General features: G+C 56.8%; 115 protein-coding genes and 2 tRNA genes (2 of these 117 cut by a window edge). 68 read left to right on the forward strand and 49 right to left on the reverse strand.

Annotated elements, in window-relative coordinates:
* From HY751_08830 to HY751_08855, 6 genes are all read left to right on the forward strand, one after another.
* Nucleotides 1-169, forward strand: partial view of a hypothetical protein gene (locus tag HY751_08830; GenBank protein ID MBI4666498.1) — the 3' portion only. It extends 419 nt beyond the left edge of the window; the window shows 169 of its 588 coding nt (coding positions 420-588); its start codon lies off the left edge, out of view; it ends in the stop codon at nt 167-169.
* 60 nt (nt 170-229) lie between these two features.
* Complete coding sequence (locus HY751_08835; GenBank protein ID MBI4666499.1) at nt 230-1,273, forward strand: glycosyltransferase family 9 protein; 1,044 nt, start codon at nt 230-232, stop codon at nt 1,271-1,273.
* Complete coding sequence (locus tag HY751_08840; protein ID MBI4666500.1) at nt 1,273-3,000, forward strand: ABC transporter ATP-binding protein; 1,728 nt, start codon at nt 1,273-1,275, stop codon at nt 2,998-3,000. The genes HY751_08835 and HY751_08840 overlap by 1 nt, the downstream gene beginning before the upstream one ends.
* A 35-nt stretch (nt 3,001-3,035) precedes the next feature.
* A complete protein-coding gene (locus HY751_08845; protein ID MBI4666501.1) occupies nt 3,036-4,016 on the forward strand; it encodes a hypothetical protein in 981 nt (326 codons plus the stop codon).
* 37 nt (nt 4,017-4,053) lie between these two features.
* The gene (locus HY751_08850) at nt 4,054-5,253 is read left to right on the forward strand and encodes an O-antigen ligase family protein (protein ID MBI4666502.1); all 1,200 of its coding nucleotides are present in this window, start codon (nt 4,054-4,056) and stop codon (nt 5,251-5,253) included.
* A gap of 96 nt (nt 5,254-5,349) precedes the next feature.
* Nucleotides 5,350-5,712: a TraR/DksA C4-type zinc finger protein gene (locus tag HY751_08855; protein MBI4666503.1), complete on the forward strand. Its 363-nt coding sequence runs from the start codon at nt 5,350-5,352 to the stop codon at nt 5,710-5,712.
* 27 nt (nt 5,713-5,739) lie between these two features.
* On the opposite strand, the gene HY751_08860 is transcribed toward HY751_08855, so the two are convergent.
* The gene (locus tag HY751_08860) at nt 5,740-6,369 is read right to left on the reverse strand and encodes a lytic transglycosylase domain-containing protein (protein MBI4666504.1); all 630 of its coding nucleotides are present in this window, start codon (nt 6,367-6,369) and stop codon (nt 5,740-5,742) included.
* A gap of 279 nt (nt 6,370-6,648) precedes the next feature.
* Here HY751_08860 and HY751_08865 point away from each other — a divergent pair, with 279 nt between their 5' ends.
* The 4 genes from HY751_08865 (at nt 6,649) to rsgA (ending at nt 11,522) form a co-directional block, all read left to right on the forward strand.
* Nucleotides 6,649-7,542, forward strand: a complete 894-nt coding sequence (locus tag HY751_08865) for a zinc-ribbon domain-containing protein (GenBank protein ID MBI4666505.1) — start codon at nt 6,649-6,651, stop codon at nt 7,540-7,542.
* Nucleotides 7,431-8,915: a hypothetical protein gene (locus tag HY751_08870; protein ID MBI4666506.1), complete on the forward strand. Its 1,485-nt coding sequence runs from the start codon at nt 7,431-7,433 to the stop codon at nt 8,913-8,915. Before HY751_08865 ends, HY751_08870 begins: the two co-directional genes overlap by 112 nt.
* A gap of 281 nt (nt 8,916-9,196) precedes the next feature.
* Nucleotides 9,197-10,639 (forward strand): Asp-tRNA(Asn)/Glu-tRNA(Gln) amidotransferase subunit GatB, encoded by a 1,443-nt coding sequence (gatB, locus tag HY751_08875; GenBank protein ID MBI4666507.1) that lies wholly within the window; start codon nt 9,197-9,199, stop codon nt 10,637-10,639.
* Entirely contained in the window at nt 10,626-11,522 is an 897-nt protein-coding gene (gene rsgA, locus HY751_08880) for a ribosome small subunit-dependent GTPase A (GenBank protein MBI4666508.1), read from the forward strand. Before gatB ends, rsgA begins: the two co-directional genes overlap by 14 nt.
* 165 nt (nt 11,523-11,687) lie before the next feature.
* Here the strand turns inward: rsgA and HY751_08885 are convergent, their stop codons facing one another.
* The 5 genes from HY751_08885 to HY751_08905 all read right to left on the reverse strand — a co-directional run bounded on the left by HY751_08885 (nt 11,688) and on the right by HY751_08905 (nt 15,997).
* Nucleotides 11,688-12,734: a glycosyltransferase gene (locus HY751_08885; protein ID MBI4666509.1), complete on the reverse strand. Its 1,047-nt coding sequence runs from the start codon at nt 12,732-12,734 to the stop codon at nt 11,688-11,690.
* A complete protein-coding gene (locus HY751_08890) occupies nt 12,731-13,933 on the reverse strand; it encodes a glycosyltransferase family 4 protein (protein MBI4666510.1) in 1,203 nt (400 codons plus the stop codon). Before HY751_08890 ends, HY751_08885 begins: the two co-directional genes overlap by 4 nt.
* Nucleotides 13,930-15,210 carry an ABC transporter ATP-binding protein gene (locus HY751_08895; GenBank protein ID MBI4666511.1) on the reverse strand — a complete coding sequence of 427 codons (1,281 nt, stop codon included), beginning with the start codon at nt 15,208-15,210 and terminating at the stop codon, nt 13,930-13,932. Before HY751_08895 ends, HY751_08890 begins: the two co-directional genes overlap by 4 nt.
* A 335-nt stretch (nt 15,211-15,545) precedes the next feature.
* Entirely contained in the window at nt 15,546-15,776 is a 231-nt protein-coding gene (locus HY751_08900; protein ID MBI4666512.1) for a type II toxin-antitoxin system HicA family toxin, read from the reverse strand.
* The gene (locus tag HY751_08905; protein MBI4666513.1) at nt 15,773-15,997 is read right to left on the reverse strand and encodes a type II toxin-antitoxin system HicB family antitoxin; all 225 of its coding nucleotides are present in this window, start codon (nt 15,995-15,997) and stop codon (nt 15,773-15,775) included. Before HY751_08905 ends, HY751_08900 begins: the two co-directional genes overlap by 4 nt.
* Before the next feature lie 191 nt (nt 15,998-16,188).
* Here HY751_08905 and lepA point away from each other — a divergent pair, with 191 nt between their 5' ends.
* Entirely contained in the window at nt 16,189-17,982 is a 1,794-nt protein-coding gene (gene lepA, locus HY751_08910; GenBank protein MBI4666514.1) for an elongation factor 4, read from the forward strand.
* 16 nt (nt 17,983-17,998) lie between these two features.
* On the forward strand, nt 17,999-18,616 hold the full coding sequence (gene lepB, locus HY751_08915; GenBank protein ID MBI4666515.1) for a signal peptidase I: 618 nt from the start codon (nt 17,999-18,001) through the stop codon (nt 18,614-18,616).
* A 3-nt stretch (nt 18,617-18,619) separates the two neighbouring features.
* On the opposite strand, the gene HY751_08920 is transcribed toward lepB, so the two are convergent.
* From HY751_08920 to HY751_08930, 3 genes are all read right to left on the reverse strand, one after another.
* A complete protein-coding gene (locus HY751_08920; protein ID MBI4666516.1) occupies nt 18,620-19,453 on the reverse strand; it encodes an SDR family NAD(P)-dependent oxidoreductase in 834 nt (277 codons plus the stop codon).
* A gap of 17 nt (nt 19,454-19,470) precedes the next feature.
* Nucleotides 19,471-20,172: a glycosyltransferase family 2 protein gene (locus HY751_08925; protein ID MBI4666517.1), complete on the reverse strand. Its 702-nt coding sequence runs from the start codon at nt 20,170-20,172 to the stop codon at nt 19,471-19,473.
* 202 nt (nt 20,173-20,374) lie between these two features.
* The gene (locus HY751_08930; protein MBI4666518.1) at nt 20,375-20,731 is read right to left on the reverse strand and encodes an iron-sulfur cluster assembly accessory protein; all 357 of its coding nucleotides are present in this window, start codon (nt 20,729-20,731) and stop codon (nt 20,375-20,377) included.
* A 298-nt stretch (nt 20,732-21,029) separates the two neighbouring features.
* Between HY751_08930 and HY751_08935 the strand changes: the two genes are divergently transcribed.
* From HY751_08935 to HY751_08980, 10 genes are all read left to right on the forward strand, one after another.
* A tRNA-His gene (locus HY751_08935) sits at nt 21,030-21,105 on the forward strand.
* A gap of 190 nt (nt 21,106-21,295) precedes the next feature.
* A complete protein-coding gene (gene atpF / locus HY751_08940) occupies nt 21,296-21,724 on the forward strand; it encodes a F0F1 ATP synthase subunit B (protein MBI4666519.1) in 429 nt (142 codons plus the stop codon).
* Between the two features lie 2 nt (nt 21,725-21,726).
* A complete protein-coding gene (locus HY751_08945) occupies nt 21,727-22,293 on the forward strand; it encodes an ATP synthase F0 subunit B (protein ID MBI4666520.1) in 567 nt (188 codons plus the stop codon).
* Nucleotides 22,290-22,826 carry an ATP synthase F1 subunit delta gene (gene atpH, locus HY751_08950; GenBank protein MBI4666521.1) on the forward strand — a complete coding sequence of 179 codons (537 nt, stop codon included), beginning with the start codon at nt 22,290-22,292 and terminating at the stop codon, nt 22,824-22,826. Before HY751_08945 ends, atpH begins: the two co-directional genes overlap by 4 nt.
* Before the next feature lie 21 nt (nt 22,827-22,847).
* The gene (locus HY751_08955; GenBank protein ID MBI4666522.1) at nt 22,848-24,356 is read left to right on the forward strand and encodes a F0F1 ATP synthase subunit alpha; all 1,509 of its coding nucleotides are present in this window, start codon (nt 22,848-22,850) and stop codon (nt 24,354-24,356) included.
* 23 nt (nt 24,357-24,379) lie between these two features.
* The gene (gene atpG / locus HY751_08960) at nt 24,380-25,246 is read left to right on the forward strand and encodes an ATP synthase F1 subunit gamma (protein MBI4666523.1); all 867 of its coding nucleotides are present in this window, start codon (nt 24,380-24,382) and stop codon (nt 25,244-25,246) included.
* 44 nt (nt 25,247-25,290) lie between these two features.
* A complete protein-coding gene (gene atpD, locus HY751_08965; GenBank protein MBI4666524.1) occupies nt 25,291-26,706 on the forward strand; it encodes a F0F1 ATP synthase subunit beta in 1,416 nt (471 codons plus the stop codon).
* Between the two features lie 3 nt (nt 26,707-26,709).
* The gene (atpC, locus tag HY751_08970; GenBank protein ID MBI4666525.1) at nt 26,710-27,147 is read left to right on the forward strand and encodes an ATP synthase F1 subunit epsilon; all 438 of its coding nucleotides are present in this window, start codon (nt 26,710-26,712) and stop codon (nt 27,145-27,147) included.
* Nucleotides 27,148-27,426: 279 nt separating this feature from the next.
* Nucleotides 27,427-28,512, forward strand: coding sequence for a glycosyltransferase family 4 protein (locus HY751_08975; GenBank protein ID MBI4666526.1), 1,086 nt, complete (start codon nt 27,427-27,429; stop codon nt 28,510-28,512).
* Between the two features lie 100 nt (nt 28,513-28,612).
* Nucleotides 28,613-29,080, forward strand: a complete 468-nt coding sequence (locus tag HY751_08980) for a hypothetical protein (protein ID MBI4666527.1) — start codon at nt 28,613-28,615, stop codon at nt 29,078-29,080.
* Here HY751_08980 and HY751_08985 read toward each other — a convergent pair.
* Nucleotides 29,067-29,642 (reverse strand): hypothetical protein, encoded by a 576-nt coding sequence (locus HY751_08985; GenBank protein ID MBI4666528.1) that lies wholly within the window; start codon nt 29,640-29,642, stop codon nt 29,067-29,069. The genes HY751_08980 and HY751_08985 overlap by 14 nt on opposite strands.
* Before the next feature lie 334 nt (nt 29,643-29,976).
* Here HY751_08985 and HY751_08990 point away from each other — a divergent pair, with 334 nt between their 5' ends.
* The gene (locus tag HY751_08990) at nt 29,977-30,717 is read left to right on the forward strand and encodes a hypothetical protein (protein ID MBI4666529.1); all 741 of its coding nucleotides are present in this window, start codon (nt 29,977-29,979) and stop codon (nt 30,715-30,717) included.
* 63 nt (nt 30,718-30,780) lie between these two features.
* On the opposite strand, the gene gspN is transcribed toward HY751_08990, so the two are convergent.
* From gspN to HY751_09060, 14 genes are all read right to left on the reverse strand, one after another.
* Nucleotides 30,781-31,731 carry a type II secretion system protein GspN gene (gene gspN / locus HY751_08995; protein MBI4666530.1) on the reverse strand — a complete coding sequence of 317 codons (951 nt, stop codon included), beginning with the start codon at nt 31,729-31,731 and terminating at the stop codon, nt 30,781-30,783.
* Nucleotides 31,728-32,279, reverse strand: a complete 552-nt coding sequence (locus tag HY751_09000) for a type II secretion system protein M (protein MBI4666531.1) — start codon at nt 32,277-32,279, stop codon at nt 31,728-31,730. Before HY751_09000 ends, gspN begins: the two co-directional genes overlap by 4 nt.
* A 12-nt stretch (nt 32,280-32,291) precedes the next feature.
* Nucleotides 32,292-33,755 (reverse strand): hypothetical protein, encoded by a 1,464-nt coding sequence (locus tag HY751_09005; protein MBI4666532.1) that lies wholly within the window; start codon nt 33,753-33,755, stop codon nt 32,292-32,294.
* A complete protein-coding gene (gspK, locus tag HY751_09010) occupies nt 33,755-34,684 on the reverse strand; it encodes a type II secretion system minor pseudopilin GspK (GenBank protein ID MBI4666533.1) in 930 nt (309 codons plus the stop codon). Before gspK ends, HY751_09005 begins: the two co-directional genes overlap by 1 nt.
* Nucleotides 34,681-35,325, reverse strand: a complete 645-nt coding sequence (locus tag HY751_09015; protein ID MBI4666534.1) for a type II secretion system protein — start codon at nt 35,323-35,325, stop codon at nt 34,681-34,683. The genes gspK and HY751_09015 overlap by 4 nt, the downstream gene beginning before the upstream one ends.
* Nucleotides 35,322-35,699: a prepilin-type N-terminal cleavage/methylation domain-containing protein gene (locus HY751_09020; GenBank protein ID MBI4666535.1), complete on the reverse strand. Its 378-nt coding sequence runs from the start codon at nt 35,697-35,699 to the stop codon at nt 35,322-35,324. The genes HY751_09015 and HY751_09020 overlap by 4 nt, the downstream gene beginning before the upstream one ends.
* A complete protein-coding gene (locus tag HY751_09025) occupies nt 35,674-36,198 on the reverse strand; it encodes a prepilin-type N-terminal cleavage/methylation domain-containing protein (GenBank protein MBI4666536.1) in 525 nt (174 codons plus the stop codon). The genes HY751_09020 and HY751_09025 overlap by 26 nt, the downstream gene beginning before the upstream one ends.
* A 22-nt stretch (nt 36,199-36,220) precedes the next feature.
* On the reverse strand, nt 36,221-36,661 hold the full coding sequence (gene gspG / locus HY751_09030; GenBank protein MBI4666537.1) for a type II secretion system major pseudopilin GspG: 441 nt from the start codon (nt 36,659-36,661) through the stop codon (nt 36,221-36,223).
* Nucleotides 36,662-36,682: 21 nt separating this feature from the next.
* A complete protein-coding gene (gene gspF, locus HY751_09035; GenBank protein ID MBI4666538.1) occupies nt 36,683-37,900 on the reverse strand; it encodes a type II secretion system inner membrane protein GspF in 1,218 nt (405 codons plus the stop codon).
* 10 nt (nt 37,901-37,910) lie between these two features.
* Complete coding sequence (gene gspE, locus HY751_09040) at nt 37,911-39,503, reverse strand: type II secretion system ATPase GspE (protein MBI4666539.1); 1,593 nt, start codon at nt 39,501-39,503, stop codon at nt 37,911-37,913.
* 1 nt (nt 39,504) lies between these two features.
* Nucleotides 39,505-42,090: a type II secretion system secretin GspD gene (gene gspD, locus HY751_09045; protein MBI4666540.1), complete on the reverse strand. Its 2,586-nt coding sequence runs from the start codon at nt 42,088-42,090 to the stop codon at nt 39,505-39,507.
* 8 nt (nt 42,091-42,098) lie between these two features.
* Nucleotides 42,099-43,025, reverse strand: coding sequence for a hypothetical protein (locus HY751_09050; protein MBI4666541.1), 927 nt, complete (start codon nt 43,023-43,025; stop codon nt 42,099-42,101).
* A 155-nt stretch (nt 43,026-43,180) separates the two neighbouring features.
* A complete protein-coding gene (trpS, locus tag HY751_09055) occupies nt 43,181-44,191 on the reverse strand; it encodes a tryptophan--tRNA ligase (GenBank protein MBI4666542.1) in 1,011 nt (336 codons plus the stop codon).
* 31 nt (nt 44,192-44,222) lie between these two features.
* A complete protein-coding gene (locus HY751_09060; GenBank protein ID MBI4666543.1) occupies nt 44,223-44,924 on the reverse strand; it encodes a site-2 protease family protein in 702 nt (233 codons plus the stop codon).
* Between the two features lie 470 nt (nt 44,925-45,394).
* Here HY751_09060 and HY751_09065 point away from each other — a divergent pair, with 470 nt between their 5' ends.
* From HY751_09065 to HY751_09100, 8 genes are all read left to right on the forward strand, one after another.
* Nucleotides 45,395-45,988: a PilZ domain-containing protein gene (locus HY751_09065; protein ID MBI4666544.1), complete on the forward strand. Its 594-nt coding sequence runs from the start codon at nt 45,395-45,397 to the stop codon at nt 45,986-45,988.
* A 6-nt stretch (nt 45,989-45,994) separates the two neighbouring features.
* A complete protein-coding gene (locus HY751_09070; GenBank protein MBI4666545.1) occupies nt 45,995-46,609 on the forward strand; it encodes a flagellar brake protein in 615 nt (204 codons plus the stop codon).
* 799 nt (nt 46,610-47,408) lie between these two features.
* A tRNA-Ser gene (locus HY751_09075) sits at nt 47,409-47,494 on the forward strand.
* 402 nt (nt 47,495-47,896) lie between these two features.
* Nucleotides 47,897-48,637: an alpha/beta hydrolase gene (locus HY751_09080; GenBank protein MBI4666546.1), complete on the forward strand. Its 741-nt coding sequence runs from the start codon at nt 47,897-47,899 to the stop codon at nt 48,635-48,637.
* Nucleotides 48,634-49,140 (forward strand): YdeI/OmpD-associated family protein, encoded by a 507-nt coding sequence (locus HY751_09085; GenBank protein ID MBI4666547.1) that lies wholly within the window; start codon nt 48,634-48,636, stop codon nt 49,138-49,140. The genes HY751_09080 and HY751_09085 overlap by 4 nt, the downstream gene beginning before the upstream one ends.
* A gap of 276 nt (nt 49,141-49,416) precedes the next feature.
* The gene (locus HY751_09090; GenBank protein MBI4666548.1) at nt 49,417-49,827 is read left to right on the forward strand and encodes a hypothetical protein; all 411 of its coding nucleotides are present in this window, start codon (nt 49,417-49,419) and stop codon (nt 49,825-49,827) included.
* Nucleotides 49,828-49,831: 4 nt separating this feature from the next.
* Nucleotides 49,832-50,098 carry a pathogenicity locus gene (locus HY751_09095; GenBank protein MBI4666549.1) on the forward strand — a complete coding sequence of 89 codons (267 nt, stop codon included), beginning with the start codon at nt 49,832-49,834 and terminating at the stop codon, nt 50,096-50,098.
* A gap of 364 nt (nt 50,099-50,462) precedes the next feature.
* Complete coding sequence (locus HY751_09100) at nt 50,463-50,861, forward strand: nuclear transport factor 2 family protein (protein MBI4666550.1); 399 nt, start codon at nt 50,463-50,465, stop codon at nt 50,859-50,861.
* Between the two features lie 83 nt (nt 50,862-50,944).
* On the opposite strand, the gene HY751_09105 is transcribed toward HY751_09100, so the two are convergent.
* From HY751_09105 to HY751_09165, 13 genes are all read right to left on the reverse strand, one after another.
* Nucleotides 50,945-51,748, reverse strand: a complete 804-nt coding sequence (locus HY751_09105; protein MBI4666551.1) for a FliA/WhiG family RNA polymerase sigma factor — start codon at nt 51,746-51,748, stop codon at nt 50,945-50,947.
* A gap of 126 nt (nt 51,749-51,874) precedes the next feature.
* On the reverse strand, nt 51,875-52,105 hold the full coding sequence (locus tag HY751_09110) for a hypothetical protein (GenBank protein MBI4666552.1): 231 nt from the start codon (nt 52,103-52,105) through the stop codon (nt 51,875-51,877).
* Nucleotides 52,106-52,143: 38 nt separating this feature from the next.
* Nucleotides 52,144-53,010 carry a MinD/ParA family protein gene (locus HY751_09115; protein ID MBI4666553.1) on the reverse strand — a complete coding sequence of 289 codons (867 nt, stop codon included), beginning with the start codon at nt 53,008-53,010 and terminating at the stop codon, nt 52,144-52,146.
* Between the two features lie 46 nt (nt 53,011-53,056).
* Nucleotides 53,057-54,298: a flagellar biosynthesis protein FlhF gene (gene flhF / locus HY751_09120; protein ID MBI4666554.1), complete on the reverse strand. Its 1,242-nt coding sequence runs from the start codon at nt 54,296-54,298 to the stop codon at nt 53,057-53,059.
* 6 nt (nt 54,299-54,304) lie between these two features.
* Complete coding sequence (gene flhA, locus HY751_09125) at nt 54,305-56,383, reverse strand: flagellar biosynthesis protein FlhA (GenBank protein MBI4666555.1); 2,079 nt, start codon at nt 56,381-56,383, stop codon at nt 54,305-54,307.
* A gap of 118 nt (nt 56,384-56,501) precedes the next feature.
* On the reverse strand, nt 56,502-57,578 hold the full coding sequence (flhB, locus tag HY751_09130) for a flagellar biosynthesis protein FlhB (GenBank protein MBI4666556.1): 1,077 nt from the start codon (nt 57,576-57,578) through the stop codon (nt 56,502-56,504).
* 14 nt (nt 57,579-57,592) lie between these two features.
* The gene (gene fliR / locus HY751_09135) at nt 57,593-58,375 is read right to left on the reverse strand and encodes a flagellar biosynthetic protein FliR (GenBank protein ID MBI4666557.1); all 783 of its coding nucleotides are present in this window, start codon (nt 58,373-58,375) and stop codon (nt 57,593-57,595) included.
* Nucleotides 58,376-58,382: 7 nt separating this feature from the next.
* Entirely contained in the window at nt 58,383-58,652 is a 270-nt protein-coding gene (gene fliQ / locus HY751_09140) for a flagellar biosynthesis protein FliQ (GenBank protein MBI4666558.1), read from the reverse strand.
* 15 nt (nt 58,653-58,667) lie between these two features.
* Nucleotides 58,668-59,435 carry a flagellar type III secretion system pore protein FliP gene (gene fliP, locus HY751_09145; protein MBI4666559.1) on the reverse strand — a complete coding sequence of 256 codons (768 nt, stop codon included), beginning with the start codon at nt 59,433-59,435 and terminating at the stop codon, nt 58,668-58,670.
* Nucleotides 59,436-59,439: 4 nt separating this feature from the next.
* Nucleotides 59,440-60,822 carry a flagellar biosynthetic protein FliO gene (locus HY751_09150; protein MBI4666560.1) on the reverse strand — a complete coding sequence of 461 codons (1,383 nt, stop codon included), beginning with the start codon at nt 60,820-60,822 and terminating at the stop codon, nt 59,440-59,442.
* A 170-nt stretch (nt 60,823-60,992) separates the two neighbouring features.
* Nucleotides 60,993-61,364, reverse strand: coding sequence for a flagellar motor switch protein FliN (gene fliN / locus HY751_09155; protein ID MBI4666561.1), 372 nt, complete (start codon nt 61,362-61,364; stop codon nt 60,993-60,995).
* A 111-nt stretch (nt 61,365-61,475) separates the two neighbouring features.
* Nucleotides 61,476-62,495: a flagellar motor switch protein FliM gene (gene fliM / locus HY751_09160; GenBank protein MBI4666562.1), complete on the reverse strand. Its 1,020-nt coding sequence runs from the start codon at nt 62,493-62,495 to the stop codon at nt 61,476-61,478.
* A gap of 33 nt (nt 62,496-62,528) precedes the next feature.
* Nucleotides 62,529-63,014 carry a flagellar basal body-associated FliL family protein gene (locus tag HY751_09165; protein ID MBI4666563.1) on the reverse strand — a complete coding sequence of 162 codons (486 nt, stop codon included), beginning with the start codon at nt 63,012-63,014 and terminating at the stop codon, nt 62,529-62,531.
* 428 nt (nt 63,015-63,442) lie between these two features.
* On the opposite strand from HY751_09165, the gene HY751_09170 reads away from it, so the two are divergent.
* Nucleotides 63,443-64,432, forward strand: coding sequence for a zinc dependent phospholipase C family protein (locus tag HY751_09170; protein ID MBI4666564.1), 990 nt, complete (start codon nt 63,443-63,445; stop codon nt 64,430-64,432).
* A gap of 50 nt (nt 64,433-64,482) precedes the next feature.
* On the opposite strand, the gene HY751_09175 is transcribed toward HY751_09170, so the two are convergent.
* From HY751_09175 to HY751_09185, 3 genes are read right to left on the reverse strand one after another with little or no spacing between them, the layout of a single operon-like run.
* Nucleotides 64,483-65,841, reverse strand: coding sequence for a sigma-54-dependent Fis family transcriptional regulator (locus HY751_09175; protein ID MBI4666565.1), 1,359 nt, complete (start codon nt 65,839-65,841; stop codon nt 64,483-64,485).
* An 8-nt stretch (nt 65,842-65,849) separates the two neighbouring features.
* Nucleotides 65,850-67,691, reverse strand: a complete 1,842-nt coding sequence (locus HY751_09180; protein MBI4666566.1) for a PAS domain S-box protein — start codon at nt 67,689-67,691, stop codon at nt 65,850-65,852.
* Entirely contained in the window at nt 67,688-68,575 is an 888-nt protein-coding gene (locus HY751_09185) for an HDOD domain-containing protein (GenBank protein MBI4666567.1), read from the reverse strand. The genes HY751_09180 and HY751_09185 overlap by 4 nt, the downstream gene beginning before the upstream one ends.
* Nucleotides 68,576-68,871: 296 nt before the next feature.
* On the opposite strand from HY751_09185, the gene HY751_09190 reads away from it, so the two are divergent.
* From HY751_09190 to HY751_09205, 4 genes are all read left to right on the forward strand, one after another.
* Nucleotides 68,872-69,720: a YwiC-like family protein gene (locus HY751_09190; GenBank protein ID MBI4666568.1), complete on the forward strand. Its 849-nt coding sequence runs from the start codon at nt 68,872-68,874 to the stop codon at nt 69,718-69,720.
* A 110-nt stretch (nt 69,721-69,830) separates the two neighbouring features.
* Nucleotides 69,831-70,403: a hypothetical protein gene (locus HY751_09195; GenBank protein MBI4666569.1), complete on the forward strand. Its 573-nt coding sequence runs from the start codon at nt 69,831-69,833 to the stop codon at nt 70,401-70,403.
* Nucleotides 70,404-70,480: 77 nt separating this feature from the next.
* Entirely contained in the window at nt 70,481-71,239 is a 759-nt protein-coding gene (locus tag HY751_09200; protein ID MBI4666570.1) for an enoyl-ACP reductase, read from the forward strand.
* Nucleotides 71,236-72,042: a hypothetical protein gene (locus HY751_09205; protein MBI4666571.1), complete on the forward strand. Its 807-nt coding sequence runs from the start codon at nt 71,236-71,238 to the stop codon at nt 72,040-72,042. Before HY751_09200 ends, HY751_09205 begins: the two co-directional genes overlap by 4 nt.
* Here HY751_09205 and HY751_09210 read toward each other — a convergent pair.
* Genes HY751_09210 through HY751_09220 form a run of 3 tightly spaced genes read right to left on the reverse strand, consistent with a single transcriptional unit; the run spans nt 72,023 to nt 77,809 of the window.
* Nucleotides 72,023-72,670, reverse strand: a complete 648-nt coding sequence (locus HY751_09210) for a hypothetical protein (GenBank protein ID MBI4666572.1) — start codon at nt 72,668-72,670, stop codon at nt 72,023-72,025. The two genes, HY751_09205 and HY751_09210, sit on opposite strands and share 20 nt — an antisense overlap.
* On the reverse strand, nt 72,667-75,918 hold the full coding sequence (locus HY751_09215) for a fibronectin type III domain-containing protein (protein MBI4666573.1): 3,252 nt from the start codon (nt 75,916-75,918) through the stop codon (nt 72,667-72,669). Before HY751_09215 ends, HY751_09210 begins: the two co-directional genes overlap by 4 nt.
* Before the next feature lie 28 nt (nt 75,919-75,946).
* Nucleotides 75,947-77,809 (reverse strand): serine/threonine protein kinase, encoded by a 1,863-nt coding sequence (locus HY751_09220; protein ID MBI4666574.1) that lies wholly within the window; start codon nt 77,807-77,809, stop codon nt 75,947-75,949.
* Between the two features lie 743 nt (nt 77,810-78,552).
* Between HY751_09220 and dnaN the strand changes: the two genes are divergently transcribed.
* From dnaN to HY751_09295, 15 genes are all read left to right on the forward strand, one after another.
* Nucleotides 78,553-79,653: a DNA polymerase III subunit beta gene (dnaN, locus tag HY751_09225; protein ID MBI4666575.1), complete on the forward strand. Its 1,101-nt coding sequence runs from the start codon at nt 78,553-78,555 to the stop codon at nt 79,651-79,653.
* A gap of 25 nt (nt 79,654-79,678) precedes the next feature.
* Nucleotides 79,679-80,077, forward strand: coding sequence for a hypothetical protein (locus HY751_09230; protein MBI4666576.1), 399 nt, complete (start codon nt 79,679-79,681; stop codon nt 80,075-80,077).
* A gap of 192 nt (nt 80,078-80,269) precedes the next feature.
* Nucleotides 80,270-80,776 (forward strand): type IV pilus modification protein PilV, encoded by a 507-nt coding sequence (pilV, locus tag HY751_09235; GenBank protein ID MBI4666577.1) that lies wholly within the window; start codon nt 80,270-80,272, stop codon nt 80,774-80,776.
* Nucleotides 80,777-80,810: 34 nt separating this feature from the next.
* The gene (locus HY751_09240) at nt 80,811-82,037 is read left to right on the forward strand and encodes a PilW family protein (GenBank protein ID MBI4666578.1); all 1,227 of its coding nucleotides are present in this window, start codon (nt 80,811-80,813) and stop codon (nt 82,035-82,037) included.
* A gap of 16 nt (nt 82,038-82,053) precedes the next feature.
* Nucleotides 82,054-82,806, forward strand: a complete 753-nt coding sequence (locus HY751_09245) for a hypothetical protein (GenBank protein ID MBI4666579.1) — start codon at nt 82,054-82,056, stop codon at nt 82,804-82,806.
* A gap of 15 nt (nt 82,807-82,821) precedes the next feature.
* Entirely contained in the window at nt 82,822-86,637 is a 3,816-nt protein-coding gene (locus HY751_09250) for a DUF4114 domain-containing protein (GenBank protein ID MBI4666580.1), read from the forward strand.
* Nucleotides 86,638-86,677: 40 nt separating this feature from the next.
* Complete coding sequence (locus HY751_09255) at nt 86,678-87,568, forward strand: prepilin-type N-terminal cleavage/methylation domain-containing protein (protein ID MBI4666581.1); 891 nt, start codon at nt 86,678-86,680, stop codon at nt 87,566-87,568.
* Nucleotides 87,569-87,794: 226 nt separating this feature from the next.
* Entirely contained in the window at nt 87,795-88,349 is a 555-nt protein-coding gene (locus HY751_09260) for a GspH/FimT family pseudopilin (GenBank protein ID MBI4666582.1), read from the forward strand.
* Between the two features lie 60 nt (nt 88,350-88,409).
* Nucleotides 88,410-89,099, forward strand: a complete 690-nt coding sequence (locus tag HY751_09265; GenBank protein MBI4666583.1) for a YggS family pyridoxal phosphate-dependent enzyme — start codon at nt 88,410-88,412, stop codon at nt 89,097-89,099.
* A gap of 4 nt (nt 89,100-89,103) precedes the next feature.
* On the forward strand, nt 89,104-89,919 hold the full coding sequence (proC, locus tag HY751_09270) for a pyrroline-5-carboxylate reductase (GenBank protein MBI4666584.1): 816 nt from the start codon (nt 89,104-89,106) through the stop codon (nt 89,917-89,919).
* A gap of 37 nt (nt 89,920-89,956) precedes the next feature.
* Entirely contained in the window at nt 89,957-90,265 is a 309-nt protein-coding gene (locus tag HY751_09275) for a YggT family protein (protein ID MBI4666585.1), read from the forward strand.
* 19 nt (nt 90,266-90,284) lie between these two features.
* On the forward strand, nt 90,285-90,584 hold the full coding sequence (locus HY751_09280; protein MBI4666586.1) for a YggU family protein: 300 nt from the start codon (nt 90,285-90,287) through the stop codon (nt 90,582-90,584).
* 67 nt (nt 90,585-90,651) lie between these two features.
* Nucleotides 90,652-91,041 (forward strand): DUF3568 family protein, encoded by a 390-nt coding sequence (locus HY751_09285; protein MBI4666587.1) that lies wholly within the window; start codon nt 90,652-90,654, stop codon nt 91,039-91,041.
* A 59-nt stretch (nt 91,042-91,100) separates the two neighbouring features.
* Nucleotides 91,101-92,027 (forward strand): TIM barrel protein, encoded by a 927-nt coding sequence (locus HY751_09290; protein MBI4666588.1) that lies wholly within the window; start codon nt 91,101-91,103, stop codon nt 92,025-92,027.
* A gap of 4 nt (nt 92,028-92,031) precedes the next feature.
* Nucleotides 92,032-93,198, forward strand: coding sequence for a glycosyltransferase family 4 protein (locus tag HY751_09295; GenBank protein MBI4666589.1), 1,167 nt, complete (start codon nt 92,032-92,034; stop codon nt 93,196-93,198).
* Nucleotides 93,199-93,215: 17 nt separating this feature from the next.
* Here HY751_09295 and HY751_09300 read toward each other — a convergent pair whose 3' ends face one another.
* Together HY751_09300 and HY751_09305 are read right to left on the reverse strand one after the other, a co-directional pair.
* Entirely contained in the window at nt 93,216-94,835 is a 1,620-nt protein-coding gene (locus tag HY751_09300) for a GAF domain-containing protein (GenBank protein MBI4666590.1), read from the reverse strand.
* 48 nt (nt 94,836-94,883) lie between these two features.
* Nucleotides 94,884-96,344 carry a response regulator gene (locus tag HY751_09305; GenBank protein MBI4666591.1) on the reverse strand — a complete coding sequence of 487 codons (1,461 nt, stop codon included), beginning with the start codon at nt 96,342-96,344 and terminating at the stop codon, nt 94,884-94,886.
* A gap of 202 nt (nt 96,345-96,546) precedes the next feature.
* Here HY751_09305 and HY751_09310 point away from each other — a divergent pair, with 202 nt between their 5' ends.
* The 16 genes from HY751_09310 (at nt 96,547) to HY751_09385 (ending at nt 111,476) form a co-directional block, all read left to right on the forward strand.
* Complete coding sequence (locus HY751_09310; GenBank protein MBI4666592.1) at nt 96,547-97,689, forward strand: LptF/LptG family permease; 1,143 nt, start codon at nt 96,547-96,549, stop codon at nt 97,687-97,689.
* Nucleotides 97,690-97,696: 7 nt separating this feature from the next.
* Nucleotides 97,697-98,293, forward strand: a complete 597-nt coding sequence (locus HY751_09315; GenBank protein MBI4666593.1) for a phosphatase PAP2 family protein — start codon at nt 97,697-97,699, stop codon at nt 98,291-98,293.
* Nucleotides 98,294-98,360: 67 nt separating this feature from the next.
* On the forward strand, nt 98,361-98,828 hold the full coding sequence (locus HY751_09320) for a hypothetical protein (protein ID MBI4666594.1): 468 nt from the start codon (nt 98,361-98,363) through the stop codon (nt 98,826-98,828).
* Between the two features lie 60 nt (nt 98,829-98,888).
* On the forward strand, nt 98,889-99,473 hold the full coding sequence (locus tag HY751_09325; protein MBI4666595.1) for an isoprenylcysteine carboxylmethyltransferase family protein: 585 nt from the start codon (nt 98,889-98,891) through the stop codon (nt 99,471-99,473).
* Nucleotides 99,474-99,926: 453 nt separating this feature from the next.
* A complete protein-coding gene (locus tag HY751_09330; GenBank protein MBI4666596.1) occupies nt 99,927-100,808 on the forward strand; it encodes a MurR/RpiR family transcriptional regulator in 882 nt (293 codons plus the stop codon).
* Between the two features lie 14 nt (nt 100,809-100,822).
* On the forward strand, nt 100,823-101,452 hold the full coding sequence (locus tag HY751_09335; GenBank protein MBI4666597.1) for a BMC domain-containing protein: 630 nt from the start codon (nt 100,823-100,825) through the stop codon (nt 101,450-101,452).
* A 26-nt stretch (nt 101,453-101,478) separates the two neighbouring features.
* Nucleotides 101,479-101,772: an ethanolamine utilization microcompartment protein EutM gene (gene eutM, locus HY751_09340; GenBank protein MBI4666598.1), complete on the forward strand. Its 294-nt coding sequence runs from the start codon at nt 101,479-101,481 to the stop codon at nt 101,770-101,772.
* A gap of 4 nt (nt 101,773-101,776) precedes the next feature.
* Nucleotides 101,777-102,082, forward strand: a complete 306-nt coding sequence (locus HY751_09345; GenBank protein MBI4666599.1) for a EutN/CcmL family microcompartment protein — start codon at nt 101,777-101,779, stop codon at nt 102,080-102,082.
* Between the two features lie 3 nt (nt 102,083-102,085).
* Complete coding sequence (locus HY751_09350) at nt 102,086-103,531, forward strand: aldehyde dehydrogenase EutE (GenBank protein MBI4666600.1); 1,446 nt, start codon at nt 102,086-102,088, stop codon at nt 103,529-103,531.
* A 4-nt stretch (nt 103,532-103,535) separates the two neighbouring features.
* The gene (locus HY751_09355) at nt 103,536-104,867 is read left to right on the forward strand and encodes a 4Fe-4S dicluster domain-containing protein (protein MBI4666601.1); all 1,332 of its coding nucleotides are present in this window, start codon (nt 103,536-103,538) and stop codon (nt 104,865-104,867) included.
* A complete protein-coding gene (locus tag HY751_09360) occupies nt 104,864-105,421 on the forward strand; it encodes a BMC domain-containing protein (GenBank protein MBI4666602.1) in 558 nt (185 codons plus the stop codon). The genes HY751_09355 and HY751_09360 overlap by 4 nt, the downstream gene beginning before the upstream one ends.
* Before the next feature lie 10 nt (nt 105,422-105,431).
* Nucleotides 105,432-105,704 (forward strand): EutN/CcmL family microcompartment protein, encoded by a 273-nt coding sequence (locus HY751_09365; protein MBI4666603.1) that lies wholly within the window; start codon nt 105,432-105,434, stop codon nt 105,702-105,704.
* Nucleotides 105,701-105,973 carry a hypothetical protein gene (locus HY751_09370; protein MBI4666604.1) on the forward strand — a complete coding sequence of 91 codons (273 nt, stop codon included), beginning with the start codon at nt 105,701-105,703 and terminating at the stop codon, nt 105,971-105,973. Before HY751_09365 ends, HY751_09370 begins: the two co-directional genes overlap by 4 nt.
* Before the next feature lie 6 nt (nt 105,974-105,979).
* On the forward strand, nt 105,980-106,801 hold the full coding sequence (locus tag HY751_09375; GenBank protein MBI4666605.1) for a class II aldolase/adducin family protein: 822 nt from the start codon (nt 105,980-105,982) through the stop codon (nt 106,799-106,801).
* Nucleotides 106,802-106,900: 99 nt separating this feature from the next.
* On the forward strand, nt 106,901-110,359 hold the full coding sequence (locus HY751_09380) for a hypothetical protein (protein MBI4666606.1): 3,459 nt from the start codon (nt 106,901-106,903) through the stop codon (nt 110,357-110,359).
* 154 nt (nt 110,360-110,513) lie between these two features.
* Nucleotides 110,514-111,476 carry an ABC transporter ATP-binding protein gene (locus tag HY751_09385; GenBank protein ID MBI4666607.1) on the forward strand — a complete coding sequence of 321 codons (963 nt, stop codon included), beginning with the start codon at nt 110,514-110,516 and terminating at the stop codon, nt 111,474-111,476.
* Nucleotide 111,477: 1 nt separating this feature from the next.
* Here the strand turns inward: HY751_09385 and HY751_09390 are convergent, their stop codons facing one another.
* Both HY751_09390 and gmd read right to left on the reverse strand, forming a co-directional pair.
* Nucleotides 111,478-112,464 (reverse strand): KpsF/GutQ family sugar-phosphate isomerase, encoded by a 987-nt coding sequence (locus HY751_09390; GenBank protein ID MBI4666608.1) that lies wholly within the window; start codon nt 112,462-112,464, stop codon nt 111,478-111,480.
* 13 nt (nt 112,465-112,477) lie between these two features.
* Entirely contained in the window at nt 112,478-113,539 is a 1,062-nt protein-coding gene (gmd, locus tag HY751_09395) for a GDP-mannose 4,6-dehydratase (GenBank protein MBI4666609.1), read from the reverse strand.
* Nucleotides 113,540-113,879: 340 nt separating this feature from the next.
* On the opposite strand from gmd, the gene HY751_09400 reads away from it, so the two are divergent.
* Entirely contained in the window at nt 113,880-114,542 is a 663-nt protein-coding gene (locus tag HY751_09400; protein MBI4666610.1) for a YdcF family protein, read from the forward strand.
* 2 nt (nt 114,543-114,544) lie between these two features.
* On the opposite strand, the gene HY751_09405 is transcribed toward HY751_09400, so the two are convergent.
* A complete protein-coding gene (locus tag HY751_09405; protein MBI4666611.1) occupies nt 114,545-115,000 on the reverse strand; it encodes an Rrf2 family transcriptional regulator in 456 nt (151 codons plus the stop codon).
* On the reverse strand, nt 114,997-115,343 hold the 3' portion of the coding sequence (locus HY751_09410; protein MBI4666612.1) for a hypothetical protein. 148 nt of this gene lie beyond the right edge of the window; 347 of the gene's 495 nt are visible here — the last part of the coding sequence; its start codon lies off the right edge, out of view; it ends in the stop codon at nt 114,997-114,999. Before HY751_09410 ends, HY751_09405 begins: the two co-directional genes overlap by 4 nt.

The raw sequence follows: 115,343 nt of genomic DNA on the forward strand, positions 1-115,343 counted from the left end.
GAACATCGCCATAATAGAAACACCGGACGAGGCGGCGTGGAGCCTGTCGGCCATCAAATATTTAAACGAGCTGGACGAGGCGTTTCCCGACCCGCTGATGAGCGCCATCCGCTCCACCATGAGGGACACGTCGCTGGATTTCAGCGCGCCGGGCCGTTACCTGCACTAACGGAGGGCTTGGGCCAAAGCCGCGCAGGCTTTTCCCGGCGCCGCGTGGTAAAATCTTCCAATGACCCCTAATGACATCCGGCTTCCCGACCGGCCCAGAATCCTGGTGGCGCGAACCGACAGAATAGGCGACGTTACGCTCTCCCTGCCGGTTTTCACTTCGCTGAAGATGGCGTTCCCCCGGTCGCGGATTTGCGCTCTTACGCGTAGCTACACGGCGCCCCTTCTGCGCCAGCGGCCCGATGTGGACGAGGTGATAGAATATGATTCGCCAACGGCCCATATACCCAGGGGGCGGTTCCTCCCTCTGCTGGACAGGATCAAGAAGGAAAAATTCAACGTGGCCATAGCGCTATACTCGAATTTTTCCGTGGGGGCCTTGATTTATCTGGCGGGGATCCCCACGCGGATAGGCCCGGCCACAAAACTGGCGCAGATTTTTTACAATATCCGGATACGCCAGCGCAGGTCCAGCTCCACCCGCCACGAGGCGGACCATAACCTGGACCTGCTGAAACCGCTGGGCGTGGAACCGGTGCGGGTGCCTTTTGTGCTACCCCCGGCCAGTTCGCCGGTGACTTTTGCGCGGTTGGAAGGCAAACCTCTTGTGGGTATCCATCCGGGTAGCGGCGGCTCGTCCCGCAACTGGGCGCCGGAACGGTACGCCCAGCTGGCGCGGGAACTTTTCGACGCGGGCATGGACGTGGTGATAACCGGGGCGCCCCGGGAAAAGACCCTGGTGGAGCGGGTGGCGGCGGAATCGGGCCGCCCCGTGACGCGATATTTGAACGAAGGGACGCTGATGGACCTGGCGGGCGTTTTGGCGCAGTTCGACGTGTTTGTGGCCGGTAGCACCGGGCCACTGCACCTGGCCTCCGCCGCGGGCACTCCGGTGGTGGGGCTGTACTGCCCCATATTCGTTTGCCTGCCCCAGCGGTGGGGCCCCATCGGCCCTAAAGACACGGCGCTGGTTCCCAACGTGGAGCCATGCGAAAGATGCGTGTCCGAGAAATGCCCCCATTTCGATTGTATGGACAAGATTGACGTGGAACTGGTGAAAAACACCGTACTAGGCAAGGTCGCCGTTATGGAGCTTCCGCGTTAATGGGGCTCTACCGCAGGCTTCTTTCATACCTGGCGCCATATAAGAGCAGGTTTATCGTCGCTTCCATTTTCATGATGGCCGTTTCGGCCTCGTCGGGTGGCGCGGCGTACATAATCCAGCCCATTCTCGACGACATTTTCATGAGCAAGGACGCCCGCATGCTGTCCCTGCTACCGCTGGGGGTGGTGGCCATTTACCTTGTGCGGGGCGTGGGCCGCTATGTGGCCTCGTCCATTATGCAGACCATCGGCCAGCTGGCCGTGCGGGACATCCGCAATGACCTCTTCTCCCGGCTCCAGCGTCTATCGGTGTCGTTTTTCGCCTCACGGCAGACCGGCCAGCTTATGAGCCGGGTGACCAACGACGTGACGGTCATCCAGGACGCTGTCTCCATCGTGGTTTACGACTTTATCCGGGAATCGCTCACCATGGTGGCCCTCCTGTGCGTGGTGTTCTACTGGGACTATAAAATGGCCCTCGTTTCCCTGGCGGTGATACCCCTGTCCGGCGCCCTTATCCAGAGGCTGGGGCGCTCGTTGCGTGTGGTGTCCAAAGAGTCGCAGGAAAAGCTGGCGGACCTTACCGCCATTTTGCACGAAACATTCACAGGCGTGCGGGTGGTGCAGGCCTTCGGCATGGAAGACTACGAGGTGGGCCGCTTCAAGGGCAAGAACCAGGAATATTACGACACCCTCCGCCGAACCATAAAAATTAACGAGCTGTCCAGCCCCTTGCTGGAGTTCCTTGGGGCTTTCGGTATCGCCGCCATTATCTACTACGGCGGTAGTCAGGTTATTTCCGGGCAAACCACCGTGGGCGCCTTCTTCTCGTTTCTTACGGCCCTGTTCATGCTTTACGCCCCGATAGCCAAACTGTCCCGGGTGAACAACAAGATCCAGCAGGCCATGGCGGCGGCCCACCGGATTTTCGATCTGATGGACACGCCACCGGCCATCACGGAAAAACCGGGAGCCCTGGAGCTTCCCCGGTTGAAAAACGTGATTACCTTTAACCGGGTGGGTTTCGCTTACGACCACAACGCCCACGTGATAAAAGATTTTTCCCTAACGGTGAACAAGGGGGAGATGGTGGCCCTGGTGGGCGCTTCCGGCGCGGGAAAAACCACGCTGGTGAACCTTATCCCCAGGTTTCTGGATGTAACCGGCGGTTCGGTGGCTTTCGACGGGGTGGACATCCGCGACGCGACGCTCCAGTCGCTCCGGGGCCAGATAGGCATAGTGACGCAGGAAGTGTTCCTGTTCCACGACACCGTGAGGAACAACATAGCCTACGGCAGGCAAGACGCCACCGCCGAAGAGGTGGAGGCCGCCGCCCGCGCCGCCTACGCCCACGAGTTCATCATGGAGCTTCCTGACGGGTACGGCGCCCAGATAGGTGAACGGGGCGTAAGGCTCTCCGGCGGCCAGCGGCAACGGCTTTCCATAGCCAGGGCCATAATGAAAAACCCGGCGGTGATGGTTTTGGACGAGGCCACTTCCGCGCTGGACTCCGAATCGGAAAAAATAGTGCAAAAAGCGCTTTTAAACCTGCTGGCCGGGCGTACCACTTTCGTAATAGCCCACAGGCTGTCCACGGTGCTTTCGGCCCACAGGATAATAGTTATGGACAAGGGGGAAATCGCCGAGACCGGAACCCACGAGGAGCTGTTGGAGCGGGGCGGAATGTACCGCAGGCTGTTCGAGCTCCAGTTCGCCGTGGAACCCTAGAGGCTTACCCCCAATAAAGAAATTATGGAGTTGATATGATTAAAAAGGCCCTGTTTTCGCTGGCCGCCCTGTTTCTTGCGGCCGCCACATTCATAGCCTGCGATGGCAATTTCACCCAGGAAGTGCTCACGGGCGGCACAGAGGTTCCCTACGAAAAGATGGGTGTGGTGATGTTCACCGGCAACCGCACGGTGGGTTCGCTCCAGACCCAGATGAGCGACGTAAAAGCGCTCAAGATAAACTATGCGCGAACCACCTTCTGGTTCGACACGGGCTACATGCCCTACCGGGGCGCAAGCCCGAATTTCACCCGGTTCGACGACGCGTTGAGCGCCGCTGAATCAGCAGGGGTGGAGCTTCTGCCGATCCTGGGCTACGTTCCCAGCTGGCTCCAGGGCAGTGGCGACTGGAAATCGGTTTACATAAACGATTACGTTATTCCCGTGGTAAGCCGGTACAAGGGCCGGGTGAAATATTGGGAAATATGGAACGAGCCGGACGAGATGACCTATAACTCCCTCAACGGTTCGGCGGACGATTATTTCGACCTTCTGAAAATGGCTTCCTCGGCCATCCACTCCATAGACCCTTCGGCCTACATTGTGTCCGCCGCCTCGGCCAACATCACCGCCGACGGCATTTCCAAATGGGAATGGACCCAACGCCTGATAGACCTGGGCCTGGCCAATTACGCCGACGTGCTCAATGTCCATTATTACGCCGACATGGAGTTCGAGCTTAGCTCCATCGGCGGCCCCATGGTGACAAACTCCGGCTTACGGGTATGGGTGACAGAAACAGGCAAATCTGGCCAAAGCTCCCAGAAGGATTATTTCGAGGCCAACATGGCATACATAGAAAAATCCATCGCCCCCGAACGCATCTATTGGTATTGCTATGTGCAGGGTGAAGGGGCGGGAGAGGAGAGCCCGCCGGACTCATCTTACGGGCTGGTGACAACCTATGGCGGCTTCCGTTACGAGTCGTCCCTCTACACTCACCTGAAAACCCGGTGAGTAGCGGGGAACCTTCAGACATGCCGGGGTTGCGAAAATGGCTGAACCGTCCATAGACCCCACCGGAAGGTGGGACACCGCCTGCTGGGCCTTTACCGCCCTGTTCTGCGTGGCGGATTTTATCTCCATCTCCGTGGCGCAAATGGCCGCAACGGGGATGGGGGTATGTTTCCTTGGCCGGTGGATCAATACCGGCCAGCGCCCGAACCTGCCGCCGGTTCTTTGGCCCGTGGCGCTTTTCGTGGGCGTATCCATTGTGGCGGCGCTATTCTCGCTGGATGCGATGGAGTCCATCGTTGACTCCAAGGACCTGCTTCATCTATTCATCCTCTTCGCCGTGTACGATTATTTCGTCCGGCGGCCCGGCAAGGCCGTTTTGGCGTTGAAGATAATGGCGGGGGCGGGCGGGGCCGTTTCGGTATATGGACTGGCCCAGGCCATGGGCCGGGGGGTGGACATCTATAACCGCATATCCGGTTTCCAGGACATTTACATGACCTTCGCGGGGTTGTTGATGATGGCCGTGATGGCGGGCGGGGCGGTGATTCTTTTCCATCGCGGCGGCCTGAAAGACGGATGGATAGCCATGGCGGTGGCCATAATGATTTCGGCGGTCTTCGTGTCTCTCACAAGGAACGCGGTGGTGGGTTTGTTCGCGGGGGCCGTGGCGTTGCTGGCGCTGAAAAACCGGTGGACCGTGGCGGCCCTGCCGGTGGTGGCCCTTGTGGCGCTGACCCTCTCCCCATCCCATGTGCGGGACCGGGTGGTGAGTATCGCGGACATGAGCAACGAGACCAACCGGGAACGGTTCAACCTTTGGGCCGCGGGGCTGGAGATAATCCGGGACAACCCGGTTCTGGGCGTGGGGCAAAACTCTTTCCCGCTGGTATATCCCGCGTACCGCAGGCCGGACGTGAAAGAGCCGAACATTTCGCACCTGCACAACAACTTTATCCAGATAGGCGCCGAGCGGGGCCTGGCGGGGCTTGGGGCATGGATATCGGTATGGGCCGTGGCGCTTTGGAAAATGGGCTCCGCCTTCCGCATGACATCGGACACAGGTATGAAAACTTCGCTGGCCGCTGGCGGCGCTGGGGTTCTGGCGTTCCTTTCAGCGGGGATGTTCGAGTACAATTTCGGCGACGCGGAGATACAAATGTTGTTCTATCTTTTCATGGCCATGGGGCTGGCGGCGGCCAAACCTGCGGAGGACGCGATAAAAGGGCCCACCGGCTAAAAAAAACCCTTCATTAAACCCTTGACGCAAAGCTATTACTGGAGCATCGTAATTACATCAAACGTTCTAGACCCGGAACAAAAAGAGCCTTTCATCATGGAATCCGCCGAACTGGATTATTTTAAGAAACTGCTCAACCAGCAGAAACTCTCCATTATGGAAGAGTCCGCCGCCACTGTGAAAAACGGCGCTTTCGGCGTTAAAGGGGAAGAGTTGCCCGACGTGGTGGACCGTTCCTCGCTGGAGACCGACCGCAACTTCACCCTGCGCCTGATGGAGCGGGAAGGAAACCTGCTAAAAAAGATAAACGAGGCGCTGGAACGGATAGATCAGGGCCGGTTCGGCGTTTGCGACGAGTGCGGCGGGGGTATCAGCTCCGAACGGCTGAAAGCCCGCCCCGTGGCCACCCTGTGCATCGCCTGCAAAGAAGCGCAGGAGCGGGTGGAAAAAAAGGGTTGATCCACCCACTCCCTCCAGATAACCCGGTCAGGCGTTCTCTTCAATGATGGCAAGCTTTTTAAGCCTGACCATGGCCATTTTCACCTTGGACGTAAACCGCCACTGAAGCTCGCCACCTTGCCTCAATTCATCCATCTTGGCCGGGCCCAGGTTATAGGCCTCCAGGGCCAGCGACAGGTTCCCGTATCTGCGAATCATCTTGGCCAGGTAATACGAGCCTATCTGCAGGTTGGTGTCCACATCGTGCAAACTGGCGGCCTTTTTGCTGGACATGGATAACTCCTCAGCCAGGTACTGGGCCACGAAGGGGCGAATCTGCATAAGCCCCTTGGCGCCCACGCTGGAAACAGCGCCTCTGTCGAATCCGCTTTCAATCTCTATAAGCGCCAGGAGCAAATAAGGGTCGTGCCCGTCTATTCTGCTGTATCTGGACACCGAACGGGCGATAAGGCCCCTTTCCTCTTCTGATAGATCGCCAGCCTTGGTCTGCAACACCTTTAAAAGGGTGTCCTCGGGAGGCGTCTTTTGGAGCCGGTCTAAAGCCCGGTCATACCTGGCTTCGTACATGGATGACTCATTGGCCGCTACCAGCCCTGCCAGTACCGTCGTGAACAGGCAGACGAGGAGAGACAAAGGAAAAGCTATTCTGATTATCATGCTTGGCCTCGCTTTCCAGTTGGGGGGTTGATAATGGTTGGAACGGTTCTTGTACTACGTTTGCGCGGGACGCTTAACTGAGGGTCTTAATACTGTTTCATAATTAATAATGAGTTCAAACTATACTGGCCCAAAGGCATGAAGTCAACGATTATACGGCGCAAAGTTTGATAACGGCATATAATACAATATGATAAAATTTATGTGGGTGGATTGGCGGGTTGGATGCCCCTGTCAAATCGTTGGCGTTGGAAGACCTTTGGGTAAAATCGGAGTGTCATGATCGTCAAATGTCCGAGATGCTCGGCGCGTTATAAAATTGACGCCCAGACCATCCCTGATGAGGGGATGTACGCCAAGTGCGCCAAGTGTGAGAATGTTTTTTTCGCCCGGAAACGTTCCGACGAAGAGGTGGCCCGTCTCCGGGAAAAACGGAGGAAGGGGCCGGAGCTTCACACCCCCACCGCCACCCCGGAGCCAACCCGGAAAGAATCCCGGGTTACAGCGCCAGAACCCGTGCCTGCCGAATCGGGCGTAGCGCCACAGAGCGCAAGAGAAACAGATTATCAATCAACGGGTTTAGAGGAAACCGAGCGCGAGGTTTCTCCAAACGCCCCAGAAATGGAAGCCATTTCAGCCAGCGAAGAGCCTGTTAGCCCCCTTTCTCAGGACGCCATAGAAGCGTTGATGTCCGCTAGCACGCCCAAACCGGAACCAGCCAAGCCGGAACCCGCTGGCCCCCTGGGTCAGGATGACATAGCGGCGATTCTGGCCGCCAACGCCCCGAAACCCGAACCGGTTAAGGAAACCCCGTCATCGGGTGTGATGTCGCAGGATGATATTGAAGCCCTGTTATCGGCCAACGCTCCCAAGCCGGAACCCGCTGGCCCCCTGGGTCAGGATGACATAGCGGCGATTCTGGCCGCCAACGCCCCGAAACCCGAACCGGTTAAGGAAACCCCGTCATCGGGTCGCAGGATGACATTGAAGCCCTGCTGTCGGCCAACGCTCCCAAGCAGGAACCCGCTCCGGCCCCGGCCAAGGAAGAGCCAGCGGGCGCCATGTCCCAGGATGACATTGAATCCCTGCTCAGCGCTAACAAACCCCTGGATATCGATCTGGATAAAACGCCAGTGGCGGTTTCCCCAACTCGCGGGGTTCAGGATGATATAGACGCTTTACTGGCGGATAACGCCCCAGGTCATCTGGAAAAAGCTTCAGGCGCCAAAGCCGCAACATCCCAGCAGGACGAGATTGACGCCCTGTTGATGTCCGCTTTGGGCAAACCGGCGCCAGAGCCCACAGCGCCACCCCCGGGTAAAGAGAAAAAAGAGGGGCAAATCATTTCCCAGGACGACCTGGACGCCCTTCTGGCCAAGCCAGTAGCGGCGGTAGCCGAAGAAAAGAAAAAACCCGACGAGCTGGTATCCCAAGACGATCTGGACGCGCTTCTTTCAGGGATGGGCGCATCAACTGTTGAACCGGCCGCCACAGAAGCCGCCCCAGCCGAAGAAGGGCTTATATCGCAAGATACGCTGGACGCCATCCTTATGGAGGCCCAGCATGGCGATATCGAAAAGGCGGCGGAATCCATAGCCCCGGCGTTCCAGGGTGAACACGACGACGATCTGGAAAAGCTTCTGGCCGGTGGGGAAGATTCATTGGGAGAAGCCCTTTTCGATGGCGGGGCCAAGGCTGTGTCCCAGGCTGAACAATCTCTGGATGAGATGCTCTCTTCAGATGAAACTTTAATGGCGGTGGCTCCGGATCCCGGGTTTCACGAGCCGGGCGATGAAACCACCATTTCCGCGCCCAGGCCTTTCGCCATGGGAGCGGCCCATTTACCGGAAGAAGAACATGAGGAACACGAAGAAACCGCCAGAAAAGCCTTCAAACTACCCTCGTTCGTTACCGCCATTCCCGGCAAAATAAAAGAGGCGATGGGCTGGCTGAAAGGAAAAATACCGGCCATTCCGAAAATCTCCCTGCCGTTCATAAAAACGGCCTTGGCCAAACTGCCGCCGAAAATGGCGGGGGTTGTGGCGGGTTTGGCCGGAGCCATGGTTCTTGGCGCATTGGGTGGCGGTTACTGGTTCTTCTTCGGCGGCTCGGAACCGGAGTCTGCCCAAGTGGCCCAGCTTGAAAAGGGCTCTACGCCAGAGGGTGGCGAGCTTGGCAAGGAAGGGGCCAACGCGCCTGCGGCTCCGGTAGTAGCGCCGGTGTCGGTGGACGCCGGAAGCGGCCCCATGGTGAAATTCTCTGTTTACCTGCCGGTGGAGTTCGACATGGAGGCGTCCCGCGTGATGAACATGGACGTGGAGCTGATATTCGATTCGGAAACCATGGCGGGCATAGTCCGTCAACGGCTGTTTTTCACCTCCACCACCGTGGAGAAGTTCATAGACACTTTCTTTGAAGACAAGTTCTACGAGGAAACGGTGTTCGTTCAGGACAAACTGGAGGAATACCTGGCCCAAAACCTGAAAACCGTGGAGCAGTTCGCCGGATTAAAAGACGTGCGCCTCACAAACTTCAACCTGAACTGACATTCCTTCCCGCGGCGCGGTAGTGTCCCAGTTTGAAAGTACAGGGGAGATTCTTCACTTACGCCCAGAATGGCAATATAAAAGCCGTTGATAACATTGTCATCATGAGTGAAGCGCAAGCGAAGTGAAGGATCTGTCTATTATTTGAGATTCAAACTGGGACACCACCCATGGCGCATATTGCGCCCTTACCCGGCCCCAAATTTTGTATAATAACCTATTGTTTTCAAGGCCAACACGGGCCGGGGCCAATACAACGCCCCCCATCGCTGGAGAACTTAATGGATTACGAAACAGTTATCGGGCTGGAAGTGCACGTCCAGCTTTCTACCGACTCAAAGCTTTTCTGCGCCTGCTCCACAAAGTTCGGCGCGGATCCCAACGGCAACACATGTCCCATTTGCCTGGGCATGCCGGGCGTCTTGCCTGTCCTGAACCGCGAGGTGGTGAAACGGGCGGTGATGGTGGGGCTGGCCACGGGTTGCTCCATAACGCCGCTGTCCCGGTTCGCCCGGAAAAACTATTTCTACCCGGATCTGCCAAAGGGATACCAGATATCCCAATACGACGAGCCCATCTGCCAGCATGGCAAGGTGGAGATATCGTTGAACGGCCAGCCGAAAACCATAGGCCTCACCCGGATACACATGGAAGAAGACGCGGGCAAGCTTATCCACGGCGAGAACCTGGGGCATCCGGACTCCAGCTATGTGGATTTGAACCGGGCCTGTGTGCCGTTGCTTGAGATCGTGTCGGAACCGGACCTGCGCTCGTCGGAAGAGGCAAAGCGGTATGTGGAGAAGTTGAAGACCATCCTGGAGTATCTGGACGTTTCGGACTGCAACATGGAGGAAGGCTCCCTTCGGGTGGACGCCAACGTTTCCATCCGCCCCATGGGCGCCGAGAAGTTCGGCACCCGGGCGGAACTGAAAAACATGAACTCGTTCCGGTTCCTCACCCGCGCCATAGACTATGAAGTTGAACGGCAAAAGAACATCCTGGAAGACGGTGGTAGCGTGGTTCAGGAAACAAGGCTTTATGACCCGGACAGGAACATCACCCTCTCCATGCGCGGCAAGGAAGAGGCGCACGATTACCGCTATTTCCCGGAGCCGGACTTGACCCCCCTGTGCGTGGAGAAAGAGTGGATTGAGGAGATAAGGGGCGCCCTGCCGGAACTGCCCGACGCGAAAAGGGACAGGTTCATGGCCCAATACGCCCTGCCACAGTACGACGCCGAGGTGCTTACAGCCAGCCGGGGCGTGGCGGATTTTTTCGAGCAGACCGCCAAAGGGGTTAAAAACCCCAAGCTGGCCTCCAACTGGGTGATGAGCGACGTTTTGCGCATTTTAAACGATTCAGGCGTTTCCGCCGCCGACTGCCCGGTGAAACCGGCCATGCTGGCGGAAATGATAAGCCTGATAGAGCAAGACGTGATAAGCGGCAAGATAGCCAAAACCGTCTTCGAGGAAATGGAAAAAAGCGGCGCCTCCCCGAAAAAGATCGTGGAGGAAAAGGGCTTGGTGCAGATCACCGACACTTCCGCCATCGAAGCCGAGATAGACAAGGTTCTGGCCGCCAACCCCTCGCAGGTGGCGGAGTACAAGGCCGGCAAGACCAAGGTGGCCGGTTTCTTCGTGGGGCAGATTATGCGGGCCACCAAGGGAAAAGCCAACCCGGATCTTGTGAACAAACTTCTGGCCGAAAAGCTTGAGAAAGCCTGAGCGGGAAGAAGAAAAAACCGGACTTGTCATAGCCCATTACGGCCTTCGGGCCCACATACGCGTGGGCGGCGAAACGCTGGAGCTAAAACCGCCCCGCGGCCAGGAATGGGCCGTGGGCGACAGCATAGTTTTTGAAAAAGGCCGCCCGAAAAAAATCCTGGAACGGCGCAACGCCCTCATCCGCATCGGCGCCAACGGCAAGGAGCAGGCGCTGGCGGCCAATCTGGATTTGCTTCTCATCGTCACCGCCTGCGGCGAGGCGTTCAAACCGGGGCTGATAGACCGGTTCCTGGTGTCATCGGCCCATATGGGCATCCCGGCGGCCATAGTGGTGAACAAGATGGATATCCCCGAAGCCGCCGAATTCCTAACCGCCGCCCGCGAATACGAAAATTACGGCTATAACGTCCTGCCCGTGAGCGCCCTTTCAGGCTCCGGTATTGACGGGTTGACCGCCATGCTCAACCACAAAGTCACGGCGCTGGTGGGCCATTCCGGCGTTGGCAAAACCTCCATCACCAACAGGCTTGTGCCCGGCCTTAACCGGCTGGTGGGCGAGGTGAACGTGAAGACCGAGGCTGGCCGCCACGTTACCACCGTTTCGATATTTGTGGACCTGCCCGGCGGCGGGGCCATTATAGACTCACCCGGCATCCGCCAGTTTGTCCCCACGGGGATTGACGAGCGGGATGCGGCCCATTATTTCCCCGGTTTTGCGCCATACCGCGGGATGTGCAAGTTCCGCGACTGCATGCACATGGCCGAGCCGGGTTGCGCCATACGCCAGGCTGTGGAAGACAAATCGTTGAGCGACGAAAGGTACAGGAGTTATTTGAGAATCATCCAGTCCATCCGGGAGCGGGCGGAGCCGGACTGGGCGTAATGGTATGTCATCCTGGCATGACAGTATTGGCGTCCCGCATCATGTCATCCCGGCCAAGCGGAGCGCGAGCCGGGATCAGGGCCTAAAGAGCGTGATCCCGGATAGCCGTCTTTGACGGCTTCCGGGATGACAATGTGTGGCGCAAAAAATGTTTCTGGGTAATCTTCAACCGCCAATAACAGACATCAGCGTGTTTTTAAAATTGTCCGTCATCTTCTGTCTGCCGAAATATTCGAACCTTTCCCGCTGGCTTTCAACCACCCGCGTTTTCAGCGCCGGGTCGTTTTTCACTTCCCACATAAGCTCCGCCACTTCCAGCGGGTTGAACCGGTCCACCGTAACGCCGGAATTCCCCATGGTGTAGGCCACGCCGGTCTGTTTTAGCGCCACCACCGGCAGGCCGAACTTCATGGCCTCAAGCAGAGGGATGCAGAATCCCTCATGGCGGCTCAGGCATAGAAAAAGGCTTGCGCCCGCGAAATATCCCCCCAGCGCTTCATCGGCCACGGGGCCTGTGAATATCACGTCCGACAGGTCCAGCCCGGCGGCCAAATTTTTCAGCGACCGGTAATAAAGCCCGTTGGGGTCGTACCCGCCCACCATGATAAGCCTGGAATCCGGGTCCAGATGCCGCTTGTAATGGTGGAACGTGGTTATCAAATCCTCGTGCCGCTTGTTGGGCGCCACCCGGCCCACGAAAAGAATGTTGGTCTTCCCGTCGTTATAATAATGGTTGCCGGAATCGGTCATCCTGTCGAAGTCGAGGATATATGGGACCACGGCGGTCCTGGCGAATCCCAGCGTTTTTAACTCGTCCTCGTTATAGGCCGACCCGGCCATGGCGAATTTCACCCGCCCGGCGAACAGGCCCAACAGCTCCCGTCCTTCCTGGCACCGTTGGGCCGCCTCCCGGTCGTATCCGTCGAAGAACTCCGCCGGGGTGATGTTGTGATACATGAGTATCACGTTGCGCCCATGTTCCAGCGCGTACCAGTTCACCGGCGAGCCGGTGGAGTAGTGGTAGATAAGCCACGAGCCGTCCGGTTCTTTTTCGTATTCACGGTAGTCCCGCGCCGTAAGTTTCGGATGCACCACATCCGCGAATATGTCCGACTCGTACCCCCAAGAGCGCAGAAGCCGGTTGAATTCCACTACGGTGTTGCCTATGGCGTCGCCGTACCAGAAGTTCGGGAGCATCTGATGGATCTTCACCGGTCGAACCCCAGCTCTTCAGTCATCCGCAGAAACCGTTTGAACCGGGCGCATATAATGTCCCAGGTGTAATTGCTCTCCACATAGGCCTTGCCCGCCTGGCCCATCCTTCCGGCCCTGTCCGGGTCTTCCAATATGTATTCGACACTTTCGGCGAACTCCGCGAAGCTTTCAAACGCCAGCCCGCCGCCGGATTTTTCCACATGCTCCCGGGTGGCCTCGCAATTTTTATGGACCAGCACGGGGCGCCCCACCCACCAGGATTCCATCATCACCAGCGAGAAACTTTCGTTCAGCGACGGCTGGCAGAGCATGGTGGCGGCGGCGTAAGCGTCTTTCTTGTCCTCAAGAGGCACAAACCCCAAATCCTTCACGCGGCCCGCCGCCGCTTCGGGTATGTCCACCTCGCCCGGCCCTATGAGGGCCAAATTAAGGTTCGCCTTGCGGTTGGCGGTTATGTACCGGGTGAAATACTCCAGCAGAAGCGGCGTGTTCTTGGTGGCGTCGCGCCTGCCCACGTAAAGGATGAACGGCGTGTCGCCCATCCCGTATTTCCCGCGGAACCTTTTTCCGTCCGCGTCTTCTATCCTGTCCACCCCTTCGCCCATCAACACCGGCTCGGAGTAGGGCATGCCGCCGTAAAGGTTTTGGGCCAGCCGCATTTCGGCAGGGGAGTTGAACAGCGCCGCGTTCACCCGGCGGAACATCCGTTTTGTCACCTCCAGCCGGGCGTATCCTTCATCATGCAGACAGGGGATGAGGAACGATTTGTATGGCACTATGGAAGAACCCCACAGCGACGTGCCGAAAAGGTAGGGCATGAAAAAGTAGAGCCGCCCCTTGTGGTTGTTCCCGATGAACTCATACATGGCGTCGGAGTTTATGGCGTTGTGGACGTAGTCCAGCTCCTCGTCTATGGTGATGGGTTCCCCGGCGATTATTTTCAGGTTCACCGGCACGAACACGTCGGTGTCCACCGGCCTGGGGTGGAACCTGCGTACGGTTACGCCGTTGACGCAATACACCCCCGCCTCGTAATAAACGCTATTCCAGTGGGACGTGAAATCTTTAAGCGTGGTGGTTAGCACCTCCACGTCCACCCCGCGCACGGTGAGGCTTTCGGCCAGCCTTCTGCAATGGTTCTCGGCTCCGCCGCCTATGTTGGCCCCGTAGAAGGGTATTACGAAAGATACTTTCACCGGGCCGCCTCTTCGGATGGCAAATACCTCTGGCCGTTTATCACCCAGGAATGGGGCGGGCGGAAAACCCCCACGTCCTTAAACTTCGAACGCACGGTGAAGTCGTACATCTGGTCGTGATAGTCATAAGCGTGGCCGTCTTTGGCGTGGACGGCCACCGACAGGGTGTATGCGCCGTCCACCAGGTCCAGCCGGTCCACGGTGAAGGCCACGCTTCCCTGGCCATCCACGAAGTCTATGTCTATACCCTCGATGTGGGTGTTGGTGCCGTAACAGTTGGCGCCGTCTTTCCTGTTTATGCCGATGCCGAAAACCGGCTCGGCCACCTTGCGGTGGGCGCGGTAATCCACCGACACGGTCAATGCCTCACCCGAGGGGAAAACGCGTCGTTCCTCTTTGGCGCCGTCCGTCAGACGCACGCCGGTTATTTCCACCTCGCCGGAGCCCCAGCGGTTGGCGGTCTCAACGATTTCGGCGTGGGGCGCATGGTCTTTTTCAAGCGCGTCCAGGTTTTCTTTTTCGGCCACGGTGGCAAGATAGGCGTCCACCACGCGGTTGGGTTTGCCTATCATCTTCACCGCGCCGCTGTCTATCCACACAGCGCCGTCGCACCATCGCTTTACTTCGTCGAGGTTGTGGGTGACCAGCAGTATGGTCTTGCCGGATTTCTTGAACGACTCCATTTTCTCCTGGCACTTGTGGCCGAAAGCCTCGTCCCCCACGGCCAGCACCTCGTCCACCAGCAAAATGTCCGGGTCGGCGTGCACCGCCACCGAGAACCCCAGCCGCATGAACATGCCCGAAGAGTATGTCCGCACCGGGTTGTCTATAAAATCCCAAAGCTCGGCGAAAGAAACGATGTCGTCGAACTTTTCCTGTATCTTTTTGCGGGGCAGGCCCAGGATTGAGGCGTTTATGAAAATGTTCTCCCGGCCCGAGAATTCCGGGTGGAACCCGGCGCCAAGCTCTATCAAGGCGGAAACCACGCCGCTGGTTTTCACATGGCCCTGGTCCGGCCTGTATATCCCGGCCACCAGCTTTAGAAGGGTGGATTTGCCCGAGCCGTTGCGGCCTATAAGCCCCCAGGTGCTTCCGGCGGGCACGGAAAAACTGATGTCCCGCAGGGCGTCGAAATGGTTATCGTCCGCGGGTTTGGGCGATTTCCCCCCTTTACCGGTCACTAAAGACACAAGGGCGCCCTTCAGCGTGCCATAATTGCCCTTCACGGACACCTTGCGGAACGTTTTGAAAACGCCCGAAAGCTCTATCGCGGTCATTGCGCCCTTATTGATGTTGATGATTTGCCGGAAACCCGTAACGGGGCCGTTAAATAACCCCTAATGATACCACGGCTTTGGGTTTTCCCGGCCTTGACTCCGGGCGGGGGTGGTGTCTCAGTTTGAATCTCAAATAATAGACAGATCCTTCACTTCGCTTGCGCTTCGCTCAGGATGACAATGTTATCAACGGCTTTTATATTGTCATTCTGAGCGTAAGTGAAGAATCTCCCCTGTACTTTCAAACTAGCATTGAATTGTGAATCACGCCGAATGTCGAACCGATTTGGCTGGCTGGGCTGTTTTCAGCGTTAACAGGAAATAAAGCTGGATTATCATTGCTTTATCGACTTGATGTAGTCATCCGTGGAAAGCTCTATTTCCTTGAGGATTTCCCGTATCAACGGTCTGGCAAGATCGCGCCCTGGATGGTTTGGAACTGTTGTGGTTCTGCCGTCGGGGTGGCGGTAAAATGCGTGACTTCCTTTCTGGCGCGCCTTAATAAAACCCAGTCCGCCCAGAAGCCTGTCCATCGTCTTGAAGTTGACGACAGGAAGTTTACTCAAGCGGAAACCTCTATTTGTTGCAAGCCAACGAAGCGTGGCAGGTCGTCAAGATCTCCACGCTCCTTGTATTCCTCAAGGCAAAGCTCCAGCGCTTCCTTCAAGTTCTCTTTCAGTTCGTCGAGACTTGAGCCCTGGGAATGAGCCCCGGTAATGCCCGGAATTACGCCTACATACAGCTTTGTTTCAGGGTCGAATTCAATATATGCTGTGAAGGTTTTCACGGCGGCCTCCTTGTATAGTCAACAGTATAGCGTAATCACCCAGCTACGGCACAGGCTATATGATTAACGCTTCCCCGGGGTCGCCCGACCCCGGTTCCCAGGTCACAGTATTGCGGATTTGAACATTGCCCATCCGCTCTGGTAACATTATATATTTGAGTCAATCTTGCGGAAGATATAGCTGTAACTGAATGAACATACGTAATTTCTCCATCATCGCCCACATAGACCACGGCAAGTCCACCCTGGCCGACAGGCTTTTGCAGACAACCGGCGCCGTGTCGGACAGGGAGATGAAGGAACAGATCCTCGACTCCATGGACATAGAGCGCGAACGGGGCATAACCATAAAAGCGCAAACCGCCCGCCTGGGCTATAAGGCCAAAGACGGGCAGGAGTACGTGCTCAACCTCATAGACACCCCGGGCCATGTGGACTTCTCTTACGAGGTGTCCCGGAGCCTTGCGGCCTGCGAAGGGGTGATACTGGTGGTGGACGCCAGCCAGGGGGTGGAGGCGCAAACCCTGGCCAACGTGCATCTGGCCATGGAGAACGACCTGGTTATGATCCCCGTGATAAACAAGATAGACCTTCCCTCGGCGGATGTGGAAGGAGTGAAACAACAGATAAAAGAGATAATCGGCCTGCCGCCGGAAGATGTTATTTTAGCCTCGGCCAAGGCGGGCATCGGCATAGAGGACATTCTGGAGGCGGTGGTGGCCCGCATCCCCGCGCCCAAGCGCGACCTGGACGCCAAACCCCGCGCCCTGCTGGTGGACTCGTGGTACGACCAGTACCAGGGCGTGGTGTCGCTCATCCGCATGGTGGACGGGGTGATAAGCAAGAAGGACAAGATACTGTTCCTCTCCACCGGCTCCGAACACGAGATAGACAACATGGGTGTTTTCACCCCCAAGGCGCGGCCGGTAAACCAGCTTACCGCCGGGGAGGTGGGCTTTTTCACCGGCGCCATAAGGACCATAGCCGACGCGAAAGTTGGAGACACGGTGACGCTGGCCCGCAACGGCTCCAAAGAGGCCCTGCCCGGTTTCGTGGAGGCCAAGCCCATGGTGTTCTCGGGCCTTTATCCCACCGACAGCGACGAGTATGAGCCCCTGCGCGACGCCCTGGCCAAGCTGAGGCTTAACGACAGCTCTTTCTCCTACGAGCCGGAAAACTCTTTGGCTTTAGGGTTCGGGTTCCGGTGCGGCTTTTTAGGCCTTTTGCACATGGGCATCATAAGGGAGCGGCTGGAGCGGGAGTTCAACCTGTCGCTCATCTCCACGGCGCCCACGGTGGTGTACCGGGTGACGATGAACAGCGGCGACGTTATAACGGTGGACAACCCGGCCAACCTGCCCGGCCCCAACGAGCGGGTCAGCATCACCGAGCCGGTGATAGAGGCCACCATAATCCTGCCCGAAGAATATATCGGCCCGGTGATGACCCTTTGCCGGGAACGGCGGGGCCATCAGAAGAAGATGGAATACATCACCACCAAGCGGGTTTCGCTGGTTTACACCCTGCCGTTGAACGAGATCGTGCTGGATTTCTTCGACAAGCTAAAATCCATAACCAAAGGCTACGCATCCATGGATTATGAGCTGGCGGGCTATCAGGAGGCGGACCTGGTGAAGCTGGACCTGCTGGTGAACGGCGAGCCGGTAGACACCTTATCGGCCATAGTCCACAAAGACAAATCCTACAACGTGGGGCGCGACCTTACCGAGCGGATGCAGGAGCTTATCCCCCGCCAGATGTTCGACATCGCCATCCAGGCGGCCATAGGCTCCAAGATAATTTCGCGCACCACAGTGAAAGCCCTGCGCAAGAACGTGCTGGCCAAATGCTACGGCGGCGACATTACCCGCAAACGCAAGCTTTTGGAGAAGCAGAAGGAAGGCAAGAAACGGATGAAAAGCATCGGCCGGGTGGAAATACCCCACGAGGCGTTCCTTGCCATATTAAAGACCGATGGCAAATAAGTGAAAGGAAGAGACATTGGCCGCGCGTGATCCGAAAAACCCGGAGGGGGAGGCCGTAGCCGCCCAAACGGCGCAGGAGTCATCGCTTTGGAAAGAGTACGCCAAGGCGATTGTGGTGGCCGTGTTTTTAGCGGTGGTCATCAGGACCTTCGTGGCGCAGGCGTTCAAGATCCCTTCCGAATCCATGGTAAGCACGCTTCTGGTGGGTGACCATCTGCTGGTGAACAAGCTTCTGTACCGGTTCGAAAAACCCCAGCGGGGCGACATAATAGTGTTCCGCTACCCCATGGAGCCGGACAGGGATTTCGTCAAAAGGGCCATCGGCCTGCCGGGGGAAACGGTGGAGATGAAGGGCAACACCGTTTACGTCAACGGCGAGGCCCTTGTGGAACCCTACGCCATTTACGAGCAAAACCCCCTGGCCGCCGGGGATGATTACCATTTCGGCCCCGTCACCGTGCCCGATGGGCATCTTTTCATGATGGGGGACAACCGCAACAACAGCCAGGACAGCCGGTATTGGGGCATGCTGGATATGAACCTTATCCACGGCAAGGCGTTTATCATCCACTGGTCCTGGCTGGACAACACCTTCGGCGTCCGCTGGGACAGGATAGGCAAACTGCTTAAATAGCCCTCAATCCTTCTCCCGGGACATTACCCTGTCCATGGCCCAAAAGGGTAGCGCCCGCTTAAGCCATACGGCCCCGTAAGTGGCCAGTGTCACATAATATCTCCGTTTCGGCCTGGGGTTTTCAATGGCGTGGATTATCTTCGCCGCCACCGCTTCGGGCTGTAACGTGAAGGGCGAGATGGGGCCCTTCTTTTTGAACCGGCCCTCCCATTTCATATAAAACTCGTGGTGGGGACTCTTTGCCGGTTCGATATGTTTTTGAAAAGCTTTATAGGCGTTCTCCCGGAATTTGGTGGCGATGGGCCCCGGCTCCACCAGCGACACCTGCACGCCGGAGTTTTTCAGCTCCAGCCGCAACGTGTCGGTAATGCCTTCCAGCGCGAACTTCGAGGCGTTGTAAGCCCCCCGGAACGGCGCGGCCACCAGCCCCAGCACCGAGCTTACCATCACAACCCTTCCATCCCCCTTTGCGCGCATGAGGGGTATAACAAGGTTCGTAAGCTCCATCGTCCCGAAAAGGTTCGTTTCAAACTGCTCCCTCAACGCGTCCCGCGAAAGGTCTTCCACGGCGCCGGGCTGGCCATAGGCGGCGTTGTTGACCAATGCGTGTATGGAGCCTCCGGTTTTTACTTCGATGGTTTTTACGGCGGCGCGGATGGAAGCGGGATCGCAAAGGTCCAGCTGTCCGCTTTCCAGCCCCATGTCCCGCAGGCGGGCCACATCTTCCGGCTTGCGGGCGGTGGCGAACACCCTGTGGCCCCGTTTGGCCAGCTCCTGGGCGGCTGATAACCCTATGCCCGAGGAGCAACCGGTGATCAGGATGTTCTTGGCGGCCATGTTTCGCGGGAGGGCCTTCAGCGGAAAATGTTGTATTTCACTATGCAGTAGAGGGCGCGGAAGGCGTCTTTTATGCCTATCTTCTTGCCCTCCTCGTATGTGCGGCCATAGTAGGAAATGCCCACCTCGTATATGGAAACACCCAGCCGGGCCACCTTGGCGGTTATCTCCGGCTCGAACCCGAACCGGCCCTCCTCTATCCTGATGCGTTTTATCACGTCCGCCTTGAACACCTTGTAGCAGGTCTCCATGTCGGTGAGGTTCAGGTTGGTGGCCATGTTCGAAAGCAGGGTGAGGATTTTATTGGCCACCATGTGCCAGAAGAAAAGCACCCGGTGGGGCTTGTCGCTTATGAAACGGGAACCGAACACCACGTCGGCCTTGCCGCCCAGGATAGGCTCTATCAACAGGGGGTATTCCCCCGGATCATATTCCAGGTCGGCGTCCTGGATGATTATTATGTCGCCGGTCACCATGTCAAACCCCGTCTGGAGCGCCGCGCCTTTGCCTTTGTTCACCGTGTGGCGGGTGGTTTTTATGGCCGGATATTTTTGGGTGAGCCGCTGGAGCGCTTCCGGCGTGGCGTCTCTGGAGGCGTCATCCACAACGATCAATTCAGGTTCATGGGTTTGCCATATCCGCTGGCCCAGCACGGTCTCCACTATCTTTTCGACGGTGGACTCCTCGTTGTAGCAGGGGATCACTACGCTTATCTTCAATCCGGCCTCCTTGGCTTATTCGCAGTTAGCGCGACAGCCTAGGATAAAGCCAGTAGGGGTATTGCCGCAACCGGTGGGATCGTTTTTATATGGGGTCTGGATAAAGTTGTCATGGTGAGCCTGCCGAACCAAGACCTAGATGTCTGCGTCACAAAAAAAGCCCCCGGTAAACCCGGGGGCCGTATGGGCTGGTATTAACTGGTTAACAGCCGGATTTGCCGCAACCGCAACCGCCGTTCCCGCCGCTCTTTATGGTGTTGGGGTTGTTGAAAACAAAAGTGGAGCCGTGGGCGCCGTCCACATAGTCTATCTCCGTGCCGTCGAGCAGGGGAAGGGATTGGTTGTCCACCACCACGGTGACGCCGTTGGTCTGGAAAGTTGAATCGCCATCGTAAGAAACGTCAAAACCCATCTGGTATTGCGGGCCTGAACACCCGCCGCCCACCACGGCTATGCGAACGCTTTTGTCACTAGCCTTGGTCTCGTCCTGAATCTTCTTTATCCTGTCCGCCGCGTTCGGGCTAACTGTTATCATCCACTTCGCTCCTTTTGTGTTCATCGCCGGCGCCCCGCGCTCGATCCGCCGTACCGGGGATAGCCAACTTATTAATTGTACCGCTCAAAATGTGTCAATGCAAACCGGGGGTGGTGTCCCAGTTTGAATCTCAAATAACAGACAGATCCTTCACTTCGCTTGCGCTTCGCCCAGGATGACAATGTTATCAACGGCTTTTATATTGTCATTCTGAGCGTAAGTGAAGAATCTCCCCTGTACTTTCAAACTGAAACACTGCCGGATAATGAAACTTCTTGATTTGTCCGCGCATTTCGGATTACCTTGTTTTTCTACATCGGTGGTGGGCGTAGCTCAGCTGGTAGAGCACTGGATTGTGGCTCCAGGTGTCGAGGGTTCAATCCCCTTCGTCCACCCCATTTATTCCCCTTCGTGAAAAAACTCATCTTTACCGTTGAAAAACCGGCCCGGAAGGACTACACTTTCAGGTTTTAGCGCCCGGGAAAATCCCAAGGGCGCTGTAAATTAATGGTTCTTGCGAATTACCCAGCCGTTCCGGGCAAAATTGCGCCCGGCTGGCGCGGAACTCGCGGGGTTGGTAACAGGCTAATGATAGAGATCAATTTCACGCTGGCCATACAGGCCGTGAACTTTCTTTTGATGCTGTGGTTCCTCAACGCGTTCGTCTTCAAGCCCATACTTCGCGTGGTGGCCGAACGGGAGAAGAAGTTTAAGACCATGGAGCAGGAAGGCAAAGGCCTGGCCGAGCGGTGCGACAACGCCCTCACCCAATACGAAAGCAAGCTTGCCCAGATTAAAAAAGACGCGGCGGAAATAACCGGCGGCGCCCGGCGCGGGGCCCAGGAAGCCTCGGCCAAAATAATGGAAGACGCCCGCGGCCGGTTCAAACAGGCCGTGGAAAAAGCCCGGCTGGACATTCAAAAAGACGCCGACACCGCTTCCGAACAGCTTAAAAAAGATGTAAACGCCCTGGCCCAGGGCATGGCCGCCAAGATAATCGGAAGGAGCGTAAATTGAAAATGAAACGCTTGCCGGTCCTGGCCGGTCTGGCCATAGCCACGGCGGCCGGGACGGCCCACGCCTCCGGCATACCCATGGCCACAGAATGGGACATGGCCCGCGACGGCGGCAGGATACTGAACTCCCTGGTGGTTTTGGGGGCGGTGGTTTACCTGGTTATCCGTTACGGCGCGCCGGTGTTCAGGAAACGGGCCGAAGACATCATGGCCCGGTTCGCAAGGTACGAAGAGGCCCGGGAACAGGCCGCGGCGAAGCTGAAAGAATATGAAGAGCGGCTGGCCAGGATAGAAATAGAGGCCTCCAGGATAAGGGGCGATGCCGAGGCCGAGGGCGAACTTATAAAGAAGAAAGCCGCCGGGCAGGCCGAGGAAGCCGCAAAACGCATGATAGACAAGGCGGCCGAGCAGATAGAGCTGGAAGCGGCCAAGGCCCGTGAAAAACTTATGAATGAGGCGATGGAAGCCGCAGTAAACGCCGCCGAGGAGATTTTAAAGAAAAACCTCGGCCCGGAAGACCACAAGCGGGTGGTCAAGAGCTTCCTGGCCGGCATGGAGAAGGTGAATTGAAAGACATACCTGTGGCGCGGCGGTACGCCAAGGCTCTGCTTTCCGCGGTTTCGGAGCCTTCGGCCCTTGATGGGGCCTTGGGCGACATTAAAAACCTGGCGGCCCTATATGAAGAAAGCCGGGCGCTGAAAGTGACGTTGAACAATCCGGCGTTTTCGGCGACCGATAAACGGACTGCGCTGGACGCGGTATTGGCTGAAATGGGCGCTGGCGATAAATCCGGCTCCACGGCGCGGCTGTTGCTTGAAAGCGGCAGGATAGGGCTTCTGCCCGCCATCGCCGCCGAGCTGGAGCTGATGGTGTTCGAAAAACTTGGCCGGGTGAAGGTTTCCATCACCTCGGCGTTGCCCCTTTCCGCCGACGAGGAAAAAGACCTTTCCGGGGCGGTGGGCAAGATGACCGGCAAGAAAGCCGTGATAAGCGTGAAAACCGATCCTTCGCTTCTGGGCGGGATCGTGGTGAAAATAGGGAGCTCCGTTTACGACGGTAGCGTGAAGAACCAGCTGAAGGCCTTGAGAGTTAGCCTTAACTGAAATTTAGGGGCGATTGGCAAGATGGGTATAAAAGCGGAAGAAATTAGCTCGATCATAAAACAGAAAATCGAGGGCTTCGAGAAGAAGCTGGAGCTCAAAGAGGTTGGCACTGTCATCTCCGTCGGCGACGGCATAGCCCGGCTCTACGGCCTTGAGAACTGCATGTACGGCGAGATGCTGGAGTTCCCCGGCGGCGTGACCGGCATGGCGCTCAACCTTGAGGAAGACAACGTGGGCGCCGTTCTTTTCGGCGGCGACGAGGCCATCATCGAAGGTGATGAGGTTAAACGCACGGGCAGGATATTCGAGGTTCCCATAGGCATGGAGCTGGTGGGCCGGGTGGTGAACTCCATCGGCCAGCCGCTGGACGGCAGGGGCCCCATAAACGCCAAGGCGTTCGGCCCCATCGAAAGGATAGCCCCCGGCGTTATCGACCGTAAATCGGTGCACGAGCCGTTGCAGACCGGCATCAAGGCCATAGACGCCATGATACCCATAGGCCGCGGCCAGCGCGAACTTATCATCGGAGACCGGCAGACCGGCAAGACCGCCATCGCGCTGGACACCATACTCAACCAGAAAGGCCTGGACGTTTACTGCATATACGTGGCCGTAGGGCAGAAACGCTCCAACGTGGCCCAGGTGGTGAAAATACTGGAAGACCACGGCGCCATGGAATATACCACCGTGGTGGCCGCCACCGCTTCCGACCCGGCCCCCATGCAGTACATCGCCCCTTACGCCGGATGCGCCATAGGCGAGTGGTTCCGGGACAACGGCAAGCACGCCCTCATAATATTCGACGATCTCTCCAAGCAGGCCGTGGCGTACCGCCAGCTTTCCCTGCTGTTGCGCCGTCCGCCGGGCCGCGAGGCGTATCCCGGCGACGTGTTCTACTGCCACAGCCGCCTGCTGGAGCGCGCGGCCAAGCTCAACGACAAGCTGGGCGCCGGTTCGCTGACCGCCCTGCCCATAATAGAGACGCAGGCGGGCGACGTTTCGGCGTACATCCCCACTAACGTCATATCAATTACGGACGGCCAGATTTACCTGGAGCCGGACCTGTTCTACGCCGGTATCCGGCCCGCGGTCAACGTGGGCATATCGGTTTCCCGCGTGGGCGGAGCCGCCCAGATAAAAGCCACCAAACAGGTGGCCGGCCGCCTGAGGCTGGACCTGGCCCAGTACCGCGAACTGGCGGCCTTCGCGGCCTTCGGTTCGGACCTGGACGAGGGCACCCAGCGCCAGCTCAACCGGGGCGCCCGGATGGTGGAGATACTAAAACAGGGGCAGTACAAGCCCATGTCCATAGACCGCCAGGTAATTATCATTTACTGCGGCGTCAACGGCCTGCTGGACGATCTGCCCATCGCCTCCCTGGCCCGGTTCGAGGAGGAGTTCCTGGCGTTCTGCGACTCCAAGTATCCCCAGATAGGCCAGGGTGTCCTGAAGGAAAAGCAGATCACCAAGGAAATCGAAGATGATCTGAAAAAAGCCGTAGCCGAATTTAAGGCAAGGTTCGAGAAGTAACCGAAAGCGATTGAAGGAAGCCCATGGCGAACCTTAAGGACATAAAACGGCGGATAGGCTCCGTCAAGAACACCCAGCAGATCACCAAGGCCATGAAACTGGTGGCCGCGGCGAAGCTCCGCAGGGCCCAGGAGGCCGTGGTGCTGGCCAGGCCATACGCCGAGAAGCTGGCCGAAGTGATGGAAGGGGTGGCCGCCCGCTCCCGGGAGGACGTCCACCCTCTGCTAAAGCGGCGGGAGGTGAAAAAGGCCCTCATCGTGGTGATGTCCGGCGACAAGGGTTTGTGCGGCCCCTTCAATAGCAACGTGTTCAAGGCCACGCAGAAGATAATTGCCGACCTTTCGGCCAAAGGGGCCGAGGTGTCGCTGATCATTTCCGGCAAGAAGGGGGTGGACTTCTTCAAGCGCAGGAAACTGCAAATCCGCCAGGTTTACCTGGATTACGGGAAGAACCTTGGTTACGAGCTGGCCCGCTCCATGGCGGGGCTGGCGGCCAGCGTGTTCCTGGAGGAAGAGGCGGACCAGGTTTACATGGTCTTCAACAAGTTCAGGAACGTGGTGGTGCAGGAGCCCAGGACAATCCAGCTTCTGCCCGTGGCCCTTCCCAAACGGGACGAACACGGCCAGGCGCCGGTGGATTTCGAGTATGAGCCTTCCGCCCATGAGATAGTGGGGGAGATACTGAAAAAATATATCGAAAGCCAGGTGTTCCAGGGGCTTTTGGAGTCGTCCGCGTCGGAAAACGGCGCCAGGATGACCGCTATGGACGCGGCCACCAAGAACGCCAAGGAAATGATAGCCGCGCTTACCCTTTCGTACAACCGCGCCAGGCAGGCGGCGATCACCACGGGCATCATCGAGGTGGTCTCTGGCGCCGACGCCATAAGCTAATAAAAGAACAGCGCAAAAACGGAATTTGAAGGAGCGATTCTGACATGACCACAACCGCGACAGCGACGGGCCGGATAAACCAGATCATCGGCCCGGTTATCGACGTGGAGTTCCCGCCCTCTGGCCTGCCCAAGATATATAACGCCCTCGTCATCCAGCGGGAGGACGGTAGCAAACTTATCGCCGAAGTGGCCCAGCATCTGGGCGAGAACAAGGTCCGCGCGGTCTCGATGGACACCACCGACGGTCTGGTGCGCGGCATGCCCGTGACCGACACCGGCGAGGCCATCACCACCCCGGTGGGCAAGGAAGTGCTGGGAAGGATAATAAACGTCATCGGCGAGCCTGTGGACCAGCAGGGGCCGATCAACGCCAAGGTGCGCTGGTCCATACACCGGGACGCGCCTTTGCTGGTGGACCAGTCCACCTCCGCCGAGCCGCTGGAGACGGGCATTAAAGTCATAGACCTGCTGGAGCCTTACCTGAAAGGCGGCAAGACCGGCCTTTTCGGCGGCGCTGGCGTGGGCAAGACGGTCCTTATAATGGAGCTGGTCCGCAACATAGCCTATGAGCACAGCGGTTTTTCCGTTTTCGCCGGCGTGGGCGAGCGGACCCGTGAAGGTAACGACCTTTACCATGAAATGAAAGAAGGCGGCGTTCTGGACAAACTGGCCCTTATATACGGCCAGATGACAGAGCCGCCCGGCGCGCGCCTCCGCGTGGCGCTGGCTGGCCTTACGGTGGCCGAATACTTCCGCGACGTGGAAGGGCAGGACGTGCTTCTTTTCGTGGACAACATATTCCGCTTCTCCCAGGCGGGTTCCGAGGTGTCTGCTCTTCTGGGCCGCATGCCCTCGGCGGTGGGTTACCAGCCCACGCTGGCCACGGAGATGGGCAACCTGCAGGAGCGCATCACCTCCACCAAAAAAGGCTCCATCACGTCGGTGCAGGCGGTTTACGTGCCAGCCGACGACTTGACGGACCCGGCCCCGGCCACCACTTTTGCCCACCTGGACGCTACCACGGTGCTTTCGCGCAGGATTTCGGAGCTGGGCATATACCCCGCTGTGGATCCGCTGGACTCCACCTCGCGCATTCTCGACCCGCTAATAATCGGGACCGACCACTACACCGTGGCCCGCGGCACCCAGAAGATACTGCAAAGGTACAAGGAGTTGCAGGACATCATCGCGATCCTGGGCATGGAAGAGCTTTCGGAAGACGACAAGGTGACCGTGGCCCGCGCCAGGAAGGTGCAGAGGTTCCTGTCCCAGCCCTTCTTCGTGGCGGAAACCTTCACCGGCTCCCCCGGCCGCTATGTGCCCATTAAGGAGACCATCGCCGGCTTCAAGAAACTTATCGAGGGCCAGTGCGACGAGATACCGGAACAGGCTTTCTACATGGCCGGAAACCTGGACGAGGTTTACGAGCGGTTCGAGAAGATCAAGAAAGGCTCTTAGGAGATGGCTGATAACTCTAGCCCCACAAGCCTGAACCTGCAGGTGGTGACACCCCAGGGTATGGTGGAGGACGTTTCGGTGGGCATGGTAACCCTTCCCGGCGTGGAAGGCGATTTCAGCGTATTGCCGGGTCACGCGCCGTTAATTTCCATCCTGGCCCCGGGCGTTATCGTTTACCAGGAGGGGGGGATGCCCCGCCTTTTAAGCGTATCGGGCGGTTTCGCCGAGGTAACCGCCGGGCGTGTTCTGGTGCTGGCTCGAACCTGCGAAGGCAAGGACGATATAGACCTGGCCCGGGCGGAGAAATCCATCACGGACAGCGAGGAACGGCTCCTCACCATGTCGTATGAGAGCGAGGAGAGGGCCCACGCCGAGGAGCGTTTGGCCAGGGGCAAGGCTCGCGCCGCCGTGGTAAAAGGGGAGACGCCTTACAACCTGTAAGCGGCTTGACGACTTTTAAAATCAGGCGGATGCGGTATTAACCGGTCCGCCTTTTTCTTTTTCCCGGGGGTTTACGGATTATACAAGGTAGCCGCCGGCGCAAACCAACTTAAGACGAGATAGGCTAGGATAGTCAAAGCAGGCTTAAAACGACCGGCGGCTTCCTTGAACCTGTTATTTTTAGCCATTTTGCCGGACGCATGGTATATCTTTAGTCATATTTTTCTTTTTAAATTGGCGTTTCGCCATGCAATTCCGGGCCGATTCTGGAGATGAAGATTGGATCGCAAACTTGAGGTGGTGGAATTCACAAACCACCTGGGTATCGGCGGAACCGAAAAGACCATTTACACATTCCTGAAACATCTGGACAGGGAGCGGTTCCACGCCACAGTGGTGGCCACATCTTCCGACGGCGAAAGGGGTTGGGAAACCGCCATCCAGGGGTTGGGGGTGGAGGTGGTAATCGCCGGGGAATCGGGGCTGGCCGAGACCCTGCGGAACATAAAGCCGGACATTTTCCACATCCACAGGGCCGGGTGGCCCGAGCAGGGGCCCATAACCACCGCCAAACAGGCGGGCGTCCCCGTGGTGATAGAGCATAACGTGTTCGGCCGGGTGGACAACACCCCCGAAAACGCCATGATAGACAGCCACATCTTCGTATCCTACAGTTGCGCCTGGCGCTACCAGATGTGGCTGGGCAAACCGTTGACCGGCCTTGGGTATCAGGTTCTTTACAACCCTGTGGATATGGACGAGTTCGACCGCTCCGGTTTGTTCATCCACCGGGATTTCACGGCAAAATCCATCGGCAGGCTTGGCCGGGCCGATGACACCAAATGGGATTTTACGTTTCTTGAAGCGTTACCATTAATAGCGGGCGAGCATCCTGATGTAAAGTTCCATGTTATGGGTATCACCCCGGCGGTGGAAGGCAAAATAAAACAGATGGGGCTGGAGAGCGTACTCAAGGTTTATCCACCCACCGCCGATCCCGCCAAAATCATGGAGTTTTACGCGGACATTTCGGTGTTCACCCATTTCGCCTCCATGGGGGAGACTTTCGGCATCGTGCTGGCGGAAGCCATGGCGGCCAGGCTTCCAGTGGTCACACACTACACGCCGCCATTCATAGATAACGCCCAAACGGAACTGGTGAACGACGGATACAATGGATTTGTGGCCCGCACGCCGGAGATATACGCCGACGCGGTTTGCTATTTCCTGTCCTCGCCGGATTCGGCCAAAAGGGTGGGGGAGAATGGTTACGCCAAAGCCCGGTCATCATATTCGGCCCCCGGGCTTACCCGTGGGCTTGAAAACATTTTTGCCCAAACCGCAATCTGGAAAAATAACCTTTGATAAAATGGTCCATGACTTAGGTCATGGACGAGGCGTGAACCGGAAGTTATATTCAACCGCCATAACGCTTCTATCGGCAAGGCTTAACGGGAGGCTGGCAATGTTTGTATCTTTAAACATCGTTTCAGTGTTAATCGCGCTGTTCGTATTCGTGGGAAATGGCCCCAGGGCGTGGGCGGAACAGCGCTCTCATGAGCATTCATTGCCCGGCCATGGCGAGAAAACCACCCCTAAAAAAGATCTGACCATGATCCAGGTGATGCAAGACCTGGCCATGAGTTTTAACAGGCTCCAGTCGGGCATCCTGTCCGGCAACCGGCTGATGATAGAAGAAGGCGCCCGGAGCATTGCGGAGCATCCCATGCCCGCAGGAGGGCCCAAACCTTACATAAAGAAAAACGCGGACAAAATAGCCGAAGTGTTGCCCGGCATGGATGAGGCTGTCCACCATACAGCCGTAGAGCTAAAAGAGAAGGCGGCCACCGCCAGTCTGTTAGAAATGCAGGGGATGGCTAATAAACTGGCCAGCGGATGCGTGGCCTGCCACGATTTCTTCAGGGATAAATAAGCGGTTTCAGCCAAATAGCCAGCCGTGCCAGAGCCGCCTGGGGCAACGTTACAAGCTTCAAGGCGGTTCTGGTTATAAGGTTATCTTCCAAACTCGCCCGCAGTACATAAACCGGGATGGCGCCGTTCTCCACAGCCATCAGGATACCTGTTAAAACTCCATCATCCACCACGGCTATTTGCGATACTTCCACCCCGGCGGCTCGCGACGCCATCATTAACCCTTCCGGATCCGGCTTCCGGCGCGCCACCAGATAATTGACCTTGGGATACAACCGGCCATAAGCTTCTTTACGGGTCTCCATGGCCCGTTTGGTGTTGGACAGCACGAACACCCGCCCATCCCCGAACGCCTCCAGCATTTTTTCTATAACGCCGGAGCCGGTGGCGTCTGGCGTGGCGCTCCAGATGGGGCCCAGCACGCCGTCATGGTCCAATATCACCACCTTGGCGCCAAGGCTTTTTAAATAACCAGCATCCAGGTTTTCCAGGGTAACGGGGCCGCGTAACAATGGGGCCAGGGTGTTGGTGTGGGGCAGAAGCCGTTTAAAAGTGGAGCGCATATTCCTTTATTTAATACCGGGTTACATATACTAACCCATCCTGCGCGGCTATGTTTGCGGGACTTTTGTCCAGGCATGTCCGGTTTCAAACCACTTGTGGACAAATGGCCGCGCATTATCAGGACATATTTTTGTTATTAATATTTGTACCGCAGGACAACCTTTGGAAATAACGCGCGTTAATAAAAACGGCATGGCCTATGCTCTCTTACCGTTGCGGCTGGCAGATATTAACAACGAAAGCGAGGCTAACATGAAAAGCGGTAAATGGAAATTAACTTCCGCCGCGATTGCCCTTTTTCTCACGGCATGCGGCTCTTCTGGCGGAAGCGACATGACATCGGAAGAGACACGCCCGGTGAACGGCTCTCTGTCGGGAAATGTGGGTTCTGTAAAATCCGTGGAAGCGGTCCGCGTAAGCGACGGCGCCCGGTTCGCCGCTGATGTGTCGTCCAACTCCTCGGCCAAAATGACGGCGCTCACATCCACGGCGCCTTCCAACAGCTTCACCCTGTCCCTCCCGGTGAACGCCTCTTACACCCTTAACATAGTGGCCGCCGACAACACGTTGCTGGCTTCGTTGCAGTTCGCGGCCAACTCCGCCGGAACCGCCACCACCAACACTTTCACCGTGTCGCCGAATCCGGCCCCATCCGCTACAACCGGCTCCACGGCCACAACGGCCATAGACCTGGGGAACATAACGGTTCCGGCCACCACCAGCGCAACTACCACTGGAACCACAACTTCATCCACCGCCGTGGCGGTTGTAACGCCGCAGTTCAACCCCTTGTCGCAGGATGACGAGGATGACGACGGCGTGGCCGACCTGGATGACGACGATTACATGGCCACAGGCGTTACCTCATCCACCACAGGCGGCTCAAGTTCGTCCAGCGGCTCGATGGACGATGATGACGATTCCGTAAGTGACGACCCGGATGATGATTCGGCGGGCGATGATCCGGACAGTGATGACCCTGACGATGATGACGACCAGGACGCGGATGAAGATTCTTCCCCGGCTGGCCAGTCCGCCTCTAGTCCGGCGAACGGCGGGAGCCACGACGACTAACCTTTTGAGGCGCAGGGGGAATGGCCGGCGGGCGTAATGCCCCCGGCCTTTTTTTATTGAAGCTTATCTTATGGAAGGAGCCTCGGCGGTTCCGGTTATTTTCACCGTCACGCCGCCGTCCGCGTTTCTGGGGAAGAACGAGAGCAGGGGTTTTAGCTTTTCGTCCAGCGGGCCTGAAAACTTCAGGTTAGCTTTTAAGTTAAGCCGGGAAAACCTTGGGTTCGGGTTCAACAATATTTCGCCCAGAACCGACACCTCCAGCATGGGGCTTTTCAACTCCAGCCGGTCCACGGCAAGTGTCCCTGATTTTAGCGACACTTCCATCACGCCGGAATCCAGGGGAATGTCCCCCATGTCGGCCACCAGCACTTTGGACAGGCTAACGCTTCCGGCATCCAAGGCCAGTTTCATGGCGCCTTCCCCTTTCATGGGGTCCATCCCCTCGAAAGAAAATGCGCCGCTCCCGGTAAGCCTGCCGCTAACTTTACCCATGGTGGATTTTTGCAGGACCGGAAGAAGGGCGGGATTAACGCCCTCCATCTCTATTTGCACATCGGCCATGTTCCTTTCGAACAGGCGCTGGCCGCCGCTTATGTCTATGGCGCCATCCAGCGTTTCAAGGTAGGCGCAAAAACCTTTGCGGAATGTGAGGGCCGACGTCACCGGAAATTTTAGTTTGGCCTGGGTGGCGGATAATATTTCCTGATTCCCGGAAGGGCTTGGCGCGTATATGGTAAGCCCCGCAAGCTTTACGCCCAGAGGCGGGGCCAGCGCGGCCTCATCGGCTTTCACTTTCACCGGCATGCCTTCCGTGGCCCTGTCCACCAGCGAAAGTAACGCTTCCGACGGGAACCTTATGTACAAAAACAGCAGGAACGCCGCCACGAAGAAAATGAAGTACCCGCCGAACCGGGCCATTTCCGGCCTGTCCGCGAGGGTCTTGGTAACGCGCCACGGCTTCGCCTTCAGCGCCAGCCTGAAAAGCTTCATAACAAGTTCCACGGCTTTTTTCATTTGGCCAGCTCATATCCGGCTATGGTCATGGAAACATCCAGCAACGAGGGGTCTTTAAACTGTGGTTTTATGGAAACCCGTTTAACCCTCAACACTCCTTGCGCGTCCTTGAGCGACTGGATGAACATCAGCAGGCGCGGCAGACCCACTTTTTCCATGGAGATTTCCAGCGTGGATTCCCTGAACTCCCCCATCAGCACAGGTTGCTGGGGGGACATGCCGGTGACATTCTCCCGCACACCACCGGCCTGCGTAAGCCCCTCTATCTCGGACAAGGGTGAGACGCCCGCGGGGTTTTTCTTCAACCGCGCCGTAAAACTTGTCAGGTCGGCTTTTAGCCTGGCGGCTCTCACCGCCAGGCCTTTCACCTCCATCAGCTCTTCGGCCTTGGCTTCGATCTTGTGTTTCATGGATTCGCGTTTTTCCACCACCGGCTCGTAAACGCCCACCCACAGGAATGTGAGTAGCGCCATAATCCCGCCGCCAGATACTAACCAGCGCTCCCGGGGGGCCATATTCTGGTACGCCGTAATTATCTTGTTAAACACCTTTAACCTCCATCACCGGGCGGTTTCTATGGTCATGCGGAACTCCACCGTGCCAGGGGCTATGGCGGCTTTAACGCTATCCACCACGGCTTTCCTTACCCAACCCAGCTTCTCGATGTTTTTGCGGAACGCCTCCACCTTGTCGAACGATTCCGTGCGGCCGGTTAACGAAATATGGCCCCATTCGTACACAAACTCGTCCAGGTCCAGCCTGGCGCCTTCCGGGGCTGAACTGGTTATGCCGTAAAACCGCTCCAGGAACGGGTCCCGCTCCCCCACGGCGGAGCCCAGGGCGCCAGCCTGTTTCTCCATGGCGTCCAGCGCCCCTTTTAGCTGGGATATTTCCGACACGATGTTGGTAACCTCGGGCATGGCTTTCTGGAACTCGGCGCGAACCTGGCCTTTGAGGCCGTCGTATTTGGCCGACAGGCTGATCCCCTCGGCGATATAAGCGGCCAGCATGGAAACCGCCAATACGCCCGCCAGCGCCATGGCCACCAGCACATGCCGCCGCCCTCCGGTAAAGCCCCGCTTCTTCCGGAACTCGTTCTTGCGCAGGTTTATTTCTTTCATCCCCCCGCCTTTAACCGCCAGCAGGGCCGCCCCCAAAGCCCCCGCGAACACCGGGCCCGCCGATGACCCGGCTTTCAACCCCTCCACCTGGGCCGTAGCCGCCGAGTCCGGCAGGTTCACGCGGCCCGAGGGCATGCCCAAATCCTCCCCCAGCCATTGGACGAACTTCGCGTCGGCGCCCGGCTCGCCGCAAACCAGCGCCCCGGCCACCTTCTGCGTCACTGCTTTGCGCCTGGCCGCTTCCGCCGCCAGATAGACGGAACAGGCCACGGTTTTCGCGAATTCCTTGCGGCCGTCCTTGTCATCCTCGCGGGCCACGGCCGCGTCCGCCGCGGGTTCCGCCGTGTGGACGAAGACCGGTTTGCCGCTCTCCATTATCACTATGGTGGTGAATTCCATCCCGGCGTCCACCAGCGCCGTGCCTCCGCCGGAAGCGGATACATGCCCGGTGGATTCCGCCAGCGCGAAGGGCAAGGGGATAACGTAATCGGGGTCTATCCCGGCTTCCGCCAAACCGCCGAGGAATTTTGCCAGCTCCTCTTTTGGCGTCATCACGGCTAAAACCCTTGTCTTGCCGTCCGGGGCGGGGCTATCGGAGAACCCGCATACCAGCTGGCCCGCGTCGAACACCGTCAGCGACTCCAGCTCAAACGGCAACACCTCCTCTATGCGTTTACGGTCGGCGAAAGGCAGTTCCAGCGCCCGGCAGGAGAGCAGGTTTTGCGGGTATATCACCGCCACCGCGTCTTCCCCGGGGTCGAACCCCATGGAGGCCAGCGGCCCGCCGATGCCAGCCGCCAGCGGCGCATATAAAAGCTTCTTCACCGAATGGCCGCGCCACTGCTTTTCTATCTGCGCTATTTTTATCGAATGGGCTCCGATTTCCAGTCCAAATACGTTCATCAAAACACCTTGTAGAATATCGTGTCCGCCGAGGCCGCGCCGCGCCGGTAAACCGCTCTTATGGTTTTAGTGGTCTCCCCGAACGTGGCCTGGGTTTCGGCGGAGTAATAATCGCTTCTCACGTCTATGGCAAGGGCTATCCGGGGATAAATGTCGTTCATGCCCGGTATCCGTTTAATGTCCTCCCGCGCGGTGAACGGTTTTGCAAGCCGCTCCCGGATTATCCCCGCCACCACCTCTTGCGTCATGTCCTCATCCAGGGCGGCCAGAGCCATGTCCGTGGCGGTGTTTACGTTTATCTTGGTGGAAGACCACACCGTCACATGGGGCCTCAGCTTGCCTATCACCTCCGGGGTGAACCCTTTAATCAGCCCCAGCTCGTCCACAGAATCCAGCTTCGCGTTCTTTATCCGGTACGGTTTCTTGAGCGAAAGGTAATAACCCTCCTCGGCCCCCCGTGGAAGCTGGTCGGCGTTGGAATCCTCCCAGTCCACCAAAGCGTCGCAAAGGTTCTCGTCCATATCCAGCCTTTTCAGCAACCGGCGGAATATCTCTATCCAGCGGTCTTCGGGCCAGCCCCGGTCGGTGGTGAGCAGGTTCAGGTCCACCTTGCCCGACTCGTCCTGGATGTTCACCGACACGAACTCGCCGTCTATGGGCACGGCCAGAATCCCCTGCGCCCATTCTTCCGTGAGTGTGTCGTGGGGAATACCGCTCCTGGCGTCTTCCACCAGCACGAGTTTCGCGGCGGCCTGGCCCGAGCGGGCGGCGTACAGGGCCTTTGTCTCGTCGCGGTATCCCGCCGCCAGGGCGGACTGTATCCACGCCTGGTAGAAGAAATCGAACACGCCTATGGTGAGCAGGGCCACAACGGTTATGGTCAATATCAGGGCCATGCCGTCTTGCCCTTGCAGGGGTCTGGCGTTCACCGCGCGCCTCCCACGGGAATGAGCGCCCGCCTTGTTACGGCGTGGCCCTTCCCGTCATCCAGCGAAAACTCCAGCGACACGGTATTGGGAAGTTTTTTTGACTGGCGCGAATCGTGGCCGTCCGCCCAGTTCACGCCATCGCCGAACCGGAGGTTGAAAGATTTTATCCGGTCGGTCACGTCCAGCTTTTCCCCCATCTCCCGGGCCATGGCCAGGTCGGTCACGTAAGGGTTCTCGCTCCGGTATAGGGTGTATAGCTTCGTCTTGTCGTCGTACTCCACGTTCCAGGTGATAAGCGCCTCGTCGGATGAGGACTCGGCCAGCATGGCCCTTCTGCCAAACCCCGTAAAGGATATTTCGTCCGTGGCGGCCTCATGGGTCTTCAAATCCTTCGCCGCGAAAATGGCCTGGGTCTGGTTGTTGGGGTATAGCGAGGCCGACGCCAGGTCGTCCGTAAGTTTTCGTATGATGAACCGCGCCTCGTGATAAACCCGCGCCCGCTCCTCCACCCCCTGGCCCGCCGAGAGGGTCACCGCGAACGCCTCGAACACCATTGCCGACACGATGGTGAGTATCGCCGCGGCGATAAGCGTTTCCAGCAGGGTGAACCCGCCATGGCCCATTATCCTTTTCCCGTTCATCTGGCTACGTAAGCCCTCAGGCCTGTGATGGGCGTTTCCCTGTCATCCCCTGCGCGGAACACGGAGATTCCCACCTCCCACACGTTTGGAAACGGCGTTTCTTTCACTTCGGCCCGCCACTGGAACCACGGAAAATCGTCCCGTCTCCTTTTTTCGGAAACGCCAGCTTCCGGCAACGGCTCCATCTGCATCCTTTCCATCTCTTCCCGGGCCATCGTCACCGCGTCGGTAAGTTTCGCGGCGTCGTCTGTCATCGTCATGGCCCGGCCGTGGGCGGTAAGCAGTGTCACCAGCGATATGGACAGTATGGCCAGCGCCACCATGATCTCCAGCAGGGTGAACCCCGCTTCAGACCTTATTGCGTTCCGCCGCATGATACCCTTCCAGCGCCTCCACCCGGCCAGTAAGGGAATGGACTATCAGCGTCATCTCGTTGCCTCCGTTATCCGCAAGATGAAACACCGCATAGTCCGCAAACCCTCCGGGAAAACAGTGCACCACCGCCTTGCCCGCCGCCACATTCCCCTGGCTGGCCGTTTCCGCCGACGTTATCCGCACATTAGCAGGCAACTTCGTCCGCTTTGCGAAGGCCAGCTCCGTCTCCTCGAACTGGTTATCCCTGTTCAGCCGCGACACATAAAACTCGTTGGCGCCCAGGTCGAACGTTAACCGGTATGTCAACTGGGTCGCCGCGGACCTGTCGTACACATAGGTTATGGTTCCACCCAGCTTGCGGGCGGCGTATTTAAGCCGCGCCGCGCCCACGTCCGGCAGGCGGGGCAGTAACGCCCCCGCCACGATGACGATGATCACGATGACCACCATCATCTCGATAAGCGTAAACCCGCCTTTGTGGCGCAATGGGTTTTTCATGGGCGCGCTACGCCTTCGCGGCTTACTCTATCTCCCAGCTGTTGATGTCGGCGTTCTTCCCCTCGCCCCCCTGTTCCCCGTCAGAGCCGAAAGAGACGATCTCATATTCGCCGTGGGAGCCTGGGCTGAGATATACATACTCGCTCCCCCACGGGTCTTTGGGCACTTTGGGCAGATACCCGCCCTCGCGCCATGCGTTGGGTATCTGTCCGCTTACGGGCTTTTGGACCAGCGCCAGCAAACCCATCTCTGTGGTGGGGTAGGCGCCGTTGTCTATCTTGTACATGTGCAGGGCCGTCTCGATGGATTTTATGTCCACCTTGGCCTTGGCCATGCGGGCCTCCTCTGGCCGCCCCATTATCCTGGGCACTATCACCGTGGCGAGAATCCCCAGGATCACCACCACCACCAGTATTTCTATGAGCGTAAATCCGCGCCGCCCAATCCGGTTAAACTGTCTCATCCAAGCCTCCTCACAATAAAGCTATTGAGCCATCTGGCTAAGTTCGAATATGGGAAGAAGAATAGCCATCACTATAAAACCCACTACGGCGCCCATCACCACTATCAGCGCCGGTTCCACCAAAGAGGTCATGGCCGAAAGGGCCGTCTCCACCTCGAAATCGTAAGCGTCGGAAATCTTCTCAAGCATCTCCGCCAGCGACCCGGTTTTCTCCCCGGCGCTTATCATCTGCGTCACCAGCGGCGGGAACAGCCCGCTCCGTTTCAGCGGGTCGGCCATGGCCTGGCCCTCGGTGATGTTCACCACCGCCTGTTCCACCGCTTTTTCAATGAGCGCGTTGCCGGTTATCTTACCGGTAACTTTCAGCGAATCAATAAGCGGCACCCCGCCCGTAAGAAGGGTGGATAGCGACCGGGAGAACCGCGCTATGGAGGCGTACTGTACCAGCGGGCCGAACACCGGAACCTTCAATATCACCTCGTCGAACTTGGCGCGCCCCTCCGGGGTTTTCACCCACCGGGCGAACCAGTAGCCGCCTCCGGCGATCGCCAAAATCACAACCCACCACCATGACGCGAGGAAGTTGGACACGAACAGCAGTATCACCGTGGGCATGGGCAGGGCCTGCCGCATGTCCTCGAACATGGATTCCACCTTGGGCGTAACATAAGCCAGAAGGTAAAGCAGGACCCCGCCGCCGATAAGGGTCATAACCGCCGGGTATATCATGGCGGCGGTTATCCTGGCCTTCTGTCTCATCCGCGCCTCGCCGAATGTGGCCAGCCGCGCCAGGGTCTTGTCCAGCGAGCCGGATGTTTCGCCCGCGCGGATGAGGTTAACATACAGCTCATCGAAAGCCTGGGGATGCCCCGCCAGCGCCTCGGCCAGCGACGAGCCCTGCATGACCTTCTCACGGATGTCCGTGATTATTTTTCTAAACTTCACGCTCTGGGTCTGGGCCGCCAGCGCGTCCAAAGACTCCATCACCGTAAGCCCCCCCATCTGCAACGTGGAAAGCTGGCGGGTGAATGTGGTTATGTCCTTGGCGGTGACCCGGTTCATCAGCGACGCCAGCGGGTTGCGGGCGAACTCTTTGCCGGCGGTGTCCTGCGACAGGGTTGTCACCATCACCCCATGCTGTTTGAGCTTGGCCCGGGCGGAACGCTGGGTGTCCGCGTCCACCACCCCGGCGGCCTTTTTGCCCTGCGCGTCGTAACCCTGATATTCAAATACCGGCATGGCCTAATACTCAATCCCAATCCGACGTGACGCGGATAACCTCGGCCAGCGAAGTGGCACCGGATAAAACCGCCTCGGCGGCCTGCTCACGCATGGATTTAAACCCGCTGGCGGCGGCTTTCCTGCGGATGGTGGAAGAGTCCGCCCGGCCTATGATAAGCCCACGGATGTCATCGTCTATCATCAGTATCTCGTACAGGCCTGTACGCCCCCGGTAGCCGCTGTTGTTGCATTCGGCGCAACCTTCTGGGTTGTAAAACACCGCGTTTTCCGGCGCCATGGAAGGCTCCACCCCCAGTTGCAGAAGATGTTCCGCCCCGGGTTTATACGGGGTCTTGCACGATGGGCAGAGGGACCGCACCAGCCTCTGCGCCACCGACGCTATGAGCGACGACGATATGAGGAACGGCTCTATACCCATGTCCACAAGCCGGGTCACCGCCCCCGCCGAATCGTTGGTGTGTATCGTGGAGAAAACCAGGTGGCCGGTGAGCGACGCCTGCACGGCTATCTGCGCCGTCTCCCTGTCGCGGATCTCGCCCACCATTATCACGTCCGGGTCCTGCCTCAATATGGAGCGCAGGCCAGTGGCGAAAGTCAGCCCTATCTTGGTGTTCACCTGCATCTGGCCGATGCCGGGCAGTTGGTACTCCACCGGGTCTTCCACGGTGATGATGTTCTTGTCGGGCGAGTTTATTTCCGACAGCGCGGCGTAGAGCGTGGTGGTCTTGCCCGACCCTGTGGGGCCGGACACCAGAATGATGCCGTGGGGCGACCGGATTAGCCTCACCATTTTTTCCATCACCGCAGGCGGCATGCCAAGCTGTGGGAACCCCAGCATCATGGTGGACTTGTCCAGAAGACGCATAACCACCCGCTCCCCGTGGGCCGTGGGGATGACGCTCACGCGCACGTCTATCTCTTTGCCGGCGATTACTATCTTCAGCCGCCCGTCCTGGGGCAGTCGTTTTTCCGCTATGTCCAGACCCGACATTACCTTGATGCGCGAGATGATTAAAGACTGGAATTTTTTCGGCGGCCGCACCACGTTGCGCAACGCCCCGTCCACCCGGAACCGCACCACGAAATCCCGCTCGTAAGGCTCCATGTGGATGTCCGACGATTTTTCCTTGGCGGCCTCCACCATGATGGAGTTCACCAGCCGGATAACAGGAGCCTCCGCCGAGGTCTCCAGCAGGTCTTCCGGCAGGGCGAGCGCCAGCGCCGAAAGGTCCGCCTCATCGGCCAGGTCTTCCATTATCTCTTTTGTGGAGTTGGCGGCCATGTCGTAGGCTTTGTTGATGGCTTTTAAAACCGTGTCGGCGGCGGCGGCCAGAAGGCTCACCGGCGCGCCATAGGTAAGGCGCAGGTCCGCCAGCGGCTCCACGTCGAAGGGGCGGGCGGTGACGGCCAGCACTTTCCCGCCCTCCAGCCGCAGGGGCAAAATCAGGTTGTCCCGGGCGAACTGGAACGGGGTTTTGCCGATAAGCTCATGGTCCAGCGTGGTTACGTCCACGCTCTCCAGCCACGCAAGCCCCAGCCTTTCGGCCGCGGCCTTTAGCTCATCGCCGGGCAGGCCGGTATCCCGGGTATCGGCGGCCATGTCAGTTTTGCGTTCCATCGCCTTGTATAACCGGTTCCGCCGGTTTAGGCTCCATAGGCGGCTCCGCGATTAGTGGTTCCACGGCCGGGGGGGTAGCCGAAGGCTCCGCCGCTGGCGTATCCACCACCGGGACAGGCTCTGGCGCCGCCGAATCCACCGGAGCCGGGGCGCTCACTGCCGCAGGCTCAGGCTCGGCGGAAACCTCCGGGGCCGCAGGCGCGACAGCCGTTTCCAGGACCGGCGCCGGCGCGGGGACTATTTCCGGCATGGGCGCTTCAGAAACCGGGGCCGCCGGTTTTTCTTCCTTCAATTCCGGCGCGGGCTGAACTTCATTAACCTCCGGAGCCGATTTGTCCGCGCTAGGTTTTTTCAGGTAGCTCTTCTTGGCCGGTTCAGGTTTTATATCCTGACCTTTCCCTTTTTCTTTCACAGCCCCGCCAAAATCCCCAACCTCTTCGGGAGCCAGGGATAGTTTCCCGGCCTTTTCGCTGGTTATCCTGTCCATATCCTCGGCTTTGCCGATGATATGTGGCGTCAGGAACACCAGCAGGTTGGTCTTCACCTTCTGTTTCTTGGTGGATTTGAACAGCCACCCCAATAAAGGTATGTCGCCGAACAGGGGCACTTTCACCTCGGTGTCGTTCAGGTCGTCGCTTATCAGGCCGCCTATCACGATGTTCTGCGTGTCCCGCACCACAACGGTGGTTTTAACGGAGCGGGTAAAGGTCATAATGTCCTTGGCTATCTGGTCTTCCACGGGAAGAACCGACGATATTTCCTGGTACACCGTAAGCCGCACGTCGTTGGACTCGGATATCTGCGGCTTTATCTTCAGCGTGATACCCACGTTCTTCCGCTCGAAGGTGGTAACCACGTTGCCGCCGGTGGTCTGCGACTGGCTGGTCTGGAACGGCACGTTGCGGGCGACGATTATCTCCGCCTCCTCGTTGTCGGTGGTCATGATGTTTGGGGTGGATAGCACGTTTATCCCCTGTTCCGACTGCATGGCGTGCAGAAGGGCGCCGATGTTCAGGAAATCCACGCCGCCGAAGGATATGATGCCGTCCACCACGCCCACCGCCAGCCCCTGGGGCGAGTTGAGGGGGTTCTGCGCCACGGCGTTTATATTGCCGTAGTTCACCCCGCCGAATCCCTGCACGCCGGACTCGGTGAAGTTGGAAGTGGTGCGCCACTCTATGCCGAACTCCTGGCTCTTGTCGGAGGTGACTTCCATTATGAGCGCCTCCACGAACACCTGCTTACGGCGCACGTCCAGTTTCTCTATCACCTGGTCCAGGGTCTCGTAATCCTCCACGCTGGCGGTTATCACCAGCGAGTTGGTGGCCTTGTCCGGCGTGATGGTCACCTTGTCCTGAAGCTTTATGGCGCCAGCGGGGGAGCCGCCCTTTGCCTGGGCCTGTTGCTGGGCCGTGGCCTGGCTGGATGTAAGGTTGTTCAACACCTTGGCCACGCTCTCGGCGTCGGCGTTTTTCAGGTAGCGCACGTTTATGCCGCCCCGGCCGACGGGGGGCTTGATGTCCAGCCGCTCCACAAGCTCGACAATCTGGTCGGTCTGGCCCTTGGTGGCCACAATCACCAAGGAGTTTATCCGCTCGTCCGGGATGATTTGCACATCGGATCCCGTCCACCCGCCTGTACCCGGGGGCGAACCGGTTGGCGCCGACGGCGTGGGCGCGGTGGCGGAACCTGAAGTGGTCCTTGCCCCTTTGCCTTTGAATATTTTCTCCAGCTTCTCGGACATCTCCTTGGCCCCGGCGAACTGGAGCTGTACCACCGTTACCGATTCCTCGTTGGTGGGGGAGTCCAGCTGGTTGATGATGGCCAGAAGTTTTTCTATGTTGGAGGCGTAATCCACCACGATTATGGTGTTGGTCCCGGCGAAGGCGTTAATGAAGCTGTATGTGGGCACAAGCGGGCGCAACACGTTCACCAGCTCGTCGGCCTTCACATGTTGAAGGGGGATGAGCCTTGTTATCATCCGGTCACCCATCTCCGCGCCGGGCCGGAACCCACCGCGCTGGCGCGCCTCGGCGGCGGGCACAACCTTCATCACCCGCCCGGCCTCTATGATGGAGTAGCCGTAAACTTCCAGCGTGGATTCCAGCAGGCGAAGGGCTTCCGGAGCCGAAACCATCTGCGGGGAAATGATGGTCACTTTCCCCTTCACCTTTTCGTCTATAACGAAGTTCTTGCCCGTAAGCTCGGCGATGAATTTCACCACCATCTTCAAATCGGCGTCGTTGAAATCTATGTTTATCTTCTCGCCGGGTTTCAACGGCTCCACCCGCAAAGACATGTCCACCTTGGGCGAAAAACCCTGGGCCGGGGCTGGGGCCGGAGCCCCCATAGGCATGGGCTGTTCCCCTTTCATGAGCCGGGGCTGGTCCACCACCGGCGGCATGGACTGACCCCCTGGCGCAGGTTGAGGCGCGCCCTGGGCGGCCTCCGGCCCGCCAGCCTCTGGCGGAACCGGCTGGGCGAATGCAGGGCCGCCCGCGATGGTGGATAAATGAAAGGCCAAAGCGGTAATGAACGCCGTGGCCCGCGCCGCGCGTTTCTTTTTCATAAAGCCGGTCATTGCACCGTGAACCTCATGGATGTTTTTTGCGTTTTTCTTTCCAAGTCCAGATTGAACGTCGTCTCGTTGCGTAGGGCCTGGAAAAGCTCCAGCCCTTTCTCCGCCGAGTTTAACTCTATGCCGTTTATCCTCTTGACCACGTCCTGGTTTTGAAGCCCCACCTTGTCGAACAGCGAGTTCTTCTTTATGGCGAATATCTTGAACCCGTCGGTCTTGCCTTCCTTGTTGATGTTAGGCACGGCCCGCACTTCCGTTAACAGCTGGTTCATGGCCGCCATCTGGGAATCCAGATACCGTTTGGACACGGCGTATTCCGTGTCCGATATCTGGTTCACGTCCTGCCCCGCCGCCATGGCGCCCCTGGCCCCGGCCCGGCCCATTCCGCCCGGCCCTTCGGCGAACTCCACGTCTAAAGACTCCAGCTTGCCGCCCCGGTTAAGCAGTACCTTGTTACGAAGGATACCGGCTATCCGGGCGCCCAATACCGTATCCCCGGTTTTATAAAGTTTCTGTTCCCGGGTGTCTTTAGCCTCTATGGCCGCCAACCTGTAAACGCCGTGGGGATCTATCACCGTTCCCACAAGCCTTAGCCCCAGCGAGGTTTTAGGGGCCGAAAAAACCGCCATCCCCCCGGTATATGAAGCGGCAAACTCCCGCTGGCCAGCGCTGGACATATCCAGGGCCGATTGGGCGGAGTTGAAAATGTTGCGCTGGATAAGGGCCGTATAATCCTCCTCGGGCTGGAACGCCGCTTTGCGAGCCATGGGGGAAACAGAAGGGACTCCTGTGAAGGACATCCCAGAACTGCCTGATAATACGTCCCCTATAAAAAACGCCACGGCCCCGGCCAACACCCAGGCTATCCAGGCGATTATCGCCAGGTGGATAGCCGTCCAGCCTTTTTTAGGTATTCTTAACTTCATCAAACCAGTAATTATTTAAGATACAGCTCATTTAGTATTTTACGGACACGGTTTTTGTTTTTCGGGACTCGTAATAAAAAAGCAAGCGGCTTGAACGCTGGCGGGAAAACCGGGGCTTGCCGCAAACCGGTGGAATCTGGTGGCGGCTGGTATCATCACCTCTTGAGCATGCCGCTCACATCCAGCCCCATGGCCTGTTCCGCCTCCGACAGGGTGGCGCGGGCCACTTTGCGGGCTTTTTCCGTGCCGTCAAACAGCGCCCCAAGGGCTTCATCGCTATGGGCGGACCAGTATTGCCGCTTTTCAACCAGCGGCCCAATCCGTTCAAAAATATGCCCTTCTAACCGTTTTTTGCACTCCACACACCCGATTTTGGCCTGGGTGCATCCCTCTATGATCCATGGATGCTCCTCCGCAGGGGTGAAAACCTTGTGGAAGCTGTAAGCCACGCATTTTTCAGGGTCGCCAGGGTCGGTCCGTTTAACCCGGGCCGGGTCGGTAACGATATTCTTTATCTTGTGGGCCATCACCTCTTTCGGGTCTGAAAGATATATGGCGTTATTGTAAGATTTGCTCATCTTCCTGCCGTCCACGCCCGGCAGTTTGGGCGTCTCGCTCATCAACGGCTGGGGCTCGGTGAAAACATGCCGCTTGTAGATGTCGTGGAACCTGCGGACAAGCTCCCGGGTAAGCTCCAGATGGGGCAGTTGGTCTATCCCTACCGGCACGAAATCGGCCTTGTACAGCACAATATCCGCCGCCTGAAGCACCGGGTATCCCAAAAACCCGTAGGTGTGGAGATCCCGGTTCTCCACCTGCTCCATTTTTTCCTTATAGCTTGGAACCCGCTCCAGCCATGGCAGGGGGGTTATCATCGAAAACAGAAGGTGGAGCACCGCGTGTTCCGGTATGAGCGACTGGACAAACATTACGCATTTGTCCGGGCTCAGCCCGGCGGAAAGCCAGTTTACCGCCAGGTCGGTCAGGTTTTCCTTTAACCTTCCCGTGTCCTCGTAATTGGAGGACAGGGCGTGCCAGTCCGCCGCGAAATAGTAACAGTCGTATTCTTCCTGAAGTTTAACCCAGTTGGTGAGAGCCCCCAACAGGTTGCCCAAATGGAGGTTTCCGGTGGTCTGCATTCCGGAAAGGACTCTTTTCTTGTTCATCGGATTGAAAACCTTGGCCTGGCGAAAATTTCTAAAGCAGGAATTGTAACACGCCATTTATCAGCGGGCGAATGGTCACGTCTATAATCCCCAGCGGGTTAAGGAACAGGATGAAAATGAGCAGAAACATCCCGAAAGGCTCTATCCTGGCGAAGGAAGAAGAATGGGGCTCCGGCAACAATCCGGTGACAATCCTGCCCCCGTCGGCCGGGGGTATGGGGATCAGGTTTATTATGGCCAGCACCGTGTTGAGGATCACGGAGAAATAGAGCATGTAAATTACCGGCACAATCACCATGCCGCCGATACCCATGGACTTGCCCTGCAGGTTGGCGTAAACCTCCATGAGCGATTCGGGGCTTACGATGCCTATGAGCTTTAAAACCCCCGCCGAAAGCAGGGCCAGCAACACGTTTGTAACCGGGCCTGCCGCCGCCACCCACACCATGTCCCGCTTGGGGTTGCGCAGGTTGTAAAAATTCACCGGCACAGGCTTGGCGTAGGCGAAAAGGAATCCTGACAGCGTATAGAACAATATGGGAAGGATTATTGTGCCGAATATGTCCACATGGGCCATGGGGTTCAGCGTAAGCCTGCCCATCACCTTGGCGGTGTCATCACCCTTCAGATGGGCCATGTAACCGTGCGCCACCTCGTGAAGCGTAACCGCGAAGATTACCGGAAGGGCCATCACCGAGATGGACTGTATTATGTTGCTGATTTCGGGATCCATGGAATTCAAAAACCGCTCCAATTTATTTATAGCATCTTTCCATGGGCCCGGCGGCCAGGGAAGATTACAACGTTAAAATATTAATGATAACCTTCAAACCCGAACCCGCTCCACATTTAATTTGATTTGGTGGTGTCCCAGTTTGAATATCAAATAATAGACAGATCCTTCACTTCGCTTGCGCTTCGCCCAGGATGACAATGTTATCAACGGCTATTATTGTCATTCTGGGCGTAAGTGAAGAATCTCCCCTGTTCTTTTAAACTGGGACACTACCTTTGATTTGCGCCGGTTAATGCGCTTTCAAACCTCCTCCGTTATTGCGGCCCCAGCCCGCCGGGTGATAAAGTAAAAACTGGCCAGGCGGCGGAATTTAAAGAATTTCCTCCTAAAAACCGCCCGGCGCCCAGTTCGGATTAACCCTGCGCCCGTTACCGCGGAGCAGGCGGGTGGAAGAGGGAATACCGCCGATGTTCGAAGCCGACATGGAAATCACGCTGGAGCGGGAGCGCGCTTCCGTGCGGGCGCATGTCCGGGGCTGGAAGGATGGGGGTTACATCCTGGTGGATGTCCCGGACGCGCGCTGGAAACAAAAGGATGAGAATCCTCTCGTGGCGCGTTTGGCTTCATCCGGCAAATATTACGGATTCACCACCCGCGCCATCGGGTTCATGCCCGAAATCAACCTTTTGATCCTCGAATATCCCGAGGACATCGTAGACACGTCCTTGCGGACCGCAGAGCGGTTCACCATAACCCTCCCTGTCACCATGACCATGGCCGTAAAAGACAAGCGGTATGATTATCCAGGCCTTATTACCGACATCAGCAAACATGGTTGCCGTATCGCCTGCGGCAGGCCCTTCAACGTAAGTGAAAGGCTGGCGCTGTCCGGCCAGTTCCCGCAAGGGGATAAATTTGAAAAGATCATGTTCACCATAATCAGCGCTTCCGGCGGGGAGGGGAAGTTTTTCTACGGCGGCCAGTTAACGTTCCCGGCAAAAGAGGATGAAAAGGCCTTGGTGGAGTTCATGAAAAGGGTGAAGATCGCCTATGGCCCATAAACACTTATGGTGAAAGTTTTAAAGAATATCCGCCTGCCCATCGGCGAACGGTGCCAGATTCAAATTGACCAGGGCAAATACCCCTCCGCCATCCGGGGTTACGATTTTCCCCGGTACGCCCTGCTGGAGGGGCCTTTGTCCCATGGCAAACCCATGGTGGTGCCCGTGGGGCTTGTGTACGTGGTGCGTTATATACACAAGGGGCATGTGTACGGCTTTGAATCCCAGCTTGTGAGGGAATATTCCACCCCCATCCGGCTTTGGGTTATGAAATACCCGGACGAGGTGCAGATAATAAGCCTCCGGCAAAGCAAGCGCATATCCACTTACATTCCCGCCACGCTGGAAGTGAAAAACCAGAAAAGGGAAGGCGCCCTGATAGACCTGAGCGAAGGTGGCGGCCTGTTCACCAGCAACGGCGGCGAGATTGAACAGGGCGCCGAGGGCCACATCTCCATGACGTTGCCCAACGGCGAGGAAATAAAAAGCCTTTCATGCAAAGTGCGAAGCTCCGCCTATATCAACGGCAAACTTACGGCCGGAGTCTCCTTCAACCCCGCGCAGGAAGACCAATACAACCGGGTGAGGACTTTCTATTTCTCCGTGGCCGGGCAGATTTAACCTTTTTTCGTCGCTTACGCCATGTCATCCCGGAAGGCGCGAAAACGCCTATCCGGGATCAGGGCCTCGATGTCGAAACGGGTGAAGCCCGGATGCCGGATCAAGTCCGGCATGACAACATTCGCTTCCCAGTGGTCGCCCGACCACGGCTCCCGCTTCCCAGTGGCCGCCCCTGGCCACAGTTCCCGCTTCCCAGTGGCCGCCCCCGGCCACAGTTCCCGCTTCCCCGTGGTCGCCCGACCACGGCTCCGATCCCTCACCTTTTCCCCTTGTGGGAGAAGGCCGGGATGAGGGGAATATAGGTTAATAATCCCTCCCCCCCAGTCCCCTCCCATCGAGGGGAGGGGGGTGAAGAAGAGGAGCTGGCCGGGCGATATCCAGTAGGGGCGTTTGCAAATCGCCCAAGGTAACTCAACGGGTTGCCAGCACAGGAATCCGTGGTCGGGCGACCACGGGGAAGCAAGGGCCTCGATGTCGAAACGGGTGAAGCCCGGATGCCGGATCAAGTCCGGCATGACAACATTCGCTACCCCGTGGCCGCCCCTGCGAAGGACCGGTGAAATAGTGGACGCATGATACAAACAACTATCGGTGGTGTCCCAGTTTGAATCTCAAATAACAGACAGATCCTTCACTTCGCTTGCGCTTCGCTCAGGATGACAATGTTAGCAACGGCTTTTATATTGCCGTTCTGAGCGTAAGTGAAGAATCTCCCCTGTACTTTCAAACTGGGACACTACCAAACTATCTAAACCGTTCTGCGTATTTCATTGGTGTGCTATATTTTAATTTCACACATGGAGGGGTGGCCGAGCGGTTTAAGGCGGCGGTCTTGAAAACCGTTGAACGAAAGTTCCGGGGGTTCGAATCCCTCCCCCTCCGCCAAAATAAACCATAAATATCAAATCTTTGTTGCATCTTCCGCATGCTTCATTTGCTAAAAACCACGTTTGGATATAAATATTCCATGTAGTCAGGCCTGAGGCGGAACACGAGGTGGAATCGGACGCCATCTTCATGGGCCATGCCACTTACAACCTTATGGCAAGCTTTTGGCCGACACCTTATGCCCGAGAGATGGATCCGAAAACGCCGGGCCTGATTTCTACCACATAAAATGATCCAGTTGGTGGTAGAGGAATTTTTTCCGGACGCTCCGGATGGGCTTAAATTACAAAAAAGGAAACGCGCTAAACCTCTTTACGAATAAATAGCGAAATCTTGTTGACTTTCGTTTTTATTTCGACTATCTTTCCTATTAGCCATTTCTGGAGGCTAAGCGTGGATATGAACGGTATCGCTCCCGGTCATTCGCAGGTATATATGGCGCTCATTCATGGCGCCGGGTTGGGTAGCTGGGTATGGGAAAATTTAATTCCATATTTGAATTACCCGGCCATTGCCTTGGATTTTCCCGGCCGGGGCGCGGAGCCATCCGATTTAAAACACCTTGGTTTTGAAGATTATGCGCAATCCGTGGCGGATGTTGTGGCATCGCTGGAAACGGATAACGTGGTTCTTGTGGGCCATTCCATCGGCGGAGCGGTGGCCATGCGCGTAACCAACATGGTTCCCGAGAAAATCTCCTCTGTTGTTCTGGTGGGGGGCACGGTCCCCAAAAGCGGCCGATCGAACCTTTCGGTATCCCCCTTTATAGAAAACGCCATGCTTAGGGTGATTTTCTTTTTTTCGCCCACGGTGAAACCGCCAGAAAATCTCATTAAACAGCTTTGCGCCGGGCTGGATGGCGCAACGGCGGACATGGTTTTGAGCAAATATAACCGGGAATCCGCCCGGTTATTTACCGACCCGGTGCAATGGAACCCTTTGCCGGATTCTATTCCCGTTTATTACGTTAAAGATACGTATCTGGATCAGGACATACAGAATCAAATCGTAAGAAGAGTTAAAGCTGAAAAAGTGTTCAAGCTGGGTCACGGCCATTTGCCCATGCTGGAAACGCCGGAGGAACTGGGCGGGATAATAAATTTGGTGGCTGGAGGCGCCTTGGCGGGCGCTGGAGTATGAAGAAAAAACAGGATGCGCCGGAGGAATTGGTAAAAGCGCTAAACGCCGAAGCGGAGCTTTTATCGGCTTGGAACGCGTTGCGCCCAAGTTGCCGGACGGAGTACACGGCAATTGTGGCGGAAGCGAAAAACGCCGAAGCGCGGAAGAAGGCTGTTCAAAAGGTCATAAAGTTGACCACGGAATATTACAAGGGACATCCGGAAAAGCATAAAACACCTTCCTCCACATCCCGCCTTAAACGGCCCCTTTACCCCATGCCGGAAGGTATCCGCAAAGCGTTAATAAATGCAGTGCTTTTGGAGGCGTACAACAGCCGCCCGCCGTATCAGCGGAACGACTATATCGGCTGGATAACCCGCGCCAAGCGGGAAGAGACACGCCACAAACGGCTGTCGCAAATGCTGGACGAGCTGGAGGGAGGAAAGTTTTATATGAACATGGCATACCATGCCGGTCAAAAAGCCGCCAAACGGGCAAAAACCGGAATGGGAAACAGAAAATGAAGTCCTTCGGATCCGCTCAGGATTGCCGCGTTATCGGCCGGGTTTTGGCCCTTTAGAACGATTTGTCATCCTGAGCGAAGCGAAGGATCTCCCTTTCTTCGATAATACTGGAGAGATTCTTCGGCTCTGCCTCAGAATGACAACGGCTAGGCGCCACAATGACAACATAGAAACCGTTGATTACATTGTCATCCTGAGCGTAACTGAAGGATATGGTTTACGGTTAGCTGTTTTTGATCCTTACAACCGCCAATTTATGGGAGACGGACTGTGCTAATGAAACTTACGCCAAACATGATGGTTGAAAACGTCAACTCCACTTTGGAGTATTACACGGCCCAGCTCGGGTTTGAGCTTGTCATGGCCGTGCCGCAGGATTCGCGGGAGGTTCTTTTTGAGTTCAACAGGGAACGGCCCCTGGTTTACGCCATGGTGAAAAAGGACGGAGCGGAACTGATGTTCCAGACCCGCGAAAGCCTTATGGAAGATGTGCCGGCGTTTACCGGGCAATCCATCGGCTCATCCGTCACGTTCTATATGGAAACGGACGACCTGGACGGTATTTTCCAGAAGCTTGGCCCATCGGTGGATGTGGTCAAAAAACCTGAAACCACCTGGTATGGAATGCGGGAATTTTATATCCGCGATCTGAACGGCTACATTCTCGGGTTCGGCCAAAGGGCCTGACTGTATGGATCCGCGGGAAAAAGCCAGGGAGCTGATGACCATCCCCGGTGTGGGCAAAACCATCGCCGGGGATTTGCTGGAAATCGGCATACAGCATGTGCGGGACTTAAAGGGCAAAGACCATGAAGAGCTGTATGCCCATATGTGCGCCAGGGCTGGAACCCGTGTGGACCGGTGCATGCTTTACGTCATGCGTTGCGCGGTTTATTACGCCTCGAACACAAAGCATAAACCGGAGTTGTTGAAATGGTGGAACTGGAAGGACCGTTAGCCTGTTTACAGCATTATTATCCGGGATGAGGTGAACAAACAATTACAGGCGCTGGGTGGACTTGTCATGCCGGGCTTGACCCGGCATCAGGACCTCGCGTTTCCGTGGCGGCTTAACTTCGGTTGGATAACGTTGGTTGTAACTGGCTGTCGCGGATGCGCCACTGTCCAAACGGAACAAGCCGGATTTTTGGTAGTGTTTCAGTTTGAAAGTATAGGGGAGATTCTTCACTTACGATCAGAATGACAATATAAAAGCCGTTGATAACATTGTCATCCTGAGCGAAGCGCAAGCGAAGTGAAGGATCTGTCTATTATTTGGGATTCATACTGGGACACCACCGGATTTTTTGAAAGGTCAGCTAATGGATCAAGCCATAAAAGATGAAGTGTGGGCCACCATTCAATACATGAATCGTCTGTGGACAGTAGAAAACAGGCCAGAAGAGCTTGCGAATTACTTCCACGAAAAAATGGTGGCAATAACCGCAACGGATAAACTCCGCGTCGAAGGCCGCGCGGCTTGCGTGGCTGGCTGGAAAGGTTTTGTGGAAGCCGCCAAGATCCATTATTGGAAAGAAATTGATCCCAAAGTGGAATTTTTCGGCGATGGCATTTTCGCCATCGTCACCTATTACTTCGACATGTCTTTCGACATGGGCGGAGCCACTATTAACATGAGCGGGCGCGACATGTTCGCGCTGGTGAAAGAGGATGGCAAATGGTGGGTGGTGGCGGACCAATTCTCGCCGATGCCACACTAAGAGGATTCTTTTATGGGTAGAGGGAGGAAACTAAGAGTTGGATATTAACAACAATGGAAAGGTTGATTAATTTAATAACCTTGTCATTTCTGCCATTCGTCCACTTCCATGTCCAGGTCGCCTTCGTCGTGGATGAATTTGCGAAGCTTGGCGCGCAGGCGCATCACGGCCTTGGTGTGCAACTGCGACACGCGGGACTCGGTGATGCCCAGCACCTCGCCGATTTCCTTCATGGTCAGCTCTTCGTAATAATACAGCGACACCAGCAGGCGCTCTTTCTCGGGTAGCATGTCTATGCTTTTGGCGATTATCGTGCGCACCTCTTCCAGCCGGGCCAGCGTCTCCGGGTCTGTGGCTTTGGTGCCGGCCAGCACTTCCATGATGTCCCGTTTTTCGCCGTCTTTGTCCACCCCGCCCAGGTCTTCCACGGACAATATGGCCTGCCCCGCGGCCTGGTGCAGAAGGTCGTAAAACTCCTCCATGGAAACGCCCATGGACTGGGCAACCTCGTCGTCCTCCGCCGGGCGGCCCAGCGACTGCTCCAGCTTGGCGTAAGCGGAGGAAAGGTTGGTGGCTTTTTGCCGGACAGAGCGCGGAACCCAGTCCTGCGAGCGAAGTTCGTCCAGCATGGCGCCGCGGATGCGGATCTCCGCGTAGGTTTTAAACTGGGTTTCCTTGTCCGGGTTGAATTTCTCTATGGCGTCTATCAGGCCTATGACGCCGGAGCTTATAAGGTCGTCCAGCTCCACATGCGGGGGCAAGCGCACAGCAAGCCTGTGGGCTATGTATTTTATAAGGGGCGAGTATTCCAGGATCAGCCTGTCCGCCTCCGGTGTGCCCAGCTTTACTCCGCCGGAAGGTATCTCGGAGTAAAAGTTTTTCTTCATTCCGTCCCGCAAACCTGCATGAATAGATTTAAACAATTATAATTTCAATAATATCCGCTGTAAAGGCTTGAAACCGTTTAAAACCGGCAATTTCGGTGTGACTAACGCTGGAAGAATGGCCAGGATTTATTCCTTTTCATCCTCCTTATCGCCAAATTCCCCGGTGGGGGTGGTTACAGGCCCTTCGTAAATGGCCGCCGCCAAAACTTTCCCTATGATGAAAAGGGCCGCCCCGGCCATCGCGCTTTTAATCAGCGACCCTGTGATTGTGGAGCCGTAGTATAGCGAAACAAACCCGGCCACGCCAAATCCCGCCACTCCCAAAGCCGCCGGGAAGCGCCAGCCGAAATCTTTCATAGCGTCCGCCGTTTCCTGTTTGCCCCTTTATTTTATTTTCAAGCGTGCAGGGCCAGCAACTGGTCCCAACCCATTTCCATGGGAGCCGATGTCTCCACGAACGTCCGCGCGATCCTGCGGATGCACTCCGAGGCTTTGCAGGAGGGGAACTGTTCGGTGAACAGCCTTTGTTCCCTCACCGACCGCAAAACCATCTCGTCGCTCATGATATACCCCATCAGGTCTATCTGGATGTTCAGGTTGAACCTGTCGGCCACCTGCTCCAGCCGGTTGTGGACGATGTCCGCGTCGCGCCGCCCGGCCACGCTGTTCACCACCAGGCGGAACTTGCGCTGGTCGTAATCGCGGGAGAGCACTTTCATCAGGGCGTAAGCGTCGGCGAAAGCCGTGGGCTCTGTGTTGGTTATAACCGCCACTTCCTTGGCGGAGGAGCAGAAGTACATAACGTTGTGGGATATGCCAGCGCCGATGTCGAACAGGATGTAATCGAACTGGCTTGAAAGCGCCTCCAGCTCGGTTTTCAGTGTTAGCATCTCCTCGCCGTTAAGTTCGGAATATTTCCTGTGACCAGAACCCGCCGGTAACACCGCCATGCCTCCCGGGCCGCGCATAAGCGCCTCTTCCATGGTTCTCTCGCCGGAAATGACGTGTTGCAGGTTATACCTGGGGGCCAGCCCCAGCAGGATGTGCACATTGCCCAACCCCATGTCCGCGTCGAACACCAAGGTGCGTTTGCCCATTACTCCCAAGGTATAGGCCAGGTTCGCCACAAAATTGGTTTTGCCCACGCCACCTTTTCCGGAGGCCACCGCCAGGCCCCTAAGCCTGCCTAACCCTATTGCGGGCGCTGTATTTGCGGCTCCGCCGCTTTTTACGAACCGCCTCAAACCTGCCGCCTGATCCATTTTCCGCTCTCCTATATACTCTAGGTCACCTTACGGTAACTGTTTACTACCCTGCGAATATGCCGTTAATCAGCCTCTTGGCCGTTGCTTCTTCTATGTCCTCGGGCACGCGCTGGCCCGTGGTGAAATACGATATGGGCAACCCGGTGCGCACATGCTGGTTGAACACGGTTCCCAGCTGGCCCGCTTCGTCCAGTTTTGTGAAGATAAGGCCAGACACCGGCAAGGCCGAGAAATTCCTGATGGCCTCGCTGTTCTGTTTCTCCGAAGCCCCGGCGGATAAAACCAGCCGGGCGTCCACCGCCGGATTCATGTCATAAAACTTTTTCAATTCGTCTATCTGCTCCAAATCCCTTTGAGACCTGCCTGCGGTGTCTATCAGCACCACGTCCATGGAGCTGTACATATGCAAAGTCCGGCCCAAATCCTGGGGCGTCAAAATTACTTCAAGGGGTATGTTGAGGATTTTCGCGTAAATCTTCAACTGCTCCACCGCGGCGATCCTGAAAGTGTCTATGGTGGCAAGACCAACCTTGGCACCTTCCATGGTCAGCCGGGCGGCTATCTTTGCGACGGTGGTTGTTTTTCCCACACCGGTGGGCCCTACTAACGAAACAACCCTGGGCGATCCGCCACCATTGCCGGGACCGTTTATCCACCCGCCCAATATAAGCGTGTCTTTCATCCTGTTGGCGGTGACCGAAAGAAGGGTCTTCAAATCCGGTTCGCCATGCCCTTCGGATTTCTCCCGGATCTCGTCCAGCAGGGCCAGCGCATATTCTGACGCCACACCCCGGTCTTTCATTATCCTCAGCAGGGAAAGGTAACTTCTGCCTAACCCCTGTTCCTTTTCCACTTCCGCCTGATCCATGAGATAGGAGATCATGGATTTAAGCTCCCGCACATCGTCTTCTATCCGTTCGGCGGTCTTTTCGGGGGTTTCCTCTTTTGCGGAGATTTTCGAAAGGTTTCTCCGGATATCGTCTATCCCCTCCAACAGCGGCTCCATAACGGCCACGGTGGTCTCTATCATGTTTTTTGTTTCCGCCACCGGGTCTTGTGCGCGGTATCTGCCTTGGCGGACGGGTTTATGTGGCGCCTCCTCGGCGGGCTGTTGGGCCAGGGCCGCAGTAACCTCGATAACGGGCCTTCCGAACAGGCCAAAAGCCGACGACCCTTTTTTCACCGTGCGGGTGGAAAGGATCACCGCGTTGGGCCCCAGGTCGTTCTTTATCAACTTGAGGGCCTCGCCCATGTCCACCGCTTCGTATCGTTTAACCTGCATCATGATTTATCAGACCTTTATCACCATCAGGTTCTGGAGCTTCACGTCCATCGAAATCTCGTTGTGGGACAACACCGCCAGATTGGATATGAACCGTTCCGTCATCCGTTTCATGTGGAGCCTGGCGCCGGGGCCCGTGAGCAGTACCGGCGAGGCGCCCATCATGTCGAACTTGTTTATGTTCTCCCGTATGGCGTCTATTATCTTTTGGGCCATTCGCGGATCCAGCGCCAGGTAAGAGCCATGTTCGGTGACTTTTATGGACTTCACAACCGCCTCTTCCACCTGGGGGTCCAGCGTCATCACATATAAAGAGCCATCCGCCTGTTTCAAAGAGCGGCATATCTGCCTTCCCAGCGACGCCCGAACGTACTCGGTGAGCACATCGGTGTCCTTTGTCATGGATGCGAAATCCGCCAGTGTCTCCAGTATCGTGTGCAGGTCGCGCACGGATACCTGCTCGCGCAGGAGGTTCTGGAGCACTTTCTGGGTCTGGCCCAGCGAAAGCTGGCCGGGTATAAGCTCCTCCACCACTTTCGGATGGGTTTCCTTGAAGGTGTCTATCAGCCCCTGCGTTTCCTGCCTGCCCAACAGCTCGTAAGAGTGCTGGCGGATAAGCTCTTTTATGTGCGTGGTGATAACGGTGGCCGTATCCACCACGGTGTAACCGGCTATGCGGGCGCGCTCACGGTTGGCCTCGGCGACCCACAGGGCGGGCAGGCCGAAGGTGGGGTCGCGAGTCTCTATCCCAGGCACTTTCTGCACGCCCGTGCCCGGATCTATGGCCAGGAAATGGTTCATCCACAACTCACCCCGGGCCACTTCCACACCCTTTATAAGAATGGAATACTCGTTGGACTTGAGCTGTAAATTGTCGCGGATATGCATTGGGGGCACTATGATGCCCATCTCCAGCGCAAATTGGCGGCGCAGGGATTTTATCCGTTCCAGCAGTTCGCCATCCTGGGCCTGATCCACCAGCGGAATAAGTTCGTAACCTATCTCCAGCTCCAGCGTGTCCAACGGCAGAAGGGCTTCCACTTTCTCCGGCGTGGGAGCCGCGGCGGCTTTTTCCGCTTCCGATACCTCATGCTCCTTGGCGGAGGCCTCGGCCTGGTATAGGATGTAAGACAGCGCGCCAGCCCCGGCGCCCAGCACCATGAAGGACAGGGTGGGCATGCCGGGCACCAAAGCCATGAACGTAAGGAACCCGGCGGCGATGCCGTAAACCCGGTGGTTCACCAGCAACTGGTCGGTTAATTCTTTACCAAGGTTGGAGGATCCGATAGCGCGGGTCACTATGATGCCCGACGCCGTGGATATGAGCAACGTGGGTAGCTGGGCCACCAGACCATCACCGATGGTGAGGATGGTGTAAACCCCCGCCGCCTCGGCCACGGGCATGTCCTGCTGGAGCACGCCAATGGCGAAACCGGCCACTATGTTCACAACGGCTATGATGATACCGGCCACGGCGTCGCCGCGCACGAACTTCAGCGCGCCGTCCATGGCCCCGTAGAAACTCGCTTCTTCTTCCAGGTTCTTGCGCCTGGTCCTGGCCTCGATTTCGGTGATGAGCCCTGCGTTCAAATCGGCGTCTATGCTCATCTGTTTGCCAGGCATGGCGTCCAGGGTGAACCTGGCCGCCACTTCCGAGGTGCGGGTGGCGCCCTGGGTGATAACCTTGTAATTGATGATCACCAATATTACGAACACCACGGTTCCCACCACATAGTTGCCCCCCACCACAAACTGGCCGAAAGCCTCGATGACCCGTCCGGCCGCGTCGGAGCCTTCACTGCCGTGAAGCAATATCCGCCGGGTGGTGGCCACGTTCAGCGACAACCGGTAAATGGTGGTGATAAGCAACAGTGAAGGGAACACCGCCAGTTCCAGCGGGCTCCGTATATAAAGGGTGACTAACAGGATAACTATCGAGATGGTGATGGACATGGATAACAAAATGTCCAGCAAAACGGCCGGCAAAGGTATCACCATTACCGTAAGTATGCCGATCACAAGGATTGCAAGCCCTATGTCCGCGTACTTTGAAACCCCTTCAAGCCTAATGGGGGCCGCTATCGCCATTTTCCCTTTTATCCCTTTAAATCGTCAAAACATTGGCGCCAAAACGTCAACGCGCCGCCGCGTCAAAACCATGACGCTTGCTTAATTTCGTTCCGGGTTACCATCAAATCCGTTGCACTTATTTGTATTGCATGGCCTTATTCTTTAACCGGTACACATACGCCAGTATTTCGGCCACCGCCTTATATAGCGATTCGGGGACCGCGTCCCCTACCTCTACACTCTTAAACAATGTCCGTGCCAATGGCTTGTCCTCCATGATGGGAATGTTGTTTTCCTTGGCTATCTCCCGGATTTTCAGGGCAAGGAATCCGGAGCCTTTGGCCACAACCATCGGGGCCACGTCGTTGAACCGGTCATACTTGAGGGCGATGGAAAGATGGGTGGGATTGGTGATGATAACTTCCGCCTTGGGCACTTGGGCCATCATCCGGGAGCGGAACATCTCGAACTGTTTCTGACGGATGCGCTGTTTTATCCTAGGGTCGCCTTCCATGTCCTTGCGCTCGTCTATGACTTCCTGTTTGGTCATCTTGAGGTTATCGGTGTAACGGTATTTCTGGTAATAAAGGTCTATCCCAGCCAGAATTCCCATAACGGCCAGCACTTTTATCACCAGCCAGAATGTCTCATCGCCTATCATCTGGAGGATCTGCTCCACGGGCATTTCCATCAGGGCCGGAGCCGCCTGCCATTGGCCGGATAGGGACAGATAGACCGTAAGACCGATAACAAAAAGCTTGGCCAGCGATTTGCCCAGGTTCATGAGCCCGTCCATGCTCATAAACCTTCCCCAGCCGGTTATGGGGTTTAGCTTTTCGAATTTGGGCATTATCGGCTCCCAGCTGAAGAGCCACCCGTCGTTCTGCCAATAGTTGACGGCTATACCCATAAGGGCTATAACCCCAAGCACCGGCCCCATTATGAAAAACAGTTTCTCCAGCGTGATGGCCAGAAGTTGCTGGGATGAATCCTCGGTGAGTGGGTAGGAGGCCGCGGCTGTGAAATATTCACGCCACAGGGCCATGATGTCTTCCAGGAACTTCATGCCGAATATGCTGAAGAACACCAGCCCCGAAAGAAGGACAAGGACGGTGTTGATGTCCATGCTCTTGGCCACCTGTCCCTTCTCCCGGGTCTTGGTGATTCGCCGCTCGGTAGGTTGCTCTGTTTTTGACTCTTTATCCTCAGCCATCCCCTAAGCGCTCCTTATAGCATGGCCGTGAACAGCGCGGGCATCCGGGCTATCATCCCGGCGAACATTTTTTCCAGGTAAATGCTGAACGCGGGCATGGTGAAAACAATGGTGAGCAACCCTATGGTGATGGTGAAAGGGAAGCCCACGGCGAAGATGTTCAGCTGGGGCACTGTGCGCGCCATAAGCCCCATGGCCGCCTGCTGGATCAGCAGGGTCACGGTGACTGGGGCGGCTATCTGCGCCGAGGCCACGAACACCGCTTTCATACCGTCTATCATTATTTCCGCCACGCCCTGCCCGCCGTGGAACCCGCCCAAGGGTAATATGGCGAAACTGTCGGCCATCCCGCTCAATATGTAATGGTGGGCGTTGAGCGACAGGAACAGCAACATGGTGGTGATGTTTAGAAGCTGGGTGGTAACGGATACCTGGGCGCCGGTGGCGGGATCCACCACGTTAACTATGCCGAACCCCACCTGGAAATCTATAAAACTGCCCGCCAGCTGGATGGCCGACAGGATAAGGTTTATAAAAAAAGCCGTGGCCATGCCTATCATGGCCTCACCGGCCACCATCAGGATAAGAACCAGCGAGTCGTCTTCCATATTCACCGGGCCGGCGTCCACAAACGGGAATATAACCCCCGCCATGAGGGCCGAAAGGGCCACTTTCACCCTGGATGGGACACCGGCGCCGCCGATTACCGGCATGAAGGCCACCATGGCCGAAACGCGGGTGAATATCAGGAGGTACGCCTCGAAAAGCTCCAGCCTTAAAGGGAACAGATCGGGCATGGCCCCGTCACCGTATGTATTCGGGGATGTTTATGATGATGTTGGCGGTGAAACTTACCATTAGCTCTATCATCCACGGAAAGAAGATGAGGATGGAGGCCATCACCGCCAGTATTTTGGGGATGAAGGTGAGGGTCATCTCCTGGATGGAGGTCACCGCCTGGAACATGGACACTATCACGCCTATCACAAGGCCGAACCCCAGCATCGGCGCGGCGATTATCAGCGACACCTTCAACGCCTCCGCCGAGAAGCTGACCACGAAATCCGGCGTTATCATTTTCCAGCTCCCTTATATCGTGAAACTTTTCATCAGCGACCCGGCGATGAGATACCAGCCGTCCACCAGCACAAAGAGCATCAGCTTGAACGGCATGGAGATCATCACCGGCGGCAACATCATCATGCCCATGGACATGAGCACCGAGGCTATCACCATGTCCAGCACAAGGAATGGTATGTAAATAAGAAACCCTATGGTGAACGAGGTGCGCATCTCGGAAATGATGAACGCCGGGATAACCACGTATGTGGGCACGTCTTCAATGGTTTGGGGCGCCTCCAGCCGGGCCATCTCCACGAACAGCGCCAGGTCCTTTTCACGGGTCTGGTTCAGCATGAACTCCCGCATGGGCTCCACCGCTTTTTCGTAAGCCACTTCCGGCGCTATCTTCTCCTGCGAAAGGGGGAGGAACGCGTCGTTATACACCTTGGAGAAAACCGGTTGCATGATGAAGATGGTCATGAATATGGCCAGCCCGGCTATCACCTGGTTTGGCGGGGCGGTCTGGGTGCCCAGCGCCTGCCGGAGGAAATGCATCACCACGATTATCCGCACAAACGAGGTCATGGTGATGAATATGGACGGCGCCACGGAAAGCACCGTGAGCAGGATCATTATCTTAAGCCCGGTGGCTATCTGGCCCGCGTTCTCCGTCTCGCCCATGGAGATGTTCAGCGTGGGCAAGCCGCCCCCCTGGGCATGGGCCGTGGCGGTGAACACCGCTACCCCCAGCATGGCCAGAAGGGCTATTTTCAGATAACCGGCTTTTATGTTCATGGCGTTACGCTATGCCCAGGTTTCCGTTCTTGGCGCGGATGGCGGAAGTTACCCGCTTCAAAAGCTCTTCCCTGCCAGCGCCGGGGGATGAGAAAGATACCTCGTCCCGCACTTCTATCTTGGGGGCGGGTTTGGGCGCGGTCATGGGCGCCTTTTCCCTTAGCCCGGCCAGGTTCCCGGCGAATGTCAGCGGGTCGCTATCGTCCAGCAGGGCGGGGGGCACCGGCGCTGAGGCCCGCACCCTTCCGATCCGCAAAGCGTCCAGCGCCTTCTTCAACGCTCCGGATTTATTCTGTGACGTAAAATCGCCAAAGTCGGCGGTGGCGTAACCTGCGCCGGAAGAGGGCTGGCCGGGGCCGCCAAGCCTGCGAAGCCTGTCGGCGTTATCCTGGTTGTCCACATGTGTGAGCATGGTGATGTTGTCCCCGGCGATGCCCAGGATTATCACCTCGCCAGCCACGTCCACCACGGCTATCTGTTTCTTCATGCCGATGGAGCCAGTGGCCAGCACTTTCACCACGTTGCCGCCGCCGAACACGCCGTTTATCTTGCCCATGTACTTTTTAGCCAGCCACGACAGGGCGAACACCAGGCTCAACACCAGCGCCAGCGAACCAACCATTTTCAGCGCCATCATCTGCATGCTGGGCGCTTCGGGCGCCTTGGGGGCTTCGTAGGCAATCAGTTTCCTGGCGCCGCCTTTGGAGGCTTCATCGGGAGCCTTTTCAGTGGTAGCGGCATGGACCGGTTTGGCCAGAAAACTGAATGTCCGCTCACCGTCCGCCGGGGCCGTTTTGCTCTCTTCTTTGGGGGTCTCGGCGGCAAGCGCGGGCAGATCCACCTGCGGCTTGGCCTGTTCGGACTCTGTAGGCTCTTCCACGGCAACGGTTTTAACAGGCGCCGGTTTTTCTGGCGCGGGTTTCTCTATACTGCGTTCCTTCGCCTCGGCCTTCGGATCTGGCTGGGATTTGCCCACGCTCTTGTTAAGGGACAGTATCATGGCCTTGCCAGCGGTGGATCCGCCCCAGGTATCGGCGAAACTCCGGGAATCTTCAGAGGTGAAGAGCCTTACCCGCACCGTGGTAGGGTTTATCTGGTTGGCGGTGGCGTAAGCCAGGCCGCCGTCGTTCAGCTTGAACTCCCGCCTGGCCGGGGTAATGAAAGCCCCTTCGATGTCCATCTGGATGGACTTTTTATAGAACACGGGGCGGGGCCTTTTATTCCACTCCCGGGCGAACTTCAGGTTTACGTTGGCGGAGCCATCCTCATGCTCTATCTCAATACTCTCAAGCCTGTTGAGCTTGCCCGAATCCCACGCCGAATGGGCGGGCCGGGCCCAGGTTAAAACCCCCATGGCGGCCATCGCCAGAATCAAAAACTTTTTCACTTTCCTTCTCCGTCGCTTTATTGGCGGACTGTCGTGGATTTGACGCTATTTGCGCGTATTTACCACTCGGAGATAGGTAAGAGCAAAGGGTATGCCAGCGCGAAAAGCGCCGGGGGTTTGACGGGAAAAGGATTAACTGGAGGCGTTCGATGAAAAATATCGGGTGATAATCAACCCAGCGTTTCTATCCTCTCCTGCGGGCTCAACACTTCGGTGATGCGGATGCCGAACTTCTCGTTCACCACCACCACCTCGGCCTTGGCCACGGCTTTGTTGTTCACCAGCACGTCCAAAGGCTCGCCCACCAACTTGGTAAGCTCAATTACAGAGCCCTGGCCCAGCTGAAGCAGGTCGTTTATAAGCATCTTTGTATGGCCCAGCTCCACGGTAACCTGAAGCTGGATGTCCAGAATCCGTTTAAGCTCCGAGGCGTGCCCGGTAGCGGGCGCAGGGGCATGTGCCACCGGGGCTGGAGCTGGTGGCGCTTCCATCACCGGTGTCGCGGCCGCCACGGGCTTGCCTGTGGCCGCGTCGCGCAACATCTCTTTTTGTTTCTGCAGGTCTTCAGACGCCGCCGCCCACAGATCCTCATCGCTCTCTGTGCCGATTTCAGAATCCCCCATCCCAGACCTCCGTTTTTATTAAAATCCCGGTTACGCAGATTCCAGCGTGGGGATTTCCTGTTTCTTGCCGCTACCGGCCCTGGGAAGCAGTTTTGCCACCCTCACGGCCCTGTTCCCTTTCACCACGCCCGGAAAGCCTTTGAATTTTGTTATCCCCTCCACCCGGATATCTATCTCGTCATCAACGTCGGTGTCCAACGTTATCACGTCGCCGGCCTTCATTTCCAGATACTCCCTGCTGGTTATCTGGGTAACGCCCAGCTCAACCCGCACGTCCACGAAGGCTTCGGACAACCTGTCACGCAATCTGCGGATCCAGGCCTGGTCCACCTCCAGCTGGTCACTCTGGAACCCTGCGCGCAGTTTGGCTATTATCGGCTCTATGGTGGAGTAGGGGAGGCAAACAGTCATGGTGCCGTTTATCTGGTCCAGCTCCACCTCGAACATTATCACCACAACCACGTCGGTGGGGGGCACTATCGCGGCGAATTGCGGGTTCACCTCGGACCGCACAAAGCTCATCTTAACGCCATGTACCGGTTTCCAGGCAGACTCTAGGTCCTCCAAAACCATGTGTACGACTTTTTTGATCATCCTCTGCTCGATGGTGGTGAAATCCCGGCCTTCGATTTTCATCTTGGCTTCACCGGCTCCGCCGAAGAATGTGTCCACCAGCGCGAACACCAGCTTGGACTCCACCACAAGCAAGGCAAATCCCCTCAACGGGTCTATCTTGAATATGTGGAGAGACGCGGGCACTGGGAGTGATTTTATGAACTCGCCAAACTTCACCGTGTCGGTGGATACCGCCGAAATGTCCAGCACCTTGCGGAGCGCCGAAGAAAGCGAGTTGCGGAACAGACGCGAAAACCGTTGATTTATAATGTCCAGCGTCGGCATCCTGCCACGGATGATACGCTCCTGGCTGGTAAGGTCGTAAGGGACTATCCCCGAGTCATCGGCGACATATTCAACCTCGGTCTCAATTTCGCCGTCGGTAACGCCGCGTAATAGCGCGTCAACTTCTTCTTGGGATAATACCTGGCTCATGGTATGAAGATTGCGTAACCCTTTATTTCACTGTTATTGTACCACGAACTCTACGAAGAAAAGCTCCTTGGCCACGCCCGTGGTCAAGGTCTGGTTTATCCGTTTTACAAGTTCAAGTTTCAGCTCGTATTTGCCTTCCACTGTAAGGATTTCAGAGGGTTCTTTGCTGGAAAGAACGGTGATTATGGCGTCTTTAATCTGCGGCGCCCGGTTGGTTACCTCATCTTTTACCGCCACGGAAGAAACCTGTATAACCAGCACAACTTTTAAATACCGGCTCTCCTCACCGGCAAGATTAACGATGAAAGGCGGCAGTTCCACCACCTCGCCAATGGATCCTTGCTCTTTACCTGCCTCACCCTTTCCTTCTTTGCCCTCGCCGCCTTCTTCAGCCTTTTTCCCGGCTAAAAAGAAATATGCCGCGCCGCCACCACCGGCCAACAGCAACACAAGAACCACGGCGATGATTATAAACAGACCTTTCTTGCTCTTACCTTCCGGAGCCGCCTCATCGGCCATAGTTCAATCCTCCAAGTTCCATTCGTATCAACGCCACCGGAGCCCGCCAAACCGGCGCTACCCATTCGAATATATCGCAAACCTGCGGCGTTGCGTATTTAACCATTTTCCCAAGTGAGCAACTTTGATACCAAAATCTGAGCCCCGCTCCGCGTCAGTTTATTGACGCAACAACCTTCACTATATATGCAAAACGGTCTTTCCAACACCTCTCCGCGTTACGATACCCCACAGCGGGCAAAGCATGGCTATTTTCAAACCGCCTTGGTGTTTCATTATCGGATTTATTTTAAGTTTCTGTAATAGTTTTCCTGATTTATCAATTAAATCCGGCATGGTTTAATTGATAGAGCCTTGCCGAATTTACCAGTGGCATTGCTAATTTATGATAAAATTTGCCCAACATTCCATTTTCGACAGGGGGAGCCATGGCCGGGACATTTACGCACTGGATGGTTGTTGAGGAAGCGCTAAAGAAAATATCGGCTACTGGCCTTCAACCATCTCTCACCGACTACAAAGATTTCGTTTTGCTCGGCGCAGTAAGCCCGGACTTGCCTTACCTTACAGACGCATTGCCTAACGCTGTCGCCAAAATGCACAACTGGGCCGACCGGATGCATTACGAGAAAATAGACGGCTTTATTTTCACCGGCTTCAACAAGCTTTCAGAATTGTTCAAACCTGGCTCCGAAAATTACAATGTGGCAATGGCCTGGCTATTCGGTTATGTGGCGCATGTCATCACGGACGTGGTGGTTCACCCCGTTGTGAACGCAATAGTAGGCCCATATATTTTCAATTCCACCGAACACCGCGTGTGTGAGATGACACAGGATGTGCTGGTATTCGCCGAAATCAATGGCGGAAAGGATCTAAGCAAAGAGGGATATCATCTTTTCATCCGAAATTGTTCGCGAGCCCCAAAGGACAATCCGTATATGAACGCCAACCAAATAAGACCGGCTATAAAAACCTTGTGGAGCGCCATTCTTAAAGAAAACCATCTTGAGGATGGAGAAAAAAACGCCAAAAGATTGCCAAAGTATTTAACCTCCATTAATCCGGATACATGGTTTGAGAACTACAGGAATGGCATAGGAACGGCCCAAACTCCCAACTTTGTGACACGGCATCTGCTAAGCGCCGCCAACTTGGCCTATCCACTTTTGAGCAAAATGGGGGCCGCCGAAAGGAAAAAATATTACGATGTGGTCAGTATGCCCAAAGGACATAAACCCGAAAAGTTTTTTGATGTGGTTTTCACCGAAGCGGTTGATGAAGTGAAAAACGCATGGGAGAAAATTTACGCTGACCTTTCCGGGGCCAAACCGGGGGATAAAATGAAAGCCGGCGCTTATATAAGAAACTGGAACCTGGACCTGGGCGTGGATATGAACGACGCCTATATGTGGTAAGCATCCGTTAGCGTCCACGGCGCCGCGTTTAATAACGGCGAGGCGTTTATTTACACGCCGGGGCCGCTTTTATATTTCTCCATTTTCCTGTAAAGCTTGGGGCGGCTGATGCCCAATATCTTCGAGGCTTTGGAGATGTTGCCGTTTACCGCGTCCAGCACATAAAGGATGTGTTCCCGCTCTATTTCAGAAAGGCTCAAAAGGTGCCGGTTCTTGCTGGTTTTCGATTTTTTCTCGAAAGACAGCGGCAGGTCTTTCATCTGGATGACGTTCTTTGGCGCAAGGCTTGTGGCCCGTTCCAGCACGTTGGCCAGTTCCCGCACGTTGCCCGGCCAGTTATATTCCATCAGCGCCTCCAGCGCTTTTTTGGATATCCTTTTGGCGTGGGCGGGCCCGATGCGGTTGCTGGACATTATGTGGGAGGAAAGCTCCGGAATGTCGTCTTTCCTTTCCCTTAAGGCCGGAACGTTAAGGGTGAAAGTGGAAATCTTGTAATACAAGTCCTCGCGGAACTTGCCCCGTTTGGCCAGGGTAAGCAGGTTGTCGGTGGTGGCGAATATCAGCCTTGTGTCCGCCGGGATCTCGGAAGCCCCGCCCAGCCTTCTAAACTCGCCGGTGTCCAGGTAGTGCAGTATTTTCACCTGCATGGCCGGGCTCAACTGTTCCACCTCGTCCAGAAACACCGCGCCGCCATCGGCGATTTCCAGTAGCCCCCGTTTGCGGGCGCCTCCGGCTCCGATATAAGCGTCCGCCTCGTGGCCGAACAGCTCCACCTCCAGCATCCCCTCGGGCAGGACGCCGCAGTTTATCGCCACGAACGGGGCGTCTTTCCTGGGGGAGTTTTTCAGCAGGGTAAGGGCGGCCACCTCTTTGCCGGAGCCGGTTTCACCCACTATGAGCGTGGGCTCGGACAGCGACGCAAGCCGGGTTATCTGCTCCCGCAATGTCTGCATTGCCTTGGAGGAGCCTATTAACTGCTGATCGGCCGCCCGGCGTTTTATTTCCTCGCGGAGACGCACGTTCTGCTCTTTCAGCATCTTCTTCTCATACGCCTTGCGGATGATTATTTCCAGTTCGAACAGTTTGCAGGGTTTGGCCAGGTAGTCGTATGCGCCAAGCTTCATGGCCTCTATGGCCGAATCTATGGTGGCCTGGCCTGTAAGTATTATGGCTTCAAGTTCCGGCTGGACCGATTTCAACTCACGTAAAAGCTCGATGCCGGAAATGCCGGGCATCCGGATGTCCAGCACCCCCACGTCGAACCGGCGTGACTTGGCCGCTTTTAACGCATCCTCTCCAGAAGCGCAACCGGCCACCTCAAACTCGCTGTGATCGAACCTGCGCACCAGAAGCTCCCGGAAAGCCTCTTCATCGTCCACTACTAACAGGTGTATCTTGCGTGTGCTCATCTGGGGGGTCAGCCTTTCCAATGCTCATTGTTCGAGTGTATTTCCAGCGGCAAAATCACATGGAAGCTTGCCCCCTTGCCCGGTTCGCTTTCCACGCTTATCTTGCCTTTCAACCTGTCCACCAGCTGTTGGCATATGGCCAACCCTAATCCCGTTCCACGGCCCACCGGTTTGGTGGTGAAGAACGGATTGAAGATTTTATCCAGGTTCTCCGGGGGTATGCCGCTTCCGGTGTCTTCGATGACCAAATGGAAATTCTCCCCGTCAAACGACGTGGTGGTGATTATCTCCCCCCGGTCTTCAATGGCGTCCACCCCGTTGTTGTAGATGTTCAGCAGGACCTGCTCCACCATGTTCAAGTCCGTCCGGATGGGTGGCAGGTTCCCACCCAGGTTGTTCACCAGCGCCACATGCTTGTCCTCGGTCTTGTGCTTGGCCAGCCCCTGGGTGGCCAGCGCCGCCTGGTTTATATCCACCACGCTTACGAATATCTCCTGTTTCCTGGCGAAATTCAGCAGGGACCTTGTGATGTCCAGGCAACGCTCCGCCTGCGAGGTGATCATGGCCAGCACGCCCATAACCGTGTCCTGCCCCACCCGGGCCACGCCTGACAGCTTCAATTTGTCCATCAGGTCTTCGGCGTACCCGGAGATGATGGCGATGGGGTTGTTTATCTCGTGGGCCACGCCCGAGGCCAGTTCGCCGATAGCGGCCATTTTGCTGGCCTGCAAAAGCTCGTCCTGTGCGTGGGCCAGCTCCATGGTGCGTTTCTTCACCATCTCCTCCAGGCTTTCGTTGTACTCCTTCAGCTTGGCTTCCAGCTTGAGCCTGTGGGTGATGTCGCGGATGATTAAGTGGATAACCTCGCCAGCCTGGGTGCTTATGACGTTGGCGGTGATGTCGCAATAAAGCTCCGCTCCGGCCCTGTTCTTCATGGGAACCCCCTCCAGCCGCCCGGCGGCGCCCAGCAGGGCGGTGTTTAGCCGCTCGGTAAGGCCGGGACCCAGAAGGAAGTTTAAATCTTTGCCCGTCAGCTCTTCCTTGGGGTAGCCGGTGTAATCGCATGTCCGGCTGTTGCTCTCTATTATTTTCCCCTCGGCCATGTCCACCACCAGTATGGCGTCTCCGGCGTTCTCCATGAAAGACCGGTATTTGCGCTCCGACAGGCTCAGGTTCCGGGTGCGCTCCTCCACCGTGCGCTCCAACTGCTCGTTGAAACGCTGGATCTGCTCGAACAGCAGGATGTTGGCGAAGGCCAGCGCCGCCTGGTTTGTGATGAGGTTCAGCACCCGTTCGTTGTCTTTGGAGAAGGCGCCAATGTCCGGGTGGGACATGTTCACAACCCCCACCACGTCGTCTTTCCCCTTTATGGGAAGACACAACAGCGATTTGATGGAGGAGGAAACGGCCGTGCCACCCATCTCCAGAAACCGGGCGCTTTCGCTTACGTCTTTAATCAGCAGGGAGGTGCCATGCTTGGCCACCCACCCGGCCACGCCTTCGCCCAGCGGCATGCTACTGGCCCGGGGATCGCCCGGATCGAAATAACGCACCTCATGGTCCCGCTGGCCCCGAACCGCCGTAAGCTGGATGAACCGGCGCTCCGGATCCACCACCCAAAGGGAGCAGTTCTCGGCCATGGTCTCGTCTATGATTATGTCCACTATCTCCACGCATACGCGGCGCTTGTCCAGGTTCCACCGGATGGAGTCCCCGATCCGCTTGATGATGGAGAACTCGTTGACCTTCTCCCTGAAAGCCGCGTTGGAGTCCGCCAGGGCCTTGGCGTAAGTGTCCCGCTCTTTTCTCAGCTCTTCGAGCTGGCTATACAAATCTTCAGCGCCGTTCATTTCTTGTCGCTCGCGAACGATTCGATCATTTCCCGGCTCTTTTCGGTTTCTTCCAGGACAAAGGCTAAATCCTCTTCATTGATGTCCGCAATCGAGAGGGCGTTGGGATCTAGAGCCACCTGGGCGTCATCTCCGCCAGAGCCTATCCCCAACTTGCGGCATAAATGGTCGGCTATGTGGACGATGGCGGAGGTCACCTTGCAAACATCATCGTCCTCGCAGTCCGATGGTTTGTGATGGCATCTGATGGCCGAAATCACAGGTGAAGGGAATAGCCACTTCCGGGCCAGATAATATCCGGCCTCGGCATGGTCCATCTCAAAAACCCGCTCTTCAATGTCGCGCACCCATGCTTTTTCGGCCTTGGCCGTTTCAACCACCCGGGCATATTCTTCATTGAAATAATTATCGAAAACCACTTTCCCCAAGTCGTGCAACAGGCCGGAAAGGAAAACGGTTTCAGCGTCCACCCCGCTCCTGAATTTGCGCCTGTCCAGCAATTTGCGGGAGATGGTGGCCACGCCTATGCAATGGGTCCAAAAACCGGTCCGGTCAAACGCCGAGCGTTTCCCACCGGCGGAACTATGGAAAATGGATACCCCCAGCGCCATTGTCTGCACCGTTTTATAGCCTAATATCACAACCGCGTGGGAGATGGAGGAAACCTGCCTCATGTGGCCGTAAAACGCTGAATTTACAAGCCTGAGAATAACGGAGCTGATGGATTGGTCTTTGGAGATCACTTCCGCCAGGTCGTTGGAGGTGGAGGTGGGATCCTCCACAAGCTCGATGATCCGCACAATGGTGGAGGGCAGGGTGGGCAAGTCTTGCACACGCTGAATCAGTATGCGCCGTTTTTCCTTGTCCAAATCTGTTTTGTCCATGGCAAAAACAAGCCCTGCGCTTATAAAACCAGTTAAAATTAAACCGCCGTTTCTGAATAGAAATGCGTGATGACCACCACAGAATATAATGGGATGATACATTGTGTTTTATTTGGACACAATAACAAAAATGGACATTGTGTATGTTTGCGTTGCGAAAAAGGGGGTATTCCCGTTTCTGAGGGAACAAGTTGTGACAAATGTCCTATCAATGTGGAATTACGGGCGCGTATAAAATCCATCTGTAAGGGGCCATGGTGACGGATATTAATTGGGCTTGAAAGGCGGTTTTTACGATGCTGGATGATGTTGTTAACACCCTGAAGAGGCCGGTGCTTCCCAAGGAACACGGTATGTGGGTGGCTCTTTTAGCCCCACTTATCGCCGGGGTGTTCGCTGTTCGCCCTGAAGACGGGTTAAAACCGTTAGCGGCCATATTACTAGGTTTATCAGTAATTTCTGGGGCTTTCGCCCTGGAACCCATAAAACTCGTTGTTAAATCCGGCGCAGGGGTGGGCAAACGCCGGATTTACTTTTGGGCGGCGGTATATACCTTCCTTGCGCTGGCATTTATTGCGCCACTGGTGTTTTTCTATGACCGGGCCGGGCTTGTATGGTTTGCCATTCCCGCAGTGGTCCTGGGTGGAATAAAGATGTGGGCGGGTTTGGCCAGATCTTTACGGACCTTGATGGTAGAGCTATTAGGCGTGGCCGGCCTGGCCCTGTCCGCCCCCGCCGCAAGTTATACCCAAACCGGCCGGTTGACGGGCGAGCCGGTCATGCTGTTCATCCTGATGACCGTCTGGTTTTCAGACCGGGTGTTCACCGCCCGCGGGATCCTGGATCTGATGCGTTCCAATGGCCCAACGCCTCCGCAAGAGAAACGGATTGAAACAAACCGGCGCCAGTTATACATCCATACCGCCAGTTTATCCCTGGCGGCGTTGACGGTGGTTTTCTCCGGCGGGCTGGCGCCCTGGACCTCCTTTTTGCCTTTCCTGCTTGCCACCATAAAATTCCGGCGGGACGTGAGAAACCCCACCCTTCCCGATGGCCCTATGGCGGTGGGATACGCCGAGATGCGGCTAAGCTCCCTTTTCACTGTCATGATGGCCGCCGCGTTCTGGTGGAAAGGGTCATTTTAATTTCGTGTGGCGCCCGGTAAATGGGCGGGCTTGTAATCCCACCGCAAACAAAATAGAATTACAGCCGGTTTTTGATATTTTCCTCTCGCCTTTTCGGAGATTTTTTTAGTGTGAGCCAGTCATCGCCGGAACTGGATATGGAAAGCCTTGACCCCAACGAGGCCAAGCTCGCCAAAGTCCTGCTCGACAACGGCAAACTGACCCAGGAACAGGTCAAGGAATATCTGGATTTCCGGGCCGATCTGGAAAAGGGAGGGAAAAAATATCTGGGCGACATTCTGGTGGAACGCGGATATTTGCCCCGGCAGGTTGTGGACGATTTTTTTACAGAACACAACCAGCTATACCTGGACTTCTGCTCCCGCCTCAAAGACGAGGGGTTTTTGAACCGGGAACAGTTCAACCAGATCATGGCCCATCCCCATTCCGATACCAACGTGGTGTCGGTTATGGAGGACTTGGGGATAATGACCAAGGAGAATTTCAGCAAGCTGTTCGCCAACAAGGTGAACGCGCTGAGATTGGGCGACTGGCTTCTGGCCAAACGCAAGATAGACCCGGCCTTGTTGACCAAGGCCCTGGCGGAACAGAAAATCTACCGCTTTGAGGACTACCTTGTGTATCACGACCTGGCGCCAAAATCGCTTATTGATTACATAAAATCCAAACTGGGGATGCACTAAGGGCTGTAAAGCCTGACAGGCTTCGTTGGAAATGACGTTGTAACAAAATAGGGAGGAGACATCTGCATATGGGGATAATGGAAGGTAAAAAAGGGCTGATAGTGGGCGTGGCCAACGAGCGTAGCATCGCATGGGGCGTCGCCAAGGCTCTTGCCCGGGAGGGGGCCCAGCTCGGTTTCACCTACGCCATGGAAGCCCTGGAAAAACGTGTCCGCCCCCTGGCCGAAGAGGTGGGCTCCACGTTCGTGCACCTTATGGATGTGCAGAACGACCAGCAGATGGACGAGGTTTTCAACATGGCCAGGGAGAGTTTCGGCTCGCTGGACTTTCTTCTGCACGCCGTGGCCTTCTCCGACAAGAACGAGCTGAAAGGCCCCTATTACAACACCACCCGCAGTAATTTCCTTATGACCATGGACATATCGGTGTATTCGTTCACCGCCATGGCCCGGCGCGCGGCGGACCTTATGCCCAACGGCGGCTCCATGGTTACGCTGACTTTCTACGGGTCGCAGAAAGTGGTCACAAACTACAACGCCATGGGTGTCGCCAAGGCGGCGCTGGAGGCTTCCACGCGCTACCTGGCGGTGGACATGGGGCCGAGGAACATCAGGGTAAACTCCATCTCCGCCGGGCCGGTGAAGACTTTGGCTTCCGCCGGGATTTCCGATTTTAAGGAGATGCTCTCCATCAACGCCTCCAAGGCTCCTCTCAAAAGGAACGTCACCCTTGAGGAGATCGGCAACGCCGGCCTGTTCCTGCTTTCAGACCTGTCCACCGGCGTCACCGGCGATAATCTTTTCGTGGACTGTGGCTACCAGGTTACGGGTGTGTGACGGGTTACGATAACAATAGAGGCGCCCAGGCAATCCCCGGGCGCCGGTTAAAAATCCTTTTTTCCGTTATCGCGCCGGAAGAAGTTCCGGACATCATCCCCGCCTCCGATGTCATAGACTTGAAAGATCCCTCCAAAGGCCCCCTGGGCGCCCCGGATACGGCGTTGGTTAAATTAACAAAAGAGACGTTAATCTCATCAGGCCATGGGCATAAAACCATCTCCGCAAGCCTGGGAGACGCTTTAACGCGCCATGGGGATTATCACAAGCTCGGCAGGCAGATGGCGGAAGCCGGGGCGGATATCGTTAAAATAGCCCTGTCGGCCCTGGCTCCGGAGGACGCTCTTTTCGCGCTGACCCTCCTGCGCCAATCGTTGCCGCGCCGGACGGCTTTGGTGGCGGCGGTTTACGCCGATGCCCGGATGCCCGGCGCCGTAACGCCGGAGCTTTTGCCCGGCATAGCCCAATCCGCCCTGGCGCAGGGCATTTTGCTGGACACCATGGTGAAAGACGGCCGGACCATTTTCGACCATATCCCGGCGCCACTACTGGCTTCCATATCCCGCGATGCGAAAAACCGTGGCCTTTTCGTTGCGCTGGCGGGTTCGCTGGGAATAGGTGATGTGGAACAGGCCATCTCGGCGGGAGCGGATTATGTTGGGTTCCGCTCGGCTATCGTAAAAAACGGCGGGCGCGGTTCCGTGGGGGTGGATGGGGCCAAAGCCATGTCCATCCGGCGAAAGCTTGTGGAGTTTTCAGCCCCGCCTAAAGACCATGCCGGGGTCACGGCCTTGTCACTTTAGTCCCCACCGTTCCACGCCCGGCCAGCGCCGCCTTTAACCTTTCGGGGTGAAGGCCGTTTACGATGAATACCGTTACACCCTTTTCAACGCCATCGAAAAACAGCGGGTCCACCACACCGGTATTCACTGGGGCGCCAGCGTCCACTTCGTCCATCAGGGAGCCGTTGGCTCCCATAACTCCGTCCACACTTTTCACCAGTACCAGGTTTGCAAGCCCCAGGGCGCGGGTGATGTGAAGGGATATGGTGTCCGAGGTGGCCTCCCACGTTTCGGGGATTTCATGGGCGTCAAGAATGTAAGGGTAGGGGATGAACACCGGTATCTTTTTCCCCGTCCAGGCCTGTTGGGTCTGGGTTTTGTCGTGAACGGCCACGGCCCCGCCGATCAACGATACAAGCTCAAACCCGTACTGGGCCATGGAAAGCACGGCCTGCACATGGGCCACTTTTTCGCCGCCGCCGTTTCCACGGATGAAATCGGCGTAAACACCGCCACCGGGTATCACCACCAGTTCCGCCGTTACCGCCGCCTGTTCCACGGCGCGGGCCACCATTGAAAGCCGCCCGTTCCCGCCAAGGCTTCCGCCTATCTTCACCGCGCGGCGGTTTGGCGCCTCCGGGGTTTTCACTTCAACGTGGTAACGTTCACCGGCGCGGAGGTTTCGCTTTCCAGCCCGGCCTTGTCCACCGCCGTGATCACGAACGAATACGATGTGTCGGGCTTTAGCCCGTTCACTTTATAAGTGGCCTGTTTGCTGTCCGCCACTTTCTGCTTACCGAAGAACCCGGCGGAATAGATGGTGTAATGGTCAATGTCCGTTTCCGGATTGGGCTTCCAGCTGAGGGTAACGCTGGCCCGTTCCGCTGTGGCTGTAAGCTCTCTGGGCATGGAGGGCGCCGCCTTGGTGGTAGCCGACGCGGCATCGGACTCGGGACTCATCAGGTCGTCCTTGTCCAGCGCCTGGACGCGGTAATGGTAAGTGGCCCCGTCTTTCAACCCGGCGTCCTCATAGAAGGTCTCCTTCACCGTGCCGATGGAGGAATACGACCCGCTACGGCTGGCGGCGCGAAGCACCCTGTAGCTTACAATGTCTTTCTCGGGGTTGGCGTTCCACTTCACCGTGGATTTGCGCGCCTCCCCCTGGGTGGCGAACAACCCCGTGGGCGTGGCCGGGGCCGGTTTGGTGCGGGCGGAAACCACGGTTTTGATCTCGCTTTCCACATCCACCACGTTGAACGACCGGACGGCATAGAAATATTCCGCCCCGTCTTTCATCCGGGAGCCCCACTCGCCGGTGTCTTTATACTGGCTGGCTTTGGGTTCGCGGATGCTTTTGATCTTCTTCAACGACTGGGCCGATTCCCCGCGCCAGATGGAGTAACCCGCCACTTCACCTCCGGCCACCGGCGCCCAGCTTAACGCCACCTGTTTCACCAGGCCAGACACCGCCTTCACATCCGAAGGGCCAGGAGGAGGGCCAAGTGTTTCCGCCTTGGCCGGAGCGGACAACTCCGACTCGGCTCCGCCGGAATTCACCGCCGTAACGCGATAGTAATAAGCCAGTCCGTCTTTTAATTTGTCGCCGCTCTTGTCCTGGTCGGTGTATTCGGTGACGGTCCTGCCGGAAAGCTCTTTTATGGCCATGAACACTCCGTCCGGCGCGGTATGCCGGTAAATCCGGTAAGCGGAAACATCCGGATCCGGGCTTTTATCCCATGATACTGAAACTGTCCGCACCCCCGAAGCCGCTATCGAAACCCCCGTAGGGGCCGGTGGTTTGGCGCGGGAGGCGGCGCTGGCGGGGGTTGTGGGGTTGCCAGGTTTCTTGTCCCGGTTATAGGAGACCACCCGGTACCAGTAGGTTTTCCCGTCTTCGAGAATATGCTTGTCCCTCTCCCGGGGCTTGTCCACATAACCCAGCGCGCTTTCCGAAAGATCGGCTATCTCCGCGAACTCGCCCGTCTCCGATTCGCCCCGGAACACTTTATAGCCCACCGTGTCCTCGTCGTCGCTATTTCCCCAGGCAAGCCTTATCTCCCGGATAAGGCCCGACTCCGCCAAAAGCGACAACGGCGGGTTCGGCCCTCCCTTGGCCACCACATTGCCGGCTTCGGACGGTTCGCTCCGTTCTCCCTCGTCGTTATAGGCCACAACCTTGTAGTAATAGTTCTGGCCGTCTTTGAGCTTGCCCGCGCCCTTGTCCAGATATTCCACATTCTCGCGGCCGCTGATTTTTCTTAGCTCCTCGAAGGGGCCCTTGGAATTATCCGACCGGTACACCACATACCCTTCCACCTCCGGCTCGGGGTTCATGTTCCAGCGGACCGTTATTTCCCGGTATCGCTTCGAGTACCCTCCCACGCCGGTGGGGGCGCTGGTCCGCATGCGGATCATGTCGCCGCTCTGCACGCTGTTACGCTCGGTCTCCCGGATTATCCGCGCCTGGGAAGAGGCGGGGCCGGGCACGGTAACTTTTATTTTCCCCGTTATCACCTGGTTGATGGAAAGCACCATGCCGCTGACAGGGTCCATCACCCTCTCGCTGGCGCGGAACACGGTGAACACCTTGTCCTTGTCCACCCCTTTCAATGTCCCCACGTTCACGGTGACGGTCTTTCCGAAACCTTCACCCTCCCGTTTACGCTCCACCACGAACCCTTCCATGTGGGGCAAAACCTTGTACACCGTCACGTTTATGGGGGCTCCCGGGCGCCCTGAGTATTGGATATTCCCCTCGGCGTCCATCGCTTCGATGTAATACTGGAGCTTTCTTGCGGCCATGAAAACATCCGGCAGGGTGAACTCGTAGTCCCCCAGGCCGGTGGTGTCTTTCATGGGCTCTTGCAGATAGGTGGAGTCCTCCCCCCGCTTGTAATAAAGCCTGGCGGAGGCCAGCGCCTTGTTGTCCCGCACGTTGGCGCGGATGACAAGTTTGGAGGCGTCGGACGTGGCGGTGACGGGTGTGTGGAATATCCTGGGCGGTTCCTTGTCCAGCTCCGTCACGCGCACATCGTAAGGCCGCTCGGCGGAGCCTTCATAGGTGTCCGCGCCGCCGGTGTCTTTGGCGATGATGAAATACTGCACTCCCTCGCGGGTCACTTTCTCGCCGGGGATAACGCCTTCGTACACCCCCAGGGCGGACTGCTCCATCAGGGTGGACTCATAGGCGCCAGTTCCGCTTAGCGAACGGTAATGGAGCCGCGCCTCGGTCACGCCGATGTTGTCGGTAATCTGCGCCTTCACCCGTAACGATTTACCCTCCACCCCATTCTGGACGGCTTTGTGCTCTATCACCGGCGGCGTCTCGTCGGCCACGTTGAGTTCCAGGTAAAACTCTATCCGTTCCGATTCGCGGGCCGTAATCTCCCGCTCCTCGGCGCGATAGCCCTGTTTGACTATTTTCACTTTGTGCGGGCCGGCTGGCATGTCTTCCACCACCACCGGCGTAAGTCCCGTCAGCTTGTCGTCTATGTACACTTCCGCGTCGGCGGGCTGGGTGAGGATGACCACCGCGCCCAGGTGCCTGGCCCGGGCCTGGTTGAACAGCCGCACAATCTGGGGCGGGTATTTCTTGGCCGAGAGTTTCAGATGGGGGTCTAACAGGACGGCTTTCTTGAATTCCTCCTCGGCCGTCTCCTGCTGGTTCTGCGCGTAATGGGCCATGCCCGCCAGTAAATGGGCCCGGGCCTTGGCCTTATCGTCGGACAGGGTTGCCAAGGCATCGTTGATGGCCGAAAGGGCGTCGTTGAAACGCCCCTTGTGGTAATAGGATTCCGCCTGCGCCAGCGGGTCTTCCCCATTGGGCTGAGACCACGCCGGAAAAGCCGGGATGGCCAGAAAAGCTATAAGGAACAAAACTATCAGTGGCAAGCGCATCAGCTGTTACACCTCCCAGTCTATCCGGTTATTCTACCGCTATGTTCGTCGTGATGCCGGGAGTTATTTCAACTTTGCGTTTATGGTCGGGCATGCCCGCCCTTTTGATTACAAGATTGTGCGTCCCCGCGGGAATGTCGTTCACGGAAACAGGGGTCCTGCCATACAGTTTGCCGTCCACGAACACTATTCCCGGCGGGGTGGAAGAAACTTTCAAGGAACCATAGGCGCCTTCCTCGCTTCCCTCTTTTGTCCCCCGCTCACCCCCGCCAATCTCCTCGGCCTCGGTAAAGATATGGCCGACCTCGGCCCTGTCATCCTTGCGGACTGACACTGTTGTCTTGTACGGCCTGTAAGCCGGATTGACCAGCCGCACCTCCGCCTTGCCCTCGGGGATTTTTTCCAGCGTCCTGGGCGTTACGCCCATGTCCTGCCCGTTCACGTATATGTTGGCCCAAGGTATGGCCGTAACCGATATGGCCCCAAAACTGGCAGGGGATTTTGAAGCCACGGCAGAGGAGAGCCCAACAGGTTTTGGTTTAACACCTTGCGCCGGGGACAGAGGCTCCAGACGCACGTCCAGTTTCGTTTGCTCTCCTGAAACCAGAGCCACGGTCTCCTGCGAGGGATTAAACCCTTTCTGGCTCAACTCAACCTTGCGGCGGCCCGCTGGAAGGTTTTCGAGGGTCAACGGGGTTTTGCCTTTTTCGGCGCCATCTATTTTCACCACGGCGCCTGATGGGTTGGATGTAACCATAAGCGTGGCAAGTTGAGCAGGTTTTTCTTCCACCGCTGGCGGGGCGCCTGAAGGCTGGGCTGGCGCCACAACCGACTGGGACGCGGGAGAAACCGTTTCTTTTTCTTTCCCGCCGGGCCGCAATATCAATATGGCCGCCACGCCCATAAGCGCCGCCACGGCCCCCAACGCCACTACGGCTCCGGTTTTCTTTTTCCCTTTGGGTTCCACCTGGTGGCTGGACGAGTCTATCTTCACCGTCACGTCCGGGGCTTTTATGTTCACCGTTTTGAGCTTGTCCGAATCTGATATGGGGAACGGCGTGGCGGGCGACACGAACTGCCTTAAATCCCTGGCCACTTCCCGGGCCGAGGTGTACCGGTCTTCCGGGTCTTTGGCCATCATCTTTTCGATAATCCTGTCTATGGCCTGCGGCAGGGTGTCCACATGATGGCTGGGGGGCTTGGGGATTTCCTTTATTATTTTAAAAATCACCGCCGTAAGCGAGTCCCCCTCAAAGGGACGCTTCTTGGTGAGCATCTCGTAGAACATCACCCCAAGGCTGAATATGTCCGACCGTCCGTCCACCGGCAAACCCTGCACCTGCTCCGGCGACATGTACGAAGGCGAGCCCACAGCGTGCCCCGTTTGCGTCACCGACCCGGCGGATTGCAGACGCGCCAGGCCGAAATCGGTGATCTTCACCTGGTCGGTGGTGTCCACCAAAATGTTTCCCGGCTTGATGTCCCGGTGTACGATGCCGTTCTCATGGGCCAGGGCCAGCGCATCGGCTATCTGGCCGATGTATCTTGCGGCGCGGGGCACGGGCAGGGGCCCTTCCCCGGCGATGATGCCCGCCAAGTTCCGCCCCTCCACGTATTCCATGGCGATGAATTTCTTGCCCTCGGTTTCGCCGATGTCATACACGGTGACAATGTGGGGATGATGGATTTTCCCGGCGGCCCGGGCTTCGATGTAAAACCGCTCCAGCAACTCCTTTTCCGTCATGGAGTCGCCCATTTCGTCGAGCTTGATTATCTTGAGCGCCACCATGCGGTCCAGATGGGGGTCGCGCCCTTTCAATACGATACCCATGCCGCCCCGGCCCAGTTCGGACAGGATTTCGTAACGGCCAAGCTTCCTGATTTCCGCCATACCCCTGGATTGATGAGTTAATTTATGGCTTTTCCCCACCCGGCGCCGGTCACGCCGGTATGTACTGCCCCCAGCGTGCGGCATTGCGCCAAAACTGACGTAAAAACAAACCGCCACCCGAGATGAAAGTATATTTCATGGGGTCTTGCGGTGTCCAGCCAATTGCCAGATGAACGAAGGAGGATGAATGAAACAATTTCCCCCTCGGTAGCCGGACGATGCACGGGGCTACAAGCGGCTTCCCCGTGGTAGCTTCTTAAAATGCTTCCCCGTGGTCGCTGACCACGGATTTCTGCGCGGAGTGGAGAAGACCGGGGTCGGGCGACCCCGGTGAAGCATAGAAGGCGGCCTATTTCCCATGCTTCCCGGTGATCGCTGACCACAGGCACCTCTCTGCCCGCCGCTTCCCCGTGGTTGCTTCTTAAAATGCCTCCCCGTGGTCGCTGACCACGGGCCCCTCTCTGCCCGCCGCTTCCCCGTGGTCGCTGACCACGGATTTCTCTTGATCCGGTTAAATTTTTCCCTAATAACTTTTACAATTAATTAGTATCCGGCGGCCCGCTGGAACGCCGATTCAGGCCCATTAAACCCACTGGCAATAAAGGATTTCACTATCGTTGACACCCCCATTTAAAGCTGGTAATCTTTTACAACTTAAAGCAATGGGTCGAAATAGCGCTAAAGATAGGGTCGCTATTCGCAATATACATATTTCAAAGTCCATTGAGGAGGCGGGCTGGCCCATGGAATTTACTATCAGCCGTGACGAATTCTTCAAAAGCCTTCAAAGAGCGCAGGGTTTCATCTCTCCAAAGGGAACCATGCCTATTTTGGCCAACATCCTTCTGGAAGCTTCAGAGTCGGCGGTCACTTTGTTCGCCACAAATCTGGACATAGGGTTTCGCGGCTCATATCCGGCCAATGTGGCCCGGCCCGGCCGGGTCACGGTGCAGGCCAGGAAACTGCATGACATAGTCCGAGAGCTACCCGGTGGCGACATTTCGGTAAGGCTGGACGAGGATGAAAGGCTGAGGGTGAGTTGCGGCAAGTCCAAATTCAACCTGGCCACGATTGACGCCAACGAGTTCCCCTCTTTCCCGGCGTTCGAGGAGAGCGGGCTTGTGGCGCTGGATTCGGATATGATCAAGGAAATGATCTCCAAAACCCAGTACGCCATCTCCCAGGACGAAACCAGGATGACCCTTCACGGGGCTTATTTCGAGATAACCCCTTCCCGGGCGCGGATGGTTGCCACCGACGGGCACCGGCTGGCCTTTGTGGAGCGGGATGGCGCTTTCGGTGTAAAAGAGCAGGTAAGGGCCATCATTGCCCGGAAAGCAGTGGCGGAGTTGCTGAAACTCATCAGCGAAAGCGACGACGCGTTGAAGTTCGCCCATCAGGACAACCACGTGGTGTTCGCCAAGGGGCGGCAGACCATGGTTGTGCGCCTTATCGAAGGGGCCTTCCCCAATTACGAGCAGGTGATACCCAAAGGGGCCACCCGCGAAGCGGTAATAGATTCCGCCCAGTTCTCCCACAGCCTCAAGAGAGTGGCCACGCTGGCCGATGAGAAGTCGCACATGATCCGGCTTGGTTTCGCAAGCGGCAAGGTGGAGCTTTCCAGCGAAGGCGGCGAGCTTGGCGAGGCCAAGGACGAGCTTGAGATAGAATTTACCGGCGACGAGCTTGAGATTGGGCTTAACGCCCATTATATAATAGAGATGTTATCGGCCATGGGTGAGGAGAAGGTGCTCCTGAAACTTCAGGATCCTTTAAGCCCGGTGCTGGCCACCTCCGTGGTGGACCGGGGGCTGATGTCCATCGTTATGCCCATGAGGCTGTAACAGAAAGGCTGACCGGCGGGTTATTGTGGCTGGAAGTAAAGAGCGGTATCTAAAAGATATACGCAGTTGGGCCATGTACATGCTGGAAATTCTCCGGCCCTTGCCGAACACAGCGGAGAAGCATGGCATTCTGCAACAGGTGGACAAGCTAAAAGATGTCCCAAACCTGTTGGAGCGGGACGTGCCCGCCTACGCCGGGGCCATAGCGGTGCTCACCGCCAAGGCGGTCCAGCTGGTGCGTGGAACCAAACTGGACACCATGTACCACAAAGAAAAAATCATGGAGCTGTTAAACTCCTCCCTGCTTAAAAAACATCTCACCCAAAACCCTGTGGTGATGATACAGCTGAAAGAACTTCTGGACATTTCTCCCAAATCCACCACCTCCATGACGCTGGAAATGCTCTCCAAATCCGGCCACTAACCCCGCAAGAACGCTCTTCGCCCTTAAATTTCTTAAAAAATATGGAAAAAACCGCTGTTTCCGGCCAAATGTCTATTTAACTGTTATTGAAAAGGGTTATATTAAAGTCATCCCCATTCCCCGCCAATAGTGTGCCCTTTTTAAGAAGGCGAGGAAACGATGTCTTACTCAAAGACAGTCCGGGCGGCGGTGATGGGAAAATGCGCAAGGCCCCGCCGAAACACAAACACATCCGGATTCACCCTCATCGAGGTTCTTGTCTCCATAGTCATCCTGGCTGTGGGCATTTTAGGGGCCACGGCGATGCAGTCGGCTTCCCTTGGTGGAGAATATCAGGCGCGCAACCTGGACTCGTGCGTGAACCTGGCGTTCGACGCGCTGGACAGGATCCAGTCCAACGTGGAGATCATCGAGCAATACAGCTCTGGCGGCACCATGGTGGTGGATCCTGAAAGCCCATCGCCCCCTTCCGGCTCGGAAGCCTCGGCGGATTACAACCAGCTTACCGCCGCCATGCAGAAATATGTGGCCGCCTCCCAGTCCATGGGCATGCAAATGGAAAAAGCCCAGATGCTCATAACCTTCCAGCCGGACTCGCCCTTGGCGGGGGTGGACACGGTAACGGCCAACGTCACCTGGAACCGGAAAGGCAAAACCGAGCAGTGCCAGATGACCAACATAATCTACAAGAACAAATAGCCTTATAAGCGGAGCGGGAACAGCGCGGGAGACAATGATGAAATCCAGATTTGGCAGGGGCGGGTTCACTTTCATAGAGTTGCTCATAGCCGCCGCCATGGGGGTTATAGTGCTGGTGGCCGCCGTCCAGATGTTCCGGAGCAACCGGATAGCCTACGAGCTGGTGCGGCAGATGACCCAGATGGAGGAAAACGGCCGCGTGGGGGTGGACATGATGGCCAAGGAGCTTCGGATGGCCGGGGCCGGGTCGCCCGGCTTGCCGGTAAACGTTTGGGACAACGCCTCCACCGCCGCGGTGAACGGCTCCACCTATTCCGAGCTACAGGCCAGCCTCACCGTAAAACCCGGCACGGACATCGTGGAGATATTCTATTCAGTCATCCCGGAGCCTATATCAATCCCCAGTTTCAACGCCAACGCGGCCAACGTGCAAGTCCCCTCCAACAAGCTGGTGGGCCTGCCGGGATACACCACAAACCTGGGCCAGTCCGAGGTGGACGCCTTGCTGGATCCTTATACGGTGCTTATATATGAATGCGCCGCCTCTTCGAACCAGTGCACCCAGAACATCACAGGCGGCAGGTATGTAAGCGGCGGGGCCGAGAACCTTATCGAATACAACCGTGGCACATGCGACGACTCCACGGTTTACGGCTACGCCCCCCCGCTTGCGCCAGACACGATGTACGCCTCCCTGTTCAGTACCGGCGAGGCTTGGGCGGCGGCCGGTGGCGGCGGCGGTGGTGGAGCCCCAGGCGGCGGTGGTGGAGCCCCAGGCGGCGGTGGTGGAGCCCCAGGCGGTGGTGGTGGAGCCCCAGGTGGTAGCGATTGCGCCAACCGCCCTCATGACTGCACCTCCGTGCACAATAAAGACGTATGCATAACCATAGGGTATGACACCTATTTTTACGTGGACAATTCCGACACCGCAAACCCCCGGCTGGTGCGTTACACCCTGGGGGGCCGCAAAGAGGTTATCTCCAACTATGTGGAAGACCTCCAGTTCTCCGTGGGTGAAGATTCCAGCGGCGATGGCGTTATCCAGTCTGGGGAGTGGGGCGACGGCGTTACCAACGCCGCGGACATCCGCATGGTCAAGTTAAACATAATGGTGAAAGCCACCAGGGAAGACATTGGCAAGGCGCAGGAAGTGGCCCCCACCCTGGAGAACAGCACCATAACCAAAGCCGCCGGGGGGGACCGGTACCGCAGGCGCGTGATGACCAGAACCGTGCGCCTGAGAAACTTAGGCAACGACTAGAGGTTTGATAAAAATCATGAACAGCATGTTATTCCAGCGTTACTCTGAAAGACCGGCGCGCTCCAACCGTGGCGCGGTGCTGATCACCGCCCTTCTCCTCCTGGCGATGATAACGGCGCTGGGGCTGTTTTCGGCCACCCGCGCCTCTATGGAGCAGAGGATATCCACTAACATCCGGGACAACGCCAACATCTTCTTCGCCGCGGAAGGTGGCATCCACCACGGTTTGCAGGTGTTGAAGAACCTGTTCGCGGCGGACACCACCAACAAGGTGAACATCGCCATGGGCCAACCCCCGGTGTGGTCGTTCCTGCTCAACGGCGCCACGCTACCGGCGGCCTCAAACTATTACTGCCAGGGGTGCGACACCGGCGCGGGCACGGTAACCAGCGGCGCATGGCTGACCAGCGGCACACAGGTGGTAAGCAGGACCTTTACCCAGGGCAACCTGGACATCAGCTACACAGTGACCGCCTGGAACAACGACGAATCCAGCAACACCACGGCCCCGTGCACAGGCGTTACCAGCGCCACCACCGATTGCGACAGCATCATCTACGTCCGCTCCGAGGCTTACGCCTATGTGGCGGGCACAACGGACGCGCTGGCCTACGCCGTGCAGGAAGTAACGGTTAACGGGAACGCTGGAAACTCCATAGGCCTCATATCGGGGCTGTCCCAGGAATTCGCCAATGAGGGAAAAACTTCCACCGCAGTGGACGTGAACGAAATAGACGCCGGCAGTCTGGCTGGCGGCGCCACGATATAAGGAATGGAGATTATCATGGACCGGACAGGATTAAGACAATCGTTTATATCCAGGACCGTAACGGCGTTTCTCCTTGCGGGGATGGCCCTTTGGCCGGTTCCCGGCGCCCATGCCCAGGCTTTGGCCACAGGGTGCGTGGCGGGCGGTTCGTCCTCCACCACGGCGGGATCTTTTAACGCTTCCAACTATTCGTTGAACGGCGTTGGCGTCAATGCCAGCGGCAACCTCCAGCTGGAAACCGGGCAAAGCGCCCTTAATCCCAGCAGTGTGGTAGTCCCCTTCGAGCAGGACATCTACTCGACCTACATCTCCGAGGGCGCGGGCTATGTGTCCCACTTCGGCTGGTTCCTGTTGAGAGAGGCCGAACAGAAAGTTAACGCCGGGAACCCCATCGCCGGGCCGCTGTCATGGGCTTCCCTCACCAGCGCCGGGGTGACCCTTAACTACCTGTACCGGTCCATAAAAGACGACGGCGCCAGCTGTTGCGACGGCGGCAACGGCATTCTTGATAACTATTACAACAGCGCCGGCACATTGCTGGGCACTTCCTCCGGTCTTACCGAGGCCCAGCTTACAACCTACGGTTACTCCCCCAACAATGACGGCGCCGTGGACAACCGGGACATGCGCAAATACATGGGTCATTTTGTGGGGGGCACTGAAATAGTATTCTTCCTGCTTCCCAACGGTAGCACCGCCACCCCCTGGTACTCCAAGAACAACTGGAGCGGGGACACATGGAACCCCTCCAACAACAACAAGAAAAGTTTGGTGAGCGGCTCTACTTACCGCCAGCTCACGCAGACCCTTTTGCTCGACCAGCTTTCTCCGGAAAGCGGTGGTACCACCACTTACAACTCCGCTCCCAATCCCAGGACCTGGAGCCAGGGCTGGATACCCACGGCCCCGCAAACACGTTTGTCCACATATCACGCCACAACCCTTTCGGGTTCCGTGGCAAACACATATACATACGGGCAGAAATATAACCACTTCATCGTGGGCGCCCCGCCAACCGACCCGTTCAAGTGGGTCCTTGGCATGGAAGACCTCAGCGGCGCCGGTGACGCGGATTTCAACGACCTGGTCATATATATCCAGCGCAAGACCGGCGGCATGGCCCAGCTTCAGTCCACCCAGGCCATGAGCCCCACAGACGCGGACGCCTATATTACGCAGGTTACCTTCTCGGTGCGGGACAAGATGCCCACCTGCAACGGCAAAGCCTCTTCCATCAGGTACTACCTTTCCATAGACAACGGCGTCACCTGGGTGGAAGTGACCAGCTGGGACCAGATAAAGACGCCTGATTCAATCGGAGCCACGGTGACCGGCTGGGTGTACGGCACGCCCGAGGAAACCTGGCGGCAGGGCACCATAAGCTTCTCGGAACTGGGGCTCACGGGCCGACAGCTTCTGTGGAAGGGTGAATATGTCTCCGAAGACGACGCCTGCAAGCCCGAGACGATAGAAGTGTCCCTGTCGTTCCAAGCGGCCAAGAACCAGCAGTTCAGCCGCTCGGCCCCCACTTCGCTGGGTAACGTGATGTACACCGCCACCTTTGAAACCCCGGCGACCACCTGGACCGACAAGGAGCTGAGGGGCCACCTGTTCTCCGAGCGGTTGTACGACCCCACGTCCACCTCCGCCGGATACAGCATCGTCCAGAACTGGGACGCGGGCTCGGTGCTTACCGCGGGAAGCCCCAACTCCCGGACCGTGCTATACCCGGACATAACCGTTACAGCAATTGCCGGGGAGGCCCTGGCCACCGGAGACGGAGTGACCACTACCTTTTCCGGCACGCTGGCCCAGAAACCGCTGGTGCATTCAACGCTGTCCATAACCGACAGCATCGAAACCTTCATTGACAAACGCACCACCGAGCTGGAGGGTAACCTGACCGGCACGGGAACCATCAACCGTTTCACCGGAGCGTACAGCATCACGTTCAACAGCGCCCCGTCCGTGGGGGTGCCCATAACGGCCAGCTACCAGTATTACGTCACTTCTTCCACCATGAACGCGTTTAACACCGCCAACATGACATACCAGAAGCTGGCGCTGGATTCCTCCAGCTACTACGATGGAACCGGTTTCCACTACACCTACGATTTCAACAGTAGCGGAACGGCCTCCACCGCCGACGGTACGCTGGAAGCGGACGCCGACTGGCTGACGCAATGGGTCCGGGGCTGGACGAACGGTTCCACCGCAACCACAAAGAAAGAGTGGCTGTTGGGGGCCATAGACCATAGCGCCCCGGCGGTGGTGGGCGCCCCGGGCGTGCCGGGCTGGTATTTCGGCACGGCGGTGACGCAGACCATCAAGGACGCTTACGACACCTTCCGGTGCACGGAACGAACCCGGCGCACCGAGGCGTATGTGGGCGCCAGGGACGGCATGTTGCACTCTTTCTATTCGGGCGAGTTCAGGCCGTTCTTCATCGACGAATCCCTGATGGGCGGCACCTGCTCCGGCACCGTGGACCTGGAGAAGTTCCGGGACGCCACCAATCCGAACACCTTCACTTCGGCCTCCGGCGCGAAGTTCCCTTACTACACCACGCCAACGGGGGTGCAGATAACCATCAACCGCGGGTATTACGACTGGAAAACCAGGAGCGGCTCGACCCTCTCCAGCTCCACATCCCCGAACTACGGCACAGGCGCGGAGACTTTCGCCGCCGTACCGGTGGAACAGCTGGCCAAGTTGAAGAACAACAAGCTGAAGGGTGAGGACAGGGCTTTTGTGGACGCCTCGCCATCGGTGGCGTTCGCCCAGTTCTCCGACGGGACATGGCATACCGTGCTCATCCACGCGGAGGGCAACGGCGGGGACCATGTGACGGCGCTCGACATCACCAACCCCACAACGCCCACGTTCCTGTGGGAGTACGCCGACCCGGACCTCTACCGGTCGCGCTCCTCCCCCTCGGTGGGCTCCATCGGCAGGATATACACCTCCTCCGGCCCGAAATGGGTGGTGTTCTTCGTGTCCGGCATAAACCAGGATCCCACGCTGAACCCCTCCATCTATATGCTGGACGTGGAGACCGGCGAAGTGCTCAAGAGGATATTCCTGGATTCGGCCGGGGCTTCGGGCCTTGGAGGCACCCCCTCCGGCCAGCCGGCGATAATAGACTCCGACGGGAACGGGTATAACGACAGGCTGTATATCGGCACCGACAAGGGCTTCATGTACAAGGCCACCCTGCCGGACAATCCCAACTCCTCGGCGGGGGACATAACCGTGTGCACCCTGTTCAACGCCGGCCAGCCCATTTACGCCTCGCCGGCGGTTTCCAACCAGTCCACCATCCAGACCGACGGCACGCTGGCATACAACCTTACGGTGCTGTTCGGCACTTCCGACAGCCCCTACTATGTGGATGACACGGGCCAGACCTACTGGTTCTACGCCGTAAGCGACACAGCGGACAAGGGCCAGTGCGCCTCCGGAACCATGCTGTGGAGCTTCCAGCTTCCCCCGGGCCAAAGGGTTTACGCCTCGGCGTTCGCCACCGCCGGGCGGGTTTACTTCGGCACCAGCACCGCGGACACTGAAGACCCGTGCTCACCTGCGGTTTCTTCCGCGGGCGGAGGCGTGGGTGGCATATACGCCCTGGATATTAAAACGGGCGCTACGGTTTACAGCGAGTCGGTGGGCAACATAACCACCTCCCCGCTGGTGGACGACGAGCACCTTTATTTTAAATCCGCCAACGGTCAGTTGCAGGGCCGTGGGGGGAATACGTTCCAGAATCAAGTTCAACAAGGAGGCGCAGGAGATGTTCAGATCAACATGTGGCGGGAAATCAGTCAGCAGTAACGGGAAAGGAGGAAGCGCGGAAGACGGCCCTTTACGTAGAATGAGGGCGAAAGGCGGGTTCACCCTTACGGAAGTATTGGTGACCGTCGGTATCATCGGCGTCCTGCTGGGCGCGGCTGTCTGGTCCATGGCGGGCATCCTGCCCAAGTGGAGGCTCGAAGGCGCCTCCAATGAGGTGGTGTCGGTGGTGCAATACGCCCGGTCGGAAGCGGCCAGGATGAACACGCCCACGCTGGTGGAGTTCGCCAACGTAGGTAGCGTGACCAACTCCAAGATCAACGTGTACGTGGACAACAACCGTGACGGCCAGCTGGACGGGGGAGACACGAAAATAAAGAGCGTCTCCGTAACCAGCCTTTACCCTCAGGCGTACATCGCCAATGTTGAGTACGGCGTCACCAGCGCCAGCTCCGGGGGAAGCAGTTCTTCCTCCGGTGGCAGTAGCTCTTCCGGCGGAGAAGGTGAAAGCGAAGGCGCCGACAGCGACAAGTCGGACGATAGCGACAAGTCGGATGATAGTGATAAATCCGATGACAGCGACAAGTCGGACGACAGCAGTTCGGATAAATCGGACGATAGTTCCAGTGATAAGTCGGACGACAGCTCCAGCGACAAGTCGGACGATTCCAGTTCGGATAAATCGGACGATAGTTCCAGTGATAAGTCGGACGATTCCAGTTCGGATAAGTCGGATGATAGTGATAAATCCGATGACAGCGACAAGTCGGACGATAGCGACAAGTCGGATGATAAATCGGACAACAGCGGTTCCGGAACCAACCCCTCGGTGGTTTTCAACCCGAACGGCTCGGTTAGCTCCAATAACCTGCCCGTGGGTGTGACCATATCGAGCGTGGTTCCGTTATCGCCACAGAGTTACCAGGTGATACTGCCCCGCGGCGGCGTGGGCCGGCTTGTTCCATTGCCTTAAGGCTGGCTCGGCTTACTGGTTTTTTACAGCCCGCCGCCTGCGAGGGTGGCGGGTTTTTTGTTTGAATCTAAATGTATTTTATATGAATCTAATAGTTGCACTGCTTGGCTTAAAAAGGGACGATATTCTTATTAGGGGGTAATAAGAAAATATCCGTCATGAGGGAACTTTAGAGGCCAGCGATTAGCGCCACCGGAAAACCCGGGGGCAAAAGGAGGGAGCCTGGATGAAGTTATCTTGGGGGAGAAAATCAAGGAATCGCGCGGCTGTTTCACGCGCCGGATTCTCGCTGGTGGAGCTATTGGTCACCATCGGGATACTTTCAATGATTATCGGTCTTGCTGTATGGTCTTTGCAGGGCACATTGCCCAACTGGAGGCTTAATAACGCCGCAAGCGAAGTCACTTCGATGTTCCAGTACGCCAGGTCCGAAGCGGCCCGCAACAACGTGAGGGCTTTTGTCTCCTTCAGCGGCATAGGCTCCAGCACGGCGTCCAAAATCGACGTTTATCTGGATGTGGACCGCAACGGAAATCTGGACGCGGCGGATACGCTGTTGAAAAGCGTAACGATACCCATGAAATACCCGAGGGCGTATATCGCAAGCGTCACCGACGCGGCTGGAGCGATAACCACCGCAACCATGCGGGCGGACGGCACCATGACCGGTGTCACGGCGCCGGTAACCGTCACCGTGGACAGCCTGGCCACCACCACCCCGAGCCAGTACAGTGTTGTGGTGATATTGAGCGGCGCGGCGCGGGTAGAGCCGGTCCCATAACAACCGGCCGCCATTGATAGGCGTTGAATCGCGGCCCCCGATGGGCTACGATTTAACGCGATGGAACCGGTGGCGAGCAACGTGGCCCATATCCGGCGCAGAATAGCCTCAGCGGCGGGCCGGGCGGGGAGAGACCCGTCTTCGGTGCGGCTTATCGCCGTCACAAAAACCGTGGATGTGGAGCGGGCGGCGGAGGCTATATCAGCCGGGGTATTGGATTTGGGCGAGTCCCGCGTACAGGAAGCCCGCAGGAAGTTTGATGTTATTGGGGCTAAAGCCCAATGGCACATGATCGGCCCCCTGCAAACCAACAAAGCCAAATATTGCCCCGGCCTGTTTTCGCTGATCCATTCCCTGGACCGGCTGGAGCTTATGGAGGAATTATCCCGCCGGTCACTGGGTGAGGGGCTGGTTATGCGGGGCCTTCTTCAGGTAAACCTTACCGGCGAAACGCAAAAAGGGGGATGCCGTCCACAGGACGCGGCGGACATTTTAAAGGCCGCGTCGCGCCTGCCCGGATTAAGAATTGAGGGGCTTATGACCATCCCCCGGTTCTCGGACGACCCGGAGGATTCACGCCCCGTTTTCCGCGCCCTTTTGGAATTGCGGGCAGACCTTGATAGAATCGGCATTGAAAACACGGGGCTGGATGAAATATCCGCCGGCATGACAGGAGATTTTGAGGTGGCCGTGGAAGAAGGGGCCACCATGGTTCGCGTGGGAAGCGCCATTTTCGGCGAGAGGGGATAACCAGATGATAAAGAGCAAGACAACGGCGTTCATCGGAGCCGGGTTCATGGGTTCGGCCCTTATCCGGGGGTTGGCCCGGTCGGGTTTGATAGACCCTTCCAGGATAATCGCCACAGACCCCAGAGAGGGGGCGTTAAAAGAGATCGCCGCTGACCTGGGCGTTCGCGCCACCATGGACAACGCCCTGGCCGTAAGCGAGGCGGACATAGTGGTTATCTGCGTAAAACCGCAGATTCTCTCCGGTGTGTTAAAAACCCTGGGCAGAAAGATAAGCCGGAAGAAACTGGTCATATCCATCGCCGCCGGGGTGAAGATGGAGACGTTGCAATCGCTTCTCCCCTCCGGCTCCCGGATAATCCGGGCCATGCCCAACATGCCTTCGGCGGTGGGGCAGGGGGCCACTGCCATATGCGCCGGGGGCGACGCCGAAGAGATGGACGTGGCCATGGCCAGGCAGATTTTCGACGCCGTGGGCGAAACGGTGGTGGTGGATGAAAAGCAGATGGACGCGGTGACGGGCCTTTCCGGCTCGGGCCCGGCCTTTGTTTTCCTTTTCCTGGAGGCGTTCATAGACGCGGGCGTGCGCGTGGGGCTCCCCCGGGATGTGGCGCGGGTGCTGGCATTGCAAACGCTGTACGGCTCCGCCAAGTTCGCAAAGTCCACGGGCGAGCATCCGGCGGCGCTGAAAGACCGGGTCACCTCCCCCGGCGGCACCACCATAGCCGGGCTTGCGGTGCTGGAGGAAGAGGCCGTGCGCGGGGCCTTGATAAGGGCCGTGGAAGCGGCGACGGAACGGTCTAAAGAGTTGGGCGGGCAATAACGCCGTCTTTTTTAATCAACGCGGAGTATTAGCGGAAATGTTCGTTTTGGGAAACCTTCTTGTGGCTCTGGCGCAGGTGCTAAACATCGCGCTCACGTTATATTTGTGGATAGTCATTATCCGGGCGCTCATATCCTGGGTCAATCCGGACCCGTACAATCCCATCGTCCAGTTCCTGCACAGGATCACCGATCCGGTGCTTTTCCCCATCGCCCGGGCCCTGCCGCCCATGGGGGGGCTGGACATATCGCCCCTGATCCTTATCATGGTCATCTATTTTACCCAGTGGTTCGTGGTGAAAACCCTCATGCAGTTCGGGCTTATGCTTAACGCTTCGCCCATGTAACTTAAGGTTTACCGCGACAATGCCCCAGGGCAAGCTGGATATTAAAGAGGGAAAAGAGGGCGTAAGGTTCATTGTCCACGTGGCGCCCAGGGCCTCCCGGTCGGAATTCATGGGGCTCCACGGCGACGCCATGAAAGTGCGCCTGGCGGCCCCGCCGGTGGATGGCGCCGCTAACGATGAGCTTATCGCGTTTTTATCAAAATTTATCGGTGTGCCGAAATCGGCAGTGGCTATAATCGCTGGAGAAACATCGAAACGGAAGACCGTGAGGATATCCGGGATTAACGCGGCCTCGATAACCGTTAAAATTGACAGGTGAGCCATCCGCTCCATTAGGCGGCCCGGCTTTTGTTTTCAGATAAAAATTCACCGTGGAGGGCATGGTAATGGGAGTAAAGAAAAAACTGGCTCTACTGGCCCTGGTTATGGCCCCATTGTATGGTTGCGTCGCCCTTGTGGCAGGCGGGGCCGGAGCGGCGGGTGCGTATATGTGGACCCATGGGAACCTCACCCGCAATTACCACCAGCCCATGGAAACCACTTGGGAGGGCGCCCTGCACGCGTTGAGCGTTTTAAACCTGCCGGTGATAGAGCAGGAACACGACAAGTTCAACGGGCGCATAAAAGCCAAGATGGCCGTGAAGAACGACCAGCTGATAATCATCATGGAACGGTGGACGGATAACGAAACAAAGGTCACCGTCCGCGCCGGCCCCTTGGGCAACAGGGGCATTTCCGAAAGGGTCCATGAAGAAATCGCCAGGGCGCTCAAGTAGGCTTTGAAAGCTTTGAAAAAACCCATGCCCGGCCTCCATTCATAAACGGAGTCAGTTATATGAGCGGGGTAGTGGGTGTTTCCACCTGTTGGTTATCAAGAGTCTCTAACGACGGGGCGGGAATAATCAGTGGCATCGCGGGCATCGGCGCCGCCGCCGTGGAGCTGGATTACCGGCTGACACCGGCCATGCTGGGCCATGTGGAAGCCGCGCTTGGATCCCGGGGGATGGGGATTGTCTCCATCCACGCCGTATGCCCGGCCGTGGAAGGCAAGCAAGACACCCGTCAGGCGGAGCGGTATTCCGTCAGTTCCGCTTCGGAGGATGAGCGCCGCATGGCCGTTGCCGATGTGATAGATACCATCCGGACAGCGGCGCGGCTTGCGGTAAAAAACGTGGTGTTGCATTGCGGCAAAACGCCCATGGAAAGGGTGACGCCCATAATCCAGCGGATGTACGATGATGGAACCCTGCATACGCCGGAGGGGCAAAAACGGATCGGCCAGTTTAAAACAGACCGTTTGCGAAGCAGGGGAAACACCTTCAAAAATCTCCTGAAGTCCCTGGATGAAATAGGCGGGGAAGCGGCAAGAAACGGCGTGGATATATGCCTTGAGAACCGTTATTACATGGAGGAATACCCAAATTTCGAGGAGATGGCCGTGATATTTTTGCGGCTGGATAACGGCCCCATAAAATACTGGCACGACACCGGCCACGCCCAGGCGCAGGAAAACCTTGGCATGATCAGCCACTCCGCCTGGCTGAAAGAATTTTCCAGCCGGATGGCCGGGGTTCATCTGCACGATGTGGAGCGTTATACCGACCATTTGGCGCCTCCTTCCGGCGCTGAGGGTTGCGTGGATTTTTCCATGGTGGAGCGTTATATTGCCCCCGGCGCCGCCAGGGTGCTGGAGCTTCGTGAAACCGTAACCCCCGCCCAGGCAAAAGCCGGGCTGGAATGGCTTGCGGCCCGGGCGGGTTGATAAAATGGCCAAATCCGCCACCATAGTCTTCGACATGCGCGCGCTCCAGGCCGGGTACAAGGCCCACAAAACCCGGGGCATCGGCGTTTACGCTCGCAATTTGGCCCGCCGGATGAGCCTTTCCCCTGCTGGTCTTGCATGGATCCCCATGTTCGACCCCAGGTTTGAAAACGAATGGCTTTCAGGCTTCGGCGCTTTGCCATTACAGCCTGGCGCGGTTTCTTCCGTCTTGCGCCCTGTGGTCCGCGAATTTTTGACCCAGCTTTTATTCATGCGCCCAGCCCTGGACAGGTTCGCCCGGGAACAGAAGGCGGGCCTTATTTTTTTCCCCACACACCTGGACGCCCCTCCGGGCCTTTGCGTCCCATACGCGGTTACGGCCCACGACATGATCCAGTCCGCCCTGCGAAAAGAGCATTACAACAGCATCAAACATAGGCTTCACATAGAAAGCCAGAAAAAGGCGTTGAACGGCGCCCGGCTTGTGATCGCCATTTCGCATCACACCAAACAGGACGTGATAAAACACGCCGGGGTGGATCCGGAAAAAATAGTGGTGATATATAACGGGGTGGATCCTGTGTTCCGCCCCGGCGCCGGAGAGGGTTTTGCGCGTTTGACGTTGCCGGAAAAATTCGTATTGAACGTGGGCGGCATAGATTTCCGGAAAAACATCTCGCTCCTGCTTACGGCTTTTTGCGAGCTGTCCCGGAAACATCCGGATTACCGGCTGGTGGTGACCGGGGAGATAACCCGCGATCCGCAATACGGCTCTTTTACCCGGATGGTGGACAAACTGGGGCTGGCCGAAAAAATAATCACCACAGGTTATGTCTCCACCGAAGAGCTGGCGGCGTTATACAACCGGGCGCGGATGATGTTTTACCCCAGCGTGTACGAAGGCTTTGGGCTTCCCGTGGCCGAGGCCATGGCCTGCGGCGCGCCGGTGATATCCACCAACTGCTCTTCCATTCCCGAGGTGGCGGGGGAGGCGGCAATCCTACTGCCGCCAGATAAGCCCGAAGCCTTTGCCCAGGCGCTGATTACACTGGCTGAAAATGAGGGTGAGCGGGAACGGCTGAAAAAGGCCGGCATCGAGCGCGCCGCGATGTTCACATGGGAAGAATGCGCCCGCAAAACATTTGAGGCGCTGGCGGCGGCAACTGGATAATTCGTGGCCGGCGCTTCTTAGGCGCCGCCATTTTTCAAGATGCCGTTGCTATTATTCTGGTATCTGGCGCTGAACCGGCCGAAAACGTCTTTCTCCTCCAACACATGGAGAAGGTCCCCGTCCAAATGGTTTTTCTCCACCTCTCCGCGAAGGATTTTGTACACCGTGTCCAGCGGAATGCTTTTCTTGTACGGCCTGTCGGGCGCGGTGAGGGCCTCCAGAAAATCCACCAGGCACAATATCCGTGACTGGGTGGGCATCTGTTCGGCGGTGAGCCTGTTGGGATACCCTGATCCGTCCAGATGCTCGTGATGGCTTCCGGCGTAAAGGGGGACGTTCTTGTACTTGCGCGAGAATGGTATTTTCTGGAGCATCCTGATGGTGACGTCTATGTGGCTTTGCATTATCAAGCGCTCTTCTGCGGTGAGCGTGCCTTTTTTTACGGACAGGTTGTGCAACTCGTCTTCCGATAACCTGGGCAGGCGGTCCCCGTTCATCACGAACGTCTTTTGGGATATGGCGCGGAGCCGCTCCACTTTTTCGTCTTCCATGAACTCGCCGGGATTGTTGCAGTGGAGCACGAAATCCCGCTCATCCTCCAGTTCCCGAATCTCTTTATCCAGCCCGGCCCTGGCCTCGGCCAGCGCATTATCCCCGGCGCCCGAGCGGGCCAGGTTGGCGATTGTTTCGAAACCTTCCACCTTGGCCTGGGCCAATATAAGCTCGTACCTTGTTCGTATCAGGTCCGACCTGTCATAAATTGTCTCCAGCTTCACGGACTTGTCCATGATGTGCTGGGGGGAGACTATCTTACCGATGTCGTGCATCCACGCGGCGATGCGAAGCTCGTTTATTTCGTCCGGGCCGAATTTCACCCCGGCCAGCGGGCCTGTGTCGGTTTCGTTTATCGCCTGGGCCATTTCCAGCGCCAGCTCCGCCACCCGGCGTATGTGGCCGTGGGTGTATTTGGAGCGGGCGTCCATCGCCGTGGCCATAACCTCCAATAACGACTCGAACAGCCGTTCCGTCTCCCGGATCAGGCTCACGTTGCTGATGGCCACTGCCGCCTGGCTGGCCAGCGATTTGGCCAGCGCGGCGTACTTCGTGTCGAAAGGTATCACCTTCCCGGTACGCCGGTCTTTGGCGTTTAACAGCTGAAGCACGCCGATCACCTCGTTCTGGTAATCCATCAACGGCGTCACCAGCATGGACATGGAGCGGTACCCCGTGGCCTGGTCGTATTTCTTCGGCCCGGTGAAATCAAACTCTTCGGACTTGTAAACATCCGGAACGTTGATGGTTTTCCGGGTGATGGCCGCGTATGAGGAAACGAAGGCCGGGCTGAGCGGAACCGGCGGAAAAGTGGGGGCGTTGCCGGACATCCCGCCCACTTTCATGTTCATGGAAACGTTCCGGCTGACGGTAAAATGAAGCTCCGCGCCCTTGAGGAGATAAAGCGTACACCCGTCGGCGTTGGTTATCTCGATAGCGCCGTCCACTATCTTTTCCAGAAGGCCGTCCAGGTTGCGTTCCGATGAGAGGGAAATGCCGATATCTATAAGACGGCGGATCTGGTTTATGTCGGAAGCGTGGCTATCCTCGAGCTCTTCCATACGTTCCCCGGCCGTTCTCATCATGCCTCCACCACCCAAGGGGGCAAAAACCACTAGAGATCTCTGGACTCATCATTCCCACTGCTTCATGACCTTGGCTACAGTACCTTCCGCGAACAGCTTGAGCCATGCGTCCACCACATCAGGGTCAAAGTGGGCGCCAGAGCCCCGGGCAATCTCCTCCATGGCCTTTTCCACCGGCCATGCTTCTTTGTATGGCCGGGCGGTGGTCAACGCGTCGAACACGTCGGCTACGGCCACGATCCTGGCCGGTAACGGTACGTCCTCGCCAGATATTCCGTCAGGATATCCGGCGCCGTTCCATTTTTCATGATGGCCCCTGGCTATCATGCGCGCCATGATGAAGAACGGCTTCTTCGGAAGGATGCGCTCGCCATGGACGGTGTGCAGTTTCATCACAGTAAATTCGCCATCGGTAAGTTTGCCCGGTTTTTTCAAAATGTCGTCCGGGATGGATATTTTGCCCACGTCGTGCATGATGGAGGCGTAACCGATATCCTCCGCCTGGGCCTGGTTCAACCCCATTTTTATCGCCAGCGCCTCTGAGAAGCCGCGTATGCGCATGACGTGGTTGCCCGTGTTCTCATCTTTTGCTTCCGCCGCCATCGCCAGGCTGAATATGGCGTCCAGGTTGGACTCCCTCAGCTCCAGGGTGCGCTCACGCACCCTTTGCTCCAGGGTCTCGTTGAACTGGGCCAGTTTTTCGTTGGCCGCGCGCAGGTCCTCGTACAGGGTCTTCACCCGCAGATGGCTCTGGATGCGGGCTATGAACTCCTCGCTGGAGAAGGGCTTCACCACATAATCGTCGGCGCCCATGTTGAGCAGGAGTTTTATGTTCTCCTTCTCCGAGATTGTGGTGGAAACCACTATCGGGATGAACTGGTAGCGCCGGTCCCCCCGGATAAGGCCCACAAGCTCCCGCCCGTCCATGTTGGGCATGTTTATGTCGGTTATCACCATGTCCAGGCCATCGGATTTTTCCTTCAGGATGTCCCAGCCTTTTGCGCCATCCTCGGCCTCCAGCACCTGGTGGCCGTTCTTCTCCAGAAGGTATTTGGTGACGGCCCTTATGGTGTTGGAGTCCTCCACCAACAGGATGCAACTTGATTTGCGGCCCGCCCCGGCCTGGAGATGGGCCTCCACAAAACCGCCCAGCTTGCCCACCTGGAAGGGCTTTTGGAAAACGGTGATAACGCCGCTCTTGAATCCGGCCTCTTCGGCGGCCTTTACGCCAACCCCAAGGACCGCCACCACGGGGATGTCCCTTGTGCGCTCGGAAACCTTGAGTTCGCTTACCATCTTGAAGCCGTCATATCCGGCCACGGTGGGGTCTATAACGATTATGTCCGGGGATTTTTCGAGGGCAAGCTCCATCCCCTCCTTGGGGTTGCGCGCCTGAAACACGCGCAAGCCGACAGATTCAAGCTCTTCCTCAATGATCAACCTGGAAACGCCATACTCGTCTATCACGAGGGCGCTTCTATTGAGTTCTGCGGTTTCCGGATCGCCCATAAATCCCACTAACGGAACTTTCGGAATTATTGATAGCCAGACCGTCAAAAACAATCGTCCAGCCTGCGGGCCGAACGAGCGCAAAGAATCTTCCTAAACCTGCCGGACACTTGCCACCAACCACTCCCCGCGCCTCAAGAACAGGGGCGCAGGGCACATGCCCAGACAAATGTCCAATGCTTGTATGGTATCATCTTTTACCATGAATACGCTAGACCGTTACATATTAAGCGAGCAGGCTAAAGTCTTTCTAATCTCGGTTTTTATCCTGCTTTCGGTACTGCTTCTGGAGAAGGTGAATTTCCTTTCCGGATTGCTGTTAACCAAGGGCGCATCTTTTAAATCCATCGGTGAACTGCTTCTGTACCTGAGTCCGTCTTTTTTCACCTTGGCGGCGCCGTTGGCCATGCTTATGTCTTCGCTGTTAATTTTTTCCCGGTTCGCCGGGGATAACGAGATTACAGCCATGAAATCCGCCGGAATCTCGCCATGGCGCATCTTGAGGGCGCCCCTTATCCTCTCCGGGGGGGTGTTTCTGGCCACGTTATATCTTTCGGTGTTCGTGGCGCATAAGGGGAATTTGCATTTCCGGGACGTGGTGGTGGACATTATTCGTTCCAACATCAGCATGAATATCAAGGAGCGCCGGTTCAACGAGAATTTCGGCAAACTGCTGGTGCATGTGAATGAGAATGATAATGGACAGCTTTCCGGTGTCTTCATATCCGATGGGCGCAACCCGGCCAAACCGAGAATCATCGAGGCTAAACGGGGCCACATCCACTCCGGCGAGGCGGGGGACTCGGTGGTGATGGACCTTTATACAGGGGTCATCCATTCCCTAGGCGCCGATGGGATGTATCAAACCATCGGGTACGACAACTACACGCTGAAAGTGGAGCTTGAGGGAGAGTTTTCCAAGCCTGCGGAAAAGGAAATTCCGCATTTGTCCCTGCCAGAACTCTCTGAAAGGATTACCCAATCCGAACAACAAGGCTTAAAGGCCTCCGCCGAAAAGGTGGCCTACCACAAGGCTTTTTCGGCCCCGGTGGGATGCCTGGTGCTGGGCCTTTTGGGCGCGCCGCTGGGAATTCTCACCCACAGGCGCGGTTCCGCCGGTGGATTTGGGGTTGGGGTCTTGATGATCGTCATCAATTACCTTTTATGGATGATAGGGCAGGGGTTAGGCTCCGAAGGGAAATTGCCGCCGGTTCTCGCCATCTGGGCGCCGGACATCATTATGGGCGCCGCGGCGCTCTATTTCGTTTATCACGTCTCGAGGGACAGCGCCCCGGTCTGGATAGAAAAAACCGGCTGGGTGTTCTCCCGGCTCTGGAAAAAGTAACCGCTGAATGGAATCCCTCAGGGCGCTGGACGAGGCGCTGTTCTTATTGATAAACAACGGGTTGTCTAACCCGGTTCTGGACGTGGTCATGACTTTCGCCTCTGTGGCGGGGGACGCGCCGGGCTGGATTATAGGCGGCATTGCGGGTATTTTCTACTTCGACCGGGCCAATTTCAAACGCCGGGCGGTTACTTTCCTTCTATTGATGGCCGCGGCGGGGCTTCTGCTGAATGTGACCAAGAATGTTTTTGAGCGGGATCGGCCCCTGGAAAAATTTAAACAGCGACTGGACGCGGGGGAGGTGATTATCCACACCCCTTACAACAAGCTTTGGGCGCGTTCATTCCCCTCGGGTCATTCCCAGGCAGCCTTCACGGCGGCTACGTTTTTTGCCTTATATTACAGAAGGTTCCAATGGGCATTATTTGGAACTGCGGCGCTGGTGGCCCTGTCCCGGGTATATGTGGGCGCCCATTTCCCGGCGGATATAGTGGCGGGATCGCTCTTTGGCTGGCTTATGGCTTATATATGGTGGCGGATGGATCCGCAAGCTCCGCGACCCATCCAGGTTGCCGAAGTTGAAACCGGAGCCGCCGTAAAATAAAAAGTGTAAAGCCCTGGCCAAGCCGGGCCGATACATATGCTATAATTCACGGTGAAAGAGCGGAAAAATGAAGATAAACGGTTTCGATCCCTCTCAGAACGCGCCCGGGCCCAAGAAGGCCGCCGGGGCGGAGTCCAAACCGTCCCAGTCGTTCCTCGAAGTTTTAAATGGAATGACCTCGGGCACAGAGGCCTCTGCGGGCAAAACATCCACGCCCGGCATTTTGCCCACTTCACAGGTTCCATTTATAGCGCCACCGGTGGGGGATTTTTCCACCACAGGCTCCGCTTCGGGAGTGCTGAATCAGGTGGATGGCCTGCTTACAGACCTTTCGATGTTCAAGAACGCCCTAGGCAATCTGGACATTCCCATGGAGCGGCTGGCCCCGCTGGCCAAAGAGCTTTCTTCCAAAAAAGACGAACTGGCCGGGATGATAGGCTCCATGTCCGATGGGGAGCTGAAAAAACTGGTGACCGACGCGCTGGACCTTGTAATGGGGCAGATAGACCAGTATTACACCGGCTACGCGGCGTAAACCAATCCGGTAATATCGGGGCGGCCTTGAAAAGCCGCCCTTTTTTATTTTGGAGCCCGCATGGAAAAAAGCGAACCTCCCGGAGATTACGGCCCGCTCTTCCAGCGATACCTCGCCGTAATACTTGCTTTCGCCTCCAAAACCCGCTCCATGCTATTTAAATCTTTCGCGCTCCTCATGGGTGGAACGATGTTTCTCGTTGTAATCCCCTTCCTGCTTTATCTGTCAGGCGAGGCCCTGAATGCAATCATCAACATCAACTGGCCCGCTGAAGTTGAGATTCCGGTGGCCGCGCTTTCGGTTTGCGCCGGGCTATTCTTTCTGCTGTGGGCGGTTTGGGCCCAATTGACCATTGGCCGCGGCACCCCCGCCCCCATCGCCCCCACCAGCAAACTCATCGTGACGGGGCCGTATAATCTTTGCCGAAACCCAATACAGCTGGGGGCATGCCTCTATTACCTGGGGATTGTCACCTGGGTCGCCGGACTCATGGCGGGCATCGTATCCTTCGCCTTGGGCATGGCGCTGGGCTCTTTCTATCACAAGGTGTTCGAGGAAAAAGAGCTGTTGGCCCGGTTCGGCGATGATTATCTAAGATACAAAGAAACCACCCCGTTCATCATCCCCCGGCTCCGGATTCGCTGATTATCCCTTTCGCCTTGTCATCCCGGAAGGCGCAATAGCGCCTATCCGGGATCGGGGCCTAAGCGTCAAGGATGCGAAGCCCGGATGCCGGATCAAGTCCGGCATGACATTATTTGAGTGACGAACCCAAGGGGTTAACGGCGACAATAATAATCCCGTCATGGCGGGCTTGTCGGGCCACGAACCTGATATCAATGCGCCCCTCAGCCAGGCTTCGGCAGACTCAGCCTGACGATGCCAGGAATGACATATCGCTTCCCCGTGGTCGCCCGACCACGGGACCGGTTTGGCTGGATACCGTGGTCGGCGACCCCGGCGAAGCAAACTTGGCAGGCTGTGCCCGCTCATGAAATATTACTTCATGAATAATATTATACATGTAGCACTACTTGACAGAGCCGCCCCCGGCGCGGTAAAATCCGGCGTAACACTCAATCCATATCAAGGTTCGGGATGGAGACAAAGGCCAGGGGCGCGGTGAGCATGTCCGGCGGGGGCGCGGTATCACGCATCCGGGGCGTGGTTCCTTCGCTTCAGCCCGCCGAACGGCGGGTGGCGGAGTATGTCCTTGCCCACGGGGAGGATCTGCTGGCCCAATCCGTGGGGGAGGTTGCGGCGGCGGCGGATGTTTCCGAGGCCACGGTCATCCGCTTTTGCAGGACTGCCCGGTTCCTGGGGTTCGCCGACCTGAAAATAGCCCTGGCGCGGGAACTGGTCACCCCCATCGCGTCCGCCATCCACGAAGACATCACCGAAAAAGACGACACCGCCACGCTGGCCCGTAAAGTGTTCGGCGCCAACATCCAGACCTTGAACGACACCTTGAGCGTTGTGGACGCCAAGGCCGTGGACAAGGCGGTGGACATGCTGGCCGGGGCTGGCAGGATACTGGTGATAGGCGTAGGCACCTCGGCGCCCATAGCCATGGACGCCTACACGAAATTCATGCGGCTGGGTCTTTCCGTGACCGTGCAGACCGACGCGCACCTTATGATGATGGAAGCGGCGCTCCTTTCCAAAGGGGATATGATATTCGCCATCAGCCATTCGGGATCCACCAAAGACCCGGTGGAAACCATAAAGGCGGGCAAGGGCGCCGGGGCCAGGGCCGTGGCGGTGACCAACAGCTTTTTATCGCCCATCGCCAAGGCTTCGGACGTGGCTCTTATCACCGCCAGCAAGGAAACGCGGTTCAGGAGCGAGGCGTTATCGTCCCGGATAGCGCAGGCTTCCATTCTGGATCTTCTTTATGTGGCTCTCGGCATGCGCGACAGGAAACGGACGCTCTCGTGCATCCGCCGGATAGAAGACGTTATCACGTCGAAACAATACTAGGGGTTAATAGCGAAATGATTACTTTGCGCACTTTCGTTTTATTGGACAGCCTTCAGGACCAGCTGGCCTCTTACATCGGCTCCACCGCCAAGGGTTTCCTTCCGGTGCCTGGGGTGGCCTCGCTGTTTGTGGAGATAGCGCCGGGGCTGGCCATCAACCGGGTGACCGACGTGGCCTTGAAAGCCACCCGCGTCCAGCCCGCCGTGCAGATTGTGGAGCGGGCCTACGGCCTTCTGGAGGTGCACGACATGGACAAGGGCGAGGTGATGAGCGCCGGTCAGGCCATCCTCGACCATCTGGAAGTCAAAGAGAGCGACAGGATAAAACCCGACATCGTGGCCAACCAGATAATCCGCTCCATGGAGGCCTACCAGTGCCAGCTGATCAACCGGAACAAGAGCGGCTCGATGATATTGCCGGGCGAGTCGCTGTTCATACTGGAGACCGAGCCCGCCGGTTACGCGGTTTACGCCGCCAACGAGGCGGAGAAGGCCGCCAACGTGAAACTTATAGATGTGCGGCCTTTCGGCGCTTTCGGGCGGCTGTACATGTCTGGGACCGAAGCGGAAATAGACTCGGCGGCGGAGGCGGCTGTTAAAGCCCTCGAAAGCCTCACCGGCCAGCCGAACAAGAAAAGCAGATAACCCATTTTTGATTTAAGGAGAATGCAATGCCGGACGCTCTGGGAATGATCGAGACTAAAGGATTTGTGGGCATGGTGGAGGCTTCCGACGCCATGGTTAAAGCCGCCAAGGTGGAATTGGTGGGCTACGAGAAAATAGGCGGGGGGTTTGTCACCGCCATAGTGCGCGGCGACGTGGCCGCCGTGAAAGCCGCCACCGACGCGGGCGCCCGCGCCGCCGAAAAGGTGGGCGAGCTGGTTTCGGTTCACGTGATACCCAGGCCGCACAACAACATAGACGGTGTTCTGCCCCTGGGCAGGAAAGCCGTGGCGCAGGACTAGCGCCATGTTGTTCGGCAAAGTGGTGGGGACGGTGGTCTCCACGAAGAAGACACCCTCGCTGGAGGGTCTTAAACTTTTGCTGGTGCGCAACGTGGACCACCTGGGCGAGCTGTCCAAAGGTTATGTGGTGGCCGCCGACTCGGTGGGAGCCGGTGTGGGCGAGGTAGTGCTGTACGCCACCGGCTCATCGGCGCGGCAGACCGACATCACCAACAACAAGCCCGTGGACGCGGTGATCATGGGCATTGTGGACACCTGGGACGTGGACGACAAAACGGTGTTCACAAAATACCAAACCGCCGGAGTGTAACCGATGAGCATCAGCAAGGACCAGATAGCCGAAATTGTGGAGCGTGTGGCCCGCCGGATAGCCTCGGAACAACCTGCCGCCGGTCCGGTTGTCGCCGACAAGCCGTCCAGTGGCGGGCGGGGCGTGGGGATATACGACACGGTGGAAGAGGCGGTATCAGCCGCCAAAGCCTCGTTCCACACGCTGGACACCCATCCGCTGGCTGAGCGCAAGCTGATGATAGAGGCCATGCGCAACGCCGCCCGGCAAGACATCGAGACGCTGGCCCGGATTGCGGTGGAAGAGACTGGCTTGGGCCGCGTGGCGGACAAGATTTTAAAGAACACCCTGGTGGTGGAAAAAACGCCGGGGGTGGAGATAATTGAGCCGAAAGCTTTCACCGGCGACGATGGCATCGCCCTTATGGAGCGGGCGCCATACGGGGTGATAGGCTCCATCACCCCCTGCACCAACCCCACCGAAACGGTTATATGCAACGCCATCGGCATGATAGCCGGAGGTAACGCCGTGGTGTTCAACGCCCATCCGGCGGCCAAAAACACCACCGCCCACGTGATAAACCTGCTCAACCAGGCCATCATCAGCGTTGGCGGCCCGGCGAACCTTTTGACCGCCGTGGCCAACCCCACCGTGGAAAGCGCCGGGGAGCTTATGCGCCACAAGGACATCCGCCTGCTGGTTGTCACCGGCGGCCCCGCCGTGGTGAAGGCGGCCATGAACAGCGGCAAGAAGGTAATCGCCGCCGGGCCGGGCAACCCGCCGGTGGTGGTGGACGAAACCGCCAACCTCGAAGACGCGGCCAAACACGTGGTGGACGGCGCCTCATTCGACAACAATATCGTCTGCGTGGTCGAGAAAGTCCTCATCTGCGTGGACAAGGTGGCGGACGATTTAAAACGCCACATGAAAAAATTCGGCGCTTACGAGATAAACGCCAGCCAGGTGAAGAAACTCGAAAAACTGGTGGTGGAACGGGCTCCATCAGGCCCCGGCGACCATGGGGTGATCAACAAGAAATGGGTGGGCAAAGACGCGTGGAAAATCCTGCGCGCCATCGGCGTTGACGCCAGCGAAGACATTAGGCTTGTGGTGTTCGACGCGGAGAAAGGCGACCCGCTGGTGGTGATGGAGCAACTGATGCCTATCCTGCCGCTGGTGCGGGTGGCGGATGTGGACGAGGGCGTCTCCTTCGCAAAAATAATAGAGCATGGGTTCGGCCACACGGCGGTGATGCACTCCACCAACGTGGACAATCTCTCCAAAATGGCCAGGGTGATAAACACCTCCATCTTCGTGAAGAACGGCCCCAGTTTCGCGGGGCTGGGCTGGGGAGGGGAGGGCTACACATCGTTCTCCATCGCCAGCCCCACCGGCGAAGGGCTCACCACAGCGTTGAACTTCACCCGTGAGCGGCGTTGCACCTTGAAAGACCGGTTCAGGATAATTTAACCCCATGTCATCATTGCCGGACATCGCCAGGGAGGCGGGAATCATAGGCGCGGGTGGCGCCGGGTTCCCCACCCATGTGAAGCTGGCCGCCGCCGTGGACACGGTTATCGTCAACGGCGCGGAGTGCGAGCCGCTGATGGCAGGCGACCAGTATTTGATGGAGAACCGGGCCGGTGAGATAGTCTCAACCTTGCGGGCCGTCGCCGCATTTATCGCCCAGCGCTCTGGCAAGCCGGTCCGTAGCGTTATCGCCGTGAAGAAGAAATATAAAGAAGCTCTGGCGGCGTTGAGTGGCCGTATAAAGAACAGCGGCGCAGAGATACTGGAACTCGATAACGTTTACCCCGCCGGGGATGAGCAGTTTCTCGTTTACGAGGCCACGGGCCGCATAGTTCCCGAAGGGGGAATACCGCTGGCGGTGAACGTGGTGGTGATGAACGTGGGCACCCTGGTGAATCTGGCGGACGCCATTTCCGGACGGCCTGTTACCCACAGGGTGATAACCGTGGGCGGGGCCGTGGCCAACCCCATGGTCATCCGCGTTCCCATCGGAACGGCCTTCCCTGAAATAATCGCCCGGGCTGGCGTGACGGTGGACGATTATATCCTGCTGGTCAACGGCCCCATGATGGGGCGCGTAACCACCGATTTGTCCGGCGTGGTGAACAAGACCACCGGCGGGCTTTTCGTGTTGCCCAAGGGGCATCCGCATGTGGCGCGGATGACGAGGCCTTTGTCCACCGAGATCCGCATCGGTAAATCCGCCTGTGAGGCGTGCCGGTATTGCACCGATTTCTGCCCGCGTTACCTGCTGGGACACAAGTTGGAACCCCACAAGATAATGCGCGTGGTGAATTACGATAAAGACCTGGACACCGACACCATCACCGCCGCCTGGCTATGTTGCGAATGTGGCGTGTGCGACCTGTGGGCCTGCCCCATGGCGTTGTCGCCCCGGGTGTTTTTCCGCGAGTTCAAACGCAGGCTGAAAGAGGCGGGCATCGGCAACCCTCACAAGCGGACAGACATATCAGCGGACTATTACCGCCAATACCGGGGCGTGCCCGCCGAAAGGTTATTAACGCGGCTGGGGCTGGCGGAATATGACCGCAAACCAGCTTTCTATGATGGCCCGTGGAACGTGTCACAAGTCACCATAAACCTGAATCAACATGTGGGCGAGCCGTCGGCTCCGGTGGTGTCCAAAGGCGACCGGGTGGAGCAGGGGAGGCTGATAGCGGAAATTCCCGAAGGCAAGCTTGGGGCGCGGTATCACGCGTCAATATCCGGCATGGTCGCGGAAGTTACTCCTCAATGGATAAGGATAGAGGCATGAGTTACAACGAACCGGCGCTGGCGTTGATAGAGCTCCGCTCGGTGGCGAGGGGCGTGGCCACGGCGGACGTGATGGTGAAAAAAGCCCCCGTGCGCCTGCTGGAGGCGCGCACCGTTTGCCCCGGCAAATACATGATACTCGTCGCCGGTGAAACGGCGGCGGTGGACGAAGCCTACCGGGCTGGTCTCGAAAAAGGGGCGGAGCTTATAGTGGACCAGCTTTTCCTGCCATACGCCCACGCCCAGCTTATACCGGCCATCCAGGCCTGCGTCCCGGCGCCGGAAATGAAATCGCTGGGGGTGGTGGAGGTGTTCACGGTGGCCTCGGCCCTCCTCTCCGCCGACGCGGCGGTGAAAGCGGCCGAAGTGACCGCCATCGAGATAAGGCTGGCCAACGGGCTGGGCGGAAAATCGTTCTACACCATCACCGGCGACTTGAACGAGCTGGAAGCGGCGGTGGACGCGGGGGTTTCCATTATCCAAACCACGGGCACGCTGGTGTGCCGCGAGATAATCCCCAACCCGCACGGGGACATTAACCTGAAACTTTTATAGGCGTAACGCAATGCATCTAGCCAAGGTTATAGGCCGGGTGGTGGCCACGGTGAAACACGAGGCGCTCACGGGCGTGAAACTCCTGCTCATCCAGCCCATAGACGACAAGGGCGCGCCCAAAGGCGAACCCATCGTGGCGACGGATTCCGTGCAGTCCGGCCCGGGCGATCTTGTAACCTACGTCTCCGGCAGGGAAGGCACGCTGGCCCTGGACGAGCCGTTCACCCCGGTGGACGCGGGCATTGTGGGCATTGTGGACAGCGTGAACAGGGAAACCCCATGAAGCTTTGCAGGGTGGTGGGAAACATCCAGTCCACGGTTATAAACCCGGTGTACAAGGGTCACCGGATAATGATTGTCCAGCCGCTGGATGAAAACATGAAAGACGAGGGCGCCACATTTTTAGCCGTGGATTTCGCCCAGAGCGGCCCTGGAGACATCGTGCTGGCGGCAGTGGAGGGCAACGCGGCGCGGCAGTTGTTCATGGACCAGAACGCGCCGGTCCACAGCGTCATAGAAGGCGTGGTGGACCGGGTTGACATGGCGGAGTAAAGGGAAATGAAGACCGAATCCGAATACAGAAAAGACATAGTTGAAGTTTGCAAACGCATCCACGGGCGCGGCTGGATATCCAGCACCGACGGCAACGTCTCCGTAAGGCTGGGGCGTGACCGCATACTGATAACCCCCACCGCCATCCACAAAGGTTACATGACCGAGCGGGATTTGATTATCACCGACATGGAGGGAAAACTTATCGCCGGTAGCCGGAAACCCTCCAGCGAGATTTGCCTGCACCTCACCTGTTACAGGGAACGGCCCGACGTGAACGCTGTGGTGCACGCCCATCCCACCATGTGCGTGGCGCTCTCTTTAGCCGGTGTATCGCTGGCAAAATGCCTTTTGCCGGAGGTGATTTTTACCCTGGGATCCATCCCCACGGCGGAATACGCCCCGCCCACCACCGAGAAAGTGGCCGAGTCCGTAAAGAAATACATAAAGGAATTCGACGCGGTGATACTGGAGCGCCACGGCTCCGTAACCGTGGGGGCCGACGTGTTTTCAGCCTACAACACGCTGGAACGGATGGAGCATGTGGCGGAGATGACCTATTATGCCCGGCAGATAGGAAACGTAAAACCGCTGTCGGAACAGCAGATAGCCCATCTCCAGTCCATCGGCGACAAACAGGGCTGGCCCCGGAAAAAACTTTTGGAACAGGCCTGCAACAACTGCAACGCCTGCGGCAAGCACAACAATAGCGGCTCTTGCGGCGGTCACGCGCAAAATGAGCAGGCGGTGCAAGCGGCGGCGCCATCGGCGGATTACATAGAAAAACTCATTGTAGAAGAAGTGCGGGCCGCGCTGAAACGGAACTGAGCTAGGCCCAAGTCCGCCACTGTCACTGTTATCTATTAACAACCCACCTTAATAAGAGCATATGATAACATTACTGTCTATTTATATTTGGATTTCTCAATGACTTATAGCGTTTTCGAAACCATAAGCCGCCGTTTAGGGGTACTGACAAAAAGTTTGCAGTATCTAGCCGATAAAGAACTGAGAGGTTGGCTGAAAGATAACGAAGAGTATAAGAAGTACAAGCTTAGCTGGTGGGAGGCCTACTTCCTGAGTGCGGAAAAACATCCTTTTCTGAGCTCACTAGACATTTTTCTTCTATATCTTTTCGTCACAATTACTACATTTTTTCTCGACATATACAGAGAATTGGATTTTTCATCAGCGTTTAACACAACCCTTTTAACGCCATCCTCATCAAACCAAGGATCGAACGCTGAAATCTTGCTGTCCTATTTCACCGGACTTTGGGGAGTTCAAGCGGCAATCATAGGTCTTGTTTACCCGATCGCCATATCCCTCATTGCCATCCTTCTTCAAAGAGAATTTCGGAGTGACACATATCTGAGAATTTATCTTACGCTTTCCGCCGCACGTTCTTCAGGTTCGCGATCACTTGCCCTAGTCATTCTCATGGGGGCGCAATATCTATTGATATTAAGCGCCGGTACTAATCTCCCATTTCTATGGTTGGTTCTCGACGGACTAATATTTTTGGAAAATGGCGCTGGCGCATTTTGGTTCCTGGCCAAGACGTTTCAATTTCTAAGCCAAACTGAGCAGAGCAAGGCGGTGCTACGATACGGGGTGGGCATTACATGGCCCAAAGAGCTCAATGAGCAAATGCTTTTTACCTTATTCGCCAGCGCTCCTTCTTTTAAGCTCCTACCAGTCAAAGCTTACGGTGACAATGACACCGAGAAAGAACCTCAGGTCCTATGTATGCCATTGGGTGGAGAAGAAGGTGTAACTGAAGTGCAAAAACGGTTTGCGCATAAAAAACGTTTTGTTGATGTTCGCTTTAGTTTATTGGCATATGCAGTCATCCGATGGCGAGACCGGGCTCACGCATCTGCACAGGGCCGTGAAGATAGTTCTGGGAATGAAACGAATAATCCGCTCCTTATTTTTCCACTTACAGTTGGAGAGGATTATGAAAAAGTTGTTCCTATCTGTATTTCTCGTGATGCGCCCGGACTTGATGCATGGGATCGATTTATCATGAAACGGGCATTAGTATTTCGAAGACCTACCCCTCCAGAGTTTGGCGCAGACCTAACCACTTTTGAGATATTTGATCAATACGCAAACGAGCTTCGTTTTGCTGTTCAGGACGACCGCGCAGGTAGTTTCGAAAAAGCAAGTGATGCAATGATCGACCTCTTTGTATCACTCATCAAGACTGGAGATTACAAGCTCGATTCTGGCAAGTGGGACAACTATACAAAGCTGAGCGACTATAGGTCATTCGGTCAAAGAACATTTTATCAGAAATGGCTCATGTTTTTTCGTGACCCAATCAAGCTTGCGGCTGATTCAATCCTTAAGAGAAAAGACTTCGCCATTAGTTTAGCCAATATTCCTTGCCAACTTGCTAACTGTCTGGATATCCAGAGGCATTCGGAAGTCATATCCAATTCCTATTGGTTGTGGGACAATCTCTGTTATTTCGTCATTGAGCGATGGGCTATTGCAGTAGAAGAACAAGGTGAAATCAAACATGACTTTACGACACCTTGCCGTCTTCGTGCACCCTTTCAACGTTCTTATCAGGCTCTTGTGGACGGAATTTATGAGAGATGGGAATCGCTTGAATTTTATTTGCAGCCCAAGAAGGAGACCGATGGCTGGGAAGAGCTAAATACAGCAGGAGCGGACCTGTTGCCAAAGCACCTCGACACGCTCGTTCGCGCGTTCCTCGCTTTTGCTCACACAGGTGACCGTACGGGCGCTGAGCGGATGCTTGATGGTATTTTGCGCTGGCCTGACTACAGGTTTCAAGATGAAGTTTTCTACAACATCTATAGAGTCACCCATTACCAAACGCTCGGTCTTGCTGTATTTACGCAGGAATGGATAGATATAAAACCCGAGTATGTTAGGAATGACGAATCCTTTAAAATCCAAGTAGCGCCTTACACCATCTTCTCCATGGCAATGTCGAATTATTGGAAAGATGTCTGTTTGATAACCTTCGGCGCTTTATTACACTGGTGTGCCACTGAAGGGGGCCCCCATGCATTCCCGGCTGAACTTTCCAAGCGAATTGCGTCCGGGGAAACTCCTCATCCCGATGATACAAATATCCGATTTCTCCCATTTGCAGATGCGGAAGGGGTTCTTTGGGCGATGCTCCGGCAACGAATGGCGCACACTTCCAATTCTGACCCGTTCTCAGAAAAATTCGGTGGTCTGATCAAAAAGATTTATTCTTTGGATGAACCGCGCCATCTTTCTGGACGGGTTTATATACCATCTTCCAGTGATATTCGGTCGCTAACTGGAGAGATTCTGGTGGCGCTTCTATTGAAAGCCGAGAAACGTCAAAATAATGAGCCGTGGTCCCCATCATCAAATTTTTTATCGGATATTTTAAACGTTGTTACAACTGGGCGTTGGGACGAAGCAACCATTAATGGATTGTTGGGTGAATGGATAAGAAAGTTGGAAGACGAAAAATTTGATCGATATCAGCCAGTTTTACTTTTTCTTCTTGCGGTAAATGATGAGGCTGTTTTTAAGGAGCGAAGAGAGGCCGTTATCAAGGGATTGAAACTTCTGAGTGATAGAATCACCTACACAAGAAATCAGAAGATTTTGGGAGCAAACATAGATAATGCCCTGCTAAAAGAGATCGGGTTATGGGCATCTGCCGGTTTTAGTGCGAATGGCACACACCCACGCCCCCTGCCACTATCATTTTTTAAAGCTTTCGAAGAAACTGACAACCCTCTCTCCGACTGGACATTACGCATTACCAAGGTGAATAAGGCTCGTTACACAAGCCCACGATTCGAAGATCCGCCTTCCAATGAGAAGGAATGGTTCGCTGATACAATTGAAAAGCATGTTGCAATCAGAGTGTTAAATATCGTTTTAAGTCAAACATCGTTCGAGGATATTGCGTCAATCTCCCCAGAAACGTTTTGGAAATATGTTAAGGCGTTCTCTGAAAAAGCCAGGGAAACAGGCAATTCTCCAATCCTGCTGGTAGCAATAAGTAATCATCCCAAATGGCTTTCAGATTGGTTGAGCCACTATCAATCGTCTAATAGAGCAATCCGCCCCGATGATATGACCGTGTCGTGGAGGGAAAATATGCCTAATGGATACATGGGAAGCCTCAATGAGGTGGAGGTATATTTTACAAATATATCTGAAGACGCATCTTTTCTTATGATGAAGGGGGCATTTGAGCGTGTCCAATTCCACGGGTATGGAGGAAACCGGTTCGTTGATGTTACTACCGAGCAGGTCAAAGACAGTCAACTGCTTATCAATTTAAAGCTGACCTGGCAGATGGAGGTCGATATTAAAAAGCTTCCCGCCGTAAAACTTCGGCATCATGTGCAAAATTGATTATCGAGAGCGTGAACGACTTTTTTGATTTTTGGCTTATATTGCTCGTTACCCAAACCGATTCGGCATAGTATCCGTCTTTGCGATTTCCAACCATGCCTCGCCGGCAGGAGATTAGTTTTTCCCCGCGCCCCTCTCGTAATATAATCTCCCCATGTCTAATCTTCTTTCCGTGGAAAACCTCCGGGTCCGGTTCGACACGCCCCATGGGCCAGCGTGGGCCGTGGACGACGTGTCGTTCTCCATGTCCGCCGGGGAAACCCTCGGAATAGTGGGGGAGTCTGGTTGCGGCAAAACCATCACCGCCCTGTCCATCCTGCGGCTGGCGCCTTCATCGGCCACCATCGCCGGGGGAAGGGTGATGTTCGAGGGGCGCGACCTGCTGGCGCTCAGCAACGAAGAAATACGCGATGTTCGCGGGCGAAAAATCGCCATGATATTCCAGGAGCCCATGACCGCTCTAAACCCGGTGTTCACCATCGGCAACCAGATAGCCGAAGGCATCCTGGCCCATTTCCCAATCACTAAAAAAGAAGCATGGGACAAGGCGGTGGAAATGCTGGCAAAAGTGGGCATCCCCTCGCCGGAACGGCGGGTGGGCGAATATCCCCACCAGCTCTCCGGCGGCATGCGCCAAAGGGCCATGATAGCCATGGCGCTGGCGATGGATCCTTCGCTACTCATCGCCGACGAGCCCACCACGGCGCTGGACGTTACCATCCAGGCGCAGATACTGGAGCTTTTGCTGGACCTGAAAAACCAGTTCGGCATGTCCATGATTTTGATCACCCACGACCTGGGGGTGGTGGCGCAAACCTGCGATGACGTGGTGGTGATGTACGCCGGGAAAGTGGCCGAATCGGCCCCGGTGAAATCCATCTTTGCCAATCCGAAACATCCTTACACCCAGGGCCTGCTGGATTCAGTGGCTAGCCGGAAATCCGCGCCAGGCGACAAGTTGCGCGAGATTAAAGGCACGGTGCCAAGCCTTATGGAGATGCCCACAGGATGCCCGTTCCACCCGCGTTGCCCCAAGGCCATGAGCGTATGCCGGGAGAAGATGCCGGAATTAAAAGAAGTGGGCGCCGGTCAAAAAACCGCCTGTTGGCTGTATTAGATTAAAGGTGGCTCTTTATCACGTCGTGGAGGCGCAGTAGCCCCACGGGGCGGTTGTCGTCGTCCACCACGGGCAGAACGGATATCTGCGTCTCCCGGTTTTCCATAAGGTCCAGCGCCTCGGCGGCGGTGGCGGAATGTTTCACCGTTACCGGCCCGGTTTTCATGAACTCTTTCACCGGCCTGTTCAGCAACCCGTCATCGGCTTTCAATATGAGCCGTTTAATATCCCCGTCGGTAAGCACTCCCAGCAGTCTGCCGCCGCCGTCCACTATGTTCACGCCGCCCAACCGGCACTCCACCAGTTTCACCACGGCGTTGCGCAACGTGTCTTCGGCGGAACAAACGGGGTTCTTGTCCTTGGATAACAAATCGCCCACCCTGGCGGTGAGCATCCAGCCAAGTTTGCCGCCGGGATGAAACTGGGCGAAATTCTCCGGCTTGAATCCTTTAGACACGATAAGCGCCGACGCCAGCGCGTCCCCCAGCGCCATGGTTACGGTTGTAGAGGTCATGGGCGCAAGGTTCAACGGACACGCTTCCGACTCCACCCCCATCAGAAGAGTCACGCTGGCGGCCTTGGCCAGGCTGGAAGCGGGGTCGTTGGTGATGGCGATAATAGGGTTGCCCTGTTTTTTCAGAAATGGCGCCGCGTCCAGCACTTCGCGGGTCTCGCCGCTTTTAGATATGAGTATGGCCACGTCGCCGGGGCGGATGGCGCCCAGGTCTCCATGCAACGCGTCCCCGGCGTGGATGTAAATGGAAGGCGTTCCGGTGGAAGTAAGGGTGGCGGCCATTTTCTGCCCCACCAGGCCCGACTTGCCCATGCCCAGGATAAACAGCGCGCCCCGGCAGTTATGGCAAAGGGATAGCGCCGAGGCGAAAGCTTGCGAGCGGATGACCTCCGCCAGCCCGTCCAGCGCGCGGGCTTCCTCGCTGGCCACTTTTAAGGCCGCGTTTATCGCCAACTCTCGAATGCCGGATTCCATCCCCGTCGAAAATTCAGCCTTTGATATGCCTGGCCGGATCAAGACCCGCCCGGCGCAAATCCGACTCCACCATCATCCGCACCAGTTGGTGGAAAGTGGTTTTCGGTTCCCACCCAAGAACCCTGCGGGCCTTGGAAGAGTCGCCCAGCAACGTTTCCACCTCGGCGGGGCGGAAGTAAGCCTGGTCCACCTCCACGTAAACCCTGCCGGTCTTATCGTCGTAACCCTTTTCTTCCTGGCCTTCGCCTTTCCACTTTATGTCTATGCCCACAAGGCCAAAAGAGGCCTCCACGAATTGCCGCACGCTGTACTGCTCGCCGGTGGACAGCACGAAATCGTCCGCCTTTTCCTGTTGGAGCATAAGCCACATGCCTTCCACGAAATCCTTGGCGTAACCCCAGTCGCGTTTGGCGGAAAGGTTGCCCAGATAAAGCTTGTCCTGCGTCCCCTTGAGGATGTTGGCCAGCGACAGGGTTATCTTGCGCGTCACGAAGTTCTCGCCGCGCCGGGGCGACTCGTGGTTGAACAGGATGCCCGAGCAACCGAAAATGTTGTACGCCTCCCGGTAGTTAACGGTTATCCAGTGGGCGTAAAGTTTCGCGGCCCCGTACGGGCTTCTCGGGTAGAAGGGGGTGGTCTCTTTCTGCGGAACCTCCTGCACCTTGCCGAACATCTCGCTGGTAGAGGCCTGGTAAAACCGGGTTTTCCAGGTGAGGTTTAAGGCGCGGATGGCGTCCAGTATCCTCAAGGCCCCCAGCGCGTCCGCCCCGCCGGTATATTCGGGGGTCTCAAAGCTCACCGCCACGTGGCTTTGGGCGGCCAGGTTGTACACCTCGTCCGGTTTTATCATCTCCATCAGGCGGTTGATGCTCAGGGTGTCTGTCATGTCGCCGTAATGGAGGAATATCTTGTTATCTTTCAGGTGATGGTCTTTGTGCAGATGCTCTATCCGCTCCCGGTTGAAGCTGGATGAGCGGCGCACGATGCCGTGCACTTCATACCCTTTTTCCAACAACAGCTCCGCCAGGTAAGAGCCGTCCTGGCCTGTGATGCCCGTTATTAAAGCTTTTTTCATTGTCGCAAAAATCCCGAAAATGCCGTGAAAATAAGATTTTAGATTATACCCCACAAGGTAACGCGCCCCGCAAAATTTCTCCCGGAAAGGTAGAGCCCCGGTTTGGATCCGGAGGGTCGTGATGCTTCGCTCCGCCCAGCATGACAACAACATGGGAGCCAATGAGTACCACGTCATTCTGAGGCGTAGCCGAAGAATCCCTGTTACATTTTCAACTGAAACCCTGCCGAAAATTTCAAACTGGGACGCTACTCCCCGTTGAAAGGGGAGGGCATTTTTGGATGGAGCCGTGTTATCCTATGCCGGGCCGTCGAAATCAATGGTGGGCGAATAATACACGATGAAGTTTCTATTGCGAATATGGTCTTTCACCCTCTACACCCTGGCGGTGACAGGTTTGATAGGCATCGTAAACCTGCTGGGCGTCATGTTCGGCGCCAACAAGTTTATTTTCGCATCGCTCCCAACCGCGCCTTACTCGAACAAATGCCAGTACATACTGCTTCTGCCCGGCGGCGGAATACCCAGCCCGGCCATGCTCATGCGGGCCTATGTGGCGGCGAGGGAATACAGGAAAAACCCTCAATCCAAGGTGGTTATTTCACTTGTGGCGGGGCCCCAGCTGGAAAAATCCACCATTTGGGACATCCGTAACGAGCTTATATTCCGGGGCGTTCCGGCGGACTCTATCATTCTTGAAACTAAAGCCCGTAACACTTACGAGCACGCCAAGTTCATTAAAGAATCCACGATTGGCAATTTCGAGAAAGACAGCTATTTGATCGTCACATCTCCCACCCATATGCCCCGGTCGGTAATGACTTTCCGGTCCGCCGGTTTCAAGAACATATACGCGGTAACCAGCAAGGCGGTAGGGGATAAGGAATTCCTGGGGGAATGGACCTATATAAGGTACGACTTTTGGGCCGCCCTAAGCACACAAGTGGAGCTTTTCCGGGAGTTGTTCGCTATCGGGTTTTATAAAGTGACGGGACGGGCCTAGCGCTAAACCGTATGGCGGGAGGAAGAAACCGCCGAAAAGTCGAACTCACCCTTGAGCACATCAGCCAGGGTGATGGAATATAGCAACTCGTTGAAATGCTGGCCCAGGCGAGACCATAGGGCTTGCGTCCTGCACTCGGATGATTTGGAACAGCTGGAATGGGGCGCGCCATGCTGGTCCACACAATCGGTGAGAACAAGGTTCTCCTCCACCGCCGAGAATATATCACCTATGGAAATGGCCTCGGGATGGCGCACCAGCATGTATCCACCACCCGGGCCGCGCACGGATTTCACCAGGTCCGCCTTCCTCAGTTTCACGAAAAGCTGTTCAAGATAGTTCTGCGAAAGGTCCTGCCGCTCGGCTATCACTGAAAGCGACACAGGCGCCAGCGCCCCTTGCATGGCCATGTCCACCATGGCCTGCACGGCGTAATGCCCTTTTGTTGATATTCTCATTCGATGACGTTCCCCTCTATGGGGTCCACCCGCACGCCCCGTTTCTTTAAATCTTCCACTGTGGCGTCCAGCTCTGCGAGGGTCCCGAAAACCTCCATGTCTATGACCCCCTGTTCAGTGTCTATCCGCGCCTGGCGGATGTTCAGCATCACCCCCCGGTCGGAAATGATGGAGCTTAACACCGGTTTGTCCACCTCGCCCTTGGGCACAAATACCCGCACCCGGATGCTGGAAAGCTTGGGGGGCTCCGTAAGGTTTACAAGCTCCCGCCCGCCTTCCGTAACCACGGCGCCCCGGCAACGCAAATCCTCCACCGCCTGGGCGATCTTCACCGGGTCTCCAT

Source organism: Nitrospinota bacterium, assembly GCA_016208975.1.
Classification (GTDB): Bacteria; Nitrospinota_A; UBA7883; order UBA7883; family JACRLM01; genus JACQXA01.

Excerpts from the sequence above, each read along its gene's own strand:
- gspE (MBI4666539.1), bottom strand. The coding sequence starts at position 39,503 with ATGGCCGCCGATACCCGGGATACCGGCCTGCCCGGCGATGAGCTAAAG.
- HY751_09220 (MBI4666574.1), bottom strand. The coding sequence starts at position 77,809 with ATGGCGGAAATCAGGAAGCTTGGCCGTTACGAAATCCTGTCCGAACTG.
- HY751_09070 (MBI4666545.1), top strand. The coding sequence starts at position 45,995 with ATGGTGAAAGTTTTAAAGAATATCCGCCTGCCCATCGGCGAACGGTGC.
- atpF (MBI4666519.1), top strand. The coding sequence starts at position 21,296 with ATGATAGAGATCAATTTCACGCTGGCCATACAGGCCGTGAACTTTCTT.
- HY751_09405 (MBI4666611.1), bottom strand. The coding sequence starts at position 115,000 with ATGAGAATATCAACAAAAGGGCATTACGCCGTGCAGGCCATGGTGGAC.
- pilV (MBI4666577.1), top strand. The coding sequence starts at position 80,270 with ATGGGAAAATGCGCAAGGCCCCGCCGAAACACAAACACATCCGGATTC.
- HY751_09265 (MBI4666583.1), top strand. The coding sequence starts at position 88,410 with ATGGAACCGGTGGCGAGCAACGTGGCCCATATCCGGCGCAGAATAGCC.
- HY751_09380 (MBI4666606.1), top strand. The coding sequence starts at position 106,901 with ATGACTTATAGCGTTTTCGAAACCATAAGCCGCCGTTTAGGGGTACTG.
- HY751_08955 (MBI4666522.1), top strand. The coding sequence starts at position 22,848 with ATGGGTATAAAAGCGGAAGAAATTAGCTCGATCATAAAACAGAAAATC.
- HY751_08895 (MBI4666511.1), bottom strand. The coding sequence starts at position 15,210 with ATGACCGCGATAGAGCTTTCGGGCGTTTTCAAAACGTTCCGCAAGGTG.
- flhA (MBI4666555.1), bottom strand. The coding sequence starts at position 56,383 with ATGGCGATAGCGGCCCCCATTAGGCTTGAAGGGGTTTCAAAGTACGCG.
- atpC (MBI4666525.1), top strand. The coding sequence starts at position 26,710 with ATGGCTGATAACTCTAGCCCCACAAGCCTGAACCTGCAGGTGGTGACA.
- gspF (MBI4666538.1), bottom strand. The coding sequence starts at position 37,900 with ATGCCGGTATTTGAATATCAGGGTTACGACGCGCAGGGCAAAAAGGCC.
- HY751_08860 (MBI4666504.1), bottom strand. The coding sequence starts at position 6,369 with ATGATAATCAGAATAGCTTTTCCTTTGTCTCTCCTCGTCTGCCTGTTC.
- fliN (MBI4666561.1), bottom strand. The coding sequence starts at position 61,364 with ATGTTGCGCGACGCGGCCACAGGCAAGCCCGTGGCGGCCGCGACACCG.
- gspN (MBI4666530.1), bottom strand. The coding sequence starts at position 31,731 with ATGAAAAAAGCCGTGGAACTTGTTATGAAGCTTTTCAGGCTGGCGCTG.
- HY751_09240 (MBI4666578.1), top strand. The coding sequence starts at position 80,811 with ATGATGAAATCCAGATTTGGCAGGGGCGGGTTCACTTTCATAGAGTTG.
- HY751_08870 (MBI4666506.1), top strand. The coding sequence starts at position 7,431 with ATGTCCCAGGATGACATTGAATCCCTGCTCAGCGCTAACAAACCCCTG.
- trpS (MBI4666542.1), bottom strand. The coding sequence starts at position 44,191 with ATGAACAAGAAAAGAGTCCTTTCCGGAATGCAGACCACCGGAAACCTC.
- HY751_09400 (MBI4666610.1), top strand. The coding sequence starts at position 113,880 with ATGAAGTTTCTATTGCGAATATGGTCTTTCACCCTCTACACCCTGGCG.
- HY751_09390 (MBI4666608.1), bottom strand. The coding sequence starts at position 112,464 with ATGGAATCCGGCATTCGAGAGTTGGCGATAAACGCGGCCTTAAAAGTG.
- HY751_09110 (MBI4666552.1), bottom strand. The coding sequence starts at position 52,105 with ATGAAAGATTTCGGCTGGCGCTTCCCGGCGGCTTTGGGAGTGGCGGGA.
- HY751_09285 (MBI4666587.1), top strand. The coding sequence starts at position 90,652 with ATGGGAGTAAAGAAAAAACTGGCTCTACTGGCCCTGGTTATGGCCCCA.
- HY751_09190 (MBI4666568.1), top strand. The coding sequence starts at position 68,872 with ATGCTGGATGATGTTGTTAACACCCTGAAGAGGCCGGTGCTTCCCAAG.
- HY751_09080 (MBI4666546.1), top strand. The coding sequence starts at position 47,897 with ATGAACGGTATCGCTCCCGGTCATTCGCAGGTATATATGGCGCTCATT.
- HY751_08845 (MBI4666501.1), top strand. The coding sequence starts at position 3,036 with ATGATTAAAAAGGCCCTGTTTTCGCTGGCCGCCCTGTTTCTTGCGGCC.
- HY751_09180 (MBI4666566.1), bottom strand. The coding sequence starts at position 67,691 with ATGAACGGCGCTGAAGATTTGTATAGCCAGCTCGAAGAGCTGAGAAAA.
- HY751_09385 (MBI4666607.1), top strand. The coding sequence starts at position 110,514 with ATGTCTAATCTTCTTTCCGTGGAAAACCTCCGGGTCCGGTTCGACACG.
- HY751_09350 (MBI4666600.1), top strand. The coding sequence starts at position 102,086 with ATGAGCATCAGCAAGGACCAGATAGCCGAAATTGTGGAGCGTGTGGCC.
- HY751_09170 (MBI4666564.1), top strand. The coding sequence starts at position 63,443 with ATGGCCGGGACATTTACGCACTGGATGGTTGTTGAGGAAGCGCTAAAG.
- atpG (MBI4666523.1), top strand. The coding sequence starts at position 24,380 with ATGGCGAACCTTAAGGACATAAAACGGCGGATAGGCTCCGTCAAGAAC.
- HY751_09280 (MBI4666586.1), top strand. The coding sequence starts at position 90,285 with ATGCCCCAGGGCAAGCTGGATATTAAAGAGGGAAAAGAGGGCGTAAGG.
- HY751_09165 (MBI4666563.1), bottom strand. The coding sequence starts at position 63,014 with ATGGCCGATGAGGCGGCTCCGGAAGGTAAGAGCAAGAAAGGTCTGTTT.
- HY751_09065 (MBI4666544.1), top strand. The coding sequence starts at position 45,395 with ATGTTCGAAGCCGACATGGAAATCACGCTGGAGCGGGAGCGCGCTTCC.
- HY751_09330 (MBI4666596.1), top strand. The coding sequence starts at position 99,927 with ATGGAGACAAAGGCCAGGGGCGCGGTGAGCATGTCCGGCGGGGGCGCG.
- eutM (MBI4666598.1), top strand. The coding sequence starts at position 101,479 with ATGCCGGACGCTCTGGGAATGATCGAGACTAAAGGATTTGTGGGCATG.
- HY751_09295 (MBI4666589.1), top strand. The coding sequence starts at position 92,032 with ATGGCCAAATCCGCCACCATAGTCTTCGACATGCGCGCGCTCCAGGCC.
- HY751_08945 (MBI4666520.1), top strand. The coding sequence starts at position 21,727 with ATGAAACGCTTGCCGGTCCTGGCCGGTCTGGCCATAGCCACGGCGGCC.
- HY751_09310 (MBI4666592.1), top strand. The coding sequence starts at position 96,547 with ATGAATACGCTAGACCGTTACATATTAAGCGAGCAGGCTAAAGTCTTT.
- gatB (MBI4666507.1), top strand. The coding sequence starts at position 9,197 with ATGGATTACGAAACAGTTATCGGGCTGGAAGTGCACGTCCAGCTTTCT.
- HY751_09250 (MBI4666580.1), top strand. The coding sequence starts at position 82,822 with ATGGACCGGACAGGATTAAGACAATCGTTTATATCCAGGACCGTAACG.
- HY751_08865 (MBI4666505.1), top strand. The coding sequence starts at position 6,649 with ATGATCGTCAAATGTCCGAGATGCTCGGCGCGTTATAAAATTGACGCC.
- HY751_09090 (MBI4666548.1), top strand. The coding sequence starts at position 49,417 with ATGAAACTTACGCCAAACATGATGGTTGAAAACGTCAACTCCACTTTG.
- HY751_09200 (MBI4666570.1), top strand. The coding sequence starts at position 70,481 with ATGGAAGGTAAAAAAGGGCTGATAGTGGGCGTGGCCAACGAGCGTAGC.
- proC (MBI4666584.1), top strand. The coding sequence starts at position 89,104 with ATGATAAAGAGCAAGACAACGGCGTTCATCGGAGCCGGGTTCATGGGT.
- HY751_09185 (MBI4666567.1), bottom strand. The coding sequence starts at position 68,575 with ATGGACAAAACAGATTTGGACAAGGAAAAACGGCGCATACTGATTCAG.
- HY751_08930 (MBI4666518.1), bottom strand. The coding sequence starts at position 20,731 with ATGAACACAAAAGGAGCGAAGTGGATGATAACAGTTAGCCCGAACGCG.
- HY751_09100 (MBI4666550.1), top strand. The coding sequence starts at position 50,463 with ATGGATCAAGCCATAAAAGATGAAGTGTGGGCCACCATTCAATACATG.
- HY751_09290 (MBI4666588.1), top strand. The coding sequence starts at position 91,101 with ATGAGCGGGGTAGTGGGTGTTTCCACCTGTTGGTTATCAAGAGTCTCT.
- HY751_09020 (MBI4666535.1), bottom strand. The coding sequence starts at position 35,699 with ATGCGGCGGAACGCAATAAGGTCTGAAGCGGGGTTCACCCTGCTGGAG.
- HY751_09315 (MBI4666593.1), top strand. The coding sequence starts at position 97,697 with ATGGAATCCCTCAGGGCGCTGGACGAGGCGCTGTTCTTATTGATAAAC.
- HY751_09245 (MBI4666579.1), top strand. The coding sequence starts at position 82,054 with ATGAACAGCATGTTATTCCAGCGTTACTCTGAAAGACCGGCGCGCTCC.
- HY751_09375 (MBI4666605.1), top strand. The coding sequence starts at position 105,980 with ATGAAGACCGAATCCGAATACAGAAAAGACATAGTTGAAGTTTGCAAA.
- HY751_09050 (MBI4666541.1), bottom strand. The coding sequence starts at position 43,025 with ATGAAGTTAAGAATACCTAAAAAAGGCTGGACGGCTATCCACCTGGCG.
- HY751_09175 (MBI4666565.1), bottom strand. The coding sequence starts at position 65,841 with ATGAGCACACGCAAGATACACCTGTTAGTAGTGGACGATGAAGAGGCT.
- HY751_09060 (MBI4666543.1), bottom strand. The coding sequence starts at position 44,924 with ATGGATCCCGAAATCAGCAACATAATACAGTCCATCTCGGTGATGGCC.
- HY751_08855 (MBI4666503.1), top strand. The coding sequence starts at position 5,350 with ATGGAATCCGCCGAACTGGATTATTTTAAGAAACTGCTCAACCAGCAG.
- HY751_09335 (MBI4666597.1), top strand. The coding sequence starts at position 100,823 with ATGATTACTTTGCGCACTTTCGTTTTATTGGACAGCCTTCAGGACCAG.
- HY751_08990 (MBI4666529.1), top strand. The coding sequence starts at position 29,977 with ATGACATCGGAAGAGACACGCCCGGTGAACGGCTCTCTGTCGGGAAAT.
- gspD (MBI4666540.1), bottom strand. The coding sequence starts at position 42,090 with ATGAAAAAGAAACGCGCGGCGCGGGCCACGGCGTTCATTACCGCTTTG.
- HY751_09345 (MBI4666599.1), top strand. The coding sequence starts at position 101,777 with ATGTTGTTCGGCAAAGTGGTGGGGACGGTGGTCTCCACGAAGAAGACA.
- HY751_08920 (MBI4666516.1), bottom strand. The coding sequence starts at position 19,453 with ATGGCCGCCAAGAACATCCTGATCACCGGTTGCTCCTCGGGCATAGGG.
- HY751_08985 (MBI4666528.1), bottom strand. The coding sequence starts at position 29,642 with ATGCGCTCCACTTTTAAACGGCTTCTGCCCCACACCAACACCCTGGCC.
- HY751_09305 (MBI4666591.1), bottom strand. The coding sequence starts at position 96,344 with ATGGGCGATCCGGAAACCGCAGAACTCAATAGAAGCGCCCTCGTGATA.
- fliP (MBI4666559.1), bottom strand. The coding sequence starts at position 59,435 with ATGAACATAAAAGCCGGTTATCTGAAAATAGCCCTTCTGGCCATGCTG.
- HY751_09325 (MBI4666595.1), top strand. The coding sequence starts at position 98,889 with ATGGAAAAAAGCGAACCTCCCGGAGATTACGGCCCGCTCTTCCAGCGA.
- HY751_09215 (MBI4666573.1), bottom strand. The coding sequence starts at position 75,918 with ATGCGCTTGCCACTGATAGTTTTGTTCCTTATAGCTTTTCTGGCCATC.
- HY751_09365 (MBI4666603.1), top strand. The coding sequence starts at position 105,432 with ATGCATCTAGCCAAGGTTATAGGCCGGGTGGTGGCCACGGTGAAACAC.
- HY751_09095 (MBI4666549.1), top strand. The coding sequence starts at position 49,832 with ATGGATCCGCGGGAAAAAGCCAGGGAGCTGATGACCATCCCCGGTGTG.
- flhB (MBI4666556.1), bottom strand. The coding sequence starts at position 57,578 with ATGGCTGAGGATAAAGAGTCAAAAACAGAGCAACCTACCGAGCGGCGA.
- HY751_08840 (MBI4666500.1), top strand. The coding sequence starts at position 1,273 with ATGGGGCTCTACCGCAGGCTTCTTTCATACCTGGCGCCATATAAGAGC.
- HY751_08980 (MBI4666527.1), top strand. The coding sequence starts at position 28,613 with ATGTTTGTATCTTTAAACATCGTTTCAGTGTTAATCGCGCTGTTCGTA.
- HY751_09370 (MBI4666604.1), top strand. The coding sequence starts at position 105,701 with ATGAAGCTTTGCAGGGTGGTGGGAAACATCCAGTCCACGGTTATAAAC.
- flhF (MBI4666554.1), bottom strand. The coding sequence starts at position 54,298 with ATGATGCAGGTTAAACGATACGAAGCGGTGGACATGGGCGAGGCCCTC.
- HY751_09015 (MBI4666534.1), bottom strand. The coding sequence starts at position 35,325 with ATGAACGGGAAAAGGATAATGGGCCATGGCGGGTTCACCCTGCTGGAA.
- lepA (MBI4666514.1), top strand. The coding sequence starts at position 16,189 with ATGAACATACGTAATTTCTCCATCATCGCCCACATAGACCACGGCAAG.
- fliR (MBI4666557.1), bottom strand. The coding sequence starts at position 58,375 with ATGCCCGATCTGTTCCCTTTAAGGCTGGAGCTTTTCGAGGCGTACCTC.
- HY751_09355 (MBI4666601.1), top strand. The coding sequence starts at position 103,536 with ATGTCATCATTGCCGGACATCGCCAGGGAGGCGGGAATCATAGGCGCG.
- HY751_08835 (MBI4666499.1), top strand. The coding sequence starts at position 230 with ATGACCCCTAATGACATCCGGCTTCCCGACCGGCCCAGAATCCTGGTG.
- HY751_09275 (MBI4666585.1), top strand. The coding sequence starts at position 89,957 with ATGTTCGTTTTGGGAAACCTTCTTGTGGCTCTGGCGCAGGTGCTAAAC.
- HY751_09115 (MBI4666553.1), bottom strand. The coding sequence starts at position 53,010 with ATGGATCAGGCGGCAGGTTTGAGGCGGTTCGTAAAAAGCGGCGGAGCC.
- gspG (MBI4666537.1), bottom strand. The coding sequence starts at position 36,661 with ATGAGACAGTTTAACCGGATTGGGCGGCGCGGATTTACGCTCATAGAA.
- fliM (MBI4666562.1), bottom strand. The coding sequence starts at position 62,495 with ATGAGCCAGGTATTATCCCAAGAAGAAGTTGACGCGCTATTACGCGGC.
- dnaN (MBI4666575.1), top strand. The coding sequence starts at position 78,553 with ATGGAATTTACTATCAGCCGTGACGAATTCTTCAAAAGCCTTCAAAGA.
- HY751_08850 (MBI4666502.1), top strand. The coding sequence starts at position 4,054 with ATGGCTGAACCGTCCATAGACCCCACCGGAAGGTGGGACACCGCCTGC.
- HY751_09260 (MBI4666582.1), top strand. The coding sequence starts at position 87,795 with ATGAAGTTATCTTGGGGGAGAAAATCAAGGAATCGCGCGGCTGTTTCA.
- HY751_09005 (MBI4666532.1), bottom strand. The coding sequence starts at position 33,755 with ATGAACGTATTTGGACTGGAAATCGGAGCCCATTCGATAAAAATAGCG.
- atpD (MBI4666524.1), top strand. The coding sequence starts at position 25,291 with ATGACCACAACCGCGACAGCGACGGGCCGGATAAACCAGATCATCGGC.
- HY751_09300 (MBI4666590.1), bottom strand. The coding sequence starts at position 94,835 with ATGATGAGAACGGCCGGGGAACGTATGGAAGAGCTCGAGGATAGCCAC.
- HY751_09360 (MBI4666602.1), top strand. The coding sequence starts at position 104,864 with ATGAGTTACAACGAACCGGCGCTGGCGTTGATAGAGCTCCGCTCGGTG.
- HY751_09025 (MBI4666536.1), bottom strand. The coding sequence starts at position 36,198 with ATGAAAAACCCATTGCGCCACAAAGGCGGGTTTACGCTTATCGAGATG.
- HY751_09320 (MBI4666594.1), top strand. The coding sequence starts at position 98,361 with ATGAAGATAAACGGTTTCGATCCCTCTCAGAACGCGCCCGGGCCCAAG.
- HY751_09085 (MBI4666547.1), top strand. The coding sequence starts at position 48,634 with ATGAAGAAAAAACAGGATGCGCCGGAGGAATTGGTAAAAGCGCTAAAC.
- HY751_09105 (MBI4666551.1), bottom strand. The coding sequence starts at position 51,748 with ATGAAGAAAAACTTTTACTCCGAGATACCTTCCGGCGGAGTAAAGCTG.
- gmd (MBI4666609.1), bottom strand. The coding sequence starts at position 113,539 with ATGAAAAAAGCTTTAATAACGGGCATCACAGGCCAGGACGGCTCTTAC.
- HY751_09255 (MBI4666581.1), top strand. The coding sequence starts at position 86,678 with ATGAGGGCGAAAGGCGGGTTCACCCTTACGGAAGTATTGGTGACCGTC.